The organism is Lapillicoccus jejuensis (assembly GCF_006715055.1).
GTDB lineage: Bacteria > Actinomycetota > Actinomycetes > Actinomycetales > Dermatophilaceae > Lapillicoccus > Lapillicoccus jejuensis.
Window position 1 is genome coordinate 2496581 of sequence record NZ_VFMN01000001.1, and the last position, 115343, is coordinate 2611923.

The window sequence follows — 115343 nt, forward strand, 5'->3', positions numbered from 1 at the left end:
GCGAGCTGCACGCGCGGCCGGGGGGACTGCGCCTCGTCGACGGTCCGGGGGGCGTCGACGCGGGGGGAGCGGGGGGTACGGCGTCGCCCGGCGACCGGTCAGCCGACCGGCCGGCGGGCGCGCCGCGCCTCGTCGTCCTGCCCGGAGTCGTCCCCGAGGTGGTCGTGCCGGACGTCGTCGTCGCCGTCCAGCCGGCGGCCGCGGACCCAGACCCCGGCGACGTCTGAGGTCGTCCCCAGGGCGACGAGCGCGCGCCAGGCGGCGACCGCGTCCGGCGCGTGCTCGACGACGGTGGCCGTCGTCGTACCCGCCCGTGGACGCAGGTGGACGGCGTCGAAGGAGCGGCCGACCGACAGGTCGCCCGTCTCGTCACCGAGACCGAGGGCGAGCGCGCCCGCGCGGGTGGCGAGCCACAGCAGGTGCGCCGGCTCGAGCGGCAGACCGTCGGGTCCGAGCAGCGACTGGGTGAACTGCGCCTGCAGCGCCTCCTTGAGCAGGCTGAAGCCGGTGCCGCCGCCGACGTCGGAGCCGAGCGCCACCCGCACGCCGTGCTCGACGTGCGGGCGCAGCGGGAAGAGGCCGCTGCCGAGGGCGGCGTTGCTCGTCGGGCAGTGCGCGACCGCCGACCCGGCGGCGGCCATGGCGGCGAGGCCCGCGTCGGTCGGGTGGACGTCGTGCGCGAGCACCGTGCCGGGGCCGAGCAGCCCGGCGCGGTCGTAGGTGTCGACGTAGTCCCGTGCCTGCGGGAACGCGGCGGCGACCTGCTCTATCTCGCGCGGGTTCTCGTTGACGTGGCTCGTCATCAGCGTGCCGGGCACGTCGCGCAGGACGTCCGCGCACGCGTCGAGCAGCTCCGGTGACGACGAGAGGCTGAAGCGCGGCGTGACGGCGTACCGGGCCAGGCCGCGGTCGTGCCACCGGCTCGAGAGGTCGACCGACTCGGCGTGCGCGCGTTCGGGGGTGGTGAGCAGCTCGGGGCGCAGGACCCGGTCGGCGACGACGAGCCCGGCGGTCGTGCGCAGCCCGACGCGCTCGGCCTCCTGCAGGAGCAGGTCGACGGCCGGCGCGAAGTGGCTGCCGAAGACGAGGGCCGTCGTGGTGCCGGCCTCGACGAGGCCGTGCACGAAGTCGGTCGCCACCCCGGCGGCGTACGACGGCTCGGCGAGGCGCGCCTCCTCGGGCAGCGCCCAGTCGGTCAGCCAGTCGAGCAGCGACAGCCCGAGCCCGCCGATGACCCGTACCTGCGGCAGGTGGACGTGGGTGTCGACGAAGCCGGGGACGACCAGCCCGCCGCGCAGGTCGAGCTCGGTGGCCGCGGTGCCGGCGTCGCGGGCGCGGCGGCGGACGTCGGCGATCGCGCCGCGGTCGGCGATGCGGCCGTCGACGACGAGCAGGCCGCCGTCGTCCTCGACGCGCAGCGGCGCGCCGGTGGTGAAGGGGTCGTGCGGTGCGTCGACGAGGGTGCCGCGGACGAGGAGCGGACCGGGACGGCCTTTCACCGGGTGGCCGCCGGGGTGGTCGCGGGCTGCTCGGCGAGGATCCGCAGCAGCTCGACGGCGATGCCGAGGGCGATGGTCGCCGGCTCCTTGCCGGGCAGGTCGGTGAGGCCCACGGGGGTGCGGACCCGGGCCAGGGCGGCGTCGTCGTGGCCCTCGGCGCGCAGCCGGCGCTCGAACCGGCTCCGCTTGGCCGCCGACCCGATGAGGCCGATGCTCGCGACGCGGTCGGTGCGCAGCGCCACGTCGACGACCGCGACGTCCTCGGCGTGGTCGTGGGTCATGACGAGCACGTGCGTCCCGGTCGGCAGCTCGGTGAGGCCGAGCTCGGGGACGGGGCAGTGGTGCGGGTGCAGGCGGGCACGCGCGTCGAGCAGGGCCGCCGGCGGACCGCCGCGATCGCGTCGGTACGGCGCGACGTACGCCTCCCGGGAGTCGACGAGGTGCAGGTCGAGGTCGTGCCGGGAGAGGACCCGGACCAGCTCGGCGCCGACGTGGCCGAGGCCGACGACGCAGACCGCAGGGGGTACGGGGACCGGGTCGAGCAGCAGGGTGACCTCACCGCCGCAGCACTGGACCCCGTGCCGGGTGGGCGCGTGCTCGGTGAGGGCGGCGTCGAGGGCGACCGGCTCGCGGGCGCCGGTGGCGAGCATCGTGCGGGCGCGGGTGACCGCCTCGGCCTCGAGGTCGCCGCCGCCGACGCTGTCCCACGTGCCGTCGGCGGTGACGACCATCTTGGCGCCGGCGGCCCGCGGGGCGTGGCCGCGCACGGTCGCGACGGTGACGAGGACGGCGGGGACGCGGTCCTCGCGGGCGCGGGCGAGGGCGTCGAGCCACGTGCCGGCGGCCTGACGGGTGGGCCCCGGGGCGCTCACGGGTGCACCGGGGTCTGCTCGCGGGCGTCGGCCTCGGTGCGTGGGTGCAGGGCCGGCGCGTCGGGCGCGGGCTGGTCGGGGGCGGGGGCGGCGCCCTCGGTGACGTGGCCGGCGTCGCGGCCGGCGGCGCGGGCCGCCTCGAGGGCCCACCACACCGCCTCGGGGGTCGCGGGGGAGGCGAGGGCGATGCTCGTGCCCGCCGGTCCGAAGGCGGCACAGGCGCGACGCAGCGCCTCGCGCACGCAGAAGGCGAGCATGAGCGGCGGCTCGCCGACGGCCTTGCTGCCGTAGACGACCCCGTCCTCGTGGGCGTCCTCGAGCAGCGTGACCCGGAAGTCCTCCGGCATCTCCGACAGGCTCGGCAGCTTGTAGGTGCTGGCCGCCTGCGTCGTCAGCCGGCCGCGGGTCGGGCCGTCGCCCTCGTCCCAGCGCAGGTCCTCCAGCGTCAGCCAGCCCGCGCCCTGGACGAACCCGCCCTCGACCTGGCCGAGGTCGACCAGCGGCGACAGGCTGTCGCCGACGTCGTGGACGACGTCGACGCGCCGCAGCCGGTAGGCGCCGGTGAGGCCGTCGACCTGGACCTCGGCGGCGGCGGCGCCGTACGCGAAGTACTTGAACGGCTCGCCCTGCATCCGCGTCGAGTCCCAGTGCAGGCCCTCGGTGCGATGGAAACCGGCCGCCCACAGCTGGACCCGCTGACTGTAGGCGACCCGGATGACCTCTTCCCAGGACACCTCCTGCAACCCGTCGAGCCGACGGAAGACGCCGCCCTCGACGCGGACGTCGGCCGCGGTCGTGCCGAGCAGCCCGGCGGCGACGGTGTCGAGCCGATCGCGCACCTGCTCGCACGCGTCCTTGACGGCGCCTCCGTTGAGGTCGGCCCCCGAGCTCGCCGCGGTGGCGCTGGTGTTGGGGACCTTGTCGGTGCGGGTGGGCGCGAGGCGGACCCTGCTCAGGGGGACGCCGAGCGCGGTCGCCGCGACCTGGAGCATCTTCGTGTGCAGACCCTGGCCCATCTCGGTGCCGCCGTGGGTGACGAGCACCGACCCGTCCTTGTAGACGTGCACGAGCGCGCCGGCCTGGTTGAAGGCGGTGAGGTTGAAGGAGATCCCGAACTTCACCGGGGTGAGGGCGATGGCCCGCTTGGTCCGCTCGTGGGCCGCGTTGAAGGCGTCGACCTCGGCGCGGCGGCGGGCCACGTCGGCGTTCGTCAGCACCGCGCCCCACACCCGCTGCAGCCGCTCGGGGTGCCGCACCGGCTGCCCGTACGGCGTGCTCTGGCCGGGCCCGTAGAAGTTCCTCCGGCGCAGCTCGTCGGCGTCGACGCCGAGCAGCGGGGCGCAGCGGCCGAGGACGTCCTCGACGACGAGCATCCCCTGTGGGCCGCCGAACCCGCGGAACGCCGTCTGCGAGGTCTTGTGGGTCTGCGCGACCCGGCCGTTGACCCGCACGTGCGGGATCCAGTAGGCGTTGTCGACGTGGCACAGGGCTCGGGCCAGCACCGGCTCGGACAGGTCCAGGCTCCAGCCGCCGTCGCTGGTGAGGGTGGCGTCGAGGGCGAGCAGCCGGCCGTCGTCGTCGAACCCGACGCGCCACTGGGCGTGGAAGCCGTGTCGCTTCCCGGTCATCGTCATGTCCAGCTGGCGGGAGAGGCGCAGCCGGACCGGACGGCCGGTGAGGGTGGCGCCGAGGGCGGCGACGGCGGCGAACCCGTGGGGCTGCATCTCCTTGCCGCCGAACCCTCCTCCCATCCGCAGGCACTGGACGGTGACGGCGTGGCTGGGGACGCCGAGGACGTGGGCGACGATGTCCTGGGTCTCGGTCGGGTGCTGCGTCGAGCACTGGACGAAGACCTGGCCGGCCTCGTCGACGAGGGCCAGCGACGCGTGCGTCTCGAGGTAGAAGTGCTCCTGGCCCGCCATCTCGGTCTCGCCGGAGAAGACGTGGGCGGCGCCCTCGAGGGCGGCCTCGACGTCACCGCGCAGGAGCCGTGGCTGCCCGCCCTGGAAGCTGCCCGCGGCGATGGCGTCGTGGATCGAGACGAGGCTGGGCAGCGGCTCCCACGTCACCTCGACGGCGAGCGCCCCGAGCCGGGCGGCCTCGGCGGTCTCGGCGAGCACCCAGGCCACGCCGTGCCCGACGAACATCGCCTCGCTGGGGAAGAGCGGCTCGTCGTGCTTGACCCCGGCGTCGTTGACGCCCGGGACGTCGTCGGCGGTGAGGACCCGCACGACCCCGGGGACCGCGAGGGCCGGGGTGGCGTCGAGGGAGACCACGCGCGCGTGGGCGTGCGGTGAGCCGACCGGGTGGGCGTGCAGGACGTCCTTGGTGCGACCGACGAGGTCGTCGGTGTAGAGCGCGTGACCGGTGACGTGCAGCGCGGCCGACTCGTGGGGGAGCGGCTGCCCGACGACGCCGCCGGCGGGGCGCTGGGAGAGGGCGCTCACGCCGTCACCGCCGAGTCGGTGCGCGCGTCGTGGTCGTGCCAGAGCCGCTCGAGCGAGGTGCCGAGCATGGCGCGCCGGTAGGCGGCGCTGGCGCGCTGGTCGTCGATCGGGGTGCCTTCCTGGGACAGCACCTGGCCGGCGGCACGCGCGGTGCCGAGCGACCACGGCCGCCCCTCGAGGGCGGCCTCGGTGGCGCGGGCCCGCACCGGGGTCGCGGCGACCCCGCCGAGACCGATCCGGGCGCGGACGACGGTGCCGTCCTCGACGCGAAGGGCGTGAGCGACCGCGACGGACGAGATGTCGTCGTACCGGCGCTTGGCGATCTTGTGGAAGGCGACGATCCCCGCCGGTGGCAACGGGATCCGGACGGAGCAGATGAGCTCGCCGAGGCGTCGTACGGACGTGCGGTAGCCGGTGAAGAAGTCCTCGAGCGGCACCTCGCGCTCGCCGTCGGTGGAGGCGAGGACGACGCGCGCCTCGAGGGCGAGCAGGACCGGCGGGGCGTCGCCGATGGGCGAGCCGGTGCCGAGGTTGCCGCCGAGCGTGGCGCCGTTGCGGATGAGCCGCGAGGCGAACTGCGGCCACAGGGCGTCGAGGAGCGGGACCCGGCCGGCGAGCAGGCGCTCGAGCTCGGAGAGGGTGAGCGCGGCACCCACCTGGAGGTGGTCGTCACCGTCGAGCAGCCCGCGCAGCTCGGGGAGCCGGTCGACGGCGATCAGCAGCGGCACGCGGCGGCCCTTGAGGTTGACGTCGACGCCCCAGTCGGTCGAGCCGGCGACGACGACCGCGTCGGGCTCGTCGGCGAGCTGCCGTAGCGCGTCGTCGAGCGTGGCGGGCCGGACGAACCGGCCGTCGGCGGCGGTGAGGTCGGCGGGCGGAGCGGCCGGGGCGGGCCGCGCCGTCCGCGCGGCCAGGGCGTCGTCCGCCGGCACCTCGCCGAGCGCGCGGGCGGCGTCGAGGATGGGGCGGTAGCCGGTGCAGCGGCACAGGTTTCCCGACAGGGCGTGCTCGTCGAACCCGCCGGCCGGGCGGCCGGGCCGGTAGTACTCGGCAGCCATGCTGCAGACGAACCCGGGCGTGCAGTAGCCGCACTGCGAGCCGCCGCGGACCGCCATCTCGTGCTGGACCGGGTGCAGCGCGTCGGGGGTACCGAGCCCCTCGGCGGTGACGACCTCCTGGCCGTCGAACGCGACCGCGGGCACGAGGCAGGCGTTGAGCGCGGTCCAGCGCGGGGTCCCGCCGGCCGGGTCGGCGCGCAGCACCATGACCGAGCACGCGCCGCACTCACCCTCGGCGCACCCCTCCTTGGCGCCGGTCAGCCCCTGGTCGCGGACGTGGTCGAGCAGCGAGCGGTGCACCGGCACCCCGTCGAGGGGGCACGTCGTGCCGTTGATCGTCACGCCCATGCCCCGCTCCTCACCTCGCCCACCCGGTTGAGCGCCGACGATAGCCCGCGCGTGTCACGACAGGGTGACGCGCCACGACCCACCCCCAGGACGACTCCTTGCTCCGGATGTGCCCGACCGGGCCGGTCCGGCGCCGGATCCGGGCCCATCCGGAGCAAGAAGTCGTCGCTGTCCGCCTCAGGCTCCGACGTCGCGCTGGAGCTCGTCGCCGGTGTCGAAGAACCGGTCGACGTACTCCTGCGGGGGGAGCGGGCTGGAGCGGATGAGCGAGAAGACCTCGAGACCGTGCCCGGGCTCCCCCTCCAGCTCGTAGGCCTGCGAGAGGAGGGGCCCGGAGTCGACCTCGTCGACAGCCGCCAGGTAGTCGCGGACCTCGGTCTCGGCCAGCTCGATGGCCTCCCCGGCCGAGTCGGCGAACCAGAGCGTCACCCGCTCCTCGTACGGCGTCGTACCGACCGCGGCCCCGGCGTCCGGCTCCGTCGTGAGCGCCAGCACGCAGCGGACGGCGAACCACCGACGCGTCTCCTCGGGACCGCGTGAGGATGGGGGGAAGAACAGCGCCGTCATGACGCCATCGTGCCCGCTCGACCCTCACGGTCCGGACGCACCGCACGCCGGTCGTGAGGACGAGGGCACGCCGTCCTGACCCCGCGACCATCGGCCGACGGCCGTAGGGTGGCGACCGTGCGCGACGACGTGGCTCCCAGTGCGGCGCAGCGTTGGATCGCCGGGCACCGTTCCGGCGTGAGGGTGGGCATCCTCACCTTCCTCGTCGCCGTGGTCGCCTTCGGGGGCTGGAGCCTGACGAGGTCGGAGGGTTCCGGAGGGTTCCGTGTCGTCCTGGCCCTGGTCCAGGTGGCGGTCGTCGGCTCGCTCCTGCTGAACCTCAGCGGGATCTGCCGCCACGTCGACCGGTGGGACGCCTCCCACGCCGCGCCGCAGGACCACTAGCGGAGGCGTCGCCCGCCACGACCCGGCGCCGCGCAGGCGCTCGTCGTCGTCCCTCAGCGGTTGAGGACGGCGGCGACCTCGGGGATCCTGTCGACGTACCCCGTGACGAGGTCCTTGGCGACGGTGACGCTGTCGACGAGCGGGTGCAGCGCGAAGGCGAGCACCGCCTCCTGCTTCGAACCGGTGAGGGCGGCGGCGATGGTGTGCCGCTCGACCTGCTTGACCTGGGCCATGAGACCGACCTGGTGCAGGGTCGGCTGCTCCGTGCTGAGCGGGTGCACGCCGTTGGCGTCGACCATCGTCGGCACTTCGACGACGGCGTCGTCGGGCAGACCGGCGATGGTGCCGCGGTTGCGGACGTTGAGGATCATCGTCTGCCGCTCGTTGCGGCTGATCGCGGCCATGACGCCGAGCGCGACGCCGGCGTACCCCTGGTGCGCGGGGTCCTGCTCGCGCTCGCGGTCGCGGGTCGGCTCGTCCTGGGTGCCGCCGTTGGCCTCGGCCATGTACGACGCGCTGCGGCGCTCGACGGTCTCCTTCCAGAAGGCCGCCACCCCGGGTCCGTACGACGCCGCCTTCGCGTAGAACTCGCCCTGGGTCCGGGCCAGGAAGTCGCCGCGGGTGGTGCCGGAGTCGATGATCGAGCGCACCGCGTCCCGGTTGAAGTAGTAGTAGAAGAGGTACTCGTTCGGGATCGCGCCGAGCGCGCGGACCCAGTCGAGGCCGAAGACCTGGCCCTCCTCCATCCGGCCCAGCCGGGCGTCGTCGGCGAGCAGCTCGGGCAGGACGTCGCGGCCGTCGTGCAGGACCCGGCGCATCCAGCCGAGGTGGTTGAGGCCGACGTAGTCCATCTGGACGCGGGTGTGGTCGAGCCCGAGCGCGCCGGCGACGCGGCGACCGAGGCCCGACGGGGTGTCGCAGATGCCGAGCACCCGGTCCCCGAGCACCGTCTGCATGGCCTCGGTGATGATGCCGGCCGGGTTGGTGAAGTTCATGACGAAGGCGGTCGGCGCCAGCTCCTGCACCGTGCGCGCGACGTCGAGCATGACCGGCACGGTGCGGATCGCGTAGGCCAGACCGCCCGGGCCGGTCGTCTCCTGGCCGAGCGTGCGCAGGTCGAGGGCGACGTGCTCGTCGCAGCGGCGGCCCTCGAGGCCACCCTCGCGGATGGCGGCGAAGACGAAGTCGCTGCCCTGCACGGCCTCGCGCAGACTCGTCGTCGCCGTGAGGTGCGGCGCGTCGGGGAAGCCGTCGGCGAGCTCGACGAGGATGGCGGTCATCGTGTGCAGCCGCGCCTCGTCGACGTCGTAGAGCGCGACCTCGGTGACCCGCGGGCTGCCGGTGTCGCGCAGGAGCGCCTGCCAGACGTACGGCGTCCGGAAACCGCCGCCGCCGAGGATGCTGAGCTTCATACGAGGATGACCTCTCCGCCGGCGGACCGGCATCGTTGCAGGGTGTCGTCGGGCGCGCCCGACTCGGTGACGAGGGTGTCGACGTCGCCCAGCGAGCAGATGCGCAAGGCACCTGTTCCCGGGAACTTGCTTCCTGTCGCGAGCAAGACGACCTTGTCGCTCGCGGCGATCATCGACTGCTTGATCGGCGCCTCGACGGCCATGTTGTCGACGACGTGCCCGTTGGCGCGGACCCCCGTGCAGGACAGGAGGACCAGGTCGGCGCTGATCTGGCTGAGGCCGAGCTCGGCGAGCGAGCCGACCAGGGTGCGGTAGTTGCGGCGCACGACGCCGCCGAGCAGGACCAGGCGCACCGCCTCGTCGTCGCGCAGCTCGTCGAAGACGGCGAGGTTGGAGGTGACGACGGTGACGTCGCGGCCGTGCAGCAGCCGGGCGACGTACGGCGTCGTCGTCCCGATGTCGAGCACGACGACCATCCCGTCGTGCACGAGACCGGCGGCGGCCGCCGCGACCCGTTGCTTCGGGCCGGCGTCGACATGGTCGGCGAACGCGCCCTCGACGTCGCTGCCGCCGTGCGGCTCGACCGTCGCGCGCGGGGTGAGGACGGCGCCGCCGTACGTGCGCACGAGCTCGCCGTTGCGGTCGAGCAGCTCGAGGTCGCGGCGGATCGTCGACTCGCTGACGTCGAGGGCCTGGGCCAGCTCGCGCACCGAGGCGGCGCCCCCGGCCCGCAGGGCCGAGACGATGCGGTTCTGCCGCTCCCGCAGGATCACGTCAGCGACTGTAGCCCAGACTGCGCGAAGTCGCGCAAGATCAGTCATCAGTGGTCACGAATCTGCGTCAAACCCTTGTCAGGACGCGCGAAGTCGAGCACAGTGGCCGCACTCTCCCACCCGCCGAAGGAGCAGCGTGACCGACCCGCGCACGACCACCGCCCCGCTGCTGTTCGCGGGCGACGTCTACTGCGACCTCGTCATGGCCGGCATCGACCTGCCCCAGCCGGGGACCGAGGTCTACGCCGACTCGTTCACCATCACCCCCGGCGGCGTCGCCAACCGCGCGGTCGCCGCCGCCCGGGTCGGCGCGCCGACCCGGCTGCTCTCCCGCCTCGGTGACGACCCGCTCGGCCGGCACGTGCACGCCCTGCTCGACGCCGAGACCGCCCTCGACACCTCGTGGCTCGAGCACGTGCCCGGCCACCAGAGCCCGGTCACCGTCGCGCTCACCGGCGCCCACGACCGCAGCTTCCTCACCTACCAGGAGCGGCTCGGTCACCTCGAACTGCCAGAAGACCACGGCCCGGTCGCCGCCACCCACGTCGGGGTGGGCAGCGAGGTGCCGCCGTGGGTGGCCCGGCTGCGCGCCGAGGGCACGACCGTCGTCGGCGGCGTGGGCTGGGACCCGACCGGCGAGTGGTCGAGCGACGTGCTGCACCGGCTGGGGCAGGTCGACGTCCTCGTCGCCAACGACGTCGAGGCGATGCGCTACACCCGCACCGACGACCCCGTCGCCGCGGCGCGCGCCCTGACGCCGTACGTCGCCCTCGCCGTCGTCACCCGCGGCCCGGCCGGCGTCGTCGCCGCGGGCGACGAGGCCCCCGGCGGGATCGTCGAGGTGCCCGCCCCACGCGTGGCCGTCGTGGACCCCACCGGCGCCGGCGACGTCTTCGCGGCCACCTTCATGGCCGCGGCCGCGTACGGGTGGGACCTCGCGACGCGGCTGCGGTTCGCCGCCCTGTGCGCCTCGGTGTCCGTCACGGGGTTCGGCGGCGCCGCCAGCGCGCCCACCCTCGGCGAGCTCCCCGCCCACGCCGCCCGGCTCGCCCCCGACGACGACTGGTCGTTCCTGCCCCGCACCGCGCCCGCCCCGCTCTCCGCGTGACCACCCCCGTCCCCGACCGAAGGACCCTGCCATGACCGCCCGTCGCACCACCCCCCTCGCCGCCGGCGGGGCCCTCGCGGCCCTCGTCGCCGTGTCGCTGGCCGCCTGCGCCCCCGGCCCGTCCAGCCCGGCCGGTGGGGGCGGCAGCGCCAGCCTGGCCCCCGTCTCGACCGCGGTGCCGACCGACAAGACGACGCTGACGGTCTGGGACCAGAACACCGACGGTGGCATCAGCGACGCGCAGGACCAGCTCAACAAGGCCTTCATGCAGAAGTACCCGAACGTGACGGTCAACCGCGTCTCGCGCTCGTTCTCCGACCTCAAGACGACGCTCAAGCTCGCGCTGTCCGGCGACAACCCGCCCGACGTCGTCCAGGCCAACCAGGGCTACCCGGACATGGGCGCCTTCGTCAAGGCCGGCTACCTGCGCCCGATGAGCGACTACGCGAAGCTCTACGGCTGGGACTCGTACTACCCCTCGAGCCTGCTCAAGCTCAACTCCTTCTCCGCCGACGGCAAGACGTGGCAGGGCGACAACCTGTACGGCGTCTCGCAGACCGGCGAGCTCGTCGGCGTCTACTACAACGCCGCCGTGCTCAAGAAGGCCGGCGTCAACCAGCCGCCGACGACCATCGACGAGCTGACCGCCGACATGGCCAAGGTCAAGGCGGCGGGCACGCTGCCGCTCAGCTACGGCGACGTCGAGAAGAGCCCCGGCATCCACCTGTACGGCGTCGTGCTGTCCGCCCTCGCGGGCGCCCAGTCGGTCACCGACCTCGTCGGTGGCAAGTCCGGCTCGTGGACCGACGCGAACCCGGTCAAGGCCGCGCAGACCATCACCGACTGGCAGTCCAAGGGCTACATCACGCCGGGGGCCAACGGGGTCTCGCGCGACGCCGCGGTGACCACGTTCGGCCAGGGCGGGTCCGCCTTCCTCATCACCGGCACCTGGTACCAGGCCACGCTGGAGAAGGCGCCCGCCGCGAGCGACCTGCGGTTCACCGCACTGACGCCGAGCGGGTCCTCGACCCCGGTGACGATGGGCGGCGAGGGGCTGGCCTGGGCGATCACGAGCAAGGCGAAGACGCCGGACGTCGCGGCGGCGTACATCGACTTCATCACCGACGAGGCGGCCAGCAAGGTCCTCGTCCAGACCGGCAACCTGCCGACCGTCGTCCCGTCCGGCGACAGCCCGAAGGAGGGCACGATCGCCGGCGACATCACGACGCGGTACCAGGCGATCTCGAAGTCCAACGGCATCACGCCGTACCTCGACTACGCGACGCCGACCTTCTACGACACCCTCACCGCCGGCATGCAGGACCTCGTCGCCGGGCAGGCCACGCCGCAGCAGTTCACCGAGAAGATCCAGGCCGACTACGGCGAGTTCGTCAAGTCCAACGGGTGACGCGGGTGTCGCGCACCAGCAGCTCGCGGCGCAGCCTGGCGCCGTACCTCTACGTGCTGCCGGCCTTCGTCGTCTTCGCGGTCTTCCTCGGCTGGCCCTTCCTGCAGACGCTGCAGTACTCGTTCTACGACTGGGACGGGCTGTCCGTCGCGACGTGGGCGGGGGTGCAGAACTACGCGGACGTCGTCAGCGACCCCGTGCTGCGCAGCGCCTTCGGTCACGCGCTCGTCCTCATGCTCTTCTACAGCGCGGTGCCGATCGTCGTGGCGCTCGTCCTCACCGGCGTCATCTCGCGGGCCAGCGCGCTGCGCGGCATGTCGGTCTACCGGACGCTGCTCTTCCTGCCGCAGGTCATCGCCTCGGTCGTCGTGGCGACGATCTGGGTCTCGATCTACAGCCAGGGCGGGCTGCTCAACCAGGCGCTGCGGCTCGTCGGGCTCGACTCGGTCGCGCGGGTGTGGCTCGGGGACTACGCGCTCGCGCTGCCGGCGATCGGCTTCGTCGGCACCTGGCTCAACATCGGGCTGTGCCTCGTGCTGTTCCTCTCCGGGGTGAGCACGATCCACCCGTCGCTCTTCGAGGCGGCCCGGCTCGACGGGGCGGGAGCGGTGCGCGAGTTCGTCTCCGTCACCCTCCCGCTGCTGCGAGGGCAGGTGGCGGTGGCGCTCACCCTCACCGTCGTGTCGGCGCTGAAGACCTTCGACCTGGTCTACGTGACGACCGGCGGCGGCCCCGGGACGTCGACGGTCGTGCCGGCGTTCGAGGCCTACAACCGGGCGTTCAACACGGGCAAGGTCGGGTCCGCGGCGGCGGTCGCCATCACCCTCACGCTGGTCATCCTGCTCGTCACCGTACTCATCAACCGGCTCTCGCCGCGCGAGACGTCCTAGGAGGCGCCATGCGGATGTCGTTGCGCGAGAGGGTCGTCGACCACACGATCCTCACCCTGTTCGCCCTCTTCGCGGTCATCCCCCTCGTCGGGGTCGTCGTCTCGGCGGTCACCCCGAGCGCGGCCAACGACGGCGGCTTCCACCTGCCGACGACGATCGACCTCGGCAACTTCGGGCTGGCGTGGACCGACGGGCACTTCGGCAGCTACATGCTGTCCAGCCTGCTCGTCACCGTCGGCGTCGTCGTCCTCACGACCGTGCTCGCCGTCCTGGCCGGCTTCGCGTTCGCCCGGCTGGAGTTCGCCGGGTCGACCGTGCTGTTCTTCGTCCTGCTGGCCGGGCTCATGCTGCCGAGCGAGGCGTTCATCATCCCGCTCTACTTCAACCTGCGCAGCGCCGGTCTGCTCGACACCTACGCGGCGCTCATCCTCCCGCAGACGGCGCAGTCGCTGGCCTTCGGGATCTTCTGGATGCGCAACACCTTCCGGGTCTTCCCGCAGGAGGTCATCGAGGCGGCGCGGCTCGACGGGGCGCGCGACCTGCGGCTGCTGTGGGGCGTCGTCGTCCCCCCGTCGCTGCCGTCGGTCGCCACCATGGCCGTGCTCGTGTCGATGTGGACGTGGAACGAGTTCCTCATGCCGCTGGTCCTCATCACCAGCGAGGACCACCGCACCGCGCCCCTCGGCCTGGCGTTCTTCAAGGGCCAGCACCTCACCGACTACTCGCTGTTGTCGGCCGGCGGCATCATCGTCGCCCTGCCCATCGTCGTCCTCTACGTCCTGCTCCAGAAGCGCTTCATCTCCGGCATGCTCGGCGGTTTCGCGGACCGCTGACACCCCACTTGTTGCCACTTTTCGCAACGGTACCGAGGGCGTACGCCCTCAGGACCCTCGCGAAAAGTGGCAACAAGTGGGGTTCTCCCAGGGTCGTTCTGCTGCGGGGGACGGCGGGGCGGACGATGATCCCGTCGTGAGCCCGACCACCGGGGGACCGGCACCCCAGGACGCGCCGTACGGCGTCCCGCCCCAGGACCGCGCGCCCGTCCCGCCGCCGCCGGGGTGGTACCCGGACGGGAGCGGCGGGCTGCGCTGGTGGGACGGGCGGGCGTGGTCGTCCGCAACGGCGCCGGTGCGTCCACCCGACCGCACCTGGGCGGTCCTGTGCCACCTGTCGTTCTTCGTCCTGCCGCTCATCGCGGCGATCGCGCTCCGGTTGACCGTCGGCCGGCAGCAGGACGAGTTCACCCGCCACCACACCACCGAGGCGCTCAACGCCCAGATCACCTGGGGCGTCGTGTGGAACGTCGTGGGGTTCGCCGGGTTCTTCTCGTCGTTCGGCATGATGACCCACCCCGGACCGACCACCGAGATCCCGTGGGGCTTCCTCGTCGCGTGGTTCGGCTGCGCGGCGAGCTTCCTCGTCATGCTCGCCTGCGGGATCACGGGCGCCGTCAAGGCCTCCCGGGGCGAGTGGTTCCGTTACCCGCTCTCGGTCCGCGTCGTCCGCGGTGCCCGACGCCGACCGCGACGGGGTCAGCTCCCGCGGTAGGTCGACCAGCCGAAGGGGCTGAGCAGCAGCGGCACGTGGAAGTGCTCGTCCTCCTGCCCCTCGGCGACCGTGAACGACACGACGGCCTCGGGGTAGAACCCGCGCACCCCCTGCGCGGCGAACCACGCGCCGGTGTCGAAGCGCAGCCGGTAGGACCCCGGCTCGAGCCCCTCCGGCGCCAGCGCCCGCACGCGGCCGTCGTCGTCGGTGTGGTCCTGCGCGAGGATCGCGCCGTCCCACGCGGACAGCCGCACGGACACCCCGACCGCCGGCCGGCCGGTGCTCGTGTCGAGGACGTGGGTGCTGAGGCTGCTCATGCGTCGCTCTCCCGTCGGTGCGCGGTGGTGGCGAGACCGGCGACCGCGCCCTCGAGGCGCAGCAGCGCGATCTCGCCGAGGTTGGCGACCGTCTCGGCGCGCTCGGTCGCGTCGTCGTTGCCGAGCCGCCGCTCGAGCTCGGCCAGCACCTGCGCGCCGTCACGGCCCGCGGCGCGCAGCAGGAAGACCCGGTCGAAGCGGGCCTCGTACGCCGCGTTGCCGGCGGCGAGCCGCTCGGCGAGCCCGTCGCCGGACGCGGTCAGCCCCGCCTGCTCGCGGCGCGAGTGCGCGGCGTCGTGCCCGGCGCCGGCGCGCTCGCCGAGCCGCGGGTGCCGGGCCAGCGCCGTCTCCAGCTCGCCGTCGGTCAGCTCGGCCGCCGCACGGGCGGCGTTGTCGCGCAACGGTTCCCAGGCGTCGTACGGGCGCCCGTCGGCGACCTGCGCCGCCCACCGGGGGACGGCGAGGCAGGTCCCGAGCAGCGCCAGCGCCTCCTCGCGGGGGAGCTCGTCGAAGGCCGCGACCCCGGCGGAGGCGCTCACAGGAACCCCGGCGTGCCGAGCCACGTGTCGCCGGCGTCGGACGCGTCCGAGCGGGTGACGACGGCCTCGATGAGCCCGTACGGCCGGTCGGCCGCGACGAAGACCTCGCCCGGGTTCTCCAGCCCGAACGGAGCGAGGTCGACGAGGAAGTGGTGCTTGTTGGGCGCCGAGAACCGGATCTCCGCGAGCCCCGCGTGCGCCTCGAGGACCGCGCGCCCCATCGCGTGCAGCGTCTCCTGCAGCGCACGGCTGTACGTCGTCGCGAACGTCTCGAGCAGCAGCGCGCGGACCGCGGCGTACGACGCGTCGGCGTCCAGGTGCGCGACCTGCTCCGGCGTCGTCACGTCGTGCCGCCACCGCACGGTGAGCGACGTCGCGAGGATGCGGTCGTGGGTCTCGGGCAGCGTCGTGTACTCGTCCTTGAGGAACCCGCGGAACTCGGACCCGGTGGTCTTGAGGACGACGAGGTCCTGCAGGCCGGAGACCACCCGCACCCGGCGGTCGTCGCCGCGGCCGTCGACGGTGACGACGACGGTGCGGACCTCGCCGCCGCGCCTCACGAAGGCGTGGTCGTGACCCGCGCCGCCGACGGGGATCCGGTCCCAGGCGTACTCCTCGACGGCGACCCGGGCCTGGCGCGCCGCCGGGGTGGCGTCGAGCAGCCGCCCGCCGAGCGCGACGGCGTACGCCTCGGGGGAGGCGACGCCGACCTCCTTCGCGTAGGCGAAGGCGGTGTTCTTCTGGGTGTCGGTCGGCAGCACCTGCGACTGGTCGCCGTGCGTGTGCGCCGCGGCGAAGTCGCCCCGCAGCGCCGTCGACACGTTGAGGTCGCGGATCTCGTGCCGGGCGGTGTCGCGCACGATGCGCACCACCCGGGTCTCGGCCTTGCCGTACTGGTTCGCCCCCAGGACGATCTCGCTCATGCCGGGAGGGTAGCGGCGCTCACCCACTGAGCGAGGCGAGCAGCGCGGCGCTGGCCTCGACGATCCGGGTCTGCGCGGTGGACCGGTCGGTGGTCGGCGTCCCGTCGCCGGGCTGGGCGCCGTAGTCGCCGAAGAAGGCGTGCACCGCGCCGGGCACGGCGGTGTACGTCGTCCCCGCCGGCAGCTTCGCCCGGCTCGCCTCGACGTCGGCCGGGGTGGTCAGGCCGTCGCGGGTGCCGGACACCGACGCGGCGCGCAGGCCGCTGCGGTCGGCCAGCGACGACAGCGGGTACGACGCCCACAGCAGCAGCCCGCCGATCCGCGCGTCGGAGCCGGCCTCCTGCCCCGCGACGACACCGCCGAGGCTGTGGCCGCCGACCGCCCAGTGCCGCACCTGCGGGTAGGCGTCGAGGACGCGGCCGGTCTCGCCGACCGCGAGGAAGGCGATGTCGAGCGGCTCCTTGACGACGACGACGAGGTAGCCCCGCGACGCGAGCCGGGCGAGCAGCGGGACGTAGGCGCGCGGGTCGACCTTGGCCCCGGGCAGGAAGACCAGCCCGGTCGTCGGTCCGGCGGCGCCGGTGTCGCCGGTGTCGCCGGCGGGTGGGGTGAGGACGATCCGGGTCGGGGAGTCCGCGACCCGGACGCCGTCGACCGACACCATCGCGCCGACGGCCTCCGGGCTCGCGGTCAGCGGCACGAGGTAGACGCACGCGCCGAGCACGGCGACGCTCACGACGGCGCCGAGCACCCGGCCGACCGCGGTGGCGACCCGGTGCCGGGCGGGGCGTCGGCGGCGTCGTGCGCCCGAGGCGAGCAGGAGGAGCCCGACGACGAGCACCGCGGCGAGCAGGGCGCCGTACGCAGGGTGGCTCTCGAGCAGCGAGCCGCGCGCCGCCCACGCGCACCCGGCGGCGACGAGCACCCACAGCACGCCCACCGCGGCGCGCCACCGGGTGAGCGGGGTGGGGCGGGGAGCGGCGTCGGGAACGTCGGCCATGCCGCCCAGCCTGCCATCGCTCCTATGCTGAGGGCGTGGCGACGTGGGAGCAGCTGGGCGACGAGCAGTTCGTCTCGATGACGACCTTCCGCAGGGACGGCACGCCCGTGCCGACCACCGTGTGGGTCGCCCGCGACGGCGACGACCTCGTCGTGACGACGATGGACGGCACCGGCAAGGTCAAGCGGCTGCGGCGCACCCCGCGGGTCGAGCTCGTGCCGTCGAGCCGCACCGGCCAGGTCGCCGCGGGCGAGACCCCGGTCGCGGCCGAGGGCGTCGTCTTCGACGACGGGGCCGGGCTGGACCGGCTGCGCTCGCTGCTCGTGGAGAAGTACGGGCTGCTGGCGCGCACGATGATGCTCGCGCAGAAGGTCACCGGCAAGGAGCCGAAGCGGGTCGGGATCCGCCTGCGCCGCGCGGCGTGACCGCTCCGGCGGCTCGGGCGTCCGTCACGGCCGAGCAGGCGGCCGAGCTGCTCGGGGTCCGGCTGCAGACGGTCTACGCGTACGTCAGCCGCGGGCTGCTCGCCCGCGACGTGCGGCGCGACGCCGGCGGTCGGCGGGTCTCCGGCTTCGACCGGGAGGAGGTGCTGCGGCTCGCCGGGGCCCGCACGCGGCACCGCTCGGGCTCGCTCGACGTCTTCGTCGAGACCGACGTCTCGACCCTCGACCCGCGGGGGCGGCTGGCCTTCCGCGGGGTGCCGCTCGACGCGCTGCTCGGACCGCCGGCGCGGCGCGTCGAGGACGTCGCCGAGCTGCTGTGGTCCGAGGACGGCCGGCTCGACGCGGGGGCGGGGTGGCGGCTCGACGACGGGTGGCGCGCGGTGGCGCGGCGGGTGGCGCAGGCCCTCCCGGACGGCGTTACCGACGCCGACCGGCTGCGCGCCGCGGTGCTCGCGCTCGCCGGGGCCGACCCCGACCGCGCCGACCTGGGGCGTGAGCACGTCGCCGCGGTCGGCCGCGCGGCGCTGCTCGCCGGGGTGGCGGCCCTGCCCCTGCGGGGTGAGCCGGTCGAGGACGGCGACCTCGAGCGGCGGCTGTGGCCGCGGCTCACGGCGCGGCCGGCCACCGAGGAGGGCCTCGAGGCGCTGCGCACCGCGCTCGTCGCCCTGCTCGACCACGAGCTCGCCGCGTCGACGATGGCCGTGCGGGTCGCCGCCGGCACCGGCGCCGACCCCTGGCTGCTGCTGTCCACCGGCCTCGCCGCGCTCGGCGGCCCACGGCACGGTGGGGCCAGCCGGGAGGTGACGCGGCTGCTCGCGCGGTGCGACGCCGGCGGTGGTGTCGACGCCGCGGTGGCCGCGGCGGTGGCGTCGTACGGGAGCGGGGTGCCGGGCTTCGGGCACCTCGTCTACACCGACGCCGACCCGCGCGCCGAGGCGCTGCTCGACCGGGTGGCGCGGCTGGACCCCGACGGGTGGCCGGTCGTCGAGCGGCTGCTGCTGCGCGTCGCCCGCGACCCCGGCCTCAGCCCGAACGTCGACCTCGGCCTCGCCGCGCTCTCCCGCGCCTGCGGGTTCGTCGACGGCGCGGGGGAGACGGTCTTCGCGCTGGCCCGACAGGTCGGCTGGCTCGCGCACGGCCTCGAGGAGGGTCCGCACGGGCTGCGCTTCCGCGGCCGCGCCGCCCCCTCCGCCTGACCTCTGCGTCCGAGAGGTCGGCGGCGGCAGCCACCAACACCTCGGACGCTACGGACGGGGTCGACGCAACCGGCATCAGCGGGCGGCGAGCGGCGGGACGGGCTGCGGCGGCGGCGGGCCGACGTACGCCGCGCTGGGGCGGATGATCTTGCGCTCGCGGGCCTGCTCGAGCACGTGCGCGGTCCAGCCGATCGTGCGGCTCACCGCGAACGTCGGCGTGAACAGCTCGCGCGGCAGCCCCACCTCGTGCATGACGACGCCGGCGTAGAACTCGACGTTGGCCCGCAGCACCTTCCCAGGACGGTGCTCGGCCAGCGACGCGTCGACCGCGGCCTCGGTCGCGACGGCGAGGTCGGCGAGGGGGCCGCCGAGCTCGATCGCCGTCTCGCGCAGCAGGTCCGAGCGCGGGTCCGGTCCGCGGTAGACGGCGTGGCCGAAGCCCATGATCCGAGTCCCCGCGGCCAGCTGCGCGTCGGCCCACGGCCGCGCCCGGTCGGCCGACCCGATCTGGTCGAGCGCGTCGAGCGCCCGGCTCGGCGCCCCACCGTGCAGCGGCCCGGAGAGGGCGCCGAGCGCGGCGACGAGACAGGCCGCGACGTCCGCACCGGTCGAGGCGACGACCCGCGCGGTGAAGGTCGACGCGTTGAAGCCGTGGTCGACGGTGAGGCACAGGTAGCGCTCCAAGGCCCGTACGGCGCGCTCGGACGGCTCCTCGCCCGTCACGAGCCACAGGTGGTTGGCGACGTGCCCGAGGTCGGCGCGCGGGGCGATCGGCGCGAGCCCCCGCGACCGGCGCCAGGCGCCGGCGACGAGGACGGGCACGAGCGCGGCCAGCCGGACGGCGTCGCGCTCGCGCTCGGCGGCGTCGAGGTCCCACAGCGGGCGGAGGCCGAGCAGCCCGCCGGTGGCGGAGAGCGCCGTCCGCAGGCCTGTCATCGGGTCCGCGGGGGCGGCGGCGGCGACGGCGTCCAGCCCGGCGGCGAGCGCCTCGGGCAGGTCCCGGGTGGCGGCCAGCTCGGCGCGGAAGCCATCCAGCTCGGTGGCGTCCGGCAGGTGCCCGCGCACGAGCAGGTGCCAGACCTCCTCGAGCGAGGTGGCCCGCGCGAGGTCGACGGCGGAGTACTGGCGGTAGTGGAAGAAGCCCTCCTCGCCGCGCACGTCACCGAGCTCGGTGGAGGCGACGACGACGCCTGCGAGACCGGGCGGCAGGGGCGTGGGGGCGGCGGTCGTGGTGGTCATGGCGCCACGATGCGCCGGGGAGGCGACGGGGCCGACGTTGACGGCGTCAACGTCGGCCCCGTGGGCCGGACGTCCGCACCGAGGAGGCACCGGTGCCTCCTCGGTGCGGACGTGACGGGGTCAGTGGGTGATGGCCGGGCTGCTCGTCGTCGGGGTGGCCGGGCCGATGATCGGGTAGGTCGCGACGAGGCCCTGCTGGTTCAGCACCCACACCGCGTTGGTGTAGCCGGGGTAGATCGCCACGGCGAAGCCGCCACCGGGCTGGGCGGTGATGGCCGGGCTGCTCTTGCCCAGGCCGATGTTCCAGTCCTTGTAGCCGGCGGCGCCGATGGTCCACAGGTCCGCGTTCGGCGGGGAGAACACGGTGTTGGTCGCCAGCGCCAGCTCGACCCCGCCGCCCTCGAGCCGCGTGATCGACGGGCTCGTGCCCTCGTAGATCCCGACCTTCCAGTCCTTCACGCCCGCGGGGCTGACGGTCCACACGCTGTTGCTCGGCTGGGAGCCGCTCGCCGGCTGCTTGCAGTTGGTGTAGGTGATGTCGACGGCGACCTGGTAGCTGGCCCTGCCCTGGGTCGTGATCGACGGGCTCGAGGGGCGGCACATACCGAAGCCCCAGTTGCGCCCGCCGGCGTCGCCGACGGTCCACAGCGTGCCGGCGTTGGACTGGAAGGCGATCTCGGTGCCGCCCTGGGGCAGGCCGACGATCGAGGGACTGGTGCCGGGCATCATCCCCAGCGGGTAGGTCTTGGTGCCGCGGGTCCCGACGACCGCGAGCGCGCCGCCGCTGGTCTGGTAGGCGACCTCGTACCCCCCGCCGGTGAGCGCGGCGATGGCCGGGCTGGTGCCGGGGGCCATCGTGACGTGCCAGTCCTTGTTGCCCGCGGCGCCGAGGGTCCACAGGTCGTCCTGGTAGTTGACGTGGACGGCGACCTCGTAGCCACCCGGCACCGTGGCGATGGACGGGCTGGTGCCGGTGGCGGCGCCCGTCTGCCAGTCGTACTGCCCGCGCCAGGGCGAGGTGCCCCAGGTGAGCACGTCGTGGGCCTGACCGCTGAGGCTGGCGACCTCGTACGAGGTCGACGCCGTGACGGCGGCCTTCGGGACCGCGGCGGCGTTCGCGGGCTTCGCGCCCTGGGTCGTCGAGGTGTCGGCGGTCGCCGACGCAGCACCCCCGACGGCGGCCAGGGCGGTGGTGAGGACGCCGGCGACGGCCAGCACGCGGGTGCGGTGCCGGCCTCGCCGTGAGGCCGGGGACGGGGCGGAGGTGGTGCTGTGCGGCATGAGAAGCCTTCCCGAGATCGGAGTGAGCGGACCGTCCGGCCCGTTCTGCAGGGAGGACTCCGTGCGCACCGGCCTGGTTGTCGTCGGCTCGGTCACGATCAGGTCATGGTTTGGTCTCGAAACCTTCAAGGCCGTTCAGCAGGTCCGGACGTCCGCACCGAGGAGGCACCGGTGCCCCCTCGGTGCGGACGCGAGGGCGGTCAGCGGGTGATGGCCGGGCTGCTCGTCGTGGCGACGGCGGGGCGGGTCGCGAAGTACGTCGCGACGAGGCCCTGCTGGTTGAGCACCCACACCGCGTTGGTGTAGCCGGGGTAGATCGCCACGGCGTAGCCGCCACCGGGCTGGGCGGTGATGGCCGGGCTGCTCTTGCCCACGCCGATGTTCCAGTCCTTGTAGCCGGCGGCGCCGATGGTCCACAGGTCGGCGTTGGGCGGGGTGCCGGTGAAGTTGGTCGCCAGCGCCAGCTCGACGCCGCCGCCCTCGAGCCGGGTGATCGAGGGGCTGGTGCCCTGGAGGATCCCGACCTTCCAGTCCTTGACCCCGCCGGGGCCGACGGTCCACACGCTGTTGCTCGGGTGGGGGCTGTACAGCACGTCCTTGCAGTCGGTGTAGGTGATGTCGGCGGCGACCGTGTAGCTCGCCTTGCCCTGGGTCGTGATCGACGGGCTCGAGGTGCGGCACATGCCGAAGCCCCAGTTGCGCCCGCCCGCGTCGCCGACCGTCCACAGCGTGCCGGCGTTCGACTGGAACGCGATCTCGGTGCCGCCCTGCGGCAGCGCGACGATCGAGGGGTTGGTGCCCGGCATCATCCCCAGCGGGTAGGTCTTGGTTCCGCGGGTCCCGACGACCGCGAGCGCCCCGCCGCTGGTCTGGTACGCGACCTCGTAACCCCCGCCGGCCAGCGCCGCGATGGCCGGGCTGGTGCCGGGGGCCACCTTGACGTGCCAGTCCTTGTTGCCCGCGGCGCCGAGGGTCCACAGGTCGTCCTGGTAGTTGACGTGGACGGCGAGCTCGTAGCCACCCGGGACCGTCGCGACGGCCGGGCTCGTGTTGGCAGCGGCGCCCGTCTGCCAGTTGTACTGCCCGCGCCAGGCGGAGGTCCCGAAGGTGTAGAGGGCGCTCTCCTGCCCGCTGAGGGCGGCGACCTCGTAGGTCGTCGACGCAGTGACGGCGGCCTTCGGCACCGCCGCAGCGTTGGCGGGCTTGGGCGGCGTGGACTCGGCCGGGGCGGCCGAGGCGGCCCCGACGGCGGTCAGACCGAGCGCCAAGGACCCAGCGAGGGCCAGGAGCACGGTGGAGCGGACGGGGGTCGTGCGGTTCAGCATGAGGAACCTTCCCGAGACAGGAGTGCCAGGCCGGTCGGCCTGCCACACCGGGAGGACTCCCACCCCCACCCTCGGGTTGCTTCCCCGAAGGTCACGATCCCGTCAGCATTCGGCAAACACCGGGGCGCGTCCGCTCCTGCCTTCGCTCGGGTCCGTCCCGTCGGCCGACGGCCGGAGATGGGAGAGCCAGGCGTGGTCGGGAGGCAGACCGGTGCACGACATCCCACTGCCGGCCATGGCGCTGCAGCGGACGAGAACTCAGACGCGGATGACCTCGAGCGCGCCCAGCTCGGCGAGGACGTCGAAGTCGGTGTCCTGGGTGACGACGGGAACCCCGTTGGCGAGCGCGGTCGCGGCGATCCAGAGGTCGTTGACGTTGATCCTCCGTCCGGCCTCGTGGAGCCGGACGCGCAGCTCGGCCCAGCGCAGGGCAGTCCCGGCGTCGACGGGAAGCGCGCGGACGCCGGCCAAGGCGCCGACCGTCGCCATCCTCCGGCTGCGGGTCGCGGTGTCGGGGGCCGCGAGCACGCCGGCCTGGAGCTCGGCGAGGGTGACCACCGAGATGAGCGCCTCGTCCGGCAGCAGGTCACGATCGACGGGGCGTCCCGACTCCCCGGCGATCCAGACACTCGTGTCGAGCAGCCCGGCGCTCACGCGAGCCCGTCGAGCTCGTCGGTCGAGCCGGCTCCGATCCAGGCGAGGTCGTCGACCAGCGTGGGGTCGGGCGACGTCGCCCCCGGCCCGCGGCCGATGATCGCCTCGACCTCGGCCCTCGTCAGGTGCGAGCGGAGGCTCCCCTCCGGCGGCCCAATCTGGGCGACCACCTTGCCGTTCACCGTGACCGTCACGGTGTCCCCGGCCGCCACCTGGTCGAGGACGCTCCTCGTGTGGTTGCGCAGGTCCCGCGACGCGATCGTCGTCATGTGCGCAACCGTAGCACTTCTGCCACAGGCGGCTGCCGCATCCGGAGACAGGGAGACGTCCGCATCGTCGGGGCACCGGTGCCCCGACGATGCGGACGTCGAGGGTGGGTCAGGAGCCGGTGGGCGGCAGGACGTCGACCTGCGCCGCGACGCCGTCCTTGCTCAGCAGCCCGACCGGGCAGGTCAGGCCGTTGGGGCCGTGGTTGCAGTAGCCGCCGGGGTTCTTGTGCAGGTACCCCTGGTGGTAGTCCTCGGCGAGCCAGAACGTGCCGGCGTCGGCGGCGGCGCGGATCTCCGTCGTGATCTGCCCGTAGCCGTTGTCGTCGAGCTCCTTCTGGAACGCGTCGCGGGTCGCGACGGCGGCGCGCTCCTGCTCCGGCGTCGTCCAGTAGATCGCGGAGCGGTACGTCGTCCCGACGTCGTTGCCCTGACGGTTGGCCGTCGTCGGGTCGTGGTTCTCCCAGAACGCCTTGAGCAGCAGCTCGGCGCTCGTCCTCTCCGGGTCGTAGACGACCTTGACCGTCTCGGCGTGCCCGGTGCGCCCGGTCACCGTCTCCTCGTAGGTCGGGTTGGGCGTGTAGCCGCCCATGTACCCGACGGCGGTCGTCCAGACGCCGGGCTGCTTCCAGAAGATCCGCTCGACGCCCCAGAAGCACCCCATGGCGACGTAGATCGTCTCGAGCCCCTCGGGCGTCTCGCCCTCGATCGGCGTGCCGAGCACGACGTGGGTGGGGCTGACGGCGAAGGGCCGGGTCTCGCGGCCGGGCAGCGCCTCCTCGGGGGTCACCATCTCGGTCTTCCTGCCGAATCCGAACATCTGCGCCTCACTCCTCCCGGGCCGGGCTGGTCGCCGGTCCTCGCAGCGGTCAACGAGCGGGACGGGGTGACCATTCCGCCGGAAACCGGCTCGCGCCCGGCCCGTGGCGTAGGCCACGCTGGGGCCCGTGGAGCTCCTCGACCTCGACCTGCTCGACCCGACCCGCGAGGACCTGGTCCGGTCCTGGTACGACGTCCTCGTGGCCGACGGCCGGGCGCGGATGGGCGACCTCGCGAGCACCTGGGCGCTGCACGAGCTGCGGACGCTGCAGCAGGACCCGGCCCGGCCCCGGCGCAGCTGCGTCGCCGTCGAGGACGGCCGCGCCGTGGGAGCGGCGTGGGTGATCCTCCCGCAGCGGGACAACCGCGACGTCGCCGAGCTGGCGGTGTGGGCCCACCCGCGGCACACCGGCCGTGGTGTCGGGTCGGCGCTGCTGACCCACGTCGAGGAGGTCGCCCGCGCGGAGGGCCGGACCGTCCTGCAAGCCGGCAGCGAGTCCCTCGTCGACACCAGCGACCCGGCGCGCGCCTTCGCCCCGGCGCACGGCTACGACCAGGCCCAGGTCGTCCTGCGCAGCGCGCTCGCCCTCGGGGACGACGAGGCGTGGACGGCCAGGATGGCCGAGGTCGCGGCCGGCGGCGGGGCGGCCGCGACGCCCGACCCCGACGCCGTCCGGCTCGAGTCGGTGACCGACCTGCCGCCCGAGGACTGGTACGACGGCCTGGCCCTGCTCAACCGGCGGATGAGCACCGACGCACCGATGGGCGACATGGTGCTCGAGGAGGAGGACTGGGACGCCGAGCGCGTGCGGTACACCTCGCACCGCGCCCTCGACATGGGCCGGCGGCTCGCGACCACGGTCGCGTTCGACCGGGCCGGCGCCATGGTCGGCTACACCGAGGTCGGCGTCTCCTCCGGCACCCCGCACCTGGGCTACCAGGGCGCGACCCTCGTGCTGCGCGAGGCCCGCGGGCAGCGGATCGGCCTGCGGCTCAAGGCCGCCAACGCCCTCCACCTGCGCCGCGAGCTCCCGCAGGTCACGTCCGTGCGCACCTGGAACGCCGAGGAGAACGCGCCGATGCTCGGCGTCAACCGCTCCCTCGGGTACGTCGTCGACGGCGTCCAGCGCGAGTGGCAGAAGCGGGTGACCGCGTGAGCGCCCTGCGCGTGGTCGCGGTCGACGTCGCCTCGAGCGACCCGGCCCAGGAGGCGCTGCTGCGCGGCGGCGTCGAGGTGCACAACGCGAGCCAGCGCGAGCGGTGGGGCGACACCGGCCGGCTCACCTCGGTCGAGCACGAGCGGTCGGAGGCGGCCGACGACACGTCCGCCTCGAGCGCGTACGTCGTCCTCGACGGACCGGGCGGGGCCACCGACGACGTCGTCGGCTGGGCCACCGTCGACGTCCCGCTGCGCGACAACCCCGACCTGGCCTGGCTGCACCTCGTGGTCCACCCCGACCACCGCCGGCGCGGCGTCGCGAGCCTGCTGCTCGGCGCCGCCGAGGACGTCGCCCGCGACGCCGGCCGGATCCTCGTCGGCAGCTCCTCCGTCCCGGTCGGCCAGGACGACCCGGCCGAGCCGGTCGCGGCCCGGCACGGCTACGTCGTCGGCCAGGAGATCCACCGCAACACGATGGAGCTGACCCACGACGACGCCGAGCGCACCCGGCTGGAGGGACTCGCGGCGGGGGCCGACGGGTCGCCGTACGGGCTCGAGGTCGCGCTCGACTCGCCGCCGGAGCACTGGTGGGCGGGGATGGCCGAGCAGTACCGCCGGATCTCCACCGACGCGCCCGCCGGCGACATCCCCTATGGCGAGGAGGACTGGGACGCCGACCGGGTCCGCGCCAAGACCGCCCGGGCGCTCGCGGCGGGGGCGCACCTGGCCTGGGCGGCCGCGTTCGCCCCGGACGGGTCCATGGTCGCGCTGACCGAGATCGAGACCAACCCGACCGACCTGGCGACGGCTCAGCAGGACACGACGCTCGTCCTGCGCGAGCACCGCGGGCACCGGCTCGGGCTGCGGGTCAAGGCGGCCAACGCCCTCCAGGTGCTCGACCGGCTGCCGCAGGTCGCCCGGGTGACGACGTGGAACGCCGTCGACAACGGCCCGATGATCGCGACGAACACCGCGCTGGGCTACCGCGCCACCGGCCGCGTGAGGCAGTGGACGAAGGACCTGCGCCCGGCCCGTTAGCCTGACGCCATGACCTCCGAGCACCACCCGCAGCAGCCGCAGCAGCAGCACCAGCAGCAGGGGTTCGCCACCCGCGCCATCCACGCCGGCCAGGACCCGGACGCCTCGACCGGCGCGGTCGTCACCCCGATCTACCAGGTGTCGACGTACAAGCAGGACGGCATCGGCGGGCTGCGCGGCGGCTACGAGTACTCGCGCTCGGGCAACCCGACCCGGAACGCGCTGGAGGAGTGCCTCGCCGCGCTCGAGGGCGGCGAGCGCGGCTTCGCCTTCGCCTCGGGGCTCGCCGGCCAGGACACCATCGTCCGCTCGCTGCTCTCGCCCGGGGACCACCTGGTCATCGGGGACGACGCGTACGGCGGCACCTACCGCTACGTCTCGCGGGTGGCCGGCCCCGCCGGGCTGGCGCACTCGGTCGCCCCGACCGGCGACCTCGACGCCGTCCGCGCCGCGATCCAGCCCGGGAGGACCAAGCTGGTCTGGGTCGAGACCCCGAGCAACCCGCTGCTGGGCGTGAGCGACATCGCCGCGCTGGCCGAGATCGCGCACGAGGCCGACGCGCTGCTCGTCGTCGACAACACCTTCGCCACCGCCTACCTGCAGAACCCCATCGCGCACGGCGCGGACGTCGTCACCCACTCGACGACGAAGTACTCCGGCGGCCACAGCGACGTCGTCGGTGGTGGCGTCGTCGTCCGCCGGGACGTCGCCGTCCCGTCGATGAAGGACGCCGCCGACCGGATCGCGTTCCACCAGAACGCGATCGGCGGCGTCGCCGGACCGTTCGACAGCTGGCTGGTCCTGCGCGGACTGAAGACCCTCGCCGTGCGGATGGAGAAGCACTGCGACAACGCCGAGGCCGTCGTGCGCCACCTGCAGGCGCACCCGGCCGTCGAGAAGGTGCTCTACCCGGGGCTGCCCGAGCACCGCCACCACGACGTCGCCGCTCGGCAGATGCGCCGGTTCGGCGGCATGGTCTCGGTGCTGCTGCGCGGCGGCGAGGACGCCGCCGTGCGCGCCTGCGGTGCGACGACCGTCTTCACCCTCGCCGAGTCGCTCGGTGGCATCGAGTCGCTCATCGAGCACCCGTTCCGGATGACGCACGCCTCGGTCGAGGGCACCGACCTCGAGGTGCCGCGCAACCTCGTGCGCCTCTCGGTCGGCATCGAGGACGAGGCCGACCTGCTCGCCGACCTCGACGTCGCGCTCGCGGCCGGCTGACGTGCCCGCGGTCCTCTGCGTCGACGTCGGGTCGACGTGGACCAAGGCCGCGCTCGTCGACGACGCGGACGGCACCCTGCTCGCGACGGCCGCCCACCCGACGACGCTCGACCCCGACGTCATGGTGGGGGTCCGCGCGGTCGCCTCGGCCGTCGGTGCCGGTGACGACGTCGCGCTCCTCGCCTGCTCGAGCGCCGGCGGCGGGCTGCGGCTCGCCGTCGTCGGCTACGAGCGCCAGGTGACCGCCGAGGCCGGCCGCCGGGTGGGCTTGAGCGCCGGCGCCCGCGTCGTCCACGTCGCCGCCGGCCCGCTCGACCGGGCGGGGGAGGCGGCGCTGCGCGAGGTCGCGCCCGACGTCGTCCTGCTCGTCGGTGGCACCGACGGCGGCAACGCGGAGGTGCTGCGGCACAACGCGTCCCGGCTGGCCGCCCTGCGCCTGCCCGCCCCCGTCGTCGTCGCCGGCAACGCCGACGCCGCCGCCGACGCCGCCGCGGCCCTCGCCCGCACCCGGCGCCGCTTCGTCGTCACCGACAACGTCGTCCCGCGGATCGGCGAGATCGCCCCGGAGCCGGCGCGGCGCGCCATCCGCGCGGTCTTCCTCGAGCACGTCATCGGCGGCAAGGGCCTCTCCCGCGACCCCGCCTTCGCCCGCGCCGTCCGCGCGGCGACGCCCGACGCGGTCCTCGCCGGCGTCGAGGTGCTCGCCGCCGCGACCGGCGCCGACGCGCTCGTCGTCGACGTCGGCGGCGCGACGACCGACGTCTACTCCTGCCTCACCCCGGAGGGCGAGGACGCGACGCTGCGCAAGGAGGTCGTCGCCCCGCTCTGGCACGCGCGGACGGTCGAGGCCGACCTCGGCATGCGCTGGAACGCCGACGGCGTCCTCGAGGCCGCGGCCCGTGAGCAGCTGCCGACCTCGCCCGGGCTCGAGGCGTGGGCGCGCCCGCTGCCCACCGACCCGGGCCGGCTGCCCGCCGACGCCGCCGAGCAGGCCCTCGACCTCGAGGTCGCCCGGCTGGCCGCGGTGGTCGCCGTACGACGTCACGCCCGTCCCGCCTCGCCGGGGGAGACCCCGCGGCCGCTCGCCGACGTGGGTCTCGTCGTCGGCTCCGGCGGCGTGCTGCGGCACGCCGACCCCGCCGACGCCGACGCCGTGCTCGCCGCGGTCACCGCCGACCACGCCGGCGGGTGGAGGGTGCCGGCCGGCGCCCGCCGGACCGTCGACGCGTCGTACGTGCTCTTCGCGGCGGGGCTGCTCGCCGGCCCGGCCCCCGAGGCGGCCGCCGTGCTCGCGCGCGGCCTCGTGCCGGCCCCGAGCGGGACGGGCGCGGCCCGGTGAGGGCGTTCGTGGAGGACACCGGCTCGGTCCTCACCCTCGCCGTCCTCGCCTGGCTCGCCGCCCTCCTGCTGCGCGAGAAGGCGCCGTGGACGTGGCCCCGGTCGCTCCTGTGGTTCGGGGCGGTCGCCCTCGTCGGGGCCGTCGTCGCCATCGCCGGGCGCGGCAGCAGCAACCTGCTGCGCTTCTTCGGCTCCGACCCCCGCGTCGTCCTCGCCGTCCTCGTCGCCGCGGTCGCCGTGCTGCTCGGCTTCCGGGCCGCCGGGTCGACGTGGGCGCGCGGGCTGTGGTTCGGCGGGTGCGTCCTGCTCATCGGCTGGACGACGCTGCCGAGCCAGAGCGGGCCGCCGTCGCTGACGCCCTACCCCCGCGGCGCGCTGGTCTCGTGCGTCGACGACCGCGAGCACTGGCTGCCGCCGGGGCTGAGCCGGGTGGCCGCCAGCCAGCTGGTCTCCGAGTTCCTGCCCAACATCGCGCTCTTCGTGCCGCTCGGGGTGGGGCTGCTCCTGCTGCTGTCCGACCGCTACCGGCGTCCGCTGCGGCGCAAGCGCTCGCTCGCCGTCCTCGTGCTCGTCCCGATGCTCACGTCGTGCGCCATCGAGACCTACCAGGCCCTCTTCACGACCCGGGTGTGCGCCCCGATCGACGTCATGGCCAACACGGCGGGCGGGGTGCTCGGCGGGCTGCTCCTCGTCGGGGTCCTCGCCGTCCTCGAGGCCGAGCACCGGGGGTAGCGTCTCGCCCATGCCCCACGGCCCCTCGCTCGGCACCCCACTCGTCCCGCCGCTCGTCACGGACGCGGACATCCGCGCCGCCCGCGACCTGCTCGCCGGCGTCGTGCGGCCGACCCCGCTGGAGTACTCGCGCGCCCTCAGCGAGCGGGTCGGGCAGGAGGTCTGGCTCAAGTGCGAGAACCTCCAGCGCGCCGGGTCCTTCAAGATCCGCGGCGCCTACACGCGGATGGCGCGGCTGAGCGAGGAGGAGAAGGCGCGCGGCGTCGTCGCGGCCTCGGCGGGCAACCACGCCCAGGGCGTCGCGCTCGCCGCGCAGCTGCTCGGCATCGCGGCCAAGGTCTACATGCCGCTCGGGGCGCCGCTGCCCAAGCTCCAGGCCACCCGCGCGTACGGCGCCACGGTCGAGCAGACCGGGCTCACGGTCGACGACTGCCTCGTCGCCGCCCGCGCGTGGGCCGACGAGACGGGGGCGGTGCTCATCCACCCCTTCGACCACCCCGACATCGTCGCCGGCCAGGGCACCTGCGGGCTGGAGATCCTCGAGCAGTGCCCCGACGTGCGCACCGTCGTCGTGTCCGCCGGCGGGGGTGGCCTGCTCGCCGGGATCGCCGCCGCGGTCAAGGCCGAGCGGCCCGACGTCAAGGTCGTCGGCGTGCAGGCCGAGATGGCGGCGGCGTACCCCGCCTCGCTCGCCGGGGGCCGCCCGATCCCCCTGGAGAAGATGGCGACGATGGCCGACGGCATCGCCGTCGGCCGCCCCGGCGACGTGCCCTTCGCGCTGGTCCGCGACCTCGTCGACGGCATCGAGGTCGTCAGCGAGGCGGCCCTGTCCCGGGCGCTGCTCTTCCTGCTCGAGCGGGCCAAGCTCGTCGTCGAACCGGCCGGGGCCGCCGCCGTCGCGCGGCTGCTCGAGCCCGGCGGTCAGGCCGTCGAGGGACCCGTCGTCGCCGTGCTCTCCGGCGGCAACATCGACCCGCTGCTGCTGCTGCGGATCATCCGCTACGGCATGGTCGCCGCCGGACGCTACCTCTCCTTCGCGGTGCAGGTGCCCGACCGCCCCGGGACCCTCGCCCGGCTGCTCGCCGACCTCGCCGAGACCGACGCCAACGTCGTCGAGGTGCGCCACGGCCGCTCCGAGGCCGAGCTCTTCCTCGACGAGGTCGAGATCGCCGTCGAGCTGGAGACCAAGGGCCCGCAGCACCGCGAGCTCGTCCTGCGCACCCTCGCCGAACGCGGCTACCGCCCGCACGTGCGGTGACGGGCGGGCGGTAGCGGGGCCGGCGCGGGGCCGGCGGGGCGTCGTTCGGCGGTCAGCCGGCGTAGGCCTCGGCCTTCTTGACGGTGACCTCGACGGTCTTGCCGGCGGGGGTCTGGTAGGAGACGGTGTCACCGACCTTGGCGCCGTTGATGGCCGCGCCGAGCGGGGACTTCTCGGAGAACACCTCGAGGTCGTCGCCGTCCTTGATCTCGCGGCTGCCGAGCAGGAAGGTCTCCTCGTCGCCGAACATCTCGACGGTCACGAGCATCCCGGGGCCGACGACGCCACTGGGGGTCGAGGGCTCACCGACGGTGGCGTTCTCCAGCAGCTGCGTCAGCTGGCGGATGCGGGCCTCCATCTTGCCCTGCTCCTCCTTGGCCGCGTGGTACCCGCCGTTCTCCTTGAGGTCGCCCTCCTCGCGGGCCGCCTCGATGCGCTTGGCGATCTCGGAGCGGCCCTCGCCGGACAGTCGGGCCAGCTCCGCCGTGAGGCGGTCGTGGGCCTCCTGCGTGAGGTAGTTGGTCGCGGTGTCGGTCATGGTTGCTCCTTGCGTGGACCGGCCACGGCAGGACTGCCGCGTGGCCGAGAGTGAGGACCAGCCCCGCCCTAAGCAAAAGGTCCGGACCACGGTGGTCCAGACCTCGCGAGCGGTGGCGTGAACTCATGAGTGTACGGCGTCAGGTCCCACGATGCACACGACCGACGCCTGGTGCCCGGTGCGGGGGAGCGCTCCACCCCGCGTCCGCAGGGCCTACTCGGGCAGGGGCTGCTCCGGCAGCGGACCGAGGACGGCGAACGCCTGCACGCCGTCGCCGAGCTCGCCGCACACCACCCAGCCGCGCAGCTGCGTCGCCGTACGGCGGGCCACGACGGCCCGGCCGAGGTCGAAGCCGCTCGCGCGCAGGACGACGTCCGCGCCGGACGGGTCGACGTCCGCCGAGCACCAGGTCCAGCCGTCGTCGTCGGCGACCAGCCCGAGGGTGCGGCCGCCGCCGTGCTCGGCCCAGCGGGTGGCCAGGCGGCCCGTCATCCGGTCGCGGATCGCGGCGAACCCGCCCGAGTCGCGGCCGCCGGGCCGGCCGAGCGCGCCGCGCAGGTCCTGCTCGTGGATGACGACGTCGCCGAGCGGTCGCGTGCCGTGCGCGCGCATCCAGTCGGCCAGCCGGGGCGCGAGGTCGTCCCACTCGTCGACGAGCGCGGCGCCGTCGCGGCCGGCCCGGGCGTCGACCTGCGCCTGGGTCCAGGACGGGTTGTGGTCGTCCGGCTCGTCGCCGGCGAGGACGTCGGCGCCGAGGCCGACCATGTGCGCGAGCAGGTCGCGCCCGCTCCAGTCGGGGCAGGCCGGGACCGGGCGCCGCAGCGCGGCCGGGTCCTCCTGCTCGACGGCGCGCACGAGCCCTCCCACGCGGGCCTGCGTCTCCTGCCAGAGGGCCACCTCGTCGCTCACGACGCCCAGCCTCCCAGACGGGACAGCGGCCGTCAGGTGCGCACGCAGTCCGTGACGTTGCCGGTGACGGCGCGGGTCGCGGTCCGCACGGTCGCGACCTGGTGCACGGTGCGCGGCGAGCCCTCGGCGGCCGTGGGGACGACGACCTGGACGCTGCCCACGGCGGTGAAGTGCTCGTCCTGCGCCGTGACCGTGCAGGTCACCGGCTGGGTCGGGGGACGACTGACGTCGAACTGGACCTCGACGGAGCTGTCCGAGCGGACGACGTACGACGTCGTCGTCGCCGTCACCTGCTCGGCCGAGTTGTGGGTCACCCACCACACGATGACCAGCGCCATGACGCCGAAGAGGACCCCGCCGGTGATGCCCCACCAGCGGCTGGGGGCGCCCTCGCGGCGCGGGGCGGGGCGGGGGGCGCCCGTGCGAGGGGGCGTCTCGTGCGATGACATGATGGACAACGGTACGGCGAGCAGATCAGAGCGAGTGACGTGGGAGCGGGCGAGAGCATGCCGGCAGGTCCGGGAGACGCCGCGGGGATGCGGCTGATGGCGGTGCACGCGCACCCCGACGACGAGTCGAGCAAGGGCGCGGCGACGATGGCGAGGTACGTCGCCGAGGGCGCCCGCGTGCGCGTCGTCTCGTGCACCGGCGGGGAGCGGGGCTCGATCCTCAACCCCCGCCTGCAGGACGACCCGCACATCCTGCGCGACCTCGTGCAGGTGCGCCGCGACGAGATGGCGCGGGCGCAGGAGATCCTCGGGATCGAGCACACCTGGCTCGGGTTCGTCGACTCCGGTCTGCCCGAGGGCGACCCGCTGCCGCCGCTGCCCGAGGGCTGCTTCGCGCTCGAGCCGATCGACGTCACGTGCGAGGCGCTCGTCCGGGTCATCCGCGAGTTCCGGCCGCACGTCCTCACGACGTACGACGAGCTGGGTGGCTACCCGCACCCCGACCACATCAACACGCACGTCGTGTCCATGGCGGCCCTCGACGCCGCCGCCGACCCGGCCCGGTACCCCGACGCGGGCCCGGCGTGGCAGGTCGCGAAGGTCTACTACAACCACACCTTCACCAAGCCGCGCACGCAGGCGTTCCACGACGCGATGCTCGAGGCGGGCCTCGAGTCGCCGTACGGCGACTGGCTCAAGGACTGGAAGCGCCCCGACCGGCGGATCACCACCCGGGTGACCTGCGCCGACTGGTTCGAGGTGCGCGACCGGGCGCTGCTCGCGCACGCCACCCAGGTCGACCCCGACGGCAACTTCTTCAAGATCCCGCTCGACCTGCAGCGGCGGGTCTGGCCGACCGAGGACTACGAGCTGGCCCTGTCGCGGGTGCGCTTCGTCGAGGGCGAGGACGACCTCTTCGCCGGCCTCGGGTCGCCCGACGAGGCCGACGCGCTCGGTGCCCGCACCGACCTGCCGCTCGTCTACGACGGCCGTACCGTGCCCGACGCGCTGCCCGGCGCGGAGGGCTGATGGACACCCCCAGCACCGACATCGGCCCCGGCCTCGGCGCCTTCGTCGCGTTCTTCGCGCTCGCGGTGATCCTGTGGTTCCTCGTGCGGAACATGAACGCGCGGATGCGCCGGATGGGCTACGCCGAGCGCGAGCGCGTCGAGCGGCTCGAGGCCGAGCACCGGGCCGCGCAGGAGGGCGAGCGTCCGCCGCCGGCGGCGCCGCCGGCCGGGCCCGAGGGCGACGGACCGGACGGGGACCCGCCGGGCCGCTGAGCGCGTCGTACCGGCTCCACGAGCCTCATGCGTCCGCACCGATGGGGCACCGGTGCCCCGCTGCTGCGGACGCTGGGTGGGCGTGAGGTGGCGGGGGTCAGGCGACGGGCGTCGAGCCCGCGCCGTACAGCGCGAGCGAGGCCGCGATGTAGTGCACGACGAAGGCGGCCACGGTGAACGCGTGGAAGACCTCGTGGAAGCCGAACCACCTGGGGAAGGGGTTCGGGTGCTTGGTGCCGTAGACCACGGCGCCGAGCGTGTAGAGCAGGCCGCCGACGGTGATGAGCGTGATGATCGCCGGGCCGCCGAAGTGCAGGAACGGGCCGAAGTAGAAGACCGCGACCCAGCCGAGGGCGACGTAGATCGGCACGTAGAGCCAGCGCGGCGCGCCGACCCAGAAGACGCGGAAGAGCACGCCGCCGATGGCGCCGCCCCAGACGAGGAGCAGCAGCGTGCGGGCCTGGCCCCACGGCAGCAGCGTCAGCGCGAACGGCGTGTAGGTGCCGGCGATGATGAGGAAGATGTTCGAGTGGTCCATCCGCTTGAGCACGCCGTGGACCTTCGCCGACCACGTGCCGCGGTGGTAGACCGCCGAGGTGCCGAACAGCAGCACCGCGGTGACCGTGAAGACGACCGCGCCCACCTTGGCCCGCCCGTCGGGGGCGAGGCAGATGAGCACGATGCCGGCCGCGAGGGCCAGCGGGGTGGTGCCCGCGTGGAGCCAGCCGCGCAGCTTCGGCTTGACGAACGCGACGAGGTCGCCGATCGAGCCGGCGTCGGACGCGGCCGCCGGGGTGGCGGCGGGCGTCGAGGCGGTGTTCTCCATACCCCTCACTATAACCTACGGATCCGTAGGTTACGGAACCGTAGGTGGCTGTCGGATCCGCGCCAGGACACGGCGACGGCGGCTCGGCGCCGGGCGTGCGCAGGTGCCCCGGAGTAGCGTGACCCGGGCGCGGGGCCCGCACCCCCGCGTGACCCGGCGAAGGAGGACGCGGTGGGCCTGACCGACGTGCTGTACGGCGTGTACGAGCGCCGACTGGCCCGCGGCCTCGACCGCACCGCCGTGCCGCGGCACGTCGGCGTCATGCTCGACGGCAACCGGCGCTGGGCGCGCTACAACGGCTTCGAGGTCGCCGACGGCCACCAGGCGGGCGCGGACAAGATCAAGGACCTCCTGCAGTGGTGCGAGGACGCGGGCGTCGAGCTGGTCACCCTGTGGCTGCTCTCGACCGACAACCTCGACCGCGCCCCGGCCGAGATCGTCCCGCTGCTCCAGATCATCGAGACCGCGGTGTCCGACCTGGCCGCCGCCGGGCGCTGGCGGCTGCACCCCATCGGGGCCCTCGACCTGCTCCCCGCCGAGACGGCGCAGAGCCTCAAGGCGTCGGCCGAGGCGACCCGGCACGTCGACGGGCTGCACGTCAACGTCGCCGTCGGCTACGGCGGGCGGCGCGAGATCGCCGACGCCGTCCGCTCGATGCTCCTCGAGGCCGCCGCGGTCGGCACCCCGCTCGAGGAGGTCGCCGAGTCGGTCAACGTCGAGGAGATCGAGGCGCACCTCTACACCCGCGGCCAGCCCGACCCCGACCTCGTCATCCGCACCTCGGGGGAGCAGCGGCTCGGCGGGTTCCTGCTCTGGCAGAGCGCGAAGTCGGAGTTCTACTTCTGCGAGGCCTACTGGCCCGACTTCCGGCACGTCGACTTCCTGCGGGCGCTGCGGGCGTACGCCACCCGCGAACGGCGCTTCGGCCGCTGAGCCCGGCCGCCCAGCCCCGGCCGACGAGCCGCTGGTGGGAGCGGCCTGGGCGCCCGGTGTGAGTTCCCTGGGAGGGGAGGACTCCCCATCGCCAGTGGTCGTGGTGCGCACCTAGCGTCGGGGGTGCAGCAGGGCGGGCGACAGGGGTCCCGCCCCAGGACGACAGGGGTCGACGATGGCGGTCTTCGCCAAGGGGGCGGACCCGGAGGCGCTCGAGGTCTCCGCGACGAACTTCGCCGGCTACGCCCGCACCTGCGACGAGGTGCGCGAGTCCATCGGCGCCAGCGCGTCCGTCATCCGCGCCAACTGGGCCGGTGGTGACCTCCAGGCGCTCGCCGGCCGGTTGCCCGCCGTCCAGCAGCAGCTGACGACGATCTCGCGCACGCTCGCCTCGCTCGGGCAGCGGCTCACCGCCAACGCCCGTGCGCAGCAGGTCGCGTCCGGCGGGTCCGGGGGTCTGCCCGGCGGGGCTCCGTACGGCAGCCCGTACGGCGCGCCGTACGGGCCCGGCGGGGAGGGCGGTGGTGAGCCCGGCGGGGAGGGCGGTGGCGAGGGCGGGGAGAAGCCCGCCTGGCTGGAGACCACCGAGACCGCGGTGAAGCCGCTGGAGATCACGTTCACCGGGATGGGGGCCGCGGCCTTCGGGCTGTTCAACCACACGGCGGGGGGCGGGCTGCACGACCTGTTCGCGAACGGCCGGCTGCTGGACCTCTACACCGAGGACGCGCTGCGGGCCGCGAACACGCTGACGGGGCTGACGTCCTTCGAGACGGCCGGCGCCGGGCTGAATTCCGCCGTCAAGCTGCTCGACGGGCGGGCCATCGGGTCCTTCTTGGCCGAGGGCAGCCGGGCGGGGGAGCTGGTCGGCAAGGTCGGGGTGCTGGGCCCGATCAGCGTCGCGGCCGGCGCGTTCTCGACCTACGAGGACCTCGCGCACCACCACTACGGTGACGCCGCCCTCGACGGGGCGAGCACGGCGCTGACGGCCGGCGCGCTGCTCGCGCCACCGCCCGCCGACATCGTCTGCGGGGTCGGGGCGCTGGGCGTCGCGGCCTACCAGAACATCCCCTTCGTCCACGACGCCGTCGACGGCGCCGTGCACGGGGTGGCGGAGGCCGGTGAGGCCGTCGGGCACGCCGCGGCCGACGTCGGCAAGGGCATCGGACACGCCGCCTCGGGGGCGTGGCACGCCATCACGAGCATCTTCTGAGGAGACTGGCACCATGACCGACCTGCTGAGCGGATCGGACCTGGCCCGGGTGGAGCTGCCCCCGGGCGTCACGGGGTTCGGGTTCACCGAGGTGCGCTACCTGCTGGCCCGCCACGACGAGCCGGCCGCCGCGACCGCCCGCGAGGTGCTGGGCCTCGACGCCGCTCCCGAGGACGACTGGGTGCTGGCGGCCGGGCTCGCCTCGCTCGCCGCCCGGGGCCTGGCCGTCGCCGACCGCGACCGCGCCCAGAGCCGCGGCGAGGCGGCGCTGCTCGAGGTGCTCCTCTCCCGGGGTCACCGGTGGACGGGGATCGGGATGCGCGAGGGCGACGACGGCCAGGGTGACCTGCTCGTCGTCATCGAGGCCCCCGGCGTCGTCGGGCTGCTCCAGCCGCGGATCTTCGGCACCTGGTTCGTCTCGCTGTCGGCCGACCCGGCCGAGGTCGCCGACCCCTCCCGGCTGGTCGCCCCGAGCCTGCTCGAGGCCCGCACCCGTCACGACCGGCTCGGGTTCGCGCTGGAGACCCGCACCGAGCGGGGGGTGGTGGGGCGGCGCTACGCGCGCCCCGCCGAGGGTGGCTGGGCCGTCTCCGACACCCTCCAGGGGCCGCGCGAGCACGTGGCCCTCGAGGCGACCGAGGCCCTGGTCCGGTCCGTGCTGACGGCGGGGGAGGTCACCCGTGGCTGACCCGACCCCCCAGGCCCCCCTCTGGGAGGGCAAGCCGGACCCGGCCCCGCTCGCCTGGCTCGACGACGACGACCGGATGGCGGGGCGGATGCCGCCCGAGGGCATGTTCGTCTACGCCGCGATCTTCCTGGTCGGCACCGTGTTCTCCGCGGTGGCCGCCATCCGGAACGGTGAGTCGGCCGGCTACTGGGCGGGTGGCTTCGTCGTCGTGCTGTTCGGTGGGCTGGGGAGCTGGCTGCTGTGGGGCGGGATCGTGCGCCTCCGCTGGCGACGGCGGCACCCGGGGGTCGACCCCTCCTCCACGGTGCGCAGCTGGACCGACGGCTCGGCCTTCGGGTCCGACCGGCGCTCCGCGGGCTTCTTCCGCTGGGTGCTTCTCGTGCTCTGCGTGCTGCTCGCGCTCCTGGCGGCCGCCTCCTTCGTGGCGACCTTCGTGGGGGACGCCAGCCGGGGCGAGTCGGCCACCGCCGCCTGGGGAGGTCGGGTCCTGCTCGTGCTGCTCCTCGTCCTGTTCGTCGCGGTCGCGCGGGCCGACTGGCGGCGGATCCGTGAGCTGCGGGGACGGCGTCGTACGGGGTCCTGAGGCGCGCCGCCTGGACGTCACCTGGATAGGCTCTGGGGGTTCGATGGGGAGTGCTCCCCATCGACGGGCCCCCGCGGCTCGCCTAGCGTCGGGTCCGCCGGTCGCGACGACCGGGGCCGTCGTGGCGGTCGAGCAGCACACAGGGGGTGTCGAGGTGGCGATCTTCGCCAAGGGTGCGGATCCGGAGGCGCTGGAGGCGTCGGCGACGAGGTTCGTGACCTACGCGCAGACGTGCGACGAGGTGCGCGAGTCCATCGGGACGTCGGCGGCCGTCATCCGGGCGAACTGGCAGGGCTCGGACCTGCAGTCGCTCGCCGGGCGGGTCCCGACGGTGCAGCACCAGCTGACGACGATCTCGCACACGCTGACCAGCCTGGGGCAGCGGCTGACCGCCAACGCGCAGGCGCAGCGCACGACGTCGGGGACGTACGCCGGCGGTGGGGGCGGCGCGCCGGTCCCCGTCGGGCCGGGAGCCGGGGGCCGCGGCAACCCGCAGGCGGCCGCGGTGCTCGCCGCGCTCACCGGGTCGGGGATCTACGGGACGGCGAAGCTCGCCAAGACCCTGCTCACCCTGCCGACCAAGTACGGCAGCTACCTCCAGTGGTCCGAGCGGATCAAGGCGCTGAGCCGGTTCGACACCTCGGCCGGCGTGTTCAAGGCCCTCGGCCAGGTCTGGAAGCCCGGGACCGACCTGTTCAAGAGCGGCGAGATCTTCTCCAACCTCACCCGGTGGGGCGAGCTGAGCAACGCCACGAACCTCGTCAAGGAGGGCGGCTCGCTCGCCAAGGGGCTCGGAGCGGCCGGTAAGGTCCTCGGACCGCTCGGGGCCGTCTTCTCCGGGGTCAGCACGGTCAGCGACCTCGCCGACGGCAACTACGGTCGGGCGGCGTACGACGGCGTCATGACGATCGCCAGCGTCGCGGCCTGCATCCCGCCGGCCGCGGCGATCGCCGCCCCCATCGCGGGGGCCATGGCGCTCGGCGAGATGGTCTACGACCACTGGGACGACATCACGGACTTCACCTCGCACGCCGCCGACGCGGTCTCGGACTTCGCCGGGGACGCCGCCGACGCGATCGGTGACGGGGCCACGTCCGTCTTCCACAGCCTCAACCCGTTCGACTGACCTCCACCGCACCCCCTCGAAAGGCGTCACGATGACCGTCACGGCCGACCCGTTCGCCGGCACCGACCTGGGGCTCGCCGAGCTCCCCGACGGCATGACCGGCTTCGGCGTGGCCGAGGTCGGCTTCCTCCTGTCGCTGCACCGCGACGAGGTCACCGCCGAGGCCAGCCGGCGGTTCGTCGGGCTCGACGAGCGCCTGGTCACCGACGAGCTGCTGCTGCTCGCGGGGGCGTCGTCGCTCACCGCCCGCGGGCTGCTCACCGTCGACGAGCGGGCCGTGCAGGCCCGCAGCGCCGCCGCCCTGCTCGAGGTCGCCCTCGGCCGGACCGTGCGCTGGACCCGGGTGGCGCTGCTCGGCGAGGACGACACCATGGCCAACGTCGTCTTCTTCCTCCAGACCCCCGAGGTCTGCGCGATCGTCGAGCCGTCGGTCACCGCGACCTGGTGGACGGGCTTCGGGCAGGCGGGCGACGACCCCGGGGCCCTGCTCGACGCGCTGGCCCGCACCCGGCTGGACCAGGGGGACGCCGCGGTGATCGTCGACGTCCGCGAGCCCGACGGGGCGCGACGCAACCTGCTCGTCGGCCGCGAGGGGCAGGGGGCGCTCGTCGCCACCGCGGACGTCGGTCCGGGCGGTGAGGGTGGCACCCGGGTCGACCTCGAGGGCCCCGACGCGCTGGCCGAGGTGCTCCGCTCGATGGTCCCGGCGGTGACGGCGTGAGCGCCGCGACCCCGGGCCCGACGGGTGCCGCGGGTGGGCCCGACCACGACCCGCGCCCGAAGGAGCCGTTCGTCTCCGACTCCGTGCCGCGCTCGCCGACGGAGCTGCGCTCGCCCACGGCGCTCGTCACCTGGGGTGTCGTCTGCATCCTCGGCGGCATCGTGCTCGCCGTGGCCGGGATCGCCGTCGCCCCCAAGCCGGCGCCCGCCGTCGCCATCGCCATCCCGCTGGTCCTCGGCGTGGTGGTGGCCCTGCTCGGCGTGTGGTCCATCGTCGTCGGGCGCGCCCGCGCACGGTGGTGCCGGGAGCTGGCCGCCTGGCAGGCGCGCCACCCCGGCCAGCCCTGACAGGTCCCCGTACGGACTGCGGACCGCTGCGGGGGAGGGACGTCCCGGATGGGCAGCAATCCCGTTCGTGGGGGGACGTGGACGTCCCGCTCCCGCAGCAGTCCCCGTCCGCACGACGCCCCGTCGGCCCCACTCGTCCCCTCCGTCCCACCCGTCCCGGACGCTCGGCGACCCGGACGTTTCGGGCACGTGAACTCTTCGGGTGGGCCTGCGCGACACGCCGCGAAAGCTCCGGCGCGGGGGCCGGGGGCGTCGTACGGTCGTCGCGACGGAGGGCATCCCGCCCGACGTCCGGGAGGCCCGATCGGATGACACGACACGTGTCGAGCGGGGGGCCGGACCGGCACCTCGCCACCGAGGAGGCCCGGTCCCGGCACCTGGCTCGCGAGTGAGGCGACAGCAGCGCTCGCGTGGTTGAGAGGGAGTCGACGTGGCCTCGACCCAGCAGTCCCGTACCGCCCGCAAGACCTTCGTGCTCGACACGAGCGTGCTGCTCTCCGACCCGCGCGCGATGCTCCGCTTCAAGGAGCACGAGGTCGTGCTCCCGGTGGTCGTCGTCACCGAGCTCGAGGCCAAGCGGCACCACCCCGAGCTGGGGTACTTCGCGCGGCAGGCCCTGCGGATGCTCGACGACCTGCGGGTGCGCGAGGGCCGGCTCGACCGGCCGGTCGCGGTCGGCGACGACGGCGGCACCCTGCGGGTCGAGCTCAACCACACCGACCCGTCGGTGCTGCCGGCCGGGTTCCGGTTGGGGGACAACGACACCCGGATCCTCGCGGTCGCCTCGAACCTCTCCGCGGAGGGTCTCGACGTCACCGTCGTCAGCAAGGACCTGCCCATGCGGGTCAAGGCCTCGGCGGTCGGGCTGGCCGCCGAGGAGTACCGCGCCGAGCTCGCCGTCGACTCCGGCTGGACGGGCATGGCCGAGCTCGACGTGACGGTCGAGCAGATGGACGCGCTCTACGAGCACGGCCGGGTCGAGCACGCGGCGGCGGCCGAGCTGCCGTGCCACACCGGGCTCGTGCTGCTCTCGCCGCGCGGCAGCGGCCTCGGGCGGGTCGGCGCCGACAAGCAGGTGCGGCTGGTGCGCGGCGACCGGGACGCCTTCGGGCTGCACGGGCGCAGCGCCGAGCAGCGGATCGCGCTCGACCTGCTGCTCGACCCCGACGTGGGCATCCTCAGCCTCGGCGGGCGCGCCGGCACAGGCAAGTCGGCCCTCGCGCTGTGCGCCGGGCTCGAGGCGGTGATGGAGCGCCGCCAGCACCGCAAGGTCGTCGTCTTCCGGCCGCTGTACGCCGTCGGCGGCCAGGAGCTGGGCTACCTGCCCGGCAGCGAGGCCGACAAGATGGGGCCCTGGGCCCAGGCGGTCTTCGACACCCTCGGCGCGCTCGTGTCGACCGAGGTCGTCGAGGAGATCATCGACCGCGGCATGCTCGAGGTCCTGCCGCTCACCCACATCCGCGGGCGGTCGCTGCACGACGCGTTCGTCATCGTCGACGAGGCGCAGTCGCTCGAGCGCAACGTCCTGCTCACCGTCCTGTCGCGGATCGGGCAGAACTCCAAGGTCGTCCTCACCCACGACGTCGCCCAGCGCGACAACCTGCGGGTCGGGCGGCACGACGGCGTCGCGGCGGTCATCGAGGCCCTCAAGGGTCACCCGCTCTTCGCCCACGTCACCCTCACCCGCAGCGAGCGCAGCCCCATCGCCGCCCTCGTCACCGACCTGCTGGAGGGCCTCGAGCCCTGACCCCCGCACCGTCCGGGCGGTGACGGGCGGGGGAGACGCCCCGTCCGTCACACCCGCCCCACGGGTCGCGCGACAGCGCGACGATTTGCCTCGACCCCCGCGAGCGTGCCAGGCTGACCGAGCAACATCTCGGTTTGGTAACGCCCTCGACGGGGGTCGGGCGCTGCCAGGGGACCGCAGGGCCGATGACGGCCCCGGACCCGTAGCGGGAGCGTGCCGACCGGCGCGCCCGGCCGCCCGCGGTGTGGCACGACCCCGTCCTCCCGGCACGACCCACGACCGCACGGCGATCGCGCACGACCGCATCGCGACGAACGAGCAGCACGCAGGCGCCCCGAGGCGCGACGACAGGTAGGAGCAGCACGAGTGGCCCAGCGACACGAAGGACGACACCGCCAGCCCGGCCGGCACCGCGCCCCGCAGACCTCGCGCCGCCACCGGCTCGCCGCCGCCACCGTACGGCGCCCCGTGCTGACGACCGCCGCCGCCGTGGCCCTGCTGGGGGCGTCCGCCGCCGGGTACGCCAAGGCCGGCGAGGCCACCGGCACCCTCACCTCGAGCGGCGTGCCGTCCGCCGCCGTCGACCAGACGATGTCGGAGATCGGCAGCGCCCAACGTCAGGACGACGCCGAGCACCGCCAGAGCACCGCCGCCGCCGCGCTCAAGGCGCAGGCCGACCGGGACGCCGCCGCCAAGGCCAAGGCCGCCGCCGCGGCCGCCGCGGCCCAGCAGCTCGCCGCGCAGCGCCAGGCCGAGGCCCAGCGCGCCGCCCGCGAGGCGCAGCGCCAGCAGGTCCTTGCCGCCGCGCAGGACGACCCGCGCTCCGTGGCGCGGATGATGCTTGCCGACTACGGCTGGAGCGACGGCCAGTTCAGCTGCCTGAACTCGCTGTGGACCAAGGAGAGCGGCTGGCAGTACACCGCCACCAACGCGGGCTCCGGCGCCTACGGCATCCCGCAGTCGCTGCCGGCCTCGAAGATGGGGACCGTCGCGAGCGACTACCGGACCAACCCGGTCACCCAGATCACCTGGGGCCTGCAGTACATCAAGGCGTCGTACGGCACCCCGTGCTCGGCCTGGGCGCACAGCCAGGCCACCAACTGGTACTGAGCCGCACCCGGGGGGACACCCCACTTGTTGCCACTTTTCGCCGCTCGAGCGGGCCGGTCGCCGCGCGCCCGCCGGGCGAAAAGTGGCAACAAGTGGGGTGTTCTGCTCTCCCGGTCAGAGCTTGCGGAGGCGGACCCGGCGCACGGTGTGGTTCTCGCCCTTGGTGAGGACGAGGCTGGCCCGTGACCGGGTCGGCAGGATGTTCTCGGCGAGGTTGGGGCCGTTGATCTCGCGCCAGATGCGGCCTGCGGTCGCGCGCGCCTGCTCGTCGTCGAGGGCGGCGTACCGGTGGAAGTACGACGTCGGGTCGGCGAAGGCCGTCTCGCGCAGCCGCAGGAAGCGCTCGACGTACCACTGCTGCAGGTCGGCCGTCCGCGCGTCGACGTAGACCGAGAAGTCGAAGAAGTCGCTGACCGCCATACCCGTCCCGCGGTCGGCCCGCACGACCGGTCCCTGCAGGACGTTGAGGCCCTCGACGATGAGCACGTCGGGCTGCCGGACGACGACCCGCTCGCCCGGGACGATGTCGTAGACGAGGTGGCTGTAGACCGGCGCGCTCACCTCGGCCTTACCCGCCTTGACCTCGGCGACGAAGCGCAGCAGGGCCCGCCGGTCGTAGGACTCGGGAAAGCCCTTGCGGGACAACAGTCCCCGCCGCTCGAGCACGGCGTTGGGGAAGAGGAACCCGTCGGTGGTGACGAGCTCGACCTGCGGGGTGCCGGGCCAGCGCGAGAGCAGCTCGCGCAGCAGCCGCGAGGTCGTCGACTTGCCGACCGCCACCGACCCGGCGACCCCGATGACGAACGGGGTGCGCGGAGGGCGCTCGCCGAGGAAGTTGCTCGTGATCCGGTGCAGCTGACCGGTCGTGGCGACGAAGTAGTTGAGCAGCCGCGAGATCGGCAGGTAGACCTCCTCGACCTCGGTGAGGTCGATGGGGTCGCCGAGACCGCCGAGCCGGGCCAGGTCGGCGGCGGTGAGGTTGAGCGGGTGGTTCTCGCGCAGCCGCGACCAGGCGGCGCGGTCGAGCTCGACGTACGGCGACGGCAGGGACACCTTGGTCGCGGCGGCCGGGCCGCCGTGGTGGGTCGTCGTCACGGCGCCATTGTGTCGCACGCGCCCGCGGCTGCGCGGCGCCGCGGCCCGCGCGCCCTACGCTGGCCCCCATGTGCGGAATCGTCGGCTACGTCGGCCGGACCCTGGACGGACGCGCCCTCGAGGTCGTCATGGAGGGCCTCGCGCGCCTCGAGTACCGCGGCTACGACTCGGCGGGGGTCGCGCTCGTGGGGCCGGCCGCCGACGGGTCGGCGCCCCCGGTCGCCGTGGCCAAGCGGGCCGGCAAGCTGGCCAACCTGCGCTCCGAGCTGGAGAACCACCCGCTGGCGCCGGCGACGACCGCGATCGGGCACACCCGCTGGGCCACCCACGGCGGCCCCACCGACGAGAACGCGCACCCGCACCTCGGCGGCCCCGACGGGCGGCTCGCCCTCATCCACAACGGGATCATCGAGAACTTCCACGCCCTCAAGCAGCAGCTGCTCGCCGACGGCGTGACGTTCCGCTCGGAGACCGACACCGAGGTCGCCGCCCACCTCGTGGCCCGCGCCTTCGACACGACGGGCGACCTCACCGCGGCGATGCTCGAGGTGGTCGCCCACCTCGAGGGCGCCTTCACGCTGCTCGCCGTGCACGCCGACGCGCCCGGCGTCGTCGTCGGCGCCCGCCGCAACAGCCCGCTCGTCGTCGGCCTGGGGGAGGGGGAGAACTTCCTCGGCTCCGACGTCGCCGCCTTCATCGGCCACACCCGCGAGGCGATGGAGCTCGGCCAGGACCAGGTCGTCACCATCACCCCCGACGCGGTGAGCGTCGTCGGCTTCGACGGCACGCCCGCCGAGGGCCGGCGCTACCACGTCGACTGGGACGCCGCCGCGGCCGAGAAGGGCGGCTTCCGCTCCTTCATGGACAAGGAGATCGACGAGCAGCCGCAGGCCGTCGCCGACACGTTGCTCGGTCGCACCGACGCGGCCGGCGCGCTCGTCCTCGACGAGCTGCGCATCGACGAGGAGGCGCTCAAGCGGGTCAGCAAGATCGTCCTCGTCGCCTGCGGCACGGCGTCGTACGCCGGCATGGTCGCCAAGTACGCCATCGAGCACTGGACCCGCATCCCCTGCGAGGTCGAGCTCGCGCACGAGTTCCGCTACCGCGACCCGGTCGTGGACGACCGCACCCTCGTCGTCTCGATCAGCCAGTCGGGCGAGACGATGGACACGCTCATGGCGGTCAAGCACGCCCGCGAGCTCGGCGCGATGACCATCGCCATCTGCAACACGCACGGCTCGACGATCCCGCGCGAGTCCGACGCGGTGCTCTACACCCACGCCGGCCCCGAGATCGCGGTCGCCTCGACCAAGGCGTTCCTCGCGCAGATCACCGCGGTCTACGTCCTCGGCCTCTACCTCGCCCAGCTGCGCGGCGGCACCTACGCCGACGAGGCGCAGGCGGTGATGAAGGAGCTGCACGAGGTCCCGGCCAAGATCCGCACCGTCCTCGACGCGATGGGCCGGGTCCGCGAGATCGCCCGCTTCATGGCCGACAGCCCGGCCGTCCTCTTCCTCGGTCGCCACGTCGGCTACCCGGTCGCCATGGAGGGCGCGCTCAAGCTCAAGGAGCTGGCCTACATCCACGCCGAGGGCTTCGCCGCCGGCGAGCTCAAGCACGGCCCGATCGCGCTCGTCGAGCCCGGGCAGCCGGTCTTCGTCGTCGTCCCGTCGCCGTCGACCGAGCACGGCCTGCACGGCAAGGTCGTCTCCAACATCCAGGAGATCCGCGCCCGCGGGGCCCGCACCCTCGTCATCGCCGAGGAGGGCGACGAGTCCGTCGTCCCCTTCGCCGACGAGATCATCAGCGTCCCCACCGTGCCGACGCTGCTGGCGCCGCTGCTCACCGTCGTCCCGCTGCAGGTCTTCGCCTGCGAGCTGGCCAGCGCCAAGGGCCTCGACGTCGACCAGCCGCGCAACCTCGCCAAGTCGGTCACGGTCGAGTGACCAGCCAGGTCGCCGCGTGATCGTCGGCGTCGGGATCGACGTCGTCGACGTCGCCCGCTTCGGCGCGACGCTCGAGCGCACCCCGGCGCTGCGGACCCGGCTCTTCACCGACGGCGAGCGCGACCTGCCGCTCGCCTCTCTCGCCGCGCGGTTCGCCGCCAAGGAGGCCGTGGCCAAGGCGCTGGGCGCCCCGGCCGGCCTGTCGTGGACCGACGCCGAGGTCGAGAAGGACGCGTGGGGCAAGCCGTCCCTGCGGGTACGGGGCTCCGTGGCCGCCTGGGCGTCCGAGCTCGGGGTCGCGCGGTTCCACGTCTCGCTGTCGCACGACGCGGGCATCGCGTCGGCCGTCGTCGTCGCGGAAGGTGACCGAGCATGATCGAGGCGTACGCCGTCGCCGACGTCCGGGCCGTCGAGGACCTCGCCCGGGCGGACCTGCCCGAGGGCGAGCTCATGCAGCGCGCCTCGCGCGGGCTCGCCGAGGTCGTCCTCGCCCGGCTCGCCGACGCCGGCCACCGCCGCACCGGCGAGCCGCGGGTCGTCGTCCTCGCCGGCCGCGGCGACAACGGCGGCGACGCGCTGTGGGCCGCCGCGCACCTCGCCCACAGCGAGGTCGCCGTCGGCGTCGTCACCCTGGGCCGGCCCGCCGCGGGTGACGGCGACGACGCCGACACCGCCCGCGCCGCCGCGCTCGAGGCCGGGGCGGTCGTCCTCGACGGCGACGACCGGGCCGCCGGGGAGCAGGCCACGGCCCTGCTCGCCGAGGCCGACCTCGTCGTCGACGGCCTGCTCGGGATCGGCGGTCGGCCCGGTCTGCGCGACGACGCCCGCCGGCTCGTCGACGCCGTCCCCGACGACGCGTGGGTGCTCGCCGTCGACCTGCCTTCGGGCGCCGACCCGGCGGGGGAGAGCCTGCCCGACGACCTCGCGGCGCAGGTGATCGCCGACGAGACGGTGACCTTCTCGCTGGTCAAGCCCGTGCACCTGCTGCCCGCCACGGAGGCCGCCGTCGGCCGGCTCACGGTCGTCGACATCGGTCTCGAGGACGACGGGGCCGGTGAGGGTGGCGCGCTGCAGCGCTCGGGCGCCCGCCCGGTCGTCGAGCGGCTCACGTACGACGACGTGCGGGGCCTCTGGCCCGTCCCGGACGCCCACAGCGACAAGTACTCCCGCGGCGTCGTCGGCGTCGTCGCCGGGTCGGTGCAGTATCCCGGCGCCGCCGTCCTCAGCGTCCTCGGCGCCCTCGGCGCGGGACCGGGGATGATCCGCTACCTCGGCCCGAGCGACGTCCAGTGGCTCGTCCACCAGCGCGCCCCCGAGGTGGTCACCGCGGCCGGCCGCGTGCAGGCCTGGGTGATCGGATCCGGCTTCGACCTGGGGTCGGGGGAAAGCGTGGGGGCCGACGCCCTGGCCCAGCGCGAGCGCGCCCACGAGGCGCTGGCGAGCGACCTGCCCGTCCTCGTCGACGCCGGCGCCCTCGAGCTCGTCGACCGCCTCAGCGGCCGCGACGCCCCGACCCTGCTCACCCCCCACGCGGGCGAGCTGGCCCGGCTGCTGTCGACGCTGCGCGGCGAGGACGTCGACCGTCGAGCCGTCGAGGCGGCGCCGCTCGCGCACGCCCGGGACGCGGCGCGTCGTACGGGCGCCACCGTGCTGCTCAAGGGGTCGACGACCCTCGTGGTCGACCCCGACGACGGGGTCCCGGTGCGCGCGCAGCGCGACGCGCCCGCCTGGGTGGCCACCGCCGGCGCCGGCGACGTCCTCGGCGGGCTGTGCGGGACGCTGCTCGCCGCGGGACTGGCCCCCCGCGACGCGGGCTCGCTCGGCGCGCTCGTCCACGGCGTCGCGGCCGACCGGGCCTCGGCCGGCGGCCCGCTGCGCATCCTCGACCTGGCCGCCGAGGTCGGACCCGCGGTGCGGTCGCTGCTGTCCCGCTGAACCGGATTTGCCTTCCCTCCGTCTCTTAGGTGAGGCTTACCTCAGTGCCCCCCCGAGGCACGACCCCCATGACGGAAGGACCCCCCATGCTCCGCCGACGCGCCGTGCTCGCGGCCATCGGGGCCAGCGCGCTGGCCGCCACTCTCGCCGCCTGCGGCTCCACGACCGGTGAGGCCGCCGGCGGCGCCGCGGCCACCGACGGGGCCGGCGCGAGCGGCTCGATCGTCGTCTACAACGCCCAGCACGAGGACCTCGTCCAGGAGCTGGTCGACGGCTTCACCAAGCAGACCGGCATCCAGGTCACGCTGCGCAACGGCGACGACGCGGAGCTCGGCAACCAGCTCGTCCAGGAGGGCTCGGCCTCCCCGGCCGACGTCTTCCTCACCGAGAACTCGCCCTCGATGGACCTCGTCGCCGGCGCCGGCCTCTTCGCGCCGGTCTCGTCGACCGCCAGCGACGCCGTCCCCGCCGCCTACCGGCCCTCGACCGGCACGTGGACCGGCTGGGCCGCGCGCGCCACCGTCTTCGCCTACAACCCGTCCAAGGTGTCGTCGGGCCAGCTCCCGGCCAGCCTGCTCGACCTCGCGCAGCCGCAGTGGAAGGGCCGGTTCGGCATCGCCGCCGGCGGCGCCGACTTCCAGGCCATCGTCAGCGCCGTCCTCAGTCTCGAGGGCGAGGCGGCGACGCAGCAGTGGCTGACCGGGCTGAAGGCGAACGCCAAGGTCTACCAGGGCAACACGGCGATCATGAAGGCCGTCAACGCCGGTGAGCTCGACGCGGGCGTCATCTACCACTACTACTGGGCCAAGGACCGCGCCGAGTCCGGCGCCAACAGCTCCTCGGTCGAGCTGCACTACTTCGGCAAGCAGGACCCGGGCGCCTTCCTCAGCGTCTCCGGCGCCGGGGTGCTGAAGTCGGCGAAGAACCCGGCCGCGGCCCAGAAGTTCGTCGAGTTCCTCACGAGCAAGGCGGGTCAGGAGATCCTCGCGAACAGCTCGGCGCTGGAGTACCCCATCGCCAGCGACGTCGCGCCCGGCCCGAAGCTCAAGCCGATCGCCGACCTGCAGGCGCCGACCGTCGACGTCGCCGGCCTCAACGGCAAGCAGGTCGTGTCGATGATGCAGCAGGCGGGGCTCATCTGAGGGTGAGCGCCCCCGTCCTCACCCCCGGCCCGGTGGCCGGCGCCGCGCCCTCGGGCCGCGCCGGCCGCCGCGGCCTGCCCGCGTCCGGCGCCGGCCTGCTCGCGCTCGTCGTCGGGCTGCTCTCGCTCGTCCCGCTCGCCGTCGTCGTCCAGGCCCTCGCGACGACCCCGTGGGCGACGACCCGGGCGCTGGTGCTCCGCCCGCGCACCCTCGAGCTGCTCACCAACACGGCGGCGCTCGTCGGCGGCGCGGTGACGCTCAGCCTCGTCCTCGGGGTGGGCGCCGCGTGGCTCGTCACGCGCACCGACCTGCCCGCGTCCCGCTTCTGGCACGCCGCGCTCGTCGCGCCGCTCGCCGTCCCGGCCTTCGTCTCGGCCTACGCCTGGTCCTCGGTGCTGCCCACCGCCGACGGGTACGACGGCGCGCTGCTCGTCACGACGCTCGCCTACGCCCCGCTCGTCTACGTCCCCGTCGCCGCGGCCCTGCGCGGCCTCGACCCGGCGCAGGCCGAGGTCGCCTCCGCCCTCGGGCTCTCGCCCGCAGCGGCGTTCCGCCGGGTCACCCTGCCGCAGCTGCGGCCGGCGCTGCTCGGCGGGGCGCTGCTCGTCGCGCTGCACCTCGTCGCCGAGTTCGGGGCGCTGGCGCTGCTGCGCTTCCCGACGCTGAGCACCGCCGTCTACGACCAGTTCCGCTCGTCGTTCAGCGGCCCGGCGAGCACGTCGATGGCCGCCGTCCTCGTCGTCGTCAGCCTCGTCCTGCTCGGCGGCGAGCTCGGCCTGCAGGGTCGGGGCCGGTACGCCGCCGTCGGCCGGGGTGCGACCCGCCCCGTCGCCCCCGTCCGGCTCGGCGCCCGGCGGGTCCCCGCGCTGCTCGCGCTCACCGCGCTCGTCGCCGCCTCGGTGCTCGTGCCGCTCGTCGTCATCGGCCGCTGGTGGCTCGACGGCTCGTCCTCGAGCGTCGACCCCGGGCTGCTGCTCGGCACCGCCGCCTCGAGCCTCGGCCTCGGCCTGGTCGCCGCCCTCGTCGTCGTCCTCGCCGCCGTGCCGGTGGCCTGGCTGGCCGTGCGCCGTCCCGGGCCGCTGTCGGTGCTCGTCGAGCGCCTGACCTTCCTCGGCACCGGGCTGCCCGGCATCGTCGTCGCCCTCTCGCTCGTCACCGTCGGGCTGCGCGTCGTCCCGGGGCTCTACCAGAGCCCGGTGATGCTCGTGGCGGCGTACGGCGTCCTGTTCCTGCCCCGCGCGGTCGTCAGCCTCACCGCCGGCCTCAAGCAGCTGCCACCGGTCGTCGAGGAGGCGGCCGCGACCCTGGGGCTGCGGCCGCTCTCCGTGCTGCGCCGCGTCGTGCTGCCGGCGCTCGCGCCCGCGGCGGGCGCCGGCGCGGCGCTGGTCTTCCTCGGCGCCTCGACGGAGCTCACCGCGACGCTGCTGCTCTCCCCGCTCGGCACGCGGACGCTGGCCACCGAGTTCTGGAGCCACTCCAGCGCGGTGGAGTACGGCGCCGCGGCGCCGTACGCTGCCCTGTTGGTCCTGCTGTGCGCCCCGGCGGCCTGGCTCGTCGCCCGGGGCGGGAACGACGCGACGAGGAGGCTGCCGTGACGACCGCACCCGAGGTGAGCCCCGTCGCGCCGCCGACCCCGGCGACCGCGTGGCCCGCCGCCCCCGGCGCCGCCGTCGAGGTGCGCGGGCTCACCCACGCGTACGGCGCACGGCCCGTCCTCGACGGTCTCGACCTCACCGTCCGCGCCGGCGAGGTGACGGCGCTGCTCGGCCCGTCGGGCTGCGGCAAGACGACGCTGCTGCGCGTCGTCGCCGGGTTCCTGCGCCCCGACGCCGGCACCGTCACCCTCGACGGCGCCGAGCTCACCCGGGGCCGGCGGGTCGTGCCCACGGCCGGCCGCGGGATCGGCTACGTCCCGCAGGAGGGCGCGCTGTTCCCGCACGTCGACGTCGCCGGCAACCTCGCCTTCGGGCTGCCCCGATCCGGGTGGCGCGGCCGCGCCCGCGGGCACCGCGACCGGGTGGCCGAGCTGCTCGAGCTCGTCGGGCTGGCGCCCGAGCTGGCGTCCCGCCACCCGCACGAGCTGTCCGGCGGGCAGCAGCAGCGGGTCGCCCTGGCCCGGGCGCTCGCGCCGCGGCCGCGGGTCGTCCTGCTCGACGAGCCGTTCTCCTCGCTCGACACCGACTCGCGGCGCGAGACGAGCGCCGCGACCATCGCGGCGCTGCGCGCCGCCGGGACGACCGCCGTCCTCGTCACCCACGACCCCGACGAGGCGATGGCGCTCGCCGACCGGGTCGCCGTCCTGCACGCCGGGAAGGTGGCGCAGGAGGGCCCGCCGCAGGAGGTCTACCACCGGCCGGTCGACGCCGTCGTCGCCCGTGCCCTCGGCGAGGCGAACGTCCTCGCCGGCCGGCTCGTGCGGCCCGAGGAGGTCTCCTTCACCCGGGACCCGCAGGGCGACGCCGTCGTCGTCAGCACGACGTTCCACGGTCACGACCACGTGTGCGTCGTGCGGCTCGACGACGGGACCTCCGTCACCGCGCGCGCCACCGGCACCGACCTGCCCGCCGCGGGGGAGCGGGTGCGGCTCGACGTCGGCGCGCCGTGACCCGGGGGCCGGTCGGCGCACGCCGTCCGACCTGCCAGAATCGGTGGTCGTGACCCTGACCCCGCCCGAGGCGCGCCACCTGCCCGCCAGCGCCGTCGTCGACGCCCGGGCCATCCGCGACAACGTCCGGCGGCTGCGCGACTTCGTGGACTCCGCCGAGGTCATGGCCATCGTCAAGGCCGACGGCTACGGGCACGGTGCCGTCACCGCCGCGCGGGCCGCCCGCGCCGGCGGCGCGACGTGGATCGGCGCGGCGCTGCACTCCGAGGCCGTCGCGCTGCGCGACGCCGGGGTCGGTGGGCGCGTGTTCACCTGGCTGCACGTCCCTGGCACCGACTTCGCCGAGGCGGTGCGCCGCGACATCGACGTCAGCTGCTCGGGCCGCTGGGACCTCGACGAGGTCGCCGCCGGCGCGCGGGCCGCGGGCGGCACGGCGCGCGTCCACCTCAAGGTCGACACCGGGCTGTCCCGCGGTGGCGCCTACGGCCCCGACTTCACCGCGCTCGTCGCGCAGGCGCGCGCGCTCGAGGCCGAGGGCGTCGTCGAGGTCGTCGCCGTCTGGTCCCACCTCGTGGCCTCCGACGTGCCCGCGTCGCCGGTGACCCGGCAGCAGCAGGCGGTCTTCGACGACGCCGTACGGGAGGCGGAGCGGGCGGGGCTGCGACCGCAGCTGCGGCACGTGGCGAACTCCGCCGCCGTCGTGTCCGACCCGTCGCTGCACTACGACCTCGTGCGGCCCGGGATCGCCGTCTACGGGATCGCGCCGGCGCCGCAGGTCGCGACGTCCGCGCAGCTCGAGCTCACCCCCGCGATGACCCTCACCGCCCGGCTGGCGCTGGTCAAGCGGGTGCCCGCGGGGTCGGGGGTCAGCTACGGCCACCTCTACACGACGCCCACCGACACCGTCCTCGGGCTCGTCCCGCTGGGCTACGCCGACGGCATCCCGCGGCTCGCGACCAACTGCGGCCCGATCTCCGTCGGCGGGCGCACCTACCCCATCGCGGGGCGGGTCTGCATGGACCAGGTCGTCGTCGACCTCGGCCCCGACGCCACCGCCCGTGAGGGCGACGAGGTGGTCGTCTTCGGCCCCGGCTCCGGTGCGCCCACGGCGCAGGACTGGGCCGAGGCGACCGACACCATCGCGTACGAGGTCGTCACCCGGGTCGGCGCGCGGGTGCCCCGCGTCGTCGTGGGCCAGGAGGTCCTCGCCGCGGCCGACGGGGTCGCCTCGTGACACCGAGCCCCAAGGGCCTCATCGGCTTCGGGGTCGGCGTCGGGCTGGCCGGCGCCGCCACAGCCGCCGGGCTCGTCGCCGATCGGATGCACCGCCGCCGCGCCGAGGCCCTGGAGACCGGCGAGAGCCTCGTCGCCGTGCCGAGCCGCGAGCTCGTCGTCGTCGCCGGCGACGGGGTCCCGCTGCACGTCGAGGTCGACGAGCCGGTGGAGGACAGCGAGCGGACGGTGACCAGCGGGGACGCGACGGTGCCCAAGGCCACCGTCGTCCTCACCCACGGCTACTGCCTCAGCAGCGCCTGCTGGGTCTTCCAGCGCCGCGCCCTCACCCGCGCCGGTCACCGGGTCGTCGTCTGGGACCAGCGCGGGCACGGCCGCTCGGAGAAGGGCGACGCGGCGTCGTACACCATCGACCAGCTGGGCGACGACCTGCACCGGGTGCTCGAGCAGGTCGTGCCCGAGGGTCCGCTCCTGCTCGTCGGGCACTCGATGGGCGGCATGACGATGCTCGCCCTCGCCGAGCAGCACCCGGGCGTGGTCAAGGAGCGCGTCGGCGCGGCCGCCTTCGTCGCGACCTCCGCCGGCGGGCAGCCGCTCGCCGCGGGCGACGTCGCCGCGTCGATCGGGCGGGTGCTCATCGAGCGGCTCGGCCCGGCGACGGCCGGCGTGTTCGCCGACCGGCCCGAGCTGCTCAAGACGGTGCTGCGGGCCAACAAGGACCTCGCCGAGCACCTCGTCGAGCGGTACTCCTTCGCCTCGCCGGTGCCGCGCTCGGTCGTGCGGCTGGCCGCGTCGATGCTGCTCGGGACCGACCTGCGGGTCGTCTCGGGGTTCTCGCCGGCCTTCGCGACCTACGACAAGATCCGCGCGCTCGAGGCCTACCGCGGGGCCGACGTGCTCGTCTTCAACGGCGAGGACGACGTCCTCACCCCGCCCGCGCACAGCGAGGCGATCGTCCAGGTCGTGCCGGGCGCGGAGCACCTCGTGCTGCGCGACGCCGGCCACGTCATCATGCTCGAGCACCCGGACGTGCTCAGCGACCACCTCGTCGACCTCGGCGAGCGCACGGCGCGGGCCGCCGCCGAGGGGCTGGCGGCGCAGGACAAGCCGCGCACCCGGCAGGTGCTGACCAACGTCGCCAAGCAGCAGATCATCGAGCGGGCCCGCGAGCGGCGCCGGGCCCAGCGACGCGACCGGATCCCGGTGCCCCGCCGGGGCCGCGCCGTGCGCCGCCCGACGGAGGAGGCCGACGGTGCCTGACCCCGACCCCGCCCTGCGCACGGTCCTGGAGACCGAGCTGCCGACACCGGAGGCGACCCGCGCGCTGGGCACCGCCCTCGGCGGGCTGCTGCGCGCCGGTGACCTGCTCGTCCTCACCGGTGACCTCGGGGCCGGCAAGACCACCCTGACCCAGGGCCTCGGGGAGGCGCTCGGCGTGCGCGGCGCGGTGACCTCGCCGACCTTCGTCATCGCCCGCGTCCACCCGTCGCTCGGAGACGGGCCGCCGCTGGTCCACGTCGACGCCTACCGGCTCGGCGGCACGCTCGAGCTCGACGACCTCGACCTCGACGCGGGCGTCGAGGAGTCGGTGACCGTCGTCGAGTGGGGGCACGGCGTCGCCGAGCTGCTCTCGCCCGACCGGCTCGAGCTGACCCTCACCGTCGGCGAGGGCGAGGCCCGGCACGCGGTCCTCGGCGCCGCCGGACCGCGCTGGTCCGCCCCCGAGGCGGCCGCCGCCCTCGCGGCCCTCGCCGGATAGCCTGACCGCCGTGCTGCTCCTGGCCCTCGACACCTCGACGACGGCGATCACCGTGGCCCTGCACGACGGGTCGACGGTGCTCGCCGAGGCGACCACCCTCGACGCCCGCGGGCACGCCGAGCACCTCGCGCCCGGCGTGCAGCGCGTGCTCGCGCAGGCCGGCGCCGTCCCCGCCGACGTCACCGACGTCGCCGTCGGGCTCGGCCCGGGCCCGTTCACCGGGCTGCGCGTCGGGATCGTCACGGGGCGGACCCTCGCGCTCGCCGTCGGCGCGCGGGTGCACGGCGTCGGCAGCCTCGACGCGCTCGCCGCGCAGGCGGTCGCCGACGGGCTCGTCGGTGGTGGTGCGCTGCTGGTGGCCACGGACGCGCGGCGCAAGGAGGTCTACTGGGCGGCGTACGACGTCGTGCCCGGGCGCCCCGGCGGGGTGGAGCGCCGCGGCGAGCCGGCCGTGGGCCGGGCCGCCGACCTGCCGGACGACGTCCGGTCGCTGCCGACCGTCGGGCGCGGGCCGGGGTTGTACCCCGACGCGCTGACCCACGGGCTGCCGCTGCTCGACGTCTCCGCCGGGGCGCTGGCCTCGCTCGTCGCCGCCCGGCTCGGCGCCGGCGAGGTCGTCGACGAGCAGGAGGCGCTCTACCTGCGTCGGCCCGACGCGGTGCCGTCGGCCGCGCGGCCGTGAGCGGGTCGACGGGCGCGGTGGCGGAGGTCCCCTCGCGCGAGCGGGACGGGCGGGGCGTCGTACGGGCGCTGCGGTCCGTCGCCTGGCCGGACCTCGCGCGGCTGGCCGAGCTCGACGCCGAGCTGTTCGCGGACGACGCGTGGTCGGAGGCGACGTGGTGGGCCGAGCTCGCGGGGCGGCCGCGGCGCGACTACGTCGTCGCGGTGGACGCGTCCGGCGAGGTGCTGGGCTACGCGGGGGTCGACCTGGCGGGGGAGGTGGCCGACGTCATGACCGTCGCGGTCGTGCCCGCCGCGCGCGGGACCGGGCTCGGCGACCGGCTCGTGGGCTGGCTCGTCGCGCGGGCCGAGGAGAGCGGTGCCGAGGCGCTGCTGCTCGAGGTGCGGGCCGACAACGCGCCCGCCCGGCGGCTCTACGCGCGGCACGGGTTCGCCGAGCTGTCGGTGCGCCGGCGCTACTACCAGCCGGGCGACGTCGACGCCGTCATCATGCGGAAGCTGTTGTCGCAGAAGGGAACTGATCGTGGCTGACGAACCGCTGGTCCTCGGGATCGAGACCTCGTGCGACGAGACCGGCGTCGGGATCGTGCGCGGGTCGACGCTGCTCGTCGACGCCGTCGCGAGCAGCGTCGACGAGCACGCGCGCTTCGGCGGCGTCGTCCCGGAGGTCGCCAGCCGGGCGCACCTCGAGGCGATGGTGCCGACGGTCGAGCGGGCCTGCCGCGACGCCGGGGTGCGGCTCGCCGACCTCGACGCGATCGCCGTCACCTCCGGGCCGGGGCTCGCCGGCGCGCTCGTCGTCGGGGTCGCCGCCGCGAAGGCGCTCGCCGTGGGGCTGGGGAAGCCGCTGTACGGCGTCAACCACCTCGCCTCCCACGTCGCCGTCGACGTCGTCGAGCACGGGCCGCTGCCCGAGCCGACGATGGCGCTGCTCGTGTCCGGCGGGCACTCCAGCCTGCTCGTCGTCCCCGACGTCACCGCCGACGTGCGCCCGCTGGGGTCGACCATCGACGACGCGGCGGGGGAGGCCTTCGACAAGGTGGCCCGGCTGCTGGGGTTGCCGTTCCCCGGCGGGCCGCACGTCGACCGCGCGGCGCGCGAGGGCGACAAGGTGGCCATCGACTTCCCGCGCGGGCTGACGTCCGGCAAGGACCTGCAGCGGCACGAGTTCGACTTCTCGTTCTCCGGGCTGAAGACGGCGGTCTCGCGGTGGGTCCGGGCCCGCGAGGAGGCGGGCGAGCCGGTGCCGGTGCCGGACGTCGCCGCGTCCTTCCAGGAGGCCGTCGTCGACGTGCTCACCCGCAAGGCCGTCCGGGCGTGCGCCGACCAGGGCGTCGACGACCTGCTCATCGGTGGTGGCGTCGCGGCGAACTCGCGACTGCGGGCGCTCGCGCAGGAGCGCTGCGACGCGGCCGGCATCCGGCTGCGGGTGCCCCGGCCGGGCCTGTGCACCGACAACGGCGCGATGGTCGCCGCGCTCGGTGCGCTCATGGTCGAGCGGGGTCGGGAGCCGTCGGGGCTCGACCTGCCCGCCGACAGCTCGATGCCGGTGCAGCTGGTCCAGGCCTGACATCGGCGCGCCGGGCGGGTTGCTGGAACCCATCAATTGATGGACTTCAGCAGCGCGTGGGCGGGGCGGGTTGCTGGAACCCATCAATTGATGGATCTCAGCAGCGCGTGGGCGGGGCGGGTTGCTGGAACCCATCAATTGATGGACTTCAGCAGCGCGCCGTCACCCGCAGGGCAGCAGCCCCATCCCCTGCTTGAGCGCGAGGACCCGACCGACCGAGGCGTCGACCTTGGCCGCGAAGGCGGGGTCGGCGGCGTACCGGGCCTGCATCGACGCGGCCATCGCCTGCGCGGCGGACAGGCTGGCCGAGAGCACGATGTCGCCGCCGGCGTCGACGAAGCGGACCGCGCGGTCACCGGCCGGCACGGACGCCACCGCCGCGGCGACCCCGACGTCGTCGGTGACGACGACGCCGCCGTACCCCAGCCGTCCCCGCAGCAGGTCGGTGACGACCGTGCGCGAGAAGACCGCGGGCTGGGAGCCGTCGATCCGGGCGTACGTCGCGCTCGACACCATGACGAGCTGCGCGCCCGCCGCCACCCCTGTCACGAACGGCTGCAGGTACGCGTCCGTCGCCGTCGTCTGGGTGTCGGTCGTCCCGGCGCTCGAGGTGTCGGTGTTGGCGGTGATCCGGCCGAGCCCGGGGAAGTGCTTGACCGTCGCGACGACCCCGGCCGAGCGCAGACCCGTGACGAAGGCCTGCACCCCGCGGGCGACGGTCGTGGGGTCCGAACCGAACTGGCGGTCGTAGCGTCCGATCGGGCCGTTGCCGCGACCGAGGGCGGCGGGCACGGTGTCGGCGACCGGGGCGAGGTCGACGTTGACGCCGGCGGCCTTGAGCTGGCGGCCGATGGTGGCGCCGTACGACGTCGTGGCCGCCGCCCCCTGCGCGCCCATCGAGAGCGCGCTCGGGACCGCGGTGAAACCGGGCGGGCGCAGCTGGAGGACCTGCCCGCCCTCCTGGTCGGCGGCGACGAGCAGGCCGATGTCGGCGGTGCCCTGCGGGCCGGTCCGGCCCTGCACGTGCTGCGACGCGGCGGCGACGGTGCCCGAGCCGTCCCAGCCGCCGAGGTAGACGACGCCGCCGAGGTGCAGCGAGGTGATCGCGGCGTCCAGCGAGCGCTCGCCGTCACCCGAGAGCAGCCCGACCATGAGCAGCTGGCCGACCTTCTGGGGGACGGTGAGCCCGGCGGCGGCCCGGGTCGCGCAGCTGGCCGCGGCGGTGGAGGTGGGTGGGCGCGAGGTCGTGGGGGACGTCGTACGGGAGGTGGACGAGGGCGACGTCGTCGTGGACGAGGACCCCGACGAGGACCCCGACGAGGACCCCGACGAGGACCCCGACGAGGACGAGCCGGCCACCGAGGTCGTCGGCGCGGCGGTCCCACCGCCGGTGCAGGCGCTCGCCGTGAGGGCGACCACCGCCACGAGGCCGGCCAGGCGTGCGGTCGGTAGCGTCCTGCCCATGGGTCCCGACGCTAACCCGACGAGCCCGCCGCAGCCGGGGCGGCCCGCCGTACGGCGCCGGGTGGTCCTCGACGTCGACACCGGCGTCGACGACGCGTGCGCGCTGCTGCTGGCCGCCCTGCACCCGGGGCTGGACCTCGTCGCCGTCACCTGCGTGGGCGGCAACGCCGACGTCGACCAGGTCGTCGCCAACACGCTGCTCGTCCTCGAGGTGGGCGGTCGCGACGACGTGCCGGTCGCGCGCGGGGCGGCCCGACCGCTGCTCGAGGCGCCGGTGCACGCGCGGCACGTCCACGGTGAGGACGGGATGGCCGACCTCGGGTGGGCCCCGTCGACGCGGGCAGCCGACCCCCGCCACGCCGTCGAGCTGCTGCGCGACGTGCTGCTCGACGCGGCGCGGCCGGGTCCGGACGGCGAGGACCGGCGGGTCACGCTCGTGCCGCTCGCGCCGCTGACCAACGTCGCTCTGCTGCTCCGCACCCACCCGGAGGCGGCGGCCGGGCTGCGCGAGATCGTCCTCATGGGCGGCGCCGCGGACGTCGGCAACGCGACGGCGTCGGCGGAGTTCAACGTGTTCCACGACCCGGAGGCGGCCGCGCTCGTGCTCGACGCGGCGACCGACCTCGGGGTGCCGGTGACGATGTGGGGGCTCGACGTCTTCTACGGCGCCCGGGTGACGCGCGAGCAGGCGGAGGAGCTCGTCGCGGCCGGCGGGCGCGGGCCGGCCGAGCTCGCCGGTCGGCTGGTGCTGCACCAGTGCGACCGGTTCGCCGCCGACGACGCGACCATCGGCGACGCCGGGGCGGTCTGCGCCGTGGTCGACCCCGACGGCTACCGCAGCGAGCGCCGGCCGGTGCGGGTCGAGCTGACCGGGGCCTGGACCCGCGGGCGGACGATCGTCGACCGCCGCCCCTGGGACGGCGACGTCTCGCACGACCCGCACGGTCTGGCGCCCGCCCGCGTCGACGTCGCCCTCGAGGTGCTGGGGTCGCGGTACGCCCGGCTCTGGGTCGACACCGTCTCCGGGGCGACCGAGCCGGGCGACCCGAATCGGATTCGGGGCACTCGGCTCGGGTCCGGACGCGAGCCGAGCGCCCCGAACCCGATTCGCCGGGGTCGGGTCGGCCGGGTCGTCGTGGTCGGGGCGCCGGCGGCCGAGGTCACCGTGGTCGTCGACGACGCCCCGGGGGCGGGGGAGACCGTCACCGGCAACATGGTCCGGCGCTCGGTCGGTGGCCGCGGGCCGGCCCACGCGCGAGCGGCGGCCGCGGCGGGGGCCGGCGTCACGTTCGTCGGTCGGGTCGGCGACGACGCCGACGGTCGCGCCGTGGCGCAGGCCCTGCGGGAGGACGGGGTGGGGCTCGCGCTCGCCGTCGACCCCGCACGGTCCACGGCGACCCGGCTCGTCACGCAGGACGCCGACCTCGCCCAACGGGTCGTCGAGGTCGAGGGCGCCGCGGCCGCGCTCGAGGCCGGCGACGTCACCCCGCCCGGTGGGCTCGGACCGCAGGACGTCGTCGTCGTCTCGCTCGCCGCCCCCACGAGCGCCGTCCGCGAGGCGGCGGCCCGCGCGGGGCGCGCCGGGGCGCGGCTCGTGGTGCACGCGTCGCCGTACCGGCCCCTGCCGCCCGACGTCGCGGCTGCCGCGGACCCGCTCGTCGCGGGCGAGCGCGAGGCCGCGCTCGTCGCCGAGTCCGGCGTCCTGCCGGCGTCGCTGCTCGTCACGTTCGGGGCGGCGGGCTGCGTCTGGGACGCGAGCCGGTACGACGCCCCCGGCGCCCCGCCCGACCGCCCGGAGTCCTCGCCCGAGCGCGACGACGCCTTCGTCGGCGCGCTCGCCGCCGCCCTCGCGACCGGCGCGGACCGGGACGCCGCCGTCGCCGCGGCGATGCGCGCCGCGACCGCCTAGCGTCCGAGGTGGCGGCGGTCCCGACGGCCGAGCTCTCGGACGCAGCGGTGAGGTCGCGTCAGGCCGGGCGCACCAGGACGGCGTACGGCGTCCCCGTGAGACGGGTGACGACCAGCGTCCCCTCGGTGCCGCGGCCGCCCTCGGGCAGCCGCAGCTGGCGGCGCACGCCGTCGGCGTCGAGCGGGACGCCGCGGGTCTTGGCGGTGAGCCGCTCGACCCCGTGGTCGCGCAGCCGGGCGCGGACGGCCTTGACGTTCCAGGGGAGGGCGTCGAGGACGGCGTACCGCTGCGCCCACGGCACGTCCACGGCCGCCGACCCCGTGACGAAGCCGACGTCGCCGTCGAGCTCGCGGCCGTCGACCCGGTGGGCGAGCGCGCCGGTGAGGCCGGCGCGGGTGACCGCGCGGTCCGGCTCGTAGAGCCACGGGCCGAGGCCGGCCGGGTCGGTGAGCGGGGCCGGCGCGCCCACCGCGTCGGCCTCGCCGAGCTGGACCGGCGGGCGCCCAGGTCTCAGGACGAGCGCGGTGCGGCCACGTACCCGGGCCAGAGGCCCCCACCACACCGCGCACTCGACGACCTCGCCGGCCCAAGACGTCCACTGCGCCTCGGTGCCGGGCGGGACCGCCGAGTGCGGCATCGCGGGGGAGAGCTTGACCCCGGTGGCGCGGACGCGCGTCGCCAGCGCCTGCACCTCCTGCCAGGTCGGCTGCATCCGGTCGAGCGAGAAGACCCGGCGGGTGCGGCCGGTCGCGTCCGCGTGACCGGGCGTCCGACGCGCCGGGTCGAGCCACACCCCGGTGTGCTCGGCGGCGTCGCCGACCGGGAGCAGGACGTCCTCGAGCCGGCCGGGGGTGACGCTCGCGTCGGGCCAGTGCCGCAGGTTGACCCCGGCGACGACGGCGGTGACGTCGTCGAGCTCGACGGCGCGGACGGCGAGGTCGAGCCCGGCGAAGGCCATCGCGTCGGCGCCGATGCCGCAGCCGAGGTCGAAGACGGTCGCCACGCCGGCCTCGAGGTAGCGGGCGGCGTGGTGGGCGGCGACCTCGAGCCGGGTCGCCTGCTCGAGGCCGTCCGGGGTGAAGAGCATCTCCGCGGCGAAGTCGCCGAACTTGCCCGCGCCCTTGGCCCGCAGCCTCGACTGGGTCAGCGCGGCGGAGACGAGGGCCGGGTCGAACCCGGCGTCGCGCAGCCGCGCCTGGAGGCGGAGCTCACCCGCGGCGTCGTACGGCGGCAGGGACTGGAGCAGGCCCCATCCCTCGCCGCCCACGAGGAGGCTGATCGAGGCGAGGTCCACGCCGGCATCCTCCCAGACGCAGCCAGGGTGGACTCGACGCAGCGTCGAGCCACTTGACGTTGCGTGCACAGGGCGTCAACCGGCTGGACGCTGCGTCAAGCCGCCGGAGGGGACCCACCCGAATCGGATTCGGGCCACTCGGCTCGGGTCAGGACCGGAGCCGAGCGGACCGAATCCGATTCGCGGGGACTCAGCGGTGGCCGGCGACCGCGTGCGGGAGGTAGCCCGCGCCCAGCTCGGCGAGCTCGTCGTCGCTCAGCTCGAGGTCGACGGCGGCGACGGCGTCGCTCAGGTGCTCCGGCTTGGTCACCCCGACGATCGGCGAGGTCACCGCGTCCTGGGCCATGACCCACGCGAGCGCGACCTGGGCCGGCGAGACCCCTCGCCGCGAGGCCACGTCGAGGACCGTCTGCACGGTCGCCGCGTCCTCGTCGCGGTAGAGCGTGCCGCCGAACTCGTCGGTCTCGGTGCGCGAGGTCGCGGTGTCCCACGGCCGGGTCAGGCGCCCGCGGGCCAGCGGGCTCCACGGCAGGACGCCGACGCCCTGGTCGAGGCAGAGGGGCAGCATCTCGCGCTCCTCCTCGCGGTAGAGCAGGTTGTAGTGGTCCTGCATCGAGACGAACCGCGTCCACCCGGCGAGGTCGGCGGTGTACTGCGCCTTGGCGAACTGCCAGGCGTACATCGACGACGCCCCGAGGTAGCGGACCTTCCCCGACTGGACGACGTCGTGCAGCGCCTCCATCGTCTCCTCGATCGGCGTCTCGGGGTCCCAGCGGTGGATCTGGTAGAGGTCGATGTAGTCGGTGCCGAGCCGGGTCAGCGACGCGTCGACCTCGTGGAGGATCGCCTTGCGCGAGAGCCCGGCGCCGTAGGGGCCCGGCCGCATCCGGTTGAAGACCTTCGTCGCGATGACGACGTCCTCGCGCGGGGCGAGGTCCTTCAGGGCCCGGCCGGTGAACTCCTCGCTCGACCCGCCGGAGTAGGCGTTGGCGGTGTCGAAGGTCGTGATGCCGGCCTCGAGCGCCGCCTCGATGGTGGCGCGCGCGAAGGCCTCGTCCTTGACCCAGGGGTGCCCGCCGCGGGCCGGGTCGCCCCAGCTCATGCAGCCGAGGGTGACGGCGGAGACGACCAGGCCGGACTGTCCGAGACGGTGGTAGCGCATGTCCGTCGCAAGCCGCCGTACGGCGTCGCTGTTCCCCCCGACCCCAGATTTGGCACTCGACTTGACCGAGTGCTAACCGCGCTCCTAGATTTGGCGTCGGTTGGCACTCTCCTGGTGGGAGTGCTACTCGCCCGGGGACGCGACCCCCGCGACGGCGCAGCGCCGGGCACCCAGTCCACCCGTTTCCCAGACATTCCCGAAGGGGAGGTCAGCACCGTGTCGGTTTCCATCAAGCCGCTCGAGGACCGCATCGTGGTCAAGTCCCTCGAGGCCGAGCAGACGACGGCCTCGGGCCTCGTCATCCCGGACACCGCGAAGGAGAAGCCCCAGGAGGGCGAGGTCCTCGCCGTCGGCCCGGGTCGCATCGACGACAAGGGCAACCGCGTCCCGCTCGACATCAAGGAGGGCGACCGCGTGATCTACAGCAAGTACGGCGGCACCGAGGTCAAGCACGGCGGCCAGGAGTACCTCATCCTGTCGGCCCGCGACGTGCTCGCCGTCGTCGCCTGAGCGACCCGCTCACGCACGACCAGCACCACCAGCTCCACAGCACGACCACCGCGATGCCGGGTGCACGCCTCCCGGCGGGCACCCGGCATCCGCGCGTGACGCACACCCACTAGCGAAGGAATCTGATGGCCAAGACGCTGGAGTTCGACGACTCCGCCCGCAAGGCGCTCGAGCGCGGTGTCGACGCGCTCGCGAACGCGGTGAAGGTGACGCTCGGCCCCAAGGGCCGCAACGTCGTCATCGACAAGAAGTGGGGCGCGCCCACGATCACCAACGACGGCGTGACGATCGCCCGCGAGGTCGAGCTCGAGGACCCGTACGAGAACCTCGGCGCCCAGCTCGCCAAGGAGGTCGCGACCAAGACCAACGACGTCGCCGGTGACGGCACGACGACCGCGACCGTCCTCGCCCAGGCGATGGTCAAGGAGGGTCTGCGCAACGTCGCGGCCGGGGCCGCGCCGTCCGCGCTCAAGCGCGGCATCGACAAGGCCGTCGCCGCGGTCAACGACCGCCTCCTCGAGACCGCCCGCGAGGTCGACGGCACCGCCGAGGTCGCCGCGGTCGCGTCGCTGTCCGCGCAGGACGAGCAGATCGGCGCCACCATCGCCGAGGCGTTCGACAAGGTCGGCAAGGACGGCGTCATCTCCGTCGAGGAGTCCTCGTCGACGTCGACCGAGCTCGAGTTCACCGAGGGCATGCAGTTCGACAAGGGCTACATCTCGGCGTACTTCGTCACCGACACCGAGCGGATGGAGGCCGTCCTCGAGGACTGCTACATCCTCATCAACCAGGGCAAGATCTCGGCCATCGCCGACGTCCTCCCGCTGCTGGAGAAGGTCGTCCAGGCCGGCAAGCCGCTGCTCGTCGTGGCCGAGGACGTCGACGGCGAGGCGCTGTCGACCCTGGTCGTCAACAAGATCAAGGGCACCTTCAACGTCGCGGCCGTCAAGGCCCCCGGGTTCGGCGACCGCCGCAAGGCGATGCTGCAGGACCTCGCCGTCCTCACCGGTGGCCAGGTCGTCGCCGAGGAGGTCGGCCTCAAGCTCGAGCAGGCCGGTCTCGAGGTCCTCGGCCAGGCCCGTCGCGTCGTCGTCACCAAGGACACGGCGACGGTCATCGAGGGTGCCGGCGCCAAGGACGAGGTCGACGCACGCGTCCACCAGATCAAGGCCGAGATCGAGCGCACCGACTCCGACTGGGACCGCGAGAAGCTCCAGGAGCGCCTCGCCAAGCTCGCCGGCGGCGTCTGCGTCATCAAGGTCGGCGCGCACACCGAGGTCGAGCTCAAGGAGAAGAAGCACCGCATCGAGGACGCCATCTCGGCGACCCGCGCGGCCATCGAGGAGGGCATCGTCGGCGGCGGTGGCTCGGCGCTCATCCACGCCGCGTCCGCGCTCGACGACCTCGCCCTCGAGGGCGACGAGGCCACCGGCGCGTCCATCGTGCGCAAGGCCGCGGCCGAGCCGCTGCGCTGGATCGCCGAGAACGCGGGCCTGCAGGGCTACGTCGTCACCTCCAAGGTGGCCGAGCTCGAGGCCGGCCAGGGCTTCAACGCCGCGACCGGCGAGTACGGCGACCTGCTCAAGGCCGGCGTCATCGACCCGGTCAAGGTCACCCGCTCGGCGCTGCGCAACGCCGCGTCGATCGCCTCGATGATCCTCACGACGGACACCCTCGTCGTCGAGAAGCCCGAGGACGCTCCCGAGGCCGCCGGCGGCCACGGGCACGGCCACGGCCACTGAGGTCGGCTGACCCAGCCCGTACGACGCCCTCCACCCCCTCGGGGTGGGGGGCGTCGCCGCGTGCGGGGGGCTGACGGGGCGCAGTACGGGCAGAGCGACGCGCCGCCGCCGGGGGGTGCCGGCGACGGCGCGTCTGGAGGGAACGGGACCGCACCCGGGGGGCGCCGGGGGGGCGCTGCTCGCGCCGGGTGCGGTCCCTCCTCACTCCACCTTGTGGCTCCGCCCGGTCCCGTGCAGCTCGGTTCCGGGCGGACCGCGGACCCCGGGTCCAGGGGGGTCCGTGGCGTGCTCCCCCAAGGCCGGGGAGCGCCCGCCGGTCGTCGGCTCAGGGGTTGCCGACGAGGGCGGGGGTCAGGGTCGGAAGGGTCTGTCGGGGGGAAGGAGGGTCAGGAGGCGGCGGCGACGACCGGGGCGCCGACGTACACGGCCTCCCGCTCGTCCTCGGTCATGCCGCCCCAGACGCCGTACGGCTCGCGCACCCGCAGGGCGTGCTCGCGGCACATCCGCAGGACGGGGCAGGAGCCGCAGACCTCCTTGGCGGCGCTGTCGCGGTCGCGACGCGCGGGGCCGCGCTCACCCTCGGGGTGGAAGAAGACCTCGGGGTTCTCCCGACGGCACGCACCCTCCAGCTGCCACTCCCACAGGTCGGCCACCGGGCCGGGCAGTCGCGAGATCTCCGCCATCGTGTCCCCTCCACACTTCGAGCCGGGTCGCCCCCGCGGCCGACGGGTCGGTCGGTCGGCGGGAGCCGGTGGGTGCTGCACCCGGGTCCGCAGGCGCCGTTGCCTGGTGGACCGGGCCGGGCCGCCCCACCGGGCGACCCGCTGGCTCGACGCTAGGGCCCGTCGTGTCATACCCGTCTCACGCGCAGGTCAGGATTTGGCAAGGAAATCCCGAGGAAGGGCCGTCCGGGGGATGCGCCCGCCCCGGTGCGGGGGCTAGCGGCGCCGTACGGAGCCCCCAGCCCGCTCACCTAGAATCCGTCCATGAGCCTCGGTGACGACCAGACCTCGGTGCCCTCGCCCTTCGCCGCGCTCGGCCTGACCTACGACGACGTGCTCCTGCTGCCGGGCGAGACCGACGTCGTCCCCAGCGAGGTCGACACGACGACCCGCCTCACCCGCGAGATCACCCTCAAGGTGCCGCTCGTCTCCTCGGCGATGGACACCGTCACCGAGTCGCAGATGGCCATCGCCATGGCCCGCCAGGGCGGCATCGGGGTGCTGCACCGCAACCTCTCGATCGAGGACCAGGCCTACCAGGTCGACCTCGTCAAGCGGACCCAGACCGGGATGATCTCCAACCCGGTGACGATCACCGCCGACGCGACGCTCGAGCAGCTCGACAAGGTCTGCGGGCAGTACCGCGTCTCCGGCCTGCCCGTCGTCGACGGCGAGCACAAGCTCATCGGCATCGTCACCAACCGCGACCTGCGCTTCACCCCGGTCAAGGAGTGGGCGACGACCAAGGTCGACGAGGTGATGACGCCGATGCCGCTCGTCACCGCGCCGGTCGGCACCTCCCGCGAGGACGCCACCGCGCTGCTGCGCCAGCACAAGCGCGAGCGGCTGCCGATCGTCGACGCCGACGGCCGCCTCGCCGGGCTCATCACCGTCAAGGACTTCGTCAAGTCGGAGCAGTTCCCGCGGGCGAGCAAGGACGACCACGGCCGGCTGCTCGTCGCCGCCGCGATCGGGTACTTCGGCGACGCGTGGGAGCGGGCGACGACGCTCGTCGAGGCCGGCGTCGACGTGCTCGTGCCGGACGTCGCCAACGGCCACGCCCGGCTCATGCTCGACATGATCCGCAAGATCAAGTCCGACCCGGCCACCCGCCACGTGCAGGTCCTCGGCGGCAACGTCGCGACCCGCGAGGGCGCGCAGGCGCTCGTCGACGCGGGCGCCGACGGCGTCAAGGTCGGCGTCGGCCCGGGCTCGATCTGCACGACCCGCGTCGTCGCCGGGGTCGGCGTGCCGCAGGTCACGGCGATCTACGACGCGTCGCTCGCGACCAAGCCGGCCGGCGTCCCGCTCGTCGGCGACGGCGGCCTGCAGTACTCCGGCGACATCGCCAAGGCCCTCGTCGCGGGCGCCGACACCGTCATGCTCGGATCGCTGCTCGCCGGCTGCGAGGAGTCCCCGGGCGAGCTGGTCTTCGTCAACGGCAAGCAGTTCAAGACCTACCGCGGCATGGGCTCGCTCGGGGCGATGGCCTCGCGCGGCAAGAAGTCCTTCTCCAAGGACCGCTACTTCCAGGCCGACGTCGAGAGCGACGACAAGATCGTCCCCGAGGGCATCGAGGGCCAGGTGCCCTACCGCGGCCCGCTGTCCGCCGTCGCGCACCAGCTCATCGGCGGCCTGCAGCAGTCGATGTTCTACGTCGGCGCTCGGTCCATCCCCGAGCTGCAGGCCAAGGGCCGCTTCGTGCGGATCACCGCGGCCGGGCTCAAGGAGAGCCACCCGCACGACGTGCAGATGACGGTCGAGGCCCCGAACTACGCCCGGTGAGCGGCACCCCCGGGCCGGTCGACGACCGCGCCCTCGTGCTGTTCGACGTCCCGGGCGAGGACGTCGCCGCGCTGCTGGCCGCGCAGGACGCCGTACGGCGTGATGCCGCCCTCGCCGGGTGGGTGGCCGGCGCGGCCAATGCGCTGCGCGCGGCGACGGGGGAGCCGAGCCCGGGGCCCGCGCTGCCGTCGCGCGAGGGTCTGGACGGGGCGTCGTACCTGCCGGTGGTGGCGTTCGCCGAGGTCCTGCCCGACCTGCTCGCCCACCACGAGGCACTGGGGGTGTCCCCGGAGGTGAGCGCGGCGACGCTCGCCGACGTCGGGCGGATGCTCACCCGCAACCGGCGCTGGTTCGGCGTCGCGGGGCTCGGCGACGAGCTGGCCGGGTGGCTGACCCGGCACCTGACCGGCGCGATCGTCCAGCTGGGCAGGCTGCAGTACGAGCGGGTGCACCTCGGGCAGGGCACCGGGCTGGAGCTCGGGATGGCCGGGGTGCCCGTCGGTCCCGGCGACCTCGTGCTGTCGGTGCACATCCCCGGCGCGGGCGGGCCGTTGACCCCGGACGCGGTGGAGGCGTCCGTGGCCGCGGCGTCGACGTTCTTCCGGCGCCGGTTCCCCGGCGAGCGCTACCCCGTCGCGGTGTGCTGGTCGTGGCTGCTCGACCCGCAGCTGGCCGAGCTGCTGCCGGCGTCGTCGAACCTCGTGGCCTTCCAGCGCCGCTTCACCCTCGGGCGGGCGCTCGACGAGGACGCCGACCTCACCGTGCGCAAGTTCCTCTGGGACGCGCCGTCGACCCCGGTCGCGCAGCTGCCCGCGGACTCGACGCTGCGGCGGGCCATGCTCGACCTGTGGCGGCGCGGTGGCCACTGGCACAGCCACAGCGGCTGGTTCCCCTGGCGCTGACGTCCGAGACGTCGGCGGTGGTGGCCACCACCCTCTCGGACGCTCCCGTACAGCGCCCTGCGGCGTCCGAGACGTCGGTGGCGGTGGCCGCCACCCTCTCGGACGCACGGGGTGGGGTGGCGCGACCGATAGCCTGACGCCGTGACTGAGATCGAGATCGGCCGGGGCAAGCGCGGGCGGCGTGCCTACTCCTTCGACGACATCGCCGTGGTCCCCTCGCGCCGCACCCGCGACCCCGAGGAGGTGTCGGTCTCCTGGCAGATCGACGCCTACCACTTCGACATCCCCGTCATCGCGGCGCCGATGGACTCGGTCATGTCACCCGCCACGGCCATCGAGCTCGGTCGCCTCGGCGGGCTGCCGGTGCTCGACCTCGAGGGCCTGTGGACGCGGTACGACGACCCGGAGCCCCTCATCGAGGAGATCGTCCGGCTCGACCCGGCCAAGGCCACGGCGCGGATGCAGGAGATCTACGCCGAGGAGATCAAGCCCGAGCTCATCACCGCGCGGATCCAGGAGCTGCGCCGCGCCGGCATCACCGTCGCCGGCGCGCTCAGCCCGCAGCGCACCCAGCAGCACTGGAAGACCGTCGTCGACGCCGGCTGCGACCTGTTCGTCATCCGCGGCACGACGGTCAGCGCCGAGCACGTCTCCGGCAACAGCGAACCGCTCAACCTCAAGCGCTTCATCTACGAGCTCGACATCCCCGTCATCGTCGGCGGCGCGTCGACGTACACCGCGGCGCTGCACCTCATGCGCACCGGCGCCGCCGGCGTCCTCGTCGGGTTCGGCGGCGGCGCGGCGCACACGACCCGCACGACCCTCGGCATCCACGCGCCGATGGCCTCTGCGGTCGCCGACGTCGCCGCCGCCCGCCGCGACTACCTCGACGAGTCCGGCGGCCGCTACGTCCACGTCATCGCCGACGGCGGCGTCGGCAGCTCCGGCGACATCGTCAAGGCGGTCGCGTGCGGCGCCGACGCGGTCATGCTCGGCGCGGCCCTGGCCCGCGCGACCGAGGCACCGGGGGGCGGCTTCCACTGGGGCCCCGAGGCGCACCACTCCGCGCTGCCGCGCGGCGCGCGGATCCAGATCGGCACCCAGGGCTCGCTCGAGGAGATCCTCTTCGGGCCCGGCCGTTTCGCCGACGGCACGACGAACATCATCGGCGCCCTGCGCCGCGCCATGGCGACCACCGGCTACTCCGACGTCAAGGAGTTCCAGCGCGTCGAGGTCGTCGTCGCGCCGTACTCCGGCTCCTGACCCCGCCCGGCCGCGTGGCGCGCCGGGCCGCGGGGTAGCGAGGAGGCATGAGCCACCGCGCACCGAGCCCGCACCCGCACCGCACCCCGGGCGGGGTCCTGTGGCGCGGCGTCGTCGCCGGCGCGGTCGGCACCCTCGTCCTCGACGCGGCGACGTACGGCGACATGGCCCTCACCGGCCGGGCCGCCAGCAGCGTCCCGGCGGACGCGGCCCGGGCGCTCGTCGGGCGCCTCGACCTGCCGCTCCCGCAGGGCGGCTCCCGCCCAGAGGCGTACGGCGCCCTGCTCGGCCTCGCGACCGGCGTCACCACCGGGGTGGCGGCCGCGGTGGTCCGGGCCGCCGGGGTCAGGCTGCCCGCCCCGGTGTCGGCCGTCCTCGTCGGGGCGGGTGCGATGGCCGCCTCCGACCTCGGGGCGGCGCGGCTCGGGGTGAGCGACCCGGCCACCTGGAGCACCCGGGACTGGGTCGGCGACGCCGTCCCGCACGCCCTCTTCGGTGTCGCCGTCGTCTCGACCCTCCGCCGGCTCGACCGGGCACCTTCCGACGACGGTGCCGACGACGAGCCCGCGATGACGCACCGCCGGGCCCCGCTCGCCCTGCGCGCGCTGGCGCTCGGTCTCGCCGCCGGGTCGCGCAGCTCGCTCGGCGCCGTGGCCCTGGCCCGTGCGACCGGCGGTCGGCTGCCGGCGCTCGCGGCGGCGACGGCCGTGGTCGGCGAGGTCGTGGCCGACAAGCTCCCGCAGGTCCCGAGCCGGCTGGAGGCCGGGCCGCTGCTCGGCCGCCTCGGCGCGGGCGCGCTCGGGGCTGCCGCCCTGGCCCGCCGCGAGCACGCCGGACTCGCCGGCACGGTGGTCACCGCCGCCCTCGCCGCCGGTGGCGCCTTCGCCGGCGCGGCGCTCGGCACCGCCGCCCGGTCCGTCGCGCAGGAGCGCGGCTGGTCGGCGCCCGCCGCGGTCGCCGAGGACGTCACCGCCGGAGCCCTGGCCCTGTGGGCCGTCCGCTGACCCCGAGGGCGCCGCGCGGGTAGTCTCCCCGCATGGCGACGGCGCCGACCCCGGCCGGCGCGGGCCCGCCGGCCGCGCCGCAGCCGGTCGCGTTCTCGACGCGTCGGCTGCCTCCCGAGCGCCGCGTGGAGCTGTGGGAGGCCCACAACGACGACGCCCTCATCGGACTGCGCTGCCGGACCCTCACCGCCGACGCGCTCGAGGCCAGCGAGGTCAACGTCCGGGTGGGGCGCCTCGACCTCGCCCGCGTGCAGGGCACCCCGCACGTCGTCGAGCGCGACGCCGGCCTCGTCGCGCGCCGCCCGACCCACGCGGTGGCCCTCTTCTTCGGGCTCGCCGGGGAGGCGTTCTTCTACCACGACGACGGGGTGCGCCGGCTGTCGCCGGGCGAGCTGCTCGTCTGCGACGCCGACCGCCCCTTCCTGCGCGGCTTCTCCGGTGGCCTCGAGGAGCTCGTCGTCAAGCTCCCGCGCGACCTGTTCACCGAGGTCACGGGTCTCGCCGGGCTCGACGCCCCGCGCGTGGTCGGCTTCGGCGCCGGCGGCGACCCCGCCGCCCGCCGGCTCGCCCGCCTGGTCGGCGGGGCGGCCCGGGAGGACGAGCCGGAGGCGGTCCTCGAGGCCACCCTGCTCGACCTCGTCGCCACCCTCGCCGGGGGTCGCGGTCGAGACGCCGCCGCCGCGCACCGGGCCGCCGCCCTCGCCTACGTCGACGCGCACCTGCTCGAGCCCGGGCTGAGCGCGGAGCGGGTCGCCGCCGCGGTCGGCCTCAGCCCCCGCCACCTCTCGCGCGTCCTCGCCGACGGCGGGACGGCGTTCCTCCCGCACCTGCGCGCGCGCCGCCTCGAGGCCGCCCGCCGGCTGCTCCTCGACCCGTCGGCCGCCGGCCTCGGGGTCGCGCAGGTCGCCCGCCGCTGCGGCTTCGCCTCGCCGCGGCACTTCGCCACGGCGTTCGCGGCGGCGTACGGCGAGCCGCCCAGCGAGCTGCGCCGGCGCACCGCCCGGGCGCGGTCGGCCGTCGCGGCGTCCCCGCAGCGGCCATCCGTCCCCGGACCGGCCAGGCACGACGCCGTCCCCTCGACGGGCGCGTGACGACGACCGACACTGGCCCCAGCACCGGCGCCGGTCCGGTCCGAGGAGGCCGATGATGCCCGCGTTCGACGACGGCCGCGAGACCACCGAGCTGCCGACCACGGGGGTCGTCGAGACCGACGTCCTGGTCGTCGGGTCCGGCCCGGCCGGCTCCGCGGCGGCGCTGTTCCTCGCCACCCTCGGCGTCCCGACGGTGGTCATCACCAAGTACCGCTGGACCGCGAACACCCCGCGCGCGCACATCACCAACCAGCGGGCCATGGAGGTCTTCCGCGACCTCGGGATCGAGGACCAGGTCCTCGCCGACGCCACCCCGCACGACCTCGTCGGCGACACCGTGTTCTGCACGTCGCTGGCGGGGGAGGAGATCGGGCGCATCCACACCTGGGGCACCGGCCCGTCGCGCCAGGCCGACTACCGGCTCGCCTCCCCGTGCCTGACCGTGGACATCCCGCAGACCTACCTCGAGCCGATCCTCGTGCGCAACGCCGCCGCCCGCGGCGCCCAGGTCCGGTTCTCCACCGAGTACGTCTCGCACACCCAGGACGAGGAGGGGGTGGACGTGCGCGTCCTCGACCGGCTCACCGGGACGCCGTACACCATCCGGGCGACGTACCTCGTCGGCGCGGACGGCGCCCGCTCCGCCGTCGCCGCCGACGTCGGCCTGCCGTTCGAGGGCGCGATGGACATCGCCGGGTCGATGAACATCACCTTCAGGGCCGACCTGACCCCCCTCGTCGCGCACCGGCCGTCGGTCCTCTACTGGGTGATCCAGCCCGGCTCGGACGTCGGCGGCATCGGGGCCGGGCTCGTGCGGATGGTCCGGCCCTGGCACGAGTGGCTCGTCGTGTGGGGCTACGACATCGCCGGCCCGCCGCCGGTGGTCGACGAGGCGGCCGCCACCCGGATCGTGCGCAACCTCCTCGGCCTGCCCGACCTCGAGGTGGAGATCACGGGCACCTCGCTGTGGGGCAACAACGAGATGTACGCGACCCACCTGCAGTCCAGGCGCGTCTTCTGCGTCGGCGACGCGGTGCACCGGCACCCGCCGAGCAACGGCCTCGGCTCCAACACCTCGGTCCAGGACTCCTACAACCTCGCCTGGAAGCTCGCGGCCGTCCTGCGCGGGTACGCCGCCCCGCCGCTGCTGGAGAGCTACTCGGCCGAGCGTGCACCGGTGGCGGAGCGGATCGTGCTGCGCGCCAACCGCTCCAGCCGCGAGTTCGTCGACTTCTTCGTCGCGCTCGGGCTGACGCAGGCGCGCACGGAGGAGGAGATGGTCGCCGCCATCGAGGAGCGCAAGGCCAACACCCCGGCCGGGGCGGCGAAGCGTGCCGCGCTGGTCAAGGCCATGGAGCTGAAGAACTACGAGTTCAACGCCCACGGCGTCGAGCTCGGCCAGGTCTACGAGTCGGGGGCGGTCGTCCCCGACGGGACGACGCGACCCGCCCCGACCCGTGACCCCGACCTCTACTTCGAGCCGTCGACGGCCCCCGGGTCGCACCTGCCGCACGCATGGGTCGGCGACGCGATGACGCGCCTGGCGACGATGGACCTCGCGCCGTACGACCGCTTCACCCTCCTCACCGGCATCGCCGGGGAGGCCTGGGAGGACGCCGCCGCGCAGGTGGCGGACGACCTCGGGGTGCCGCTGCAGGCGGTCGTCATCGGCCCCGGTCGAGCCGTCACCGACCTGTACGACGACTGGGCCCGCCTGCGCGAGATCGAGGAGGGCGGCGCGCTGCTCGTGCGCCCCGACAAGCACATCGCCTGGCGGGCGCACGCCCTCCCCGACGACCCGCGGGAGGCGCTGCACGAGGCGCTCGCGCGGGTCCTCGGGCGCGACGAGGGCGCGCGGTGAGCGGCGTCGACGACGAGCAGCGCGGGCGCGAGGAGCACCTCGTCCGGCTGGTCCTCGACTCCTTCGAGGGCACCCCCGACCCGCGGCTGAAGGAGCTCGTCCAGGGCGTCGTGACGCACCTGCACGCGTTCCTGCGCGACGTCCGCCCCACCGAGGCGGAGTGGAAGCAGGGCATCGACGCCCTCACCGCGATCGGGCACATCACCGACGAGCGGCGCCAGGAGTTCGTCCTGCTCTCCGACGTCCTCGGCGCCTCGATGCAGACCATCGCCATCAACAACGAGGCGTACGCCGACGCCACCGAGGCCACCGTCTTCGGCCCCTTCTTCGTCGAGGACGCGCCCCGGGTCGAGCTCGGCGGCGACGTCGCCGGGTCGGCGGTCGGGCAGCCCTGCTGGGTCGAGGGGACGGTCCGCGACACCGGCGGCCGACCGGTCCCCGGCGCCCGGCTCGAGGTGTGGGAGGCCGACGCCGATGGCTTCTACGACGTCCAGTACGGCGACGACCGCGTCGCCGGCCGCGGCCACCTGGTCGCCGACGAGGAGGGGGGCTACCGCTTCTGGGCCGTCACCCCGACGCCGTACCCCATCCCGCACGACGGGCCGGTCGGCGCGCTGCTCGCGGCGACCGGGCGCTCGCCGATGCGCGCCGCGCACCTGCACGTCATGGTCAGCGCACCGGGGCTGCGGACGCTGGTCACGCACGTCTTCGTCCGCGGCGACGAGCTGCTGGCGAGCGACAGCGTCTTCGGGGTCAAGGAGTCGCTCGTCCGGGACTTCGTCGAGCAGCCGCCGGGGACACCCACGCCGGACGGGCGCGACCTCGGGGGAGCGGCCTGGGCACGGACCCGGTTCGACATCGTCCTCGCGCCGGGCGATACGGGGGACAGGCCGGGTGGAAATAATTGAGGTTTCAAGTATATTGGTGAGGGCACAGCGGCCCGACCGGTCGCCCCGCACCCACCCGTCAGGAGCGTCATCGTGAGCACCGGCACCATCAGCCTCGCCCCGCAGGTCGACATCCGCCGCGCCGACCAGCGGTTCGCGACGGACGTCGGCTGGCTCGACTCCAAGCACTCCTTCGCGTTCGGCCACCACCGGGACCCCCGCAACACCCACCACGGGCTGCTGCTGGTCAACAACGACGACGTCGTCGACGCGGGGACGGGCTTCGAGACGCACCCGCACCGGGACATGGAGATCGTCACCTGGGTGCTGCGCGGCTCGCTGGTGCACCAGGACTCCGAGGGCCACCACGGCGTGATCTACCCCGGACTGGCGCAGCGGATGAGCGCCGGCACCGGCATCCTGCACTCGGAGAAGAACGACGCGTGGCGGCTGTCCGCGGAGGCGAGCACGCGCCCGGCCGAGGAGCCCGTGCACTTCGTCCAGATGTGGGTCCTGCCCGACGAGTCCGGCATCCAGCCCGGCTACGAGCAGCTCGAGGTCGACCACGAGCTGCTCTCCGGCGGGCTCGTCCCCGTCGCCTCCGGCATGGACCGGCACGCCGGCTCCGCGGCCATCCGGATCCGCAACCGGTACGCCGCCCTGCACGTCGCCCGGCTGTCGCCGGGCCAGCAGGTCGAGCTGCCGGACGCGCCGTACCTGCACCTCTTCGTCCCCGTCGGCGAGGTCGTCCTCGAGGGCGCCGGACCGCTCGGCACGGGCGACGCCGTCCGCTTCACCGCGACCGGCGGCCAGCGGGTGACGGCCACCACCGAGGCCGAGGTCCTCGTGTGGGAGATGCACGCCGGCCTCGCCGCCTGACCGCCCGCCCCGTCGAAGGAGAGCTCATGACCGACCAGACCACCACCCGCGACCTCGAGGCCCTCGCGGCCCGCCGTACGGAGCTCCGCGAGGCGCACCTGCGCCCCGCCAGCGAGCGACCGGAGTCGACCGCCCGCGGCCTGCACCACACCGCGCTGGTCAGCAGCGACGTCGAGACGACGATCCGCTTCTACCAGGACGTGCTCGGCTTCCCGCTCACCGAGCTCATCGAGAACCGCGACTACCCGGGTTCGTCGCACTTCTTCTTCGACATCGGCAACGGCAACCTCCTGGCGTTCTTCGACTTCCCGGGGCTCGACGTCGGCCCGTACCAGGAGGTCCTCGGCGGCCTGCACCACTGCGCCATCTCGGTCGAGCCGTCGCGCTGGCAGGCGATCGTCGAGCGCCTGACCGCCGAGGGCATCGAGCACGAGGTCCACTCCGGCGTCTCGGTCTACTTCCGCGACCCCGACGGCGCCCGCATCGAGCTCATCGCCGACCCGCTGGGGGAGATGTACGGCGAGCACGTCCTCTGACCGACGCGTCCGGGGCGACATACCCCACGTGTTGCTGGCTTTGGACGAGCGAGAATCCATCTCGCTCGTCCAAAGCCAGCAACATGTGGGGTGTTCATCGTCGGGGCGCTGTGTCGGGAAGCTGACTCCCGGGAAGCAGGTGTTCAGTCGCGGCCGAAGACGTCGCGGGTGTAGACCTTGTCCGCGACGTCGGCCAGGTCGTCCGTGTGGCGGTTGGCGACGATGACGTCGCTGACCCGCTTGAACTCCTCGAGGTCGCGCACGACGCGCGAGTGGAAGAACTCGTCCTGCTCGAGGGACGGCTCGTAGACGACGACCTCGACGCCCTTGGCCTTGATGCGCTTCATGATCCCCTGGATCGAGGACGACCGGAAGTTGTCCGACCCGGACTTCATGACGAGCCGGTACATCCCGACGACCCGCGGCTCGCGGTCGAGGATGTCGAAGGCGACGAAGTCCTTGCGCGTCGTGTTGGCGTCGACGATCGCGCGGATGAGGTTCTGCGGGACCTGGTCGAAGTTGGCCAGCAGCTGCTTGGTGTCCTTGGGCAGGCAGTAGCCGCCGTAGCCGAAGCTCGGGTTGTTGTAGTGCATCCCGATCCGCGGGTCGAGCCCGACGCCCTCGATGATCGCGCGGGTGTCGAGGCCGTGGGTGACCGCGTAGCTGTCGAGCTCGTTGAAGTAGGCGACCCGCATGGCCAGGTAGGTGTTGGCGAAGAGCTTGATCGCCTCGGCCTCGGTCGGCGCCGTCAGCCGCACGGGCACGTCGTCGTCCTCGGCGCCCTCGACGAGCAGGTCGGCGAACCGCTTGGCCTCGCCGGGCTCGCCACCGACGACGACGCGGCTCGGGTGCAGGTTGTCCCAGAGGGCCCGGCCCTCGCGCAGGAACTCGGGGGAGAACAGGATCGTCAGCTGCGGGAAGCGCTCCTGCTGCCCCCGGGTGTAGCCGACCGGGATCGTCGACTTGACGACGACCGTCGTCGACGGCGACAGCCGCGCGGTCTCGGCGATGTTCTCGTCCACCGTCGAGGTGTCGAAGAAGTTGCGGTCGGGGTCGTAGTTCGTCGGGGTGGCGATGACGAGCACGTCGGCCCCCTCGAGCGCCTCGGCCCGGTCGGTGGTCGCGCGCAGGTGCAGCTCGTGGTGGGCCAGGTGGTCCTCGAGCTCCGTGTCGACGATGGGGGAGCGTCGCTCGTTGACCAGCGCGACCCGGTGCGCGTCGACGTCGAAGGCCACCACCTCGTGGCGCGCGGCGAGCAGGACAGCGTTCGACAGGCCGACGTACCCGAGCCCCGCGACGGCGATCTTCATGGCCAGGACCCTACAAGCGGCGCTGCGCGCGGCCCCGTACGGCGTCCCGTCCGGCACCGCGCGCAGCACCTGACCGGCACCCGACCAGCGGCAGGGTGACGGCCGTGAGACACAAGTTACCAAGAGTAGGCAGGAACGCTACCCGCCCGTAAACTCCGTCCCATGTCATCGGAGACCTCGGGGACCGGCGCGTCCGCCTCCCGCCCGCACGACCTCGTCGCCGACCCGGAGACCGACGTCACCGCGACGTACGCCGTCGAGCCCGAGCTGGTGCGCCGGCTCACCGCCCGCGTCGTGTGCGCGCCGCGGCCGGAGTGGACGACGACGGTCACCCCGATGACCGGGGGCCCCGTGGCGTCGCTGCCGCTGTCGACCCCGGACGACGTCACCCTCGCGGTCACCGCCGCGCGTGCGGCCCAGCGCTCCTGGGCCCGGACGACGATCGCCGCGCGGGCGGCGGTCTTCCTGCGCTTCCACGACCTCGTGCTGCGCGACCAGGCCGAGATCCTCGACCTCGTCCAGCTCGAGGCGGGCAAGGCCCGCTCGCAGGCCTTCGAGGAGGTCCTCGACACGGCGATCTGCGCGCGGCACTACGCCCGGTCGGCCGCGCGCTACCTGCGCCCGCGGCGCCACGCCGGCGCCTTCCCCGTCCTCACCCAGAGCGTCGAGACGCTGCTGCCCAAGGGCGTCGTCGGCGTGGTCAGCCCCTGGAACTACCCCTTCAGCCTCGCCCTGACCGACCTGATCCCGGCCCTGCTGGCCGGCAACGCCGTCGTCCTGCGCCCCGACCTGCAGACCACGCTCACCGCGCTCGAGGGCGTGCAGCTGCTCGCCGAGGCGGGGCTGCCCGAGGGCGTCCTGCAGGTCGTCGTCGGCGACGGCCCGAGCGTCGGCCAGGCGGTCGTCGACCAGGTCGACTACGTCTGCTACACCGGCTCGACCGCCACCGGTCGCCGCGTCGCCGAGGCGGCCGCCCGCCGTCTCGTCGGCGTCTCCCTCGAGCTCGGGGGCAAGAACTCGCTCTACGTGCGCGCCGACGCCTCGCTCCCGCGGGCCGTCGACGGCGCGATCCGCGCCGCGTTCTCCTCCGGCGGCCAGCTGTGCATGCACACCGAGCGGCTCATCCTCCACGAGGACGTCGCCGACGAGTTCCTCGCCCGTTTCCTGCCCGCCGTGCGCGCGATGCGCCTCGGCACCGGCGTCGGCTGGGGCTACGACATGGGCAGCCTGCTCTCGCAGGCCGCGCTCGACCGGGTCACCGAGCACGTCGAGGACGCCCGCACCAAGGGCGCCCGCGTCCTCGCCGGCGGCCGGCCGCGCCCCGACGTCGGTCCGTTCTGCTTCGAGCCCACCGTCCTCGAGGGCGTGACCGAGGCGATGACCTGCCGCGACACCGAGACCTTCGGGCCGGTCGTGTCGGTCTACCGGGTCGCCTCCGACGACGAGGCGGTGGCGCTGGCCAACGACACGTCGTACGGGCTCAACGCGAGCATCTTCACCCGGGACGTGCGCGCCGGTCGCGCGCTCGCCCGCCGGATCCGCTGCGGCACCGTCAACATCAACGAGGGGTACGCCGCCGCGTGGGGCTCCATGGGGGCCCCGATGGGCGGGATGAAGGACTCGGGCCTCGGCCGCCGGCACGGCGCCGACGGCATCCGCAAGTACACCGAGCCTCAGAACGTCACCGCCCAGCACGTCGCCGGCTTCGGCGCCCCGCGCGGGCTGCGCGACGACCAGTGGGCCGCGGTGATGACCACCGCGATCGGGGCGCTGAAGAAGCTCGGGCGGCGCTGATGACGACTCGGACCGGAGCGCCGTACGACCACGACGTCCTCGTCGTCGGCACCGGCTTCGGCGGCTCCGTCGCGGCGATGCGCCTCTCGCAGAAGGGGTATCGCGTCCACATGGTCGAGGCGGGGCGCCGCTTCGAGGACGAGGACTTCGCGCGCACCTCGTGGGACGTGCGCCGCTACCTGTGGGCGCCGCGCCTCGGGTGCTACGGCGTGCAGCGGGTCCACCGGCTGCCCGACGTGATGATCCTCGCCGGCGCGGGCGTCGGCGGCGGCTCGCTCAACTACGCCAACACGCTCTACAAGCCGGGGGCGTCGTTCTTCCGCGACCCGCAGTGGGGGCACATCACCGACTGGCAGGACGAGCTCGCGCCGCACTACGCCGAGGCGAGCCGGATGCTCGGGGTCGTCACCAACCCCGTCGAGGGCCCGGCCGAGGAGGTCATGCGGCGCACCGCCGACGCGCTCGGCGTCGGCCACACCTTCCGCAAGACGCCCGTCGGGGTCTACTTCGGCAAGCCCGGGGAGACCGTCGCCGACCCGTACTTCGGGGGGACGGGCCCGGCGCGCACCGGCTGCACCCTCTGCGGCAACTGCATGGTCGGCTGCCGCGACGGCGCGAAGAACACGCTGCGCAAGAACTACCTGTGGTTCGCCGAGCAGGCCGGCGTGACGATCGAGCCGCTGCGCACCGTCGTCGACGTCCGCCCGCTGGACCCCGCGCGCCCCGAGGCGGGCTACGCGGTGACGACCGAGCGGACCGGCGCGTGGCTGCGCAAGGACCGGCGCACCGTCACCGCCGGCCAGGTCGTCGTCGCCGCCGGCACCTGGGGCACCCAGAAGCTGCTCCACGCGATGCGCACCGGCCCGCGGGCGGGGCTCCCGCGGCTCTCGCCCGCGCTCGGCCGGCTGACCCGCACCAACTCCGAGGCGCTCGCCGGGACGATGGTCGAGAAGGTCCCGCCGGGCACCGACCTCACCCGCGGCGTCGCCATCACGACGTCGTTCCACGTCGACGGGTCCACGCACGTCGAGAACTGCCGCTACGGCAGGGGCAGCAACGCGATGGGGCTGCTGTCGACGGTGCAGGTGCACGGCGGCGGCCGCGTCCCGCGCTGGCTGCGCTGGCTCGGCCAGGTCGCGGCGCACCCGCTCGTCTTCGCCCACTCGCTGTCCAACCGGCGCTGGAGCGAGCGGACGATCATCGCCCTCGTCATGCAGGACAGCGACAACTCGCTCACCGTCTCGGGGAAGCGGGGACCGTTCGGCTTCGGCCTCACCTCGCGCCAGGGGCACGGCACGCCCAACCCGACCTACATCCCGCAGGGCGCCCGCGCGGTCACCGAGATGGCGGTCCAGCTGCGCACGATGACCCGGCTGCGCGCCTACCCGGGGTCGTCGGCCGGGGAGATCGCCGACATCCCGCTCACCGCGCACTTCCTCGGCGGCGCGGCGATCTCCGACGACCCGCGGCACGGCGTCGTCGACCCCTACCACCGGGTGTGGGGCTACCCGGGTGTCCACGTCGTCGACGGCGCCGCGATCTCGGCCAACCTCGGGGTCAACCCCAGCCTCACCATCACCGCGCAGGCCGAGCGGGCGATGTCGCTGTGGCCCGCCGCCGGCGAGGCCGACCGCCGACCGGTCCAGGGGGCGCCGTACGAGCGCCTGGAGCCGCGGGCGGAGGAGCCGGAGCGGGGCGGCGCCGCCGCGGGCCTCACCCCGGCATGACGACGTTCCCTCCTGCACCGCTCCGGCCCCGGCCTGCCCGTCGGTCGAGGGAGGCCCCCTGTGCCTCCCTCGCCGTCGGTCCCCGTACGGGGTGCCTCCCCCGCCCCTGCTGGGGGAGGAGTGCGGCCCCCGGTCGCCCCCTCCAGAACGGCCGGGGAGCCGTCCACCACGTCCAACGAGGCGACCGGGTGGGGGTTACGGGTGGACTCCGAGGAACTTCTCGGCCCGCTCCCCGGGGGCGTCAGAACACGTAGTAGGTGTCGCGGGCGAGGAAGAAGCCCTTGCGGGTCGAGGCGTCGACGCAGGTGACGCCGATCTGCTCGGACACGCAGGCGACGCTGCCGGACGTCGTGGACCGTCCGTAGGGCAGCTCCGGCGCGTCGGCCGGGGCCAGCTGGTCCTTGTTGCACACGGCCACCGGGCCGTTCGGGCCGAGCTGGATCCGGCCGATGTCGGCCGCGCCGCCGCCCGCGCTCGCGCAGAAGCCGGAGGTGGGCGGGGCGATGCGGCCCTGCTCGAGCTCGCAGCCGCGCAAGGCGCCGCCCGCGACGATGGTGCAGGCGAGGTTGCCGCTGGGGCTGACGAAGGAGAGGGGCTTGCTCGGGTCGGCCGTCGCCGAGCCGAGGTGGACCAACGCCTCCTCCCAGGTCTGCGGGGGCGCGACCGTGGGCGTGGGGGTGGGGGTCGGGCTCGGGGTGACCGTGACGACGACGGTGGGGGTGACCGTCACCGCGGCCGGTGGGGTGCCGGCGGCGCACCCCGCGAGCCCGGTCGCCGCGACCAGCGCCGCGGCGGCGACCAGCCCGGCGCGGGCCACTCCCGCGGGGCGGTGGCGGCGGACGGGAGGCATCGGGGCAAGGCTGCCACACCGGACCCCCCGCCCCGGGGGACGACCGGGGCCGACGGGCGGTCGGGACGCCCAGCCCGCTCACCTACCCTGGAGGGGTGTTCCGGACGATGCTCAAGCCCCGCTGGCTGGGGCTGCTCGTCGTCCTCGTCGCGGTCCTCGTCTCGTTCACGATGCTGGGCCTGTGGCAGCTGTCGGTGGCCCGCGACGACGCCCAGTCGCAGGCCGCGTACGCCGCCCCGCGGCAGCCGGTCGTCGCCCTCACCACCCTGCTCCAGCCGCACAGCGAGTTCCCCGGCGACGCGAGCAGCCGCCGCGTCTCGACCACCGGCCGGTACGACGCCACCGGCCAGGTCGTCGTCCCGCAGCGCCGCCTCGACGGGGTGAGCGGGTCGTGGGTCGTCACGCCGTTCGTCGTCGACGCGACCGGCTCACGGATCGCGGTCGTGCGCGGCTTCGTCGCGGACGCGCGGGGCGGGCCCGCCGCGGCGCCGCCGCCCACGACGACCGGGGACATCACCCTCGTCGGCAGCGTCGCGCCGGGGGAGTCGCCGTCCGACCTGTCGGCGTCGCTGCCGGCCGGCCAGCTCGGCTCGGTCGACCTCGGCCGGCTGGTCAACGTCTGGCCCGGCGACCTCTACAACGCGTTCCTCTTCTCGATCAGCGAGACCCCCGACGCCACCGGCGCGTCGTCGGCCGCGGTCATCCAGCGCGTGCCGCCGCCCCCGGTGCCGACCGGCTTCACGCTGCGCAACGGCGCGTACGCCGTCCAGTGGTGGGTCTTCGCGCTCTTCGCCCTCTACATGTACGTGCGGATGGTGCGCGACGACGCGCGGCAGGACGCGGCGCTCGCGGCCGGGCCGCCGAAGGGCGAGCCCGAGGGACCCCGTACGGACGCCACCCCCTCGACCCCCGACCCCACCCCCGCAGGAGCAGACCGACCGTGAGCACCCCCGCCCGTCCCGCCGCCCGCCCGGCGGCGACCCCCGACCAGCTGCGCTCGGCGCTGCGGATCTACCGCGTGCTCGCCGTCGTCGCGGGCATCGCGCTGTTCGTCCTCGTCCTCGAGATGGTCCTCAAGTACGGGCTGGACCAGAAGAACTTCCTCACGGAGTACTGGAGCCCGATCCACGGCCTCATCTACTTCGCCTACGCGTGCTCGATCGTCAACCTGGGTTTCAAGTCGCGCTGGTCGCTCGTCCGGATCGTGCTCAACCTGCTCTCCGGCTTCGTGCCGTTCGTGCCGTTCGTCGCCGAGCGGCGGGTGACGCGGTCCACCGAGGCGCTCATCGCGTCGCTCGAGGGCCAGCGGGCGGCGGGGGCACCCCGCGCGGCCCAGTAGGCTCGGCGGGGTGAGCGAAGACCTCCAGGCCCAGCCGGTCCTCGTCGTCGACTACGGCGCGCAGTACGCCCAGCTGATCGCGCGGCGGGTGCGCGAGGCGAAGGTCTACAGCGAGGTCGTGCCGCACACGACGCCGGTCGCCGACCTGCTCGCGAGGAACCCGCGGGCGGTCATCCTGTCCGGCGGCCCCAGCAGCGTCTACGCCGAGGGCGCGCCCGAGCTCGACCCGGCCCTGCTCGAGGCCGGCGTGCCCGTCATGGGGCTCTGCTACGGCTTCCAGGCGATGGTCCAAGCGCTCGGCGGGTCGGTCGCGCACACCGGCCGCGGCGAGTACGGCTCGACGCCGGCGACGGTGACGGACACCGGCTCGACCCTGTTCGACGGGGTGCCGGAGCACCAGTCGGTGTGGATGTCGCACGGCGACTCGGTGACCGAGGCGCCGCCCGGGATGAAGGTCACCGCGACGAGCGACGGTGCGCCCGTCGCCGCCGTCGAGGACGACGAGCGGCGCCTGTACGGCGTCCAGTGGCACCCCGAGGTGCTGCACACCGCCCACGGGCAACGCACGCTGGAGAACTTCCTGCACAAGGGCGCCGGCATCCCGGCCGACTGGACGCCGGCCAACGTCGTCGACGAGCTGGTCGACCGGGTGCGCGCGCAGGTCGGCGAAGACCGCGTGCTGTGCGCGCTGTCCGGGGGCGTCGACTCGTCCGTCGCCGCCGCGCTCGTGCAGCGGGCCGTCGGGGACCAGCTGACCTGCGTCTTCGTCGACCACGGGCTGCTGCGCGAGGGCGAGGCCGAGCAGGTCGAGGAGGACTTCGTCGCGGCGACCGGGGTCGACCTCGTCGTCGTCGACGCGCGCGAGCAGTTCCTCGCCGCGCTCGCCGGGGTGAGCGACCCCGAGGAGAAGCGCAAGATCATCGGCGCCCAGTTCATCCGGGTCTTCGAGCAGGCCGCCCGCGACGTCGTGTCGGACCGCGGCGACGAGGAGCACCCGGTCAAGTGGCTCGTGCAGGGCACGCTCTACCCCGACGTCGTCGAGTCCGGCGGCGGCGAGGGCGCGGCCAACATCAAGAGCCACCACAACGTCGGCGGGCTGCCGGACGACCTGCAGTTCGGCCTCGTCGAGCCGCTGCGGGCGCTGTTCAAGGACGAGGTCCGCGCGGTCGGCCTCGAGCTCGGCGTGCCCGAGGCGATCGTGTGGCGCCAGCCGTTCCCGGGGCCGGGGCTCGGCATCCGCATCGTCGGCGAGGTGACCGGCGAGCGGCTGGACGTCCTGCGCCGCGCCGACGCCATCGCCCGGGCCGAGCTGACCGCCGCCGGCCTCGACCGCGAGATCTGGCAGTGCCCGGTCGTCCTGCTCGCCGACGTGCGGTCTGTCGGGGTCCAGGGCGACGGGCGGACCTACGGCCACCCGGTCGTGCTGCGACCGGTGTCGTCCGAGGACGCCATGACGGCCGACTGGACGCGGGTGCCCTACGAGACGCTGGCGAAGATCTCGACGCGGATCACCAACGAGGTGCGCGAGGTCAACCGGGTCGTGCTCGACGTGACGAGCAAGCCGCCCGGCACCATCGAGTGGGAGTGAGGGCCTTAGCGCTGACCTGACTCGGATCAGGGCAGCCGGGCGGCGCGTCAGCTCCCTCGGGTGGCCCGACGAGGATGGTGGGCGGACGGGCCGACATGCAGTCGGGCACCGCCGGAGGCGACATGAGCACGGTCGCCGGACGGCAGCGGGCCTACTGCCTGTCGGTGCGGTCGGCGGGCCCCTCAGTCGGTGGTGCGGCGGCGTCGTACGTAGATCTGTCGCTTCTGGACGGCGACGAGCGTGCCGTCGTCCATCGTCAGCGGGACCTCGAACCAGCGCAGCAGCTTGCTGCCGTCGTCGGTCGCGGCGCGCACCTCGGCGGTGACGTCGGCCGGCACGTCGACCACCGCGGTCACCGGCCCGGTTCCCGGCCGGACGAAGTCGATCTCGACGACCTTGTCCCAGACCGCGTAGTCCTCCCCGAGCTGGTTGGCGAGGAGGATGACCAGGAACGGGTCGATCATCGAGAACAGCGAGCCGCCGAACGCCGTACCGAAGTAGTTGGCGTTCTGCGGCGTGAGGTCGAGCCGGACGACCGCGCGGCTCCAGTCCGCGGCGATCTCGACGACGTCGATGGCCTGGGCGGCGAAGGTCGGCCACGCGTTGAGGTTGCGGCGCAGCTGGTCGGCGCTGAGACCGCGGGTGAAGGCGTCGGGCACCGCGCCACCCTCGCACACCCGGCAGCAGGGCCCGACGGGGCTCGGTCGTGCGTCGCTGACGGTTCCTGGGAAGTTGCTGGGTCCACGTCGCGAGGACGTCCCGGTCCGCTACGTTCCCCGCCAGGACATCGGCAGCAGGGGTCGGTGGCGTCCGCGGCCGGTCGGCCGCACCAGGGGTGGACCGTGTCACGTCGTACCAACGTCCCGTCCGCGCGCCCGCTGCTCGTGGGGGTCGGTGTCGCCGCGCTCGTCGGGCTGGGGGTCGCCTCCACCGCCTCCGCCGCGCCGCCGTCGGACACGACGGCTCCGGTCGTCGACTCGGTGACGTCGACGGACTTCCCGCCCAGCGGGAGCACGCCGACCCACCACGCGGCCCAGGCCGGTCGGCTGAGCCTCACGGTGCACGACGAGGGTTCGGGTCTCGCGAACGTCCAGTGGGTGCTCGACGGTCAGTTCGCCACCGGGAGCCCGACGCGGGACTCGCGCACCTCGGGGACCCAGTTCCTCCACGGAGCGGCGTCCGCGACGGTGACCGTGACCGTGACGCCGCCGTCCTTCGGCAACCACATGCTGGCCGTGCGGGCGATCGACCGGGCCGGCTACGAGTCCCAGCCGACCTCGTACTCCTTCTTCGTCCCCACCAACCCCACCCCGCAGGTCAAGGGCGACCTCACCGGCGACGGTGTGCCGGACCTGCTCGTGACGGACGCGGCGGGCGAGCTCGAGGTGCTGCCGGGCACGGGGAGCGGGCGCGTGGGGCGCGGCATCGCCGTGGCGGGGCCATCGGACTCCGTCGACTGGCGCGGCACGGTCCTCGCGCGGGTCACCACCGGCCTCAGCGACGTCGACCAGGTCCTCACCCACCGGCCCGGTTCGACGACCCTGCTGCAGTGGCGCAACGACGGGATCGGCGACCTCGCCGCCCCGGCTCTGGTGGTGCACCCGTTCTGCGGGGCGGCGACGTGCCCCGCCGACTTCCCGAAGGACTTCGGCGGCCTGACCTCGATGGTCACGACGGGCACGGGGACGGCGACGACCGCGCTCGTCACGATCGAGGGCGGGAAGGCGTACCTCTACCCCGTCGGGATCCGGATCGGCAGCGGTGTGCCGCTCCCGCTCGACGGCGTCGACCTCACCCGGTCCGACCTCGTCGCGCCCGGGGACGTCGACGGCGACGGCCGGCCCGACCTGTGGGTGCGCGACCGGACGACCGGGACGCTCACCCAGTTCGCGGGGACGGACGACGGCTTCTCGTCGACCGGCACCGTCGTCGCCGACCACGGGTTCTCAGTCCGCCGGTCTCCCGTCGTCACCTCCGTGGGCGACCTCACCGGGGACGGCGTCGGCGACCTGGTCACGGCGGACGCCGGGACGGCTCTGCGGTCCCGGCCCGTCACCGACCTGTCGAGCGTCGGGCGGCTGCTGTCGCCGGCCCGGGCGGGGGCGTACGTCGCCGTCGAGGGCCAGCCGCTCACCCCGTGACCCGTCGGGGCGGGGCGTCGTACGGGCGGGCGGGCCGGCGACGTCGGGACTAGCCTTCATGGGGACGACGGGGGTGTCGCATGAGCTCGACAGGGATGGACCGGGGGCCGCTGACGCCCGCGCAGCAGGAGCTCGTCCGGCGGGCGGAGCGACGCTCGGTGATCGTCACCGGCACGATCTTCGCGGTCCTCATGGTGGGGACCCTGGTCGCCCACTACGGCATCCCGGGTCGCTGGACCACCCCGGACGGCTCGACCCCCTGGTACGCCGTCCTGCTCACCCTGGTGACCACCGCCGGCCTGATGGCGGTCCTCGTCCCCCTCACCCGCAGCCGCCTCGGGTCGCCCGGGCCGCGGCGGGACCTCGTCGCCAGCGGTGACCTGCGGGACATCGTCGGCACGGCGCGCGACCTCGGGGTGGGCCGCCGCCTCGACGACCGGAGACGCCCCGTCGGGCGGGCGCTCGTGGCGCTGACCGGCCGGTGGACAGCCCTCTGCGCAGGCACGCTCGTCCTGACGATCGCCCTCGCCGTCCTCGAGGAGATCCTGCCTCCGCGCACCCGGATCACCGCCGTCGTCGTCGTGGGGGTGCTCGGGCTCCTCGTGCTCGGGTCGCTCGGCGTCCTGGTGTGGTCGGCTCTCGCGCGGCGGCACGGGTCCGCTCAGGGCCTCGGTCCGACCGGGCGTCCGCTCAGGACGAGCTGAGCCCGGCGACGACGACGAGCACGACGACGAGGGCCAGGAGGGCGAACAGGCTCCAGATCAGCCACGCGCCCCGGTGCTTCTGCTTCTCGAAGCCGATCGAGCCCTGCTTGGCGAACTGGTGCCACGGGGCGGCGTACCAGACGTCGACCCGCTGGTCCGGGGCCAGGTCGGCCTCGAGGTGGGCCCGCCCGTAGGTGAGCATGTACTCGGCCTGGCCCGCGACGACGTGTCGGCCGGGCGCGACCGGGAAGTGGTTCTCGCCGTACTTGGCCGGCACCCGCTGCCCGTCGAGGAAGAGCGTCGGGGTGACGAAGCTGATCAGCCACGACCCCTGCAGGTGCACGACGAGGTGCCCGGGCGGCGGGAACGGCTGGCCCTGGCCGTACGGCGCGCCGTACGGCGGCGGTGTGGGCGGCTGGGTCACGGCGTCACTCTAGGCTGGGTCCGTGCTGAGGACGACCGCTGCCGTCATCGCGGGGAAGGCCGCGCGCGTCGCCGCGCGGCTGCGCGGCGGGGGGTCGGCGATGCCGGGCCTCGTCGCCGAGCGGGTCGACCCGGCGTTCCTCACCCACGCGCTCGGCCGCGTCCCGGGCGGGGTCGTCGTCGTCTCGGGCACCAACGGCAAGACCACGACGACGAAGATGCTCGCCGCGATCGTCGCCGCCCACGGCCGCAGGGTCTTCACCAACCCGACCGGGTCGAACTTCACCCGCGGCGTCATCTCCTCGATGCTCGGCGAGATCCCGCTGTCCGGCCGGCTCGACGCCGACGTCGCCGTCCTCGAGCTCGACGAGTGGCACGCGCTGCAGTTCGCCAAGGTCGTCACCCCGACGCACGCGTTGCTGCTCAACGTCGCTCGCGACCAGCTCGACCGCTTCGCCGAGATCGACACGACGGCCAAGCTGCTCGCGTCGCTGGCCGAGCAGACGCGCGACGGCGTCGTCCTCAACCGCGACGACTCGTTCGTCGCCCGCATCGACGGGTCGCTGGGGGAGGGGGTCGCCGTGCGCTGGTTCGGCATCGACCCGGTCGTCGCCGACGACCTGCCCCCGCTGCACGAGGCCGACGCGCGGTTCTCCGACGAGCTCGCCGTGCCCGACGCCGGCGCGGACGACGGCCTGCTGCACCCGCACGACGCCCGCTCCTTCTCCGTCCACTTCGGCGGCGACGAGGTCGGCCCGCTCGAGCTCAAGCAGCGCGGGCTCGCCGCGATGATCAACGCGACCGCGGCGACGACGATGGCGCGGATGGTCCTTGGGTCCGCGTTCTCCGCGCGGACGGCGCTCACCGCGCTGCAGGCGGTGACCCCGCCCTTCGGTCGCGGCGAGGTCATCGACGCCGGCGGGCAGCCGCTCGAGCTCGTCCTGGTCAAGAACCCCGCCGGGTTCACCGTCGCGCTGGGCACGTACGGCGCCGAGCCGGTCGCCACCATGGTGGCCATCAACGACGACTACGCCGACGGGCAGGACGTGTCCTGGCTCTACGACGTGAGCTTCGAGTCGTTGCGCGAGAAGGGGGTCGCGCTGACCTCCGGCATCCGCGGCTACGACATGGCGCTGCGGCTGTCGTACGACGACGTGCCCGTCGGCGGCGTCGAGCTCGACCTCGAGCGCGCCCTCGACCGCCTGCTCGCCGAGCACCCCGACGAGCCGCGCCGGATCTTCTGCACGTACACCGCGATGATGCGGCTGCGGCGGCTCCTCGCGGCGCGCTACGGGTTGGCGAACTTCGGTGAGGAGGCGAGCGCGTGAGCGGTCAGAGCAGCAGCCACTCGAGCAACGAGCCGAGCGCGGCCGACGCCAGCGGCCCCGCGGTCGGCGCGAGCAAGGGCCTGGTCAACCTCGTCCACCTCTACCCGCGCGAGATGTCGATCTACGGCGACCTCGGCAACGTCCGGTGCCTCGCCGGGCGGATCCGGCGTCATGGGTACGACGTCCGCGTCTGGGACCACCACCCGGGTTCGACCCTGCCCGACGAGCCGCACCTCTTCATGGGCGGCGGCGGCCAGGACTCCGGGCAGGGGCGCGTCGAGGAGGACCTCGCCGCGATCGCCGACCGGCTGCGCGGGCTCGCCACCGACGGCGTCCCGATGCTCATGATCTGCGGGATGTACCAGCTCTTCGGCAACGCCTTCATCACCGTCGAGGGCCAGGAGCTGCCGGGGCTCGGCATCCTCGACGTGACGACCCGCGGCAACGCCAAGCGGATGATCGGCGGCCTCGTCGTCGACACCGAGTGGGGCCAGGTCGTCGGCTTCGAGAACCATTCCGGGTCAACCGTCCTCGCTCCCGGGCAGGCGCCGCTCGGGCGGGTTCTCGCCGGCAACGGCAACAACGGCTCCGACGGCACCGAGGGCGCCCGGACGGACAACGTCGTCGGCTGCTACCTGCACGGGCCGGCGCTCCCGGCCAACCCGCCACTCGCCGACGCCCTCATCGCGGCCGCCGCCGAGCACGCGACCGGGCGCCCCTTCGAGCCGGGCGAGCTCGACGACACCCTCGCCGACGAGGCCCGCACCCGCCAGATCGCCCGCCTGCTCAAGACGGCCAAGGCCTCCTGACCCACTCGAATCGGATTCGGCCCGCTCGGCTCGGGTCACGACCCCAGCCGAGGCCACCGAATCCGATTCGCGGGGCTGGTCCGTCAGCCGACGCGGACGCCGACGAGCTCGTGGGAGAGGTCCCACATCCGCGCGGCGTCCTGCGCGGAGGCCAGTGGGCGCCAGAGCGGCAGCTCGCCCGGCCGGCCGCCGACCGACCCCGGACCCTGTGGGCCGTGGAACCCGCCGCCGGACGGGGCGGTGGCCGCGAGCAGCGCGGGGAGGGCGGCCGACTCCGGGGTGCCGGTGAGGCCGATGCGCGACATGACCCGGATGGCCCGCACGCTGAGGGTGTCCCGCGCGCGGCCCACCTCGGGACGGGCCGCGAGCAGGCTGGTCGGCGCCACGCCGGGGTGGGCCACCGTCGCCGTGACGCCCCACCCGGCCGCCGCGCTGCGCCGCTCCAGCTCGAGGCCGAACAGCCCGATGGCGAGCTTGGACTGGGCGTAGGCGCGCATGGCGTCGTACGACCGCTCGGACTGCAGGTCGTCCCAGGCGATCGTGGCCCGGCGGGCCGCGACGCTGGACTGCGTCACCACCCGGGCGCGACCGGCGACCAGCAGCGGCATCAGCCGCCCGACGAGGGCGACGTGCCCGAGGTGGTTGGTGCCGAGCTGCAGCTCGAAGCCGTCTTCGGTCGTCGTCCGCGCCGGCGGCGTCATCACCCCGGCGTTGGCGACGAGGAGGTGGAGCGGCTCCTCCCGGTCGAGGAGCCGGTCGGCCAGGGTGGCGACGGAGCCCAGCGACGACAGGTCGAGCGTCTCCAGCTCGACCCGGGCCCCGGGCACCTCCGCGCGCAGCCGCTCGAGCGCCGCGGCGCCCTTGGCGGCGTTCCGGACGGGCAGCACGAGCTGCGCCCCGGCGGCGGCGAGCCGTGTCGCGATGTGCAGCCCGATCCCGTCGCTGGCGCCGGTGACAAGAGCACGCCGGCCGTGCAGGTCGGGCAGGTCGAGGTGCGGGTGGCGGTCCATGGTGAGGCTCCTGGGCGTCGTGTCGGGTCGGACTCCTTGATGCTGGCGCCTGACGCGGTCGATAGCCACGGCCTGACGATCCGTGGCTCGCGAGAGCGGGGCCGGGGGAGGATGGCTGCATGACGTTCGACCGCGAGGGCCTGGCGCACTTCCTGCGCACCCGCCGCGAGGCCCTGCAGCCAGAGGACGTCGGCCTCCCCCGGGGGCAGCCGCCGACGGACCGACGGGCTGCGCCGCGAGGAGGTCGCCGCGCTGTGCCACATGTCGGTCGACTACTACGCGCGCATCGAGCGGCAGCGCGGCCCGCAGCCGTCGGAGCAGATGGTGGCGTCCATCGCGCAGGGGCTGCACCTGAGCCGCGCCGAGCGCGACCACCTGCACCTGCTCGCCGGCCACCCGGCGCCGGCCAGGGGCAGCGGCACCGACCACGTCGGGCCGGGGATGCTCCGCGTCTTCGACCGGCTGTCCGACACCCCGGCGGAGATCGTCAACGAGCTCGGGGAGACGTTGCAGCAGAACGCGTTGGGCGCCGCGCTCAACGGTGACGCCACCCGTCGGGAGGGGCCGGCGCGCAGCATCGGGTACCGCTGGTTCACCGACGACGCGGCCCGGGCCCTGACCCCGGTGGAGGACCACGCGTTCTACTCCCGCATGTACGTGTCGGGGTTGCGCGGGGTGGTGGCGTTGCGCGGTCCCGACTCGAGGGCGGCGTACCTGGCCGACCTGCTGCCCACGTCGAACGAGGAGTTCCGCCGGTTGTGGGACGCGCACGAGGTGGACGTGCGTCCGCGGGAGGTCAAGCGCTTCCTCCACCCCGAGGTCGGCCCGCTCGAGCTGAGCTGCCAGGTCCTGCTCGACCCCGACGTCTCGCACATGCTGCTCGTCTACACCGCCGTCCCCGGCAGCGAGAGCCACGACCGGCTCTTGCTGCTGTCGGTGCTCGCCACCCCGCCCGGGTAGGGCGTCGGCCGCTCGCTGCCGCACCCCGGCCACCGGGCATCCTCGAGCGTCGGCGGTATTCAGTGTTGCCAAGTACCGGTACTCAGCGTTACTGTCTACCGGTATTCAGTGACACCGAGTACGGAGGCGGGCCGATGGGCAAGCAGGAGACCGAGCTGCTCAAGGGGGTGCTCGAGGCCATCGTCCTCGAGGTCCTCGCCCGGGAGCCGGCACACGGGTACGAGATCACCGCGCGGCTGCGCGACGCCGGCTTCGCCGACCTCGCCGAGGGCACCGTCTACGCGCTGCTGCTGCGCATCGAGCAGCGTGGGCTGGTGGACGTCGAGAAGGTCCCCTCCGAGAAGGGGCCGCCGCGGAAGGTGTTCTCGCTCAACGCCACCGGGCAGACCGCGCGGACCGAGCAGTGGCGCGCCTGGGACTCGCTCGCCGAGCGCCTCGAGCTCCTGCGTCGCGTCGACACCAGCACGACGACCGCCTTTACCACCGACCAGGGAAGCAGGTGACAGCCATGGGCTGGATCCAGGACAAGCGCCGCTGGCGCGCCTACAAGCGTCGTACGGCGGCCCTGCCCGCCCCCTACCGCGAGACCGCCGACGCCCTCGAGCGCTACTTCATGATGTTCGGGCCCGGTGACGGGCCGAACGTCCTGCGCCTGTGCGACGACCTCGTCGACCTGCTCGAGCAGGCGGCCGCCGACGGGACGCCGGTCCGCGCGGTCGTCGGCGAGGACCCCGTCGACTTCGCCGACGAGTTCCTGCGCGGCTATCCCGACGGCTCGTGGGTCACCCGCGAGCGCACCCGACTCACCACGGCCATCGACCGTGCCACCACCGACAGGAGCCCGTCATGACCCCCACCCTCACCGACGCGGCGGTCCGCGTCGCCGGCGTGCAGAAGGCGTACGGCGACCTCGTCGTCCTGCGCGGCGTCGACCTCGACGTCCGACCCGGCACCATCACCGCCCTGCTCGGCTCCAACGGCGCGGGCAAGACGACCCTCGTGCGCATCCTCGCGACGCTGCTGCGGCCCGACGCGGGCACGGCCACCGTGGCCGGGGCGGACGTCGTCGCCGAGCCGGGCCGGGTGCGCGAGGCGATCAGCCTCACCGGCCAGTTCGCCGCGGTCGACGACATCCTCACCGGCCGCGAGAACCTCGTCCTCGTGGCTCGGCTGCGCCACCTCGCCGATCCCGGGGCCGTCGCGGACGAGCTGCTCGAGCGCTTCTCGCTCACCGACGCGGGTGGCCGACGGGCCGGGGGCTACTCGGGCGGCATGCGCCGCCGGCTGGACCTGGCGATGAGCCTGGTCGGGCAGCCGGCCGTCGTCGTCCTCGACGAGCCGACGACCGGGCTGGACCCGCAGGCGCGCCGCGAGGTGTGGGACGCCGTACGGCGCCTCGCGCAGGCCGGCACCACCGTGCTGCTGACGACCCAGTACCTCGAGGAGGCCGAGCAGCTGGCCGACCGCGTGGCGATCCTCCACGAGGGACGGATCCTCGTCGAGGGCACCCTCGCGGAGGTCAAGGCCCTGCTGCCGCCGGCCCGCGTCGAGTACGTCGAGAAGCAGCCCACCCTCGAGGAGGTCTTCCTCGCCCTCGTCGGCGGCGAACCCGCCGCCGGCGCGTCCACCGAGCCCCGTGAGGAGCAACCATGACCGTCCACGTCCTCGGCGACACGAGCGCCCTGCTCGGCCGCTCGCTGCGCCACGTCACCCGCAGCGTCGACACCCTCATCACGACGGCGCTCATGCCGGTCGCGTTCCTGCTGCTCTTCGTCTACGTCTTCGGTGGGGCGATCCAGGCTGGGCCGGGGCGCTACGTCGACTACCTGCTGCCCGGGATCCTGCTCATCACCGTGGCGACCGGGATCTCGTACACCGCGTTCCGGCTGTTCCTCGACATGAAGAGCGGCATCACCGAGCGGTTCGCCTCGATGCCGATCGCCCGGCCGGCGGTGCTGTGGGCGCACGTGCTCACCTCGCTCGTCGCGAACCTCGTCTCGGTCGGGATCGTCGTCCTCGTCGCGGTGGCCATCGGATTCCGTTCCGGTGCAGGCGTGCTCGCGTGGCTGGCGGTGTTCGGCCTCCTCGCGCTCGTCACGCTGGCCCTCACCTGGGTGGCCGTCATCCCCGGGCTCACCGCCTCGACCCCGGACGGGGCGAGTGCGTTCTCCTACCCGATCATCTTCCTGCCGTTCGTCAGCTCGGCGTTCGTGCCGACGGCGTCGATGCCGGGGCCGGTGCGGTGGTTCGCCGAGCACCAGCCGGTCACCGCGGTCGTCGACTCGATCCGGTCGCTGCTCGAGCAGCGGCCGGTCGGTGGTGACCTGGGGGTCGCCCTCGCCTGGGTCCTCGCGGTCCTGGTCGTCGCGTACGTCGTCGCGATCCGCACCTACCGCCGGGTCACCGCCGGCTGACCCGAATCGGATTCGGTCCGCTCGGCTCGGGTCACGACCCGAGCCGAGCCCGCCGAATCCGATTCGTGTCGCGTCAGAGGCCGTCGAAGACGTCGCGGGCGATGCCGGCGCGCGGGTCGCGCGCCGCGTCGACGTACCACTCCCGGCCGAAGACGAGGTCGTAGAGCGGGCGCGGGATGCGTAGGAACGCGGCCAGCGTCCGGTCCGCGCCACCGTCGACCGCGGCCTGCGAGGCGTGCGCGCGCATCGAGGCGCGCTTGGCGGCGGCGTACCGGCGCACGGAGATGCGGTGGGTGATCTCCGACCGCGGGCTGTAGGCCCGCTCGAACGACGTCGGGTCGAACTCCGGCGGGAACCGGTAGACCTTGCCCGCCAACCGGATCCCGCGCAGCAGCTCGTCGCGCGGCACCGTCGCCTGCAGCACCTTGGGCGTTCCCGCGAGCTCGGCCGCCCGCGCCCCGACCTCGTGGACGCGCACGTGGTCGCGGTGCCCGTACCCGCCGTGGCGGTCGTAGGTCAGCAGGACGTCGACGTCCTCCTCGCGCAGCAGCTCGGCGAGCGTCTGCGCGGCCTCCTCGACGGGGACCGCGAGGAACCGCCGCCGGTCCGGCGGGTCGGGCAGCGTCTCCGGGCCCATCCCGCTGTCGGCCCAGCCCAGCCACTCGACCCGGTGCACCCCGAGCGCCCGCGCGCTGGCGTGCAGCTCGTCGAGCCGCCGGTGCCCGAGGTCCTCGGCGAAGTCGGTCGACGTCAGCCCCAGCTCGCCGTCGGTCGCGACGGCGATGACGACGCGGTGCCCCTCGGCGACCGCGCGGGCGAGCGTCCCCGACGTCAGCAGCGCCTCGTCGTCCGGGTGGGCGTGGAAGGCCAGCAGCGTGTGGGGCACCCGCCCATCCTGCCGTACCGCCCGTGAGAGGCTGGCTCGCGTGAAGGTCGCCCTCCTCTCGGACTGCTACCTGCCGCGGCTCGGGGGCATCGAGGTGCAGGTCCACGACCTCGCCGGCCACCTGAGGGACCGCGGCCACCACGTCGAGGTCTTCACCGCCACCCCCGGCGAGCACGGCGAGCGGCACGGCGCGACGAGCGTCGTCGACGGGGTCACCGTCCACCACCACGCGTTGCGGCTCCCCGCCGACCTGCCGGTCAACCCCCTCGCGCCGCTGCGGATGCGCCACGAGCTGCGCCCGTACGACGTCGCCCACGTCCACATGGGGGTCGTCTCGCCCTTCGCGGTCGACGCCGCGTTCCTCACCACCCGGCTCGGGCTGCCGACGGCGATGACGTGGCACTGCATGCTCGACCGCACCACGCCGGTCGTGCGCGGGCTCGGCGTCGTACGCCGCTGGGCCGCCGGCGGGATGGCGATGAGCGCGGTCTCCGACGTCGCGGCGCAGCCGCTGCGCGAGGTCGTCGGCGACGCCGGCCCGGTCGCGGTGCTGCCCAACGGGATCGACGTCGCCGCGTGGAGCCCGGCCCCGGCCCCGCGCGCCGACGGCGTCGTCCGCATCGTCACCGCGATGCGCTTGGCCCGCCGCAAGCGCCCGCTGCCCTTCGTCCGACTCCTGCGCCGGATGCGCGACCTGCTCGACCCCGCCGTCCGAGTAGAGGTCGACATCCTCGGGGAGGGACCGGACCGCGGGCAGGTCGAGCGCTACCTCGCCGAGCACGGCATGACCGGCTGGGTGCACCTGCCCGGACGCGTCCCGCGCGCCGAGCTGCCCGCCCGCTACGCCGCCGCCGACGTCTACGTCTCCCCGGGAGAGCTCGAGTCGTTCGGCATCGCCGCGCTCGAGGCGCGCACCGTCGGCCTGCCCGTCGTCGGCCGGCAGGGCTCGGGCATCGGCGAGTTCGTCACCGACGGGGTCAACGGCTATCTCACCGCGGGTGACGACGACCTCGCGGCGGCGCTGGCCCGGCTCGCCGCCGACCCCGCGCTGCGCGCGCGGATGCGGCGGCACAACCTCGAGCACCCGCCGGCCCAGGGCTGGTCGCACGTCGTCGAGGCCGCCGAGCGCGAGTACGCCCGGGCCATCGCCGGAGCCCGCCGGTGAGCCGCGTCGCCCAGCCGGTGCTCACCGTCGTCGGCGTCGCCCGCGCCGAGGAGGTCGTCCGCTTCCGGCTCGCCCACGGCGAGCTGCCCGAGGCCGGGCTGCGCTCCCGCGGCTGGGAACCGTTGCGCCCCAGCGAAGTCCGCGGCTCCCGCGACCCGCACGAGGTGACGATCGCGTACGACGTCGCGCCACTGGCCGGCGACCCGCCCACCCCGCCGCCGGTGCCCCGCGACCCGGGGCTCGTCGTCGCGCCGGGGGAGGAGGCGGCGCCGTACCAGCGCCTCGCGGCCTACGCCGTCGTCCTCAGCGAGCGCGGCGTGCTGCTGTCGAGGTTCGCCGGCTCGACCAACGCCGAGGGCGAGTGGGGCCTCGTCGGCGGCGGCGTCGACCCCGGCGAGCTGCCCGAGGACGCCGTCCACCGCGAGGTCTGGGAGGAGAGCGGCCAGCGCGTCGAGGTCACCGGCCTCGCGACGGTGACGAGCAGCCACTGGGTGGGCAGGGCCCCGAACGGGCGGCTCGAGGACTTCCACGCCGTGCGGGTCGCCTACTGGGCCGACGGGATCGACCCGAGCGACCCCGTCGTCCACGACGTCGGCGGCACGACCGCCGAGTCGCGCTGGGTGCCGCTGGGTGAGCTGTCCCGGGTGCCGGTGGTCGGCAGCTGGGGACGGGAGCTCCCGCGGCTGCTCACCGAGCGGGGGCTCTCGATCGGCTGAGGTCAGTGGGACGGGCGGCGCCCGACCATCCCCAGCAGCCCGACGACCGCGAAGGTCCCGCCGACGGCGATGAGGACGAGCGGCGCGTGGCTGCGGGCCCAGCCGAGGTCGACCCCGGCCAGCAGGTGCGCGAGGAGCAGGCCCGCCACGGCGAGCACGAGCAGCCCGGAGAGCACGAGGCTCCAGTTCGGTCCACCGGGCGGGTCGCGGTACTCGACGGCCGGCGTCGGCACCGGGGGGTGGGCCGGGGGGTGGGCCGGGGTGGGGACGGACGGCGTCGGGGGCAGCGGCGCGTCCTGGGGGTAGCCGGGCTCGGGCGATCCGGGGGTGGTGCTCACGGCTTCTCCTTCACGACGACGTCGCCGACTCCGAGGTCGACCACGACGGACACGCTGGTGGAGCCGCTGCCGAAGGTCCGATCGTCGGTGAGGCCGGCCCCGTCGTGCTCGACCTGCTGATCACCGATCTTGAGGTCACCGGCCTTGAGGGCGGTCCGCACGTTCGCCGACGTGCCGGAGGGCACGAGCACGGTGACCTGGCCGGCGGCCTGCTGCACGTTGTACGTCTGCCCGTCCGTCGCGCCGGTGAGGTCGAGGGTCGTGTCGCCCACGCCCCAACGGGCCGAGGGGGAGGTCATGCTGCCCGCGACGAGCATGCGGTCACCCATCCCGTCGCGCCAGAACGTCGGCACCGGCGAGAGCGTCATGACGACCACCCCGACCGTCGCGACCGTCGCGAGGAACCCCGTGAAGCCCGCGCGTCGGCCGACGAGGCCGATGACGACCAGCGCGAGCCCGACGCCGCCGAGCGCGCACGCCGCGGCGACGAGCTCCGGCGTCGGCGTGCCCGCGGCCGCGGGCAGCTGCGCCACCTGCAGCCCGACGGCCCAGCCGACGGCGGCGAGGCCGATCGCGAGCAGCAGCGCGAGGAGACCGCCACGGCGGCGGCGCCGCTGGACGACGCGGGTCGGGGCGACGGCGGCCGCGGGCACGCCGGTGCGGCCGGGTCCCATCCCGTACGGCGCGCCGTACGGCGCGCCGTACGGCGTGACCGTCTGCGGGGCGCCCACCGGGGCGCCGTACGCGGGGGTTGCGGTGGGCGACGTCGGGTCGCCGTACGGCGTCGCGGGGGTGCCGCCCGACGCGGGGTCGGCGCCGCGTCGCGAGCCGAGCGAGCCGGCCCAGCGGCTGACGTCGTCGCCGATGCGGGTGGCGAGCTCCGAGGCCTCGCGGCCGATCTCCTCGCCGGACTTGCCGGAGCGGCGGGCGTGCAGCACCCAGCCCCCGACGAGCGCGGCGGGGACGAGCACCAGCCAGACCCACCACCGCCCCGAGAGCGAGCTGAGCACCGACAGGACGGTGACGACGAGCAGCACGATGGCGCCCTTGTGGCCGCGCTTGACCGCCTCCTCGGCGGCGATGTCGCCGTCCTTGTCGGGCAGCAGCAGCCAGCCGACGAGGTAGAGCGGGAACCCGAAGCCGCCGACGACGAGGAGGATCGCGAAGCCCGCCCGCACCAGCAGGGGGTCGACGCCGAAGCGCTCGGCGATCCCGCCGCACACGCCGGCGACCCAGCCGCGGCGGCGCTGGATGCCGAGCCGGCGCAGCCACGCCCACAGCCGGTCGCCGACGGTCGAACCGCCGGCACCACCCGGGCCGCCGGGCCCGGCGGGGCCGGGGGTCCCCGACGGCGGGGTGGGCGGGGTCGTCGTCATGGCTCCATCCTGCGGCCCGGGCGGCGCTGGTTCCATGAGGGTCGACCCCCAGCCGCCCCTGAGCGCACCCCGGGGTCGGCGTCGCGGGGGTCCGCAGGGGCCGGTGATGGGTCAGGATGGGGACGTGACCTCGACCCCGCCGACCGCTCCCGCGCCCGTCGCGGAGCCGTCGGCGACCCCGGCGCCGCGGCTCTACCGGGCGTCGCAGGACCGCTGGGTCGCCGGCGTCTGCGGGGGGATCGCGGCGCACCTCGGCATCGAGACCGCGCTCGTGCGGGTCGTCATGGCCGTCGCGGTGGTCGCCGGGCCGGGGCTGCCGGTCTACGCGTTCCTGTGGCTCTTCACCCGCGCCGACACGACGGCGCCGGGCGGGCCGGCGTCGGTGGAGGGCGCCGTACGGCGTCCCCTGCGGCGCGGCCAGGTGCTCGTCGTCGCGGGTCTGCTCGTCCTGCTCGTCGGGCTCGGCTGGGGCGGCCCGGCCGCCGCCGCGGCCCAGCACCTCGGCCTGGTCGTCCCCGTCGTCGTCGTCGCGGCCGGCGCGTTCCTCGCCTGGTCGCAGCTCGACGAGAGCCTCGGTGCGGCCGGGCGGGTGCGGTGGGGCCAGCGCAGCAAGCGGGGCAAGGTGCTCACCGTCGCGCGGCCCGTGGTCGGTCTCGCGCTGGTGACCGTCGGCGTCGTCGCGCTCTTCACGCAGGGGCAGTCCCTCGCGTCGGCGAGCACGAACGCCGTCGCCGCCCTCGCGGTCCTGCTCGGCGTCGCCGTCGTCGGGGCGCCGTGGGTGCTGCAGCTGTGGCAGGGCCTGCAGCGCGAGCAGACCGAGCGGATCCGCGCGACCGAGCGCGCCGACATCGCCGCGCACCTGCACGACTCGGTCCTGCAGACCCTCGCGCTCATCCAGCGCCGCGCCGAGGACCCGGCGACCGTCGTGCGGCTCGCGCGCTCGCAGGAGCGCGAGCTGCGGGCCTGGCTGTACGCCGACCGCGCCACCCCGGGCGAGACCCTCGCCTCCGCGGTCGAGGCCGCCGCGCACGAGGTCGAGGACGCGCACGGGGTGCCCGTCGAGCTCGTCGTCACCGGCGACCGGCCGATGGACGCCGGTGGCGAGGCCCTCGTCAAGGCCGCCCGCGAGGCGATGCTCAACGCCGTGCGGCACGGCGCCCCGCCGGTGTCGACGTACGTCGAGGTCGGCCCGATGGGCGTCGAGTGCTTCGTGCGCGACCACGGCGCCGGCTTCGACCTCGACGAGGTCGGCGAGGACCGGCTCGGCGTGCGCGAGTCGATCCTCGGCCGGATGTCCCGGCACGGCGGCCACGCGAGGATCCGGCGGCTCGAGTCCGGCACCGAGGTCGAGCTCACGCTGCCTCCCACCACCACCCCCGACCCCGAAGGGACCTCCCGATGACCACCCCGATCCGCCTCGTGCTCGTCGACGACCACCGGATGTTCCGCTCCGGCGTCAAGACCGAGCTCGACCCGGAGGTGACCGAGGTCGTCGGCGAGGCCCCCGACGTCGACGAGGCCGTCAAGGTCATCAAGGCCACCCGGCCCGACGTCGTCCTGCTCGACGTGCACCTGCCCGGCGGCAACGGCAACGGCGGCGTCGACGTCATCAGCGCGAGCAAGTTCGTCGAGACGGAGGCGAAGCAGCCGGTCCGGTTCCTCGCCCTGTCGGTGTCGGACTCGGCCGAGGACGTCATCGCGGTCATCCGCGCCGGGGCGCGCGGCTACGTGACGAAGACGATCTCCGGCACCGACCTCATGACCGCGATCCGGCGGGTGTCCGAGGGCGACGCGGTCTTCAGCCCCCGGCTCGCGGGGTTCGTCCTCGACGCGTTCGGCGCGGCGGCGGGTGAGATCGCCGAGGTCGACGAGGAGCTCGACCGGCTGTCGGCGCGCGAGCGCGAGGTCATGCGCCTCATCGCCCGCGGCTACCAGTACAAGGAGGTCGCCAAGGAGCTCTTCATCTCGGTGAAGACCGTGGAGACCCACGTCTCGTCGGTGCTGCGCAAGCTCCAGCTGTCCTCGCGGCACGAGCTGACCGCCTGGGCCATGGGCCGCCGCCTGCTCTGACCCCTGCGAATCGGATTCGGCCCGCTCGGCTCCGGTCGTGACCCGAGGCGAGCGGACCGAATCCGATTCGCGTCGCCCGGCTCGGGGTGGACTCGACGCAGCGTCGAGCCGGTTGACGCCCTGTGCACACCGCGTCAAGTGGCTCGACGCTGCGTCAAGTCCACCACCCTCACGCGTCGCGGAGGGCGGCCTCGAGGAGGGCGGCGCCGCGCAGGACGAGGTCGTCGCGCCACCGCGCGCCGATGACCTGGACGGCGACGGGCAGACCGGTCGCGCCGACCCCGACGGGGACGCTGAGGGCCGGCAGACCGGCGAGGTTGGCCGGGACCGCGAGGGCGCACCAGGTGTCGAAGCCGTCGCGCACCGGGACGCCGGCCAGGCTGCTCGGGGCCTGCTGCCCGAGCGGGAACGCCTCGCACGGCATCGCCGCGGCCACGACGAGGTCGACCTCGTCGAAGACCGCCGCCCACCGCGCCGCGTACGACGCCCGGGCCTCCTGCGCGTCGAGGTAGGCCCGGGCGTCGACGTCGCGCCCCGCGAGGGCGATGGCGCGGGCGTCGTCGCCGACGAGCTCCGGGTGCGCCTCGACGAGCGGGCCCTCGGAGGCCCAGCCCTCCGGGAGCGCGACCGCGTCCCACAGCGGCAGCGGGTCGGCGGTGGGCAGGGCGACGTCGAGGCGTCGTACGGCGGTCCGGGTCAGCGCCTGCGCCGCGCGGTCGACCGCGGCCAGCACGTCGGCGTCGACGTCGGCGACCCCGAGGTCGGGGACGACGGCGACCCGCAGCCCCTCGCCGCGGCGGTCGGTGACCGCCTCGAGCCACCCCTGGTGGCCGGTCGGTCCGCTCAGCCAGTCGTCGCCCGCCGGCCCGGCCATGACCGACAGGGCCAGGGCCAGGTCGCGCACCGAGGCGGCGATGGGCCCGGTCACCGACAGCGTCGGCCAGCCGCGGAAGCCGGGGACCTTGGGCACGACGCCGTACGACGGCTTGAGGCCGGGCACCCCGCAGAAGGCCGACGGGATGCGGATCGAGCCGCCGCCGTCGGTGCCGACCGCCAGCGGCACGATGCCGGACGCGACCGACGCGGCCGCCCCACCGCTGCTGCCGCCCGCGGTCCGGGTGGGGTCGCGGGGGTTGCGGGTGACGCCGTACAGCTCGTTGTCGGTCGTGCCGCGGTAGCAGAACTCGGGGTTGTTCGTCCGCGCGACGAGGACGGCGCCGGCGTCGAGGAGCCGGTCGACGCAGACCGCCGACCGCGGCGCGACGAAGTCGGCGAGGGCGCGGCTGCCGTTGGTCGCCGGCAGACCCTCCACCCAGACGTGGTCCTTGATGCTCACCGGGACGCCGGCGAGCGGCCCGGCCAGCCGACCCTCGTCGACCTCCCGCGCGGTCGCCAGCGCCCGGTCACGGGTGACGAGGGTGACGGCGCCGTGGGGGTCGGCCGCGGCCCGCTCAAGCGCGGCCTCGGCGAGGGCGACCGCGGTCACCTCCCCGCGGCGCACCGCCTCGGCGGTGCCCCAGGCGTCGCCGTACGGGGCGTCGGTCACGGCTCGACGTGCGCGTGCGCGGCGTCCTGCAGGTGCACGTCCTCGACCTCGGCGAGGCGGCGCTCGGCCTCGAGGTCGAGGCTGCGCGACAGCAGCCAGTAGGCGACGCCGGCCACCGGAAGGCCGACGAAGAACGACAGGTCGACGTCGCCCATCGCCTTCGCGATGAACCCGGTGTAGAGGTTAACGACGCTCATGAACGGCAGCATCGCGGCGAAGCCCACGAGGTAGGAGACGATCCCGCGCCACCCCCAGCGGCCGTAGATGCCGTCGGGTCGGAAGATCTCGCTGATCGCGTAGTGGCCCCGGCGGACGACGTAGAAGTCGACGAGGTTGACCGCCGTCCACGGGATGAAGAGGTAGAGGATGAGGTCGAGGAACTCGACGAAGCTGCCGAGGAAGTTCTCCGACGCGGCGAGGGCGCCGACCACCGACAGCACCGCGGTGAGCGCGACAGTGACCGTGCGGATGGTCAGCGTCGGACGCACCCGCTTGAACGAGTCGAGCGCGCTGATGAGGGTGAGCGACCCGCCGTACATGTTGAGGGCCATCACCGAGATGAGCCCGAGCGCGGCGAGGACGAGGACGACCGAGCCGAAGCCTCCGAAGAGGTGGTCGCCGGCCGCCTTCATCTCCGCGATGCCGGTTCCCGAGAACTTGTCGGCGGTGACCCAGGCGGCGAGGACCGACCCGACGACCATCATCCAGGCACCGCCGATGGCCGACCCCCAGTACGTCCAGTTGAACGTCGAGCGGACGGGCACGTCGGGGCTCATGTAGCGCGAGTAGTCGGAGACGTAGATGGCCCAGCTGATCTGGTAGCCCGCGACGACGCCGAACTGCGCGAAGAACGGGGTCGCGTGGAAGGTGCCGGGGGAGAAGGTGCCGGCCGGGTAGCTGAGCAGGAAGAGGGTGACCGTGAAAAGACCGAAGACGACGAGCATCGCGTAGGTCAGCCACTGCTCGGCCTGGTGGATGAGGTCGTAGCCCACGAGGGCGAGCAGGAAGGCCAGGGCGGTGACGACGACGATCCACAGCTGGTCGCTGCCCTTGACCGTGCTGCTGAGCGACTGGGCGGCGAGGATGCTGTTGAAGACGTTGAAGCCGGCGTACTGCAGGTAGGCGAACAGCCACACGAGCAACGCCCCGAGGTAGCCGAACTGCGGCCGCGACTGGATCATCTGCGGCAGGCCGAGCTGCGGGCCCTGCGCGGAGTGGAAGGCCATGAACAGCGTGCCGACCAGGGTGCCGAGGACGATCGACACGACGGACCAGAAGAGGTCTCCGCCGGTGGTGATGCTCACCAGGCCGACCGCGAGCGTGGCGATCTGGGCGTTGGACATGAACCACAGCGGCCCGAGGTGCCAGACCTTGCCGTGGCGCTCGTCGAGCGGGACGTAGTCGATTGAGCGGGTCTCGAGCCCGGAGATGCGCCCGGCTGCGGGGGCGTCGGTCAGGTCCGTCATGACGGGAACCTAGACCCGTGCGCAGGCGGCGAGAAGACCCCGGCGGCGTTCCCAGCCTCTTCCCAGGAGCCGGTGACATCAGCGACAGGAGTTCGCATGCGACGTGCGCGGCCGCGATGCCCGTGCCCTCCGCGTGGTCGTAGGCGGGGAAACCTCGGGGCCCGACGTGCCGAGATCACCGACCCCTACCCTTGGCTCACGGACCGGATCCGGGTACAGGCGACTCAGGTGGTCAGAGCCCGCCGAGCGTCGGGGCCGTGGGCCGATGTCGGCGACTTGGGATGACCCGGCCCAGGAGTGTCGTCACGTCAGGCTGACGACGCCGCCGCGGACGGCGAGCCGACCATCCCGTACGGCGTCCTGCAGCGCCGCCCCGAGCCGCTCCCGCACCGGAGCCGTCACCCGCCCGACGCCGAACAGCCGCGCCGTCTCGCGCAGCAGCTCGTCCTCGCCGATGCCCATGGAACGGAGCACGACGTCGACGAGGGCGTTGGCGAGCTCGCGCACCGCGACGTCGTCGAGCGGTCGCTCGCGGGGCGGGCCGTCCCAGGTGCGGTAGCCCTCCCAGCGCAGCGGGTCCCGCTCGGGGGGCCACACGAACCCTTCGGCGTCGCGCCGCAGGTCGCCGGGGACCACCGCGTCGAGCCGGGACTGCCGGTCGGCGGTGACCCGGGTGAGCCCGTGGGCGCCGGCGACGAGCCGGCCCAGCCGGGAACGGCTCACCGGCCCCTCGGCCTCGACGACCTCGCGGATCACCACCGCCACCGCGGCCGTCCGCCTCGGCGTCGTCAGCCCGTCGAGCGCCGCGCGCGGACGGATGGACGGGGGCACGTACGGCGTGAACGGCTCGGCGACGCCGCCGGCGTCACCGTCGAGGCCGAGCGGGTCCGCCTCCGCTGCGGGCGGTGGTGCCGGCGGCGCGCCGAGCAGGGCCTCGTCCCCGAACAGCGTGTCCTGGGGCGGCAGCTCGTCGGCCACGACCGCGTCCTGCGGCGGGTCGTCCTCGACCGGGGCGTCCTGCGGCCCCCGCTCGACCGGACCGCCGGCGAGCGTCACGATCCGTTCCCCGGACACGACCGGCCGCTCGGCCGCCGCCCGCGCACGGGCCACCAGCTCGGCGACGACGCCGTCCGGGTCGGCGAGCCACGACGGCAGCCAGACCCGCGCGACGTCCGGCCAGCCCATCACCTGCTGGAGCACGGTGACGGGCAGCGCGTCGCGGTCGCCGACCGTGCGCCGCGCCGCCCACACCGCCGAGTCGAGCAGGACGGCCAGCGACGGGGCGCGGCCGGGCAGGCCCGCGGTGACGTCGACCTGGAAGTCGGACAGCCCGACGGCGGTGCGCACCTCGAGCCCGGTCGCCCGCAGCGCTGTCGCGATCTCGTCGCGGTGCCGGTCGACGCCCGACCGCGCTGCCGCGACCGGGGTGTCGAGACGGGCCACGGTCGGCCCGAGGCCCTGCGCGACGCCGTACTTCGCGACCTCGAGGTAGCGGCGCAGGTCGCGGATGCCGACCGACCCGGTCTGCTCGACCCGCAGGTCCTCGGGGTCGAACGAGGAGAAGACCATGACCCGCCGGCGGGCGCGGGTGACGGCGACGTTGAGCCGCCGCTCGCCGCCGGAGCGGTTGAGCGGGCCGAAGTTCAGCGGCAGGACGCCGTCGTCGTTCGCGGAGAAGCCGGTCGAGAAGAGGACGACGTCGCGCTCGTCGCCCTGGACGTTCTCGAGGTTCTTGACGAACAGGCCGTCCTGCTTGGCCGCCAGCGACTCGGCCACCCCCTCGACGCCGCTGTCCCACAGCATCTGCTCGATGAGCTGGCGCTGCTGGAGGTTGAAGGTGACGACGCCGATCGAGCGCTCGCGGGCCCGCCACCGCCGCAGGACCTCCTCGACCACGGCGGACGCCTCGACCGGGTTGGTGCGCAGCAGCCCACCGGGCAAGTCCTGGGGGCCGGCACCGCGCCGGCGCGAGCGCAGGAACCGGCCGGGCACGCGGTGGAAGGAGATGCCGGTGTCACCCGACTGCGCCGGGTGCGCGGGGAAGCTGGAGAGCCGGTCCTCGTAGTAGGCGAGGTTGGAGAAGGCGATGAGCGACTCGTCCTGGCTGCGGTAGTGCCACGACAGCCAGAGCCGCCCGACGCCGGCGTGGACCGCCTCGCCGAGGATGCTCTCCTCGTCGGGGACGACCTCGAGCTCCTCCTGGACCTCGTCGACGTCGGCCCTCGCCAGCTGCGCGAAGGCCGACGGCGGCATCTGCTTGCTGTCACCCGCGATGACGGCCGCGTCGGCACGGCCGAGGGCGCCCACGGCGTCGGCCACCGTGATCTGCGAGGCCTCGTCGAAGACGACGAGGTCGAAGTGCATCGACCCCGGCGGGACGAACCGCGCCAACGAGTCCGGGCTGACGAGGACGCACGGCGTGATGGCCTGGATGACGTCGCCGTACCGCTCGACGAGCCGCCGGACCGACAGCCCGCCCCGGGTGCGGCCGATCTCGCGCTCGAGCTGGCCGACCTTGCCGAAGAACGCGCCCGGGCGGAACGGCCGCGCCTCGACGAGCTTGGCGGGCAGCGCGGTCGTCAGGCTGCGACGCAGCGCGTCCGCCCCGGCGACGAAGCGGGCCACCGACCGGTCGTGCCGCTCGGCGTCGAAGCCGTCGAACCCGCCGGCGACCCACCGCTCCTGCTCGCCGGCCGCGGCGAGACCCCGGTCGAGCGCGGCGACGGCGTCCTCGGCCGGTACGGCGCCGTCGAGCAGCTCCCGCCGCGCGTCCGGCAGGGAGGCGCTCAGCGGGGCGAGCGCCTCGGCCGCCGCGACGCGGCGGGTGAGTCCGGCCCATCGCGGGGCGTCCGCCGCTCGCTCGGGCGCGGTCGCCGCCCACGCGGTGAGCAGGCCGTCGCGGCGGGCGAAGGCCTCGACGTCGTCGTCGACCGCGGCCAGCAGCCGCAGCGTGCGCTCCAGGGCCCCTGCGGCGGCGTCGACCGCCTCGGCGACCGGTCCGGGCAGCGGCGGGTCGGTCGCCCGGGCCGTCGCCGCGAGCGGCGCGACGTCCGCGGGTAGCGCGTCGACGAGCCCCCGGTCGCGCTCGACGTCGGCGAGCCCCGCGTGCACCCGCGCGAGACCCTCGTCGGTGAGGACGTTGGTGTCGGCCGGGAGGGCGGAGCCGCCGGGCAGGGCGCGCCAACCGGCGACGACCGAGCGCGCCTGCTCGACGACGCCGGCCAGGGTCTCGACGAGCTCGGGCAGCCGCTTCGCGTCGACCTCCGTCCCGGGGCTCGCGTGCTCGAGCACCGGCGCGGCCGCGGCGAGCAGCCGCCGCTTGCGGCCGAGGAAGAACGACGACGCCGCCTCGCGCACCGCCTGCCGCACCGGGGCGAGGTCCACCGACGCCACGCCGGGGCCGATGCCGTCGATGCCGGCGAAGGCCGTCCGGGCGTGCTCCGTGCGGGCGAGCAGCTCGTCCCGCGCGGCGCGCCAGCGCTCGGTCCGGGACTCCTCGACGACGCCCGCCGGGACGGCCCGGTCGGACAGCAGCCACGTCACCGAACTCAGCACCAAAGGCGAGCGCGCCGCCAGCAGCGCTGCCGCGCAACGGGATCCGGGACCGAGCGACGACACCGCGGCGACCGCCCGCTCCACCGCAGGGTCCGTCGCGGTCAGCGCGTCGGCCAGCTCGGTCGCCGCCGGCACCCGGCTCGCCACCGCCCACGCGGCGGTGCCGCGGGCGGCGTCGAGGAGGGGCACGGCGGCGACCACGGCACGCCGTACGGCGTCGGTGTCGAGCGGACCGGTGACGGCGGACTCCGGGACGGTGAGGACCGGACCGACGCCGCGCGCGAGCCGCTGCTGGTGCGCTGCGTAGAGGCCGACGCCGGTGGCGTTCGGCTCGTGCAGCCGCCGGGCGTAGTCGGCCAGCGTCGACGTCGTACCGGCGACCTCGCCCGCGGCGACCCGGTAGCCGTCCTCGTCCGGGCGAGCGACCTGGGCGAGGGCCGAGCGCAGCCGCGCCCGCACCTCGGCCGGCCGGGCGCTCTCGTCGTGCAGGTCGAGCGCGAAGGGCAGCAGCCCGACCTCGCCGAGCCGGCGACGGACGACGTCGAGCGCCGCGCCCTTCTCGGCGACGAAGAGCACGCGGCGTCCGAGCCGCAGCTGGTCGGCGAGGATGGCCGTGATGGTCTGGCTCTTGCCGGTGCCGGGCGGGCCCTCGAGGACGAACGTGCCGCCGGCGGCCGCCGCGGCGACGGCCTCGGCCTGCGCTCCGTCGGTCGGCACGGGGGAGACGGCGACGACCTCGTCGAGCAACGCGCCGCCGAGGTCGGGCGGCTGCCCGCCGGAGTACGAGTCGGCCGGGGTGAGGGCGAGGTGCCTGACCAGCGGCCGCTCGAGGAAGGTCTCCCAGTGCTCGTCGAGGTCGCGCCAGAGCAGGTAGCCGGTGAACGCGATGATGCCGAGGACGGCGTCCTCCTCGACCCGGAACGGCAGGTCGGCCGCGGCGATGGCCTCGCGCACCCGGCGGACGACCGCGTCGACGTCGACCTCGTCGGTGCCCGGCCGGGTCGGCAGCTCGCCGTCCTCGAGCAGCCCGTCGACGGTGAAGCCGTACTCCAGCCGCAGCTTCTCCAGCAGCGAGTGGTTGAGCGTGACGCCGCCGGCCTCGTCGGCCGCGATCCGCAGCGGCTGCACGACGCCCTTGATCTCGACGGGGAGCAGCAGGAGCGGCGCGCGCAGCTCGCGGTCGCCGAGCCGCCAGTCGAGCCGGCCGAGGGTGAGGTAGAGCGGGTTGGCGCCGGTCTCCTGCAGCTGGGTCCGGGCGCGGAACCGCAGGCGCTGCAACGCCGCTCGGTGGTCGTCTCCCGGGAAGCGGCTGTACGTCGTCGCGCGCAGCGCCAGCATCCCGCGCAGCACGTCGCCGGGCAGGGCGTAGGCGTCCTTGCGGCCCTCGCCGGCGATCGTGCCGGCCAGGTCGTCGACGGCGCGGACCGAGACGGTGCGGCCCTGCTGCAGCAGCGAGGCGAGGGTGCCCAGCGCGTCGGGCGGGGTGACGAGCGGCAGCGACGTCATCGGGCCGTCGAGGTTGAGCAGCCGGTTGCGCAGGGTGAGGTCGAGCAGCGCGTTCTTCCAGGCCTGCACGCGTGGCGGGGGAGCGGGACGGTCGGCGCGTGGGGTGCGGGGCGCGGTGGTGACGTCGGGGTCGCCGTACGGCGTCGCGGGTGGCGGGGCGGCGTACGGGTCGGGCGGGATGTACTCGACCACCTCGACGACGCCGTCGGCCCGGACCTGGCGGGCCGGGACCGGGAGCAGCCGGAGCAGCCGGGCCATCCCGACGTCGACGACGCCGACCAGGTCGCTCGACCCGCCGGTGAAGTACGCGTCGCGCGGGGCCTGCGTGGCGCGGCGGAACAGGTCGCGCGGGGGCTTGCGCTCCCGGGTGAGCAGGGTCGTCTCGAGGACGCCCATCCGGCGCAGGTCGACGGCGTTGGCGGCGGTGGCGACCTCGAGCGAGGCGGCGTCGGGCAGGCCGAGGTGCGCGGTGCGCCACCAGCCGAGGAAGGCGTGGCCGCGGGCGACCCACAGCACCGGGGTGATCCCGATGTGCTCCAGGGCCGAGGCGAGCAGGACGGTCGTGTCGAGGCAGGTGCCGATCCGGTCGTCGAGGACGTCGCCGGGGGTGCGGACCTTCTGCCCGTAGCCCCAGCTCGCCGGCGGCTCGGCGTAGTGCACCCCGGCGTCGACGACGGCGTCCGCGACGGCCTCGACGACGGCGTCGCGCCGCTCGGCGGTCGCCTCGGTGACGGCGAGCGAGCCCGAGCGCGTGCGCTCCTCGAGCAGCTGGGCCGCGCGGCCGACGAGGCGCCCCACGGCGGGGTGGTTGGGCTGGACGAAGGTGGCGAGCAGCTCGAGCGAGAGGACGGGCGCGGCGGGGTCGACGGTCCACTGCCGGGCGGCGAGGACCCGCACCGGGGTGTGGCCGGTCGCCGTGGCCAGGTCGCGGGCGGTGACGGAGACGACGACCTCGGCGGCGGTCTCCTCCTCGAGCGCGGTCATGGTCTGGGGGTCGAGGCGCAGCGCCGGCTCGTCGACGACGAGCGGGACGTCGCCGCGGACGGCGTCGACGTGGGTGCGCCACGGCCGGGTGAGGACGGTGCCGTGAGCGTCGACGACCGCGGCGGTGACGACGACGTCCTCGAGGACGTCGGTGCCGGCGGGAGGGGTGACGACCACGCGGTGCAGGAAGGGCAGACCGCTGTGGGCCATGCCGAAGGAGACGACCGGCGCGGTGAGGACCTCGACCAGCGGTGCGTCGACCGGTGCGTCGACCGGCGTCCCTGCTGCCCCCTGCATGTGCCTGACTCTAGGGGTCCGGCCCGGCCCCTACGCTGTCCGGTATGAGCATCGTCCAGGGTCTCGTCGTCGTCCTCCACCTGCTCGGCATGGCCGCCATCCTCGGTGGGTGGTTCGCGACCCGGACCTCGCCGCGGGTGCACCCGGCGATGCTGTGGGGTGCGCGCTCGCAGATCGTCACCGGGCTGATCCTCGTTGGGCTCGCCGAGGCCGGCATCGGCACCGACGGCGAGCCGGTCAACCACCCGAAGATCGGCGTCAAGCTCGTCGTCGCGCTCGCGGTCGCCGCCCTCGTGGAGATCGCCAACGCGCGGCAGAAGCGGTTCAACCTGCCCGTCGCCATCGGCCCCGGTGCGCCGACGCCGATCATGGTCGCCGCGCCGCTGGTCCAGGCCGCCGCCGGGCTCGCGCTGCTCAACGTCCTCGTCGCGGTGCTCTGGACCTGAATAGTTGAGGTGGCACGCATGACGCGCCGGCCGGTGCGGGCTCGTCGAATAGGCGCCAGCCCCTCGTCTGAAGTCTTTTGACAACATCGACGCGTTCAGGGATTTCTCAGAGAATGGTCGTCCGTTCGGCCATTTCGGCCCGAATACTGATGGCGGGTCGTGACATGTCCGAAAATTTCCGGCATGGTTCCTGTTCGCAGGCTGGGAGGGTCCGGGTGCTGTCGAGTGTCCGACGGTGACGCCCGAGGAGCGGATCAGTCCCAGGTCGTCAAGCGGCACAAGCCGCTCTTGACTGGGGGTTTTGGTAAAGTGAGGGACGAGACGATGCTTACCCATCTGTGGTTCGGAGGAGGCTGGCTTGACTTTGGCGAGCCACAAGAATATTCCGACACCTATTTATACTCTTCGTTAAAGTACGGCACTCGACCAGGTGAATTAAATCCCTTTGACGAGTGGTGGCGATCGGGCGGTGTGAGGAAGAATTGTGATGTCACCTTTCGGCTGGGCTTTGGTGCCATACACAAACAGATCGCGATAACGCATCAAAAGGGCGTCCTATATGCGAATATGTGGAGGCCCGCAATGCGGTCGCAAGACCTTGACCTCGCCATCGATGCGGCGTTGGCCGACATTGGAGAAGTGTTAGGCGAGTTGGCTTTTCAATATTCCCTGGGGCCAATGCCGAGCCTTCCTGAAAAGGCACAAATTGAAAAATTCATCGCAGAGCGAGACCTGCGAAAATGATCTGATTGTTTCATCCTCTGTTTATCACGGCTCTCGCGGCGTCATTTAATAGTGTTCTTTAGATCGGCAGGGCTGCATTCAGGTTGGCGTTTATGTCCACCTGACGAAATCATGACCTGTTGTGTGGAGGAGCTCCGACAAGGGTTTCGTGACGTTGAACTTGAGCTCGACCCCTGCCCCGTGGTTGGCGTTCATGGATGCCGTCGGTCCTAGTGAGGCTACGAGGCCGTCGTCGGGGGCGCATGTGGCTTTTAACGGATGGTGCGTGGCGGCCCGAGCATTGTGCCGTATCGTCCCACGACGTATTGTGACGCCTCGATAGAATGGCAGGAGATGTGGAGGTCTCACAGAACCAGCAAAAGCTTGCCGGTCGTCCGGCGGCCCTCGAGGTCGTCGTACGCGCGGGCGGCGTCGGGGAGCGGGTAGCGCCCACCGATCTCGAGCGTCAGCTCACCCGACGCCAGACCTCCGAGGATCTCGCCGACCCGCCAGGTCAGCTCGTCGCGGGTCTGCAGGTAGTCGCCCATCGTCGGGCGGGTGAGGAAGAGCGAGCCGCCGGAGTTGAGACGCTGGATCTCGAACGGCGGCACCTGCCCGGACGCCGCGCCGAACAGCACGAGCATCCCCCTCGGCCGCAGGGACTTCAGCGACGCGTCGAAGGTCGTCCGCCCCACCCCGTCGTAGACGACGTGGACGCCCTCGCCGCCGTTGGCCTCCTTGACGGCGGCGGCCAGCTCGTCGGTGTCGAGCCCGGCGTACTCGATGACGTGATCGGCGCCGAGCGCCCGCGCCCTCTCGGCCTTCTCGGGCGACCCGGCCGTGCCGACGAGCCGCGCGCCGCGGGCCTTGACCAGCTGGACGAGCAGCTGCCCGACGCCGCCGGCGACGGCGTGGGCGAGCACGGTCTCGCCGGCCTGCACCGGGTAGGTGCTCGCGACGAGGTAGTGCGCGGTGACGCCCTGGAGCATCGCCGCCGCCGCGACCTCGAGGTCGAGCCCGTCCGGCACGGGGACGACGACGGTCGCCGGCAGGACGACGTACCCGGCGCCGCTGCCCGGCCCCTGGCACCACGCCACCCGGTCGCCGACCGCGACGTCGGTGACGCCCTCGCCGACCGACTCGACCGTCCCGGCCCCCTCGGCGCCGAGGACGAAGGGCAGCGACATCGGGTAGACGCCCTGCCGCTCGTAGACCTCGCGGAAGTTCACGCCCATCGCCGCGACCTGCACCCGGACCTGCCCCGGCCCGGGCGGCGCGACCTCGCGGTCCTGCACGGTGAGCACCGACGAGTCGCCGGTGCGCGGGACGACGAGGGACGGCGTGCTCAGCGTCTCGGCCATGCGTCCGACCTTAGGCCGCGACCCGTACGGCGTCCCGTGCCGCACCGCCGCGCCCATCTCCTACTGATCCAGTCATGCATAACTCGACGTTTGGTGTTCCATAACGTGAGATGAAGCAGCAAACGGGTTGAGCCCAGTTCGTCCCGCCTGCTCCACTGGGGACATGCCCCAGGTCACGACGCGAATGCACCGGGGGTCCGCACGGGCCCTCGGGGCGCTGCCGTCGTGTCGGCGCATCCGCGGTCACCGTGCGTGACCCCGCCACCCCAGCCCGGATGCCCGACCCCCTCGTGACCCTGAGAAGGACCTCGCCGTGACCACCACCCTGCACCGTGCCCTCGTGCACTCCTCCGCCGCCGAGCTCGAGCGCGTCGCCCGGCGCTTCGCCGCCAACCCCAACCTCCACCTCCTGCTGCCCGACCCCGAGCCGGGCGCCGACCCGGGGGAGCGCACCTGGGCCCGCCTCGCCGACGAGGACGGCGTCGAGGTCTGGCTCATCTCCTGGCCCGAGCGCGCCGCCACCGGCTGGCACGACCACGGCGGCTCCGTCGGCGCCTTCGCCGTCGCCCGCGGCGCCGTCGTCGAGGAGATCTTCGACGGGCGCGACGTCCGCCGTCGCCGGCTCGGCGAGGGCGACTCGCGCGCCTTCGGCGAGCACCACGTCCACAACGTCGTCGGCGTCGCCGAGGGCCGCTCGCTCACCGTGCACGCCTACGCGCCGCGGCTGGAGACGATGACGTCGTACGTCCTCGGCGACACCGGCCTCGTGCCCACCGGCACGACGTCCGAGAGGGAGGACTGGTGAGCCGCGCGACCGAGATCGCCTGGGAGACCAGCCTGTTCGCCTCCCCCGCGGCCGTACGACGCCCCGCCGGTGACCCCCCGTCCGCCCGTCCCGTCGGTCCCCTCGGCGCCGACGACCTCGTCGACGAGGCCCGGGCGACCTACGCCCGGGTCTCGCCGCGGGCGGCGTACCAGGACGTCCTGCACGGTCGCGCCGTCCTCGTCGACATCCGCCCCGAGGCGCAGCGCCGGGCCGAGGGCGAGGTCCACCCCGACCTGCACCCGGTGGTCGTCGAGCGCAACGTCCTCGAGTGGCGCCTCGACCCGCGCGGCGAGCACCGGCTGCCCTGGGTGAGCGACCGGTCGGCCGTGCTCGTGCTGTGCCAGGAGGGCTACGCCTCCTCGCTGGCCGCGGCGAGCCTCGCCCGGCTCGGGCTGCGGGGGGCGTCCGACGTCGTCGGCGGCCTGCGGGCCTGGCGCGAGGCCGGCCTGCCCACCGCCTGACCGGCTCCTCCTCCCACCTCTACTCCTGGGCCAGGGCCAGCGCCGGGTGGACCCGCGCCGCGCGCCGCGACGGGAGCCATGCGGCCGCCACCCCGGCGGCCAGCGCGACGAGCGCCACGAGCAGCAGCCGTCCCCACGGCACGACGAGCGGGACGTCGAGCTGGGCCCCGAGCAGCGCCTGCGCCCCGGCCCAGCCGTAGCCGATCCCGGCCGCCACCCCGACGACGACCGCGACCCCGGCGAGCAGCGCCGCCTCCAGGGCGAGCGAGCCGCGCAGCTGGCCGCGGGTCAGGCCGAGCGCCCGCAGCAGCGCCGACTCGCGCTGCCGCTCGAGGACCGACAGGGCCAGCGTGTTGCCCACCCCGACGAGGGCGATGGCCACGGCGACGAGCAGCAGCCCGGTGACGACGAGCAGGACGACCTGGACCACCTGCTGCAGCTCGGCCCGCTGCGGGGCGGCCCCGCCGACGTCCACGCCGTCGACGCCGGCGAGGGCGCGACCGAGCCGGTCGATCGTCGGGCCGGGGGTGTCGGCGTCGGTCAGCCGCAGCAGCAGCGTCCCGGTCCGCGGCTGGGCGCCGGCGCGCTCGAGGTCGCTCGCCGCCGCGAGGACCGGGGCCGGCGGCTCCTTGACGAGGTGCACGGTGACCGGCAGAGCGCCGAGCGTCGTCCGGGCCCCCTCGGTCAGCCCGAGCGCGGGAGCCAGTGAGGCGTC

The 115343-nt window shown here is 74.6% G+C and carries 109 protein-coding genes and 1 pseudogene (1 of these 110 cut by a window edge); 71 read left to right on the plus strand and 39 right to left on the minus strand.

Annotation, left to right across the window (positions count from 1 at the left end):
- Positions 1–98: 98 nt before the first annotated feature.
- The 5 genes from FB458_RS11780 to FB458_RS11800 all read right to left on the minus strand — a co-directional run bounded on the left by FB458_RS11780 (position 99) and on the right by FB458_RS11800 (position 6791).
- Entirely contained in the window at positions 99–1499 is a 1401-nt protein-coding gene (locus FB458_RS11780; RefSeq protein WP_141848660.1) for a guanine deaminase, read from the minus strand.
- Positions 1496–2371 carry a xanthine dehydrogenase accessory protein XdhC gene (gene xdhC, locus FB458_RS11785; protein WP_141848661.1) on the minus strand — a complete coding sequence of 292 codons (876 nt, stop codon included), beginning with the start codon at positions 2369–2371 and terminating at the stop codon, positions 1496–1498. The genes FB458_RS11780 and xdhC overlap by 4 nt, the downstream gene beginning before the upstream one ends.
- Complete coding sequence (gene xdhB, locus FB458_RS11790) at positions 2368–4818, minus strand: xanthine dehydrogenase molybdopterin binding subunit (RefSeq protein ID WP_141848662.1); 2451 nt, start codon at positions 4816–4818, stop codon at positions 2368–2370. Before xdhB ends, xdhC begins: the two co-directional genes overlap by 4 nt.
- Positions 4815–6224, minus strand: a complete 1410-nt coding sequence (locus FB458_RS11795; RefSeq protein ID WP_141848663.1) for a xanthine dehydrogenase small subunit — start codon at positions 6222–6224, stop codon at positions 4815–4817. The genes xdhB and FB458_RS11795 overlap by 4 nt, the downstream gene beginning before the upstream one ends.
- 177 nt (positions 6225–6401) lie before the next feature.
- Positions 6402–6791, minus strand: a complete 390-nt coding sequence (locus FB458_RS11800) for a hypothetical protein (protein WP_211356018.1) — start codon at positions 6789–6791, stop codon at positions 6402–6404.
- A gap of 177 nt (positions 6792–6968) precedes the next feature.
- On the opposite strand from FB458_RS11800, the gene FB458_RS11805 reads away from it, so the two are divergent.
- Positions 6969–7175: a hypothetical protein gene (locus FB458_RS11805; RefSeq protein WP_141848664.1), complete on the plus strand. Its 207-nt coding sequence runs from the start codon at positions 6969–6971 to the stop codon at positions 7173–7175.
- 53 nt (positions 7176–7228) lie between these two features.
- Here FB458_RS11805 and FB458_RS11810 read toward each other — a convergent pair whose 3' ends face one another.
- Entirely contained in the window at positions 7229–8587 is a 1359-nt protein-coding gene (locus tag FB458_RS11810; protein WP_141848665.1) for a 6-phospho-beta-glucosidase, read from the minus strand.
- Positions 8584–9360 carry a DeoR/GlpR family DNA-binding transcription regulator gene (locus FB458_RS11815; protein ID WP_141848666.1) on the minus strand — a complete coding sequence of 259 codons (777 nt, stop codon included), beginning with the start codon at positions 9358–9360 and terminating at the stop codon, positions 8584–8586. Before FB458_RS11815 ends, FB458_RS11810 begins: the two co-directional genes overlap by 4 nt.
- A gap of 136 nt (positions 9361–9496) precedes the next feature.
- On the opposite strand from FB458_RS11815, the gene FB458_RS11820 reads away from it, so the two are divergent.
- From FB458_RS11820 to FB458_RS11840, 5 genes are all read left to right on the plus strand, one after another.
- Positions 9497–10468: a carbohydrate kinase family protein gene (locus FB458_RS11820; protein ID WP_170185658.1), complete on the plus strand. Its 972-nt coding sequence runs from the start codon at positions 9497–9499 to the stop codon at positions 10466–10468.
- A gap of 31 nt (positions 10469–10499) precedes the next feature.
- The gene (locus tag FB458_RS11825) at positions 10500–11876 is read left to right on the plus strand and encodes an extracellular solute-binding protein (RefSeq protein ID WP_141848668.1); all 1377 of its coding nucleotides are present in this window, start codon (positions 10500–10502) and stop codon (positions 11874–11876) included.
- Between the two features lie 5 nt (positions 11877–11881).
- Positions 11882–12766 (plus strand): carbohydrate ABC transporter permease, encoded by an 885-nt coding sequence (locus FB458_RS11830; RefSeq protein WP_246061179.1) that lies wholly within the window; start codon positions 11882–11884, stop codon positions 12764–12766.
- A gap of 8 nt (positions 12767–12774) precedes the next feature.
- Positions 12775–13599, plus strand: a complete 825-nt coding sequence (locus tag FB458_RS11835) for a carbohydrate ABC transporter permease (RefSeq protein ID WP_141848669.1) — start codon at positions 12775–12777, stop codon at positions 13597–13599.
- 136 nt (positions 13600–13735) lie between these two features.
- The gene (locus tag FB458_RS11840; protein WP_170185659.1) at positions 13736–14314 is read left to right on the plus strand and encodes a magnetosome magnetite crystal formation protein family; all 579 of its coding nucleotides are present in this window, start codon (positions 13736–13738) and stop codon (positions 14312–14314) included.
- Here the strand turns inward: FB458_RS11840 and uraH are convergent.
- The 4 genes from uraH to FB458_RS11860 are packed head-to-tail and all read right to left on the minus strand — an operon-like array spanning position 14299 to position 17093.
- A complete protein-coding gene (gene uraH / locus FB458_RS11845; RefSeq protein WP_141848671.1) occupies positions 14299–14631 on the minus strand; it encodes a hydroxyisourate hydrolase in 333 nt (110 codons plus the stop codon). The genes FB458_RS11840 and uraH overlap by 16 nt on opposite strands.
- Complete coding sequence (gene uraD, locus FB458_RS11850) at positions 14628–15170, minus strand: 2-oxo-4-hydroxy-4-carboxy-5-ureidoimidazoline decarboxylase (protein ID WP_141848672.1); 543 nt, start codon at positions 15168–15170, stop codon at positions 14628–14630. Before uraD ends, uraH begins: the two co-directional genes overlap by 4 nt.
- Positions 15167–16093, minus strand: coding sequence for a factor-independent urate hydroxylase (gene pucL / locus FB458_RS11855; RefSeq protein WP_141848673.1), 927 nt, complete (start codon positions 16091–16093; stop codon positions 15167–15169). Before pucL ends, uraD begins: the two co-directional genes overlap by 4 nt.
- Before the next feature lie 19 nt (positions 16094–16112).
- Positions 16113–17093: an alpha/beta hydrolase gene (locus FB458_RS11860; protein WP_141848674.1), complete on the minus strand. Its 981-nt coding sequence runs from the start codon at positions 17091–17093 to the stop codon at positions 16113–16115.
- Positions 17094–17128: 35 nt separating this feature from the next.
- On the opposite strand from FB458_RS11860, the gene FB458_RS11865 reads away from it, so the two are divergent.
- The gene (locus tag FB458_RS11865; protein ID WP_246061180.1) at positions 17129–17518 is read left to right on the plus strand and encodes a PPOX class F420-dependent oxidoreductase; all 390 of its coding nucleotides are present in this window, start codon (positions 17129–17131) and stop codon (positions 17516–17518) included.
- On the plus strand, positions 17515–18732 hold the full coding sequence (locus tag FB458_RS11870; RefSeq protein WP_141848675.1) for a citrate synthase: 1218 nt from the start codon (positions 17515–17517) through the stop codon (positions 18730–18732). The genes FB458_RS11865 and FB458_RS11870 overlap by 4 nt, the downstream gene beginning before the upstream one ends.
- Positions 18733–18807: 75 nt before the next feature.
- On the opposite strand, the gene FB458_RS11875 is transcribed toward FB458_RS11870, so the two are convergent.
- The 6 genes from FB458_RS11875 to msrA form a co-directional block, all read right to left on the minus strand.
- Positions 18808–19971, minus strand: coding sequence for a citrate/2-methylcitrate synthase (locus FB458_RS11875; protein ID WP_141848676.1), 1164 nt, complete (start codon positions 19969–19971; stop codon positions 18808–18810).
- Between the two features lie 120 nt (positions 19972–20091).
- Positions 20092–21252 (minus strand): hypothetical protein, encoded by a 1161-nt coding sequence (locus FB458_RS11880; RefSeq protein WP_141848677.1) that lies wholly within the window; start codon positions 21250–21252, stop codon positions 20092–20094.
- 200 nt (positions 21253–21452) lie between these two features.
- Positions 21453–22577: a hypothetical protein gene (locus FB458_RS11885; protein ID WP_141848678.1), complete on the minus strand. Its 1125-nt coding sequence runs from the start codon at positions 22575–22577 to the stop codon at positions 21453–21455.
- Between the two features lie 258 nt (positions 22578–22835).
- Positions 22836–23231 carry a type II toxin-antitoxin system VapC family toxin gene (locus FB458_RS11890; protein WP_211356020.1) on the minus strand — a complete coding sequence of 132 codons (396 nt, stop codon included), beginning with the start codon at positions 23229–23231 and terminating at the stop codon, positions 22836–22838.
- Positions 23228–23500, minus strand: coding sequence for a type II toxin-antitoxin system Phd/YefM family antitoxin (locus FB458_RS11895; protein WP_141848679.1), 273 nt, complete (start codon positions 23498–23500; stop codon positions 23228–23230). Before FB458_RS11895 ends, FB458_RS11890 begins: the two co-directional genes overlap by 4 nt.
- Positions 23501–23609: 109 nt before the next feature.
- A complete protein-coding gene (gene msrA, locus FB458_RS11900) occupies positions 23610–24290 on the minus strand; it encodes a peptide-methionine (S)-S-oxide reductase MsrA (protein ID WP_246061181.1) in 681 nt (226 codons plus the stop codon).
- Between the two features lie 154 nt (positions 24291–24444).
- Between msrA and FB458_RS11905 the strand changes: the two genes are divergently transcribed.
- From FB458_RS11905 to ilvA, 6 genes are read left to right on the plus strand one after another with little or no spacing between them, the layout of a single operon-like run.
- A complete protein-coding gene (locus FB458_RS11905) occupies positions 24445–25473 on the plus strand; it encodes a GNAT family N-acetyltransferase (RefSeq protein ID WP_141848681.1) in 1029 nt (342 codons plus the stop codon).
- The gene (locus FB458_RS11910; RefSeq protein ID WP_170185660.1) at positions 25470–26513 is read left to right on the plus strand and encodes a GNAT family N-acetyltransferase; all 1044 of its coding nucleotides are present in this window, start codon (positions 25470–25472) and stop codon (positions 26511–26513) included. The genes FB458_RS11905 and FB458_RS11910 overlap by 4 nt, the downstream gene beginning before the upstream one ends.
- 9 nt (positions 26514–26522) lie before the next feature.
- A complete protein-coding gene (locus FB458_RS11915) occupies positions 26523–27734 on the plus strand; it encodes a cystathionine gamma-synthase (protein WP_141848683.1) in 1212 nt (403 codons plus the stop codon).
- Position 27735: 1 nt separating this feature from the next.
- Entirely contained in the window at positions 27736–29073 is a 1338-nt protein-coding gene (locus FB458_RS11920; protein ID WP_141848684.1) for a glutamate mutase L, read from the plus strand.
- Positions 29070–29804 carry a VanZ family protein gene (locus tag FB458_RS11925; protein WP_141848685.1) on the plus strand — a complete coding sequence of 245 codons (735 nt, stop codon included), beginning with the start codon at positions 29070–29072 and terminating at the stop codon, positions 29802–29804. Before FB458_RS11920 ends, FB458_RS11925 begins: the two co-directional genes overlap by 4 nt.
- Positions 29805–29814: 10 nt before the next feature.
- The gene (ilvA, locus tag FB458_RS11930) at positions 29815–31062 is read left to right on the plus strand and encodes a threonine ammonia-lyase (protein WP_141848686.1); all 1248 of its coding nucleotides are present in this window, start codon (positions 29815–29817) and stop codon (positions 31060–31062) included.
- 52 nt (positions 31063–31114) lie between these two features.
- Here the strand turns inward: ilvA and greA are convergent, their stop codons facing one another.
- From greA to FB458_RS11945, 3 genes are all read right to left on the minus strand, one after another.
- Positions 31115–31600, minus strand: a complete 486-nt coding sequence (gene greA, locus FB458_RS11935; protein WP_141848687.1) for a transcription elongation factor GreA — start codon at positions 31598–31600, stop codon at positions 31115–31117.
- 213 nt (positions 31601–31813) lie between these two features.
- Complete coding sequence (locus tag FB458_RS11940) at positions 31814–32509, minus strand: maleylpyruvate isomerase family mycothiol-dependent enzyme (RefSeq protein WP_170185661.1); 696 nt, start codon at positions 32507–32509, stop codon at positions 31814–31816.
- A gap of 32 nt (positions 32510–32541) precedes the next feature.
- Complete coding sequence (locus FB458_RS11945; RefSeq protein WP_141848689.1) at positions 32542–32958, minus strand: DUF4307 domain-containing protein; 417 nt, start codon at positions 32956–32958, stop codon at positions 32542–32544.
- Positions 32959–33054: 96 nt separating this feature from the next.
- On the opposite strand from FB458_RS11945, the gene mca reads away from it, so the two are divergent.
- Together mca and FB458_RS11955 are read left to right on the plus strand one after the other, a co-directional pair.
- On the plus strand, positions 33055–33987 hold the full coding sequence (mca, locus tag FB458_RS11950) for a mycothiol conjugate amidase Mca (protein WP_141848690.1): 933 nt from the start codon (positions 33055–33057) through the stop codon (positions 33985–33987).
- Complete coding sequence (locus FB458_RS11955) at positions 33987–34241, plus strand: hypothetical protein (RefSeq protein ID WP_141848691.1); 255 nt, start codon at positions 33987–33989, stop codon at positions 34239–34241. Before mca ends, FB458_RS11955 begins: the two co-directional genes overlap by 1 nt.
- Positions 34242–34338: 97 nt before the next feature.
- Here the strand turns inward: FB458_RS11955 and trhA are convergent, their stop codons facing one another.
- Positions 34339–35067, minus strand: a complete 729-nt coding sequence (gene trhA, locus FB458_RS11960) for a PAQR family membrane homeostasis protein TrhA (protein ID WP_141848692.1) — start codon at positions 35065–35067, stop codon at positions 34339–34341.
- 171 nt (positions 35068–35238) lie between these two features.
- Here trhA and FB458_RS11965 point away from each other — a divergent pair, with 171 nt between their 5' ends.
- The 9 genes from FB458_RS11965 (at position 35239) to FB458_RS12005 (ending at position 43532) form a co-directional block, all read left to right on the plus strand.
- Positions 35239–36000, plus strand: a complete 762-nt coding sequence (locus FB458_RS11965; RefSeq protein ID WP_141848693.1) for an isoprenyl transferase — start codon at positions 35239–35241, stop codon at positions 35998–36000.
- 175 nt (positions 36001–36175) lie between these two features.
- Complete coding sequence (locus FB458_RS11970; protein WP_141848694.1) at positions 36176–37210, plus strand: hypothetical protein; 1035 nt, start codon at positions 36176–36178, stop codon at positions 37208–37210.
- Between the two features lie 13 nt (positions 37211–37223).
- Positions 37224–37898 (plus strand): hypothetical protein, encoded by a 675-nt coding sequence (locus FB458_RS11975; protein ID WP_141848695.1) that lies wholly within the window; start codon positions 37224–37226, stop codon positions 37896–37898.
- On the plus strand, positions 37891–38481 hold the full coding sequence (locus tag FB458_RS11980; protein WP_141848696.1) for a hypothetical protein: 591 nt from the start codon (positions 37891–37893) through the stop codon (positions 38479–38481). Before FB458_RS11975 ends, FB458_RS11980 begins: the two co-directional genes overlap by 8 nt.
- A 154-nt stretch (positions 38482–38635) precedes the next feature.
- Positions 38636–39607, plus strand: a complete 972-nt coding sequence (locus FB458_RS11985) for a WXG100 family type VII secretion target (protein WP_141848697.1) — start codon at positions 38636–38638, stop codon at positions 39605–39607.
- Between the two features lie 31 nt (positions 39608–39638).
- Positions 39639–40328 (plus strand): hypothetical protein, encoded by a 690-nt coding sequence (locus FB458_RS11990; protein ID WP_141848698.1) that lies wholly within the window; start codon positions 39639–39641, stop codon positions 40326–40328.
- The gene (locus FB458_RS11995) at positions 40325–40675 is read left to right on the plus strand and encodes a hypothetical protein (RefSeq protein WP_141848699.1); all 351 of its coding nucleotides are present in this window, start codon (positions 40325–40327) and stop codon (positions 40673–40675) included. The genes FB458_RS11990 and FB458_RS11995 overlap by 4 nt, the downstream gene beginning before the upstream one ends.
- Positions 40676–41105: 430 nt before the next feature.
- A complete protein-coding gene (gene phoH2, locus FB458_RS12000) occupies positions 41106–42422 on the plus strand; it encodes an RNA 5'-3' helicase PhoH2 (RefSeq protein WP_425460841.1) in 1317 nt (438 codons plus the stop codon).
- A 366-nt stretch (positions 42423–42788) separates the two neighbouring features.
- A complete protein-coding gene (locus FB458_RS12005) occupies positions 42789–43532 on the plus strand; it encodes an aggregation-promoting factor C-terminal-like domain-containing protein (protein WP_141848700.1) in 744 nt (247 codons plus the stop codon).
- Positions 43533–43646: 114 nt separating this feature from the next.
- Here FB458_RS12005 and coaA read toward each other — a convergent pair whose 3' ends face one another.
- Complete coding sequence (coaA, locus tag FB458_RS12010; RefSeq protein WP_141848701.1) at positions 43647–44627, minus strand: type I pantothenate kinase; 981 nt, start codon at positions 44625–44627, stop codon at positions 43647–43649.
- A gap of 68 nt (positions 44628–44695) precedes the next feature.
- Between coaA and glmS the strand changes: the two genes are divergently transcribed.
- From glmS to tsaD, 12 genes are all read left to right on the plus strand, one after another.
- Positions 44696–46573 (plus strand): glutamine--fructose-6-phosphate transaminase (isomerizing), encoded by a 1878-nt coding sequence (glmS, locus tag FB458_RS12015; protein WP_141848702.1) that lies wholly within the window; start codon positions 44696–44698, stop codon positions 46571–46573.
- A 16-nt stretch (positions 46574–46589) separates the two neighbouring features.
- Entirely contained in the window at positions 46590–46949 is a 360-nt protein-coding gene (locus FB458_RS12020) for a holo-ACP synthase (RefSeq protein ID WP_141848703.1), read from the plus strand.
- On the plus strand, positions 46946–48508 hold the full coding sequence (locus tag FB458_RS12025) for a bifunctional ADP-dependent NAD(P)H-hydrate dehydratase/NAD(P)H-hydrate epimerase (protein WP_141848704.1): 1563 nt from the start codon (positions 46946–46948) through the stop codon (positions 48506–48508). The genes FB458_RS12020 and FB458_RS12025 overlap by 4 nt, the downstream gene beginning before the upstream one ends.
- Before the next feature lie 86 nt (positions 48509–48594).
- On the plus strand, positions 48595–49650 hold the full coding sequence (locus FB458_RS12030) for an iron ABC transporter substrate-binding protein (RefSeq protein WP_141848705.1): 1056 nt from the start codon (positions 48595–48597) through the stop codon (positions 49648–49650).
- A 2-nt stretch (positions 49651–49652) separates the two neighbouring features.
- Positions 49653–51245 (plus strand): ABC transporter permease, encoded by a 1593-nt coding sequence (locus FB458_RS12035; RefSeq protein WP_246061182.1) that lies wholly within the window; start codon positions 49653–49655, stop codon positions 51243–51245.
- Positions 51242–52255 (plus strand): ABC transporter ATP-binding protein, encoded by a 1014-nt coding sequence (locus FB458_RS12040; RefSeq protein ID WP_246061183.1) that lies wholly within the window; start codon positions 51242–51244, stop codon positions 52253–52255. Before FB458_RS12035 ends, FB458_RS12040 begins: the two co-directional genes overlap by 4 nt.
- Positions 52256–52304: 49 nt before the next feature.
- On the plus strand, positions 52305–53489 hold the full coding sequence (gene alr / locus FB458_RS12045) for an alanine racemase (protein WP_246061184.1): 1185 nt from the start codon (positions 52305–52307) through the stop codon (positions 53487–53489).
- The gene (locus FB458_RS12050) at positions 53486–54748 is read left to right on the plus strand and encodes an alpha/beta fold hydrolase (protein WP_141848706.1); all 1263 of its coding nucleotides are present in this window, start codon (positions 53486–53488) and stop codon (positions 54746–54748) included. The genes alr and FB458_RS12050 overlap by 4 nt, the downstream gene beginning before the upstream one ends.
- Positions 54741–55247 carry a tRNA (adenosine(37)-N6)-threonylcarbamoyltransferase complex ATPase subunit type 1 TsaE gene (tsaE, locus tag FB458_RS12055; protein WP_246061185.1) on the plus strand — a complete coding sequence of 169 codons (507 nt, stop codon included), beginning with the start codon at positions 54741–54743 and terminating at the stop codon, positions 55245–55247. Before FB458_RS12050 ends, tsaE begins: the two co-directional genes overlap by 8 nt.
- Before the next feature lie 10 nt (positions 55248–55257).
- Positions 55258–55929 carry a tRNA (adenosine(37)-N6)-threonylcarbamoyltransferase complex dimerization subunit type 1 TsaB gene (gene tsaB / locus FB458_RS12060; RefSeq protein WP_141848707.1) on the plus strand — a complete coding sequence of 224 codons (672 nt, stop codon included), beginning with the start codon at positions 55258–55260 and terminating at the stop codon, positions 55927–55929.
- A gap of 68 nt (positions 55930–55997) precedes the next feature.
- Positions 55998–56459: a ribosomal protein S18-alanine N-acetyltransferase gene (rimI, locus tag FB458_RS12065; protein WP_246061555.1), complete on the plus strand. Its 462-nt coding sequence runs from the start codon at positions 55998–56000 to the stop codon at positions 56457–56459.
- Positions 56452–57498: a tRNA (adenosine(37)-N6)-threonylcarbamoyltransferase complex transferase subunit TsaD gene (gene tsaD / locus FB458_RS12070; RefSeq protein ID WP_141848708.1), complete on the plus strand. Its 1047-nt coding sequence runs from the start codon at positions 56452–56454 to the stop codon at positions 57496–57498. The genes rimI and tsaD overlap by 8 nt, the downstream gene beginning before the upstream one ends.
- 162 nt (positions 57499–57660) lie before the next feature.
- Here tsaD and FB458_RS12075 read toward each other — a convergent pair whose 3' ends face one another.
- On the minus strand, positions 57661–58650 hold the full coding sequence (locus tag FB458_RS12075) for a glycoside hydrolase family 3 N-terminal domain-containing protein (RefSeq protein ID WP_246061186.1): 990 nt from the start codon (positions 58648–58650) through the stop codon (positions 57661–57663).
- Here FB458_RS12075 and FB458_RS21345 point away from each other — a divergent pair.
- Positions 58649–60871 (plus strand): PfkB family carbohydrate kinase, encoded by a 2223-nt coding sequence (locus FB458_RS21345; protein ID WP_246061187.1) that lies wholly within the window; start codon positions 58649–58651, stop codon positions 60869–60871. The two genes, FB458_RS12075 and FB458_RS21345, sit on opposite strands and share 2 nt — an antisense overlap.
- 58 nt (positions 60872–60929) lie before the next feature.
- Here the strand turns inward: FB458_RS21345 and FB458_RS12085 are convergent, their stop codons facing one another.
- Together FB458_RS12085 and FB458_RS12090 are read right to left on the minus strand one after the other, a co-directional pair.
- The gene (locus tag FB458_RS12085; RefSeq protein WP_141848710.1) at positions 60930–62165 is read right to left on the minus strand and encodes a THUMP-like domain-containing protein; all 1236 of its coding nucleotides are present in this window, start codon (positions 62163–62165) and stop codon (positions 60930–60932) included.
- 190 nt (positions 62166–62355) lie between these two features.
- Positions 62356–63327, minus strand: coding sequence for an aldo/keto reductase (locus FB458_RS12090; RefSeq protein ID WP_141848711.1), 972 nt, complete (start codon positions 63325–63327; stop codon positions 62356–62358).
- Between the two features lie 216 nt (positions 63328–63543).
- On the opposite strand from FB458_RS12090, the gene groES reads away from it, so the two are divergent.
- Together groES and groL are read left to right on the plus strand one after the other, a co-directional pair.
- Positions 63544–63837 (plus strand): co-chaperone GroES, encoded by a 294-nt coding sequence (gene groES / locus FB458_RS12095; RefSeq protein ID WP_141848712.1) that lies wholly within the window; start codon positions 63544–63546, stop codon positions 63835–63837.
- 125 nt (positions 63838–63962) lie between these two features.
- Positions 63963–65579: a chaperonin GroEL gene (groL, locus tag FB458_RS12100; RefSeq protein WP_141848713.1), complete on the plus strand. Its 1617-nt coding sequence runs from the start codon at positions 63963–63965 to the stop codon at positions 65577–65579.
- 386 nt (positions 65580–65965) lie between these two features.
- Here the strand turns inward: groL and FB458_RS12105 are convergent, their stop codons facing one another.
- Positions 65966–66262 carry a WhiB family transcriptional regulator gene (locus tag FB458_RS12105; protein ID WP_141848714.1) on the minus strand — a complete coding sequence of 99 codons (297 nt, stop codon included), beginning with the start codon at positions 66260–66262 and terminating at the stop codon, positions 65966–65968.
- 303 nt (positions 66263–66565) lie between these two features.
- On the opposite strand from FB458_RS12105, the gene guaB reads away from it, so the two are divergent.
- The 9 genes from guaB to FB458_RS12150 all read left to right on the plus strand — a co-directional run bounded on the left by guaB (position 66566) and on the right by FB458_RS12150 (position 76509).
- The gene (gene guaB / locus FB458_RS12110; protein ID WP_141848715.1) at positions 66566–68086 is read left to right on the plus strand and encodes an IMP dehydrogenase; all 1521 of its coding nucleotides are present in this window, start codon (positions 66566–66568) and stop codon (positions 68084–68086) included.
- Positions 68083–68988: an acyltransferase domain-containing protein gene (locus FB458_RS12115; RefSeq protein ID WP_141848716.1), complete on the plus strand. Its 906-nt coding sequence runs from the start codon at positions 68083–68085 to the stop codon at positions 68986–68988. The genes guaB and FB458_RS12115 overlap by 4 nt, the downstream gene beginning before the upstream one ends.
- Before the next feature lie 141 nt (positions 68989–69129).
- Complete coding sequence (locus tag FB458_RS12120; RefSeq protein WP_141848717.1) at positions 69130–70251, plus strand: GuaB3 family IMP dehydrogenase-related protein; 1122 nt, start codon at positions 69130–69132, stop codon at positions 70249–70251.
- Positions 70252–70298: 47 nt separating this feature from the next.
- On the plus strand, positions 70299–71255 hold the full coding sequence (locus tag FB458_RS21625; RefSeq protein ID WP_211356021.1) for a hypothetical protein: 957 nt from the start codon (positions 70299–70301) through the stop codon (positions 71253–71255).
- Positions 71256–71287: 32 nt separating this feature from the next.
- Positions 71288–72346, plus strand: a complete 1059-nt coding sequence (locus FB458_RS12130; RefSeq protein WP_141848718.1) for a helix-turn-helix domain-containing protein — start codon at positions 71288–71290, stop codon at positions 72344–72346.
- A 55-nt stretch (positions 72347–72401) separates the two neighbouring features.
- Entirely contained in the window at positions 72402–74207 is a 1806-nt protein-coding gene (locus tag FB458_RS12135) for an FAD-dependent oxidoreductase (RefSeq protein ID WP_141848719.1), read from the plus strand.
- Positions 74204–75115: a dioxygenase family protein gene (locus FB458_RS12140; protein ID WP_141848720.1), complete on the plus strand. Its 912-nt coding sequence runs from the start codon at positions 74204–74206 to the stop codon at positions 75113–75115. Before FB458_RS12135 ends, FB458_RS12140 begins: the two co-directional genes overlap by 4 nt.
- Before the next feature lie 72 nt (positions 75116–75187).
- A complete protein-coding gene (locus FB458_RS12145) occupies positions 75188–75973 on the plus strand; it encodes a pirin family protein (RefSeq protein ID WP_246061188.1) in 786 nt (261 codons plus the stop codon).
- A gap of 26 nt (positions 75974–75999) precedes the next feature.
- Positions 76000–76509, plus strand: coding sequence for a VOC family protein (locus FB458_RS12150; RefSeq protein ID WP_141848721.1), 510 nt, complete (start codon positions 76000–76002; stop codon positions 76507–76509).
- A gap of 143 nt (positions 76510–76652) precedes the next feature.
- Here the strand turns inward: FB458_RS12150 and FB458_RS12155 are convergent, their stop codons facing one another.
- Positions 76653–77819, minus strand: a complete 1167-nt coding sequence (locus FB458_RS12155) for a nucleotide sugar dehydrogenase (protein ID WP_141848722.1) — start codon at positions 77817–77819, stop codon at positions 76653–76655.
- Positions 77820–77981: 162 nt separating this feature from the next.
- Here FB458_RS12155 and FB458_RS12160 point away from each other — a divergent pair, with 162 nt between their 5' ends.
- Both FB458_RS12160 and FB458_RS12165 read left to right on the plus strand, forming a co-directional pair.
- Positions 77982–79613 (plus strand): succinic semialdehyde dehydrogenase, encoded by a 1632-nt coding sequence (locus FB458_RS12160; RefSeq protein ID WP_141848723.1) that lies wholly within the window; start codon positions 77982–77984, stop codon positions 79611–79613.
- On the plus strand, positions 79613–81340 hold the full coding sequence (locus FB458_RS12165; protein ID WP_141848724.1) for a GMC oxidoreductase: 1728 nt from the start codon (positions 79613–79615) through the stop codon (positions 81338–81340). Before FB458_RS12160 ends, FB458_RS12165 begins: the two co-directional genes overlap by 1 nt.
- Positions 81341–81581: 241 nt before the next feature.
- On the opposite strand, the gene FB458_RS12170 is transcribed toward FB458_RS12165, so the two are convergent.
- Entirely contained in the window at positions 81582–82190 is a 609-nt protein-coding gene (locus FB458_RS12170) for a hypothetical protein (protein WP_141848725.1), read from the minus strand.
- A gap of 95 nt (positions 82191–82285) precedes the next feature.
- On the opposite strand from FB458_RS12170, the gene FB458_RS12175 reads away from it, so the two are divergent.
- The 3 genes from FB458_RS12175 to guaA are packed head-to-tail and all read left to right on the plus strand — an operon-like array spanning position 82286 to position 85117.
- Positions 82286–83134: an SURF1 family protein gene (locus tag FB458_RS12175; protein WP_141848726.1), complete on the plus strand. Its 849-nt coding sequence runs from the start codon at positions 82286–82288 to the stop codon at positions 83132–83134.
- Positions 83131–83529, plus strand: coding sequence for a DUF3817 domain-containing protein (locus FB458_RS12180; RefSeq protein ID WP_141848727.1), 399 nt, complete (start codon positions 83131–83133; stop codon positions 83527–83529). Before FB458_RS12175 ends, FB458_RS12180 begins: the two co-directional genes overlap by 4 nt.
- 10 nt (positions 83530–83539) lie before the next feature.
- The gene (gene guaA, locus FB458_RS12185) at positions 83540–85117 is read left to right on the plus strand and encodes a glutamine-hydrolyzing GMP synthase (RefSeq protein WP_141848728.1); all 1578 of its coding nucleotides are present in this window, start codon (positions 83540–83542) and stop codon (positions 85115–85117) included.
- A 182-nt stretch (positions 85118–85299) separates the two neighbouring features.
- Here guaA and FB458_RS12190 read toward each other — a convergent pair whose 3' ends face one another.
- Positions 85300–85776, minus strand: coding sequence for a PaaI family thioesterase (locus FB458_RS12190; RefSeq protein WP_170185663.1), 477 nt, complete (start codon positions 85774–85776; stop codon positions 85300–85302).
- A 183-nt stretch (positions 85777–85959) separates the two neighbouring features.
- On the opposite strand from FB458_RS12190, the gene FB458_RS12195 reads away from it, so the two are divergent.
- Together FB458_RS12195 and FB458_RS12200 are read left to right on the plus strand one after the other, a co-directional pair.
- The gene (locus FB458_RS12195; protein WP_141848730.1) at positions 85960–87258 is read left to right on the plus strand and encodes an FG-GAP repeat domain-containing protein; all 1299 of its coding nucleotides are present in this window, start codon (positions 85960–85962) and stop codon (positions 87256–87258) included.
- Between the two features lie 80 nt (positions 87259–87338).
- The gene (locus tag FB458_RS12200) at positions 87339–87962 is read left to right on the plus strand and encodes a hypothetical protein (RefSeq protein ID WP_141848731.1); all 624 of its coding nucleotides are present in this window, start codon (positions 87339–87341) and stop codon (positions 87960–87962) included.
- On the opposite strand, the gene FB458_RS12205 is transcribed toward FB458_RS12200, so the two are convergent.
- Positions 87949–88386: a hypothetical protein gene (locus tag FB458_RS12205; protein WP_141848732.1), complete on the minus strand. Its 438-nt coding sequence runs from the start codon at positions 88384–88386 to the stop codon at positions 87949–87951. The two genes, FB458_RS12200 and FB458_RS12205, sit on opposite strands and share 14 nt — an antisense overlap.
- A gap of 22 nt (positions 88387–88408) precedes the next feature.
- On the opposite strand from FB458_RS12205, the gene FB458_RS12210 reads away from it, so the two are divergent.
- Both FB458_RS12210 and FB458_RS12215 read left to right on the plus strand, forming a co-directional pair.
- Entirely contained in the window at positions 88409–89713 is a 1305-nt protein-coding gene (locus tag FB458_RS12210) for a Mur ligase family protein (RefSeq protein ID WP_246061189.1), read from the plus strand.
- Complete coding sequence (locus tag FB458_RS12215; protein ID WP_141848733.1) at positions 89710–90522, plus strand: type 1 glutamine amidotransferase; 813 nt, start codon at positions 89710–89712, stop codon at positions 90520–90522. Before FB458_RS12210 ends, FB458_RS12215 begins: the two co-directional genes overlap by 4 nt.
- A gap of 83 nt (positions 90523–90605) precedes the next feature.
- On the opposite strand, the gene FB458_RS12220 is transcribed toward FB458_RS12215, so the two are convergent.
- On the minus strand, positions 90606–91532 hold the full coding sequence (locus tag FB458_RS12220; protein ID WP_141848734.1) for an SDR family oxidoreductase: 927 nt from the start codon (positions 91530–91532) through the stop codon (positions 90606–90608).
- 119 nt (positions 91533–91651) lie between these two features.
- Here FB458_RS12220 and FB458_RS12225 point away from each other — a divergent pair.
- The 5 genes and pseudogenes from FB458_RS12225 to FB458_RS12245 all read left to right on the plus strand — a co-directional run bounded on the left by FB458_RS12225 (position 91652) and on the right by FB458_RS12245 (position 94906).
- Positions 91652–92492 (plus strand): annotated as a pseudogene (locus tag FB458_RS12225) (helix-turn-helix transcriptional regulator).
- 134 nt (positions 92493–92626) lie between these two features.
- Entirely contained in the window at positions 92627–92995 is a 369-nt protein-coding gene (locus tag FB458_RS12230) for a PadR family transcriptional regulator (protein WP_141848735.1), read from the plus strand.
- 5 nt (positions 92996–93000) lie between these two features.
- Entirely contained in the window at positions 93001–93342 is a 342-nt protein-coding gene (locus FB458_RS12235; RefSeq protein ID WP_141848736.1) for a DUF1048 domain-containing protein, read from the plus strand.
- Positions 93339–94145, plus strand: coding sequence for an ABC transporter ATP-binding protein (locus tag FB458_RS12240; RefSeq protein ID WP_141848737.1), 807 nt, complete (start codon positions 93339–93341; stop codon positions 94143–94145). The genes FB458_RS12235 and FB458_RS12240 overlap by 4 nt, the downstream gene beginning before the upstream one ends.
- Positions 94142–94906: an ABC transporter permease gene (locus FB458_RS12245; protein WP_141848738.1), complete on the plus strand. Its 765-nt coding sequence runs from the start codon at positions 94142–94144 to the stop codon at positions 94904–94906. Before FB458_RS12240 ends, FB458_RS12245 begins: the two co-directional genes overlap by 4 nt.
- 73 nt (positions 94907–94979) lie before the next feature.
- Here FB458_RS12245 and FB458_RS12250 read toward each other — a convergent pair whose 3' ends face one another.
- Positions 94980–95792, minus strand: a complete 813-nt coding sequence (locus tag FB458_RS12250) for a PIG-L deacetylase family protein (protein ID WP_141848739.1) — start codon at positions 95790–95792, stop codon at positions 94980–94982.
- 40 nt (positions 95793–95832) lie between these two features.
- On the opposite strand from FB458_RS12250, the gene FB458_RS12255 reads away from it, so the two are divergent.
- The gene (locus FB458_RS12255; protein WP_141848740.1) at positions 95833–96957 is read left to right on the plus strand and encodes a glycosyltransferase; all 1125 of its coding nucleotides are present in this window, start codon (positions 95833–95835) and stop codon (positions 96955–96957) included.
- On the plus strand, positions 96954–97673 hold the full coding sequence (locus tag FB458_RS21355) for an NUDIX hydrolase (RefSeq protein WP_211356022.1): 720 nt from the start codon (positions 96954–96956) through the stop codon (positions 97671–97673). The genes FB458_RS12255 and FB458_RS21355 overlap by 4 nt, the downstream gene beginning before the upstream one ends.
- Positions 97674–97675: 2 nt before the next feature.
- On the opposite strand, the gene FB458_RS12265 is transcribed toward FB458_RS21355, so the two are convergent.
- Both FB458_RS12265 and FB458_RS12270 read right to left on the minus strand, forming a co-directional pair.
- Positions 97676–98011 carry a hypothetical protein gene (locus tag FB458_RS12265; protein ID WP_141848742.1) on the minus strand — a complete coding sequence of 112 codons (336 nt, stop codon included), beginning with the start codon at positions 98009–98011 and terminating at the stop codon, positions 97676–97678.
- Positions 98008–99387: a PspC domain-containing protein gene (locus FB458_RS12270; RefSeq protein WP_170185664.1), complete on the minus strand. Its 1380-nt coding sequence runs from the start codon at positions 99385–99387 to the stop codon at positions 98008–98010. Before FB458_RS12270 ends, FB458_RS12265 begins: the two co-directional genes overlap by 4 nt.
- 124 nt (positions 99388–99511) lie before the next feature.
- Between FB458_RS12270 and FB458_RS12275 the strand changes: the two genes are divergently transcribed.
- Together FB458_RS12275 and FB458_RS12280 are read left to right on the plus strand one after the other, a co-directional pair.
- A complete protein-coding gene (locus FB458_RS12275) occupies positions 99512–100789 on the plus strand; it encodes an ATP-binding protein (RefSeq protein ID WP_246061190.1) in 1278 nt (425 codons plus the stop codon).
- A complete protein-coding gene (locus FB458_RS12280) occupies positions 100786–101457 on the plus strand; it encodes a LuxR C-terminal-related transcriptional regulator (RefSeq protein WP_141848745.1) in 672 nt (223 codons plus the stop codon). Before FB458_RS12275 ends, FB458_RS12280 begins: the two co-directional genes overlap by 4 nt.
- A gap of 169 nt (positions 101458–101626) precedes the next feature.
- Here the strand turns inward: FB458_RS12280 and FB458_RS12285 are convergent, their stop codons facing one another.
- From FB458_RS12285 to FB458_RS12295, 3 genes are all read right to left on the minus strand, one after another.
- On the minus strand, positions 101627–103003 hold the full coding sequence (locus FB458_RS12285; protein WP_170185665.1) for an amidase: 1377 nt from the start codon (positions 103001–103003) through the stop codon (positions 101627–101629).
- The gene (locus tag FB458_RS12290) at positions 103000–104469 is read right to left on the minus strand and encodes a purine-cytosine permease family protein (protein WP_211356023.1); all 1470 of its coding nucleotides are present in this window, start codon (positions 104467–104469) and stop codon (positions 103000–103002) included. The genes FB458_RS12285 and FB458_RS12290 overlap by 4 nt, the downstream gene beginning before the upstream one ends.
- Positions 104470–104772: 303 nt before the next feature.
- The gene (locus tag FB458_RS12295; protein ID WP_141848747.1) at positions 104773–110811 is read right to left on the minus strand and encodes a DUF3320 domain-containing protein; all 6039 of its coding nucleotides are present in this window, start codon (positions 110809–110811) and stop codon (positions 104773–104775) included.
- 44 nt (positions 110812–110855) lie between these two features.
- Between FB458_RS12295 and FB458_RS12300 the strand changes: the two genes are divergently transcribed.
- Both FB458_RS12300 and FB458_RS12305 read left to right on the plus strand, forming a co-directional pair.
- Positions 110856–111257: a hypothetical protein gene (locus FB458_RS12300; RefSeq protein ID WP_141848748.1), complete on the plus strand. Its 402-nt coding sequence runs from the start codon at positions 110856–110858 to the stop codon at positions 111255–111257.
- A 309-nt stretch (positions 111258–111566) separates the two neighbouring features.
- The gene (locus FB458_RS12305) at positions 111567–112001 is read left to right on the plus strand and encodes a hypothetical protein (protein ID WP_141848749.1); all 435 of its coding nucleotides are present in this window, start codon (positions 111567–111569) and stop codon (positions 111999–112001) included.
- Between the two features lie 344 nt (positions 112002–112345).
- Here FB458_RS12305 and FB458_RS12310 read toward each other — a convergent pair whose 3' ends face one another.
- Complete coding sequence (locus FB458_RS12310) at positions 112346–113341, minus strand: quinone oxidoreductase family protein (RefSeq protein WP_141848750.1); 996 nt, start codon at positions 113339–113341, stop codon at positions 112346–112348.
- Between the two features lie 313 nt (positions 113342–113654).
- On the opposite strand from FB458_RS12310, the gene FB458_RS12315 reads away from it, so the two are divergent.
- Both FB458_RS12315 and FB458_RS12320 read left to right on the plus strand, forming a co-directional pair.
- Positions 113655–114146 (plus strand): cupin domain-containing protein, encoded by a 492-nt coding sequence (locus tag FB458_RS12315; protein ID WP_141848751.1) that lies wholly within the window; start codon positions 113655–113657, stop codon positions 114144–114146.
- Positions 114143–114628 carry a rhodanese-like domain-containing protein gene (locus tag FB458_RS12320; protein WP_246061191.1) on the plus strand — a complete coding sequence of 162 codons (486 nt, stop codon included), beginning with the start codon at positions 114143–114145 and terminating at the stop codon, positions 114626–114628. The genes FB458_RS12315 and FB458_RS12320 overlap by 4 nt, the downstream gene beginning before the upstream one ends.
- A 19-nt stretch (positions 114629–114647) precedes the next feature.
- Here the strand turns inward: FB458_RS12320 and FB458_RS12325 are convergent, their stop codons facing one another.
- Positions 114648–115343, minus strand: the end of a protein-coding gene (locus FB458_RS12325) for an FtsX-like permease family protein (protein WP_141848752.1). Its footprint extends 1773 nt past the window's final position; only the last 696 of its 2469 coding nucleotides appear in the window; the start codon falls outside the window, past its right edge; it ends in the stop codon at positions 114648–114650.

Coding starts and splice junctions, on each gene's coding strand:
- FB458_RS11795 (WP_141848663.1), bottom strand. CDS start 6,224: ATGGGCGTGACGATCAACGGCACGACGTGCCCCCTCGACGGGGTGCCG.
- FB458_RS11800 (WP_211356018.1), bottom strand. CDS start 6,791: ATGACGGCGCTGTTCTTCCCCCCATCCTCACGCGGTCCCGAGGAGACG.
- FB458_RS11810 (WP_141848665.1), bottom strand. CDS start 8,587: ATGAAGCTCAGCATCCTCGGCGGCGGCGGTTTCCGGACGCCGTACGTC.
- FB458_RS11825 (WP_141848668.1), top strand. CDS start 10,500: ATGACCGCCCGTCGCACCACCCCCCTCGCCGCCGGCGGGGCCCTCGCG.
- FB458_RS11835 (WP_141848669.1), top strand. CDS start 12,775: ATGCGGATGTCGTTGCGCGAGAGGGTCGTCGACCACACGATCCTCACC.
- uraH (WP_141848671.1), bottom strand. CDS start 14,631: ATGAGCAGCCTCAGCACCCACGTCCTCGACACGAGCACCGGCCGGCCG.
- pucL (WP_141848673.1), bottom strand. CDS start 16,093: ATGAGCGAGATCGTCCTGGGGGCGAACCAGTACGGCAAGGCCGAGACC.
- FB458_RS11860 (WP_141848674.1), bottom strand. CDS start 17,093: ATGGCCGACGTTCCCGACGCCGCTCCCCGCCCCACCCCGCTCACCCGG.
- FB458_RS11875 (WP_141848676.1), bottom strand. CDS start 19,971: ATGACCACCACGACCGCCGCCCCCACGCCCCTGCCGCCCGGTCTCGCA.
- FB458_RS11880 (WP_141848677.1), bottom strand. CDS start 21,252: ATGCCGCACAGCACCACCTCCGCCCCGTCCCCGGCCTCACGGCGAGGC.
- FB458_RS11885 (WP_141848678.1), bottom strand. CDS start 22,577: ATGCTGAACCGCACGACCCCCGTCCGCTCCACCGTGCTCCTGGCCCTC.
- FB458_RS11895 (WP_141848679.1), bottom strand. CDS start 23,500: ATGACGACGATCGCGTCGCGGGACCTGCGCAACCACACGAGGAGCGTC.
- msrA (WP_246061181.1), bottom strand. CDS start 24,290: ATGGTGACCCCCGAGGAGGCGCTGCCCGGCCGCGAGACCCGGCCCTTC.
- FB458_RS11915 (WP_141848683.1), top strand. CDS start 26,523: ATGACCTCCGAGCACCACCCGCAGCAGCCGCAGCAGCAGCACCAGCAG.
- ilvA (WP_141848686.1), top strand. CDS start 29,815: ATGCCCCACGGCCCCTCGCTCGGCACCCCACTCGTCCCGCCGCTCGTC.
- greA (WP_141848687.1), bottom strand. CDS start 31,600: ATGACCGACACCGCGACCAACTACCTCACGCAGGAGGCCCACGACCGC.
- FB458_RS11945 (WP_141848689.1), bottom strand. CDS start 32,958: ATGTCATCGCACGAGACGCCCCCTCGCACGGGCGCCCCCCGCCCCGCC.
- mca (WP_141848690.1), top strand. CDS start 33,055: ATGGCGGTGCACGCGCACCCCGACGACGAGTCGAGCAAGGGCGCGGCG.
- FB458_RS11955 (WP_141848691.1), top strand. CDS start 33,987: ATGGACACCCCCAGCACCGACATCGGCCCCGGCCTCGGCGCCTTCGTC.
- trhA (WP_141848692.1), bottom strand. CDS start 35,067: ATGGAGAACACCGCCTCGACGCCCGCCGCCACCCCGGCGGCCGCGTCC.
- FB458_RS11970 (WP_141848694.1), top strand. CDS start 36,176: ATGGCGGTCTTCGCCAAGGGGGCGGACCCGGAGGCGCTCGAGGTCTCC.
- FB458_RS11975 (WP_141848695.1), top strand. CDS start 37,224: ATGACCGACCTGCTGAGCGGATCGGACCTGGCCCGGGTGGAGCTGCCC.
- FB458_RS11990 (WP_141848698.1), top strand. CDS start 39,639: ATGACCGTCACGGCCGACCCGTTCGCCGGCACCGACCTGGGGCTCGCC.
- glmS (WP_141848702.1), top strand. CDS start 44,696: ATGTGCGGAATCGTCGGCTACGTCGGCCGGACCCTGGACGGACGCGCC.
- FB458_RS12025 (WP_141848704.1), top strand. CDS start 46,946: ATGATCGAGGCGTACGCCGTCGCCGACGTCCGGGCCGTCGAGGACCTC.
- FB458_RS12030 (WP_141848705.1), top strand. CDS start 48,595: ATGCTCCGCCGACGCGCCGTGCTCGCGGCCATCGGGGCCAGCGCGCTG.
- FB458_RS21345 (WP_246061187.1), top strand. CDS start 58,649: ATGAGCAGCTGGCCGACCTTCTGGGGGACGGTGAGCCCGGCGGCGGCC.
- FB458_RS12075 (WP_246061186.1), bottom strand. CDS start 58,650: ATGGTCGGGCTGCTCTCGGGTGACGGCGAGCGCTCGCTGGACGCCGCG.
- FB458_RS12090 (WP_141848711.1), bottom strand. CDS start 63,327: ATGCGCTACCACCGTCTCGGACAGTCCGGCCTGGTCGTCTCCGCCGTC.
- groL (WP_141848713.1), top strand. CDS start 63,963: ATGGCCAAGACGCTGGAGTTCGACGACTCCGCCCGCAAGGCGCTCGAG.
- FB458_RS12105 (WP_141848714.1), bottom strand. CDS start 66,262: ATGGCGGAGATCTCGCGACTGCCCGGCCCGGTGGCCGACCTGTGGGAG.
- guaB (WP_141848715.1), top strand. CDS start 66,566: ATGAGCCTCGGTGACGACCAGACCTCGGTGCCCTCGCCCTTCGCCGCG.
- FB458_RS21625 (WP_211356021.1), top strand. CDS start 70,299: ATGAGCCACCGCGCACCGAGCCCGCACCCGCACCGCACCCCGGGCGGG.
- FB458_RS12130 (WP_141848718.1), top strand. CDS start 71,288: ATGGCGACGGCGCCGACCCCGGCCGGCGCGGGCCCGCCGGCCGCGCCG.
- FB458_RS12135 (WP_141848719.1), top strand. CDS start 72,402: ATGCCCGCGTTCGACGACGGCCGCGAGACCACCGAGCTGCCGACCACG.
- FB458_RS12150 (WP_141848721.1), top strand. CDS start 76,000: ATGACCGACCAGACCACCACCCGCGACCTCGAGGCCCTCGCGGCCCGC.
- FB458_RS12155 (WP_141848722.1), bottom strand. CDS start 77,819: ATGAAGATCGCCGTCGCGGGGCTCGGGTACGTCGGCCTGTCGAACGCT.
- FB458_RS12160 (WP_141848723.1), top strand. CDS start 77,982: ATGTCATCGGAGACCTCGGGGACCGGCGCGTCCGCCTCCCGCCCGCAC.
- FB458_RS12165 (WP_141848724.1), top strand. CDS start 79,613: ATGACGACTCGGACCGGAGCGCCGTACGACCACGACGTCCTCGTCGTC.
- FB458_RS12170 (WP_141848725.1), bottom strand. CDS start 82,190: ATGCCTCCCGTCCGCCGCCACCGCCCCGCGGGAGTGGCCCGCGCCGGG.
- FB458_RS12200 (WP_141848731.1), top strand. CDS start 87,339: ATGAGCTCGACAGGGATGGACCGGGGGCCGCTGACGCCCGCGCAGCAG.
- FB458_RS12220 (WP_141848734.1), bottom strand. CDS start 91,532: ATGGACCGCCACCCGCACCTCGACCTGCCCGACCTGCACGGCCGGCGT.
- FB458_RS12230 (WP_141848735.1), top strand. CDS start 92,627: ATGGGCAAGCAGGAGACCGAGCTGCTCAAGGGGGTGCTCGAGGCCATC.
- FB458_RS12235 (WP_141848736.1), top strand. CDS start 93,001: ATGGGCTGGATCCAGGACAAGCGCCGCTGGCGCGCCTACAAGCGTCGT.
- FB458_RS12240 (WP_141848737.1), top strand. CDS start 93,339: ATGACCCCCACCCTCACCGACGCGGCGGTCCGCGTCGCCGGCGTGCAG.
- FB458_RS12245 (WP_141848738.1), top strand. CDS start 94,142: ATGACCGTCCACGTCCTCGGCGACACGAGCGCCCTGCTCGGCCGCTCG.
- FB458_RS12270 (WP_170185664.1), bottom strand. CDS start 99,387: ATGACGACGACCCCGCCCACCCCGCCGTCGGGGACCCCCGGCCCCGCC.
- FB458_RS12280 (WP_141848745.1), top strand. CDS start 100,786: ATGACCACCCCGATCCGCCTCGTGCTCGTCGACGACCACCGGATGTTC.
- FB458_RS12290 (WP_211356023.1), bottom strand. CDS start 104,469: ATGACGGACCTGACCGACGCCCCCGCAGCCGGGCGCATCTCCGGGCTC.
- FB458_RS12295 (WP_141848747.1), bottom strand. CDS start 110,811: ATGCAGGGGGCAGCAGGGACGCCGGTCGACGCACCGGTCGACGCACCG.
- FB458_RS12300 (WP_141848748.1), top strand. CDS start 110,856: ATGAGCATCGTCCAGGGTCTCGTCGTCGTCCTCCACCTGCTCGGCATG.
- FB458_RS12310 (WP_141848750.1), bottom strand. CDS start 113,341: ATGGCCGAGACGCTGAGCACGCCGTCCCTCGTCGTCCCGCGCACCGGC.